We start from the raw sequence: 111,544 nt of genomic DNA, 5'->3' as shown, positions 1-111,544 counted from the left end.
CCACGGCCCGCGCAACGCGTTCGCCCTCACAGTGCCCGGCTACGGGTCGCCCACGCAGCGGTTCCGCTTCGTCGCAGGCGGAATCGGCATCACCCCGATCCTGCCGATGCTCGGTCTGGCCGCCCGGTTGGGTGTCGACTGGTCGATGGTCTATGCCGGGCGTAGTCGCGACAGCCTGCCGTTCCTGGACGAGCTCGCCCGGTTCGGTGACCGCGTCGAGATCCGCACCGACGATGTCCACGGTCTGCCCGGTGCCGGCGATCTTCTCGGCGATTGCCCCGACGGCACCACGGTGTACGCGTGCGGCCCGGCCCCGATGCTGACCGGGATCCGGGCCGCGCTCATCGGCCGCGACGATGTGGAGCTGCATTTCGAAAGGTTCGCGGCGCCACCGGTTGTCGACGGTGCCGAATTCTCGGTGACCATCGCTTCCACCGGCGCCTCGGTGACCGTCGGACCCGACGAGACCCTGCTCGCCGCGTTGGGCCGAGCCGGGGTGAACGCCCCGTACTCATGCCAGCAGGGTTTCTGCGGAACCTGCCGGATCCGGGTGACCGACGGGACTGCGCAACACCGCGATACGTTGTTGACCGACCCGGAGCGCGATGCGGGCTATCTGCTGACGTGCGTGTCGCGGGCCGAGGCCGGAGACCGGCTGACCCTCGACCTCTGAGCCGGCGCCCTGGCGGCGCTACCCGTCCTGCGACAGGCCTTCGCTGTAGCCGGCCAGTTCAGGTGCGGCCATCAACTGGTCCAACAGGGGGCGCTGCCCACTGAGCAACTTGGTGCGCGCTACCGCAACCGAAACCCAAGCGACACGGTCGATTTCGGGGAACTCGACGAACCGGCCCGACCCTTTGGGCAGCTCCACGGTGAACGTGTTGCTGACGGCTGCCGTGGCGTCGAAGTCCCCGCGCACCGCGAATGCCGTCACCACCTTGCCACCCGCCTGGCGCACCGGGACGAGATCGATGCGCGGGCCGGCCGGCGGTGGGGCACCGAGTTCCTCGGTGAACTCCCGCTGGGCCGCCGCCCACGGGTCTTCCCCATCGGCGTACTCCCCCTTGGGCACCGACCACGCCCCGGCGTCCTTGCGCGCCCAGAACGGCCCGCCCGGGTGGGCGATCAGAACCTCCACGTCCATCCCGGCGAAGCGGTACAGCAGGACACCGGCGCTCAGCTTTGCCACGGCTTGCACGCTACGCGAGGACCGGGCCCCGACAGCACCGGTGATGCGGGCCACTTTGCTGAATGTCGGTAGCTCCGGTCACTTTCAGCGCCGGCACCCGAACCCCCGCCTGCCCGGCGGCGCCGGTTCCCGAATGTGACGCAGCCCTCTCCCAAGAGTTTCGTACAGCCGGAATTTAATTTGTGAACTGCCGGTTAACTCTTGTGTAACACCTAAACGAACTAGCTACGGCGCCAACCGGCCTCCCCTGACCGGCGCGCCGCATGCGGCATAACAGAACAAGAAAGAAGGCACGAAAGATGATGAGGGCAGGATTTGCCACAGCATTGGTAGGCGCAGCAGCCGCAGCGGTGATCGGCCTGGCCGCCCCCGCCCAAGCCGCACCCACCGGACCGGGCAACGCCCAACAGACGATCAGCGAACTGCAGGCCCAGGGCTACAAGGTCGTCGTCAACCACGTCGGCTCCACCCCGCTCGACAAGGCGTCGGTGGTGGCGGTACGACCGGGGCAGACCTACACCCGGACAGATTCCGGTAACCCGGGCGACAACTTGCAGACCAACGTCGTCAACAAGACGGTTTACGTCGACGTGAAGTAAGCCCAAACTTCGTGAAACATCAACGAGGGGCGCCCTTTTCGGGCGCCCCTTGTTCGTGTCTGGGTGCGGAGACCGATCCGGTGCGCGCTAGAGTCCCCAGAGTGCGACGTTTCACCCGGTATGTCGCCCTCGGCGACAGCCAGACCGAAGGACTGTGGGATGGCGACGACTCTGTCGGCCTGATGGGCTTCGCCGATCGCCTCGCGGTGCGCCTCGACGGGCTGTACCCGGGGTTGGGCTATGCCAATCTCGCCATTCGCGGCCACCGCATCGGCGATGTGCTCCACACTCAACTGCCCACCGCGCTGTCGATGCGGCCCGACCTTGTCACCGTCTGCATCGGGATGAACGACGTGACCCGGCCCGGGCGCTCGTTCACCCGCGCGCTCGGTGAACTCGACACTGTCTACCGCACCCTTTCGGAGTCCGGTGCCACCGTCGTCACCACCACGTTCCCGGACATCACCCAAATCCTGCCGGTGGGCCGGTTGCTCGGAAAACGTGTGGTGCAGATCAACGATGCGATCAACGATGCCGCCGATCGGTACGGGTTCCACCTCGTCGATCTGTACTCGGCCCCGTCCATGCGCGAGCCGGAGACCTGGAGTCCCGATCGGGTACACGGTTCGGCGAAGGGACACTGCCTGTTCGCGGCGGCAGCCGCCGAGGCTCTCGGATTGCCTGGCAGCAACCATGATTGGGCGCTGGCCACCGGTCGCGATCAGACCCAGTCGTTCCGGTCCAGGGCGTACTCACAGGTGTTGTGGACGCAGAACATGCTCATGCCGTGGCTGTGGCGTCACCTTCGCGGTCAATCGGGCGGCACCGGCCGCTCACCGCGGCGGCCCGATCTGATGTACCTGAGCGCCTAACCGAAGCCGAGGATCGACCAGGCGAGATCGGCCGGGCCGCCGGTCAGATTGCCCTCGCCGGCCTTGGCGACCATGGCCGGACAGAATGTCGAGATCGCGATACCGGTGAACATCGTGGCCGGCCCCAGTGACATCCCACCGGTATCGGCCACCTTGGCTGCCACGTCGGCGGCATTCTGCCCCGGTTCGGCGAGCATCGGGCACACCGACTGCCCGAGTGCCACGGCCTGGGCGGGATCCGCGGCCCCTACGCCGGCCTGGCTGAGCGCATCGACGAAGGTCTGATCGACCGGCTCGGCGGATGCCGGTACGGCGACGACGACGGCAGCCGCGACGCCCGTCAGCACTGATGCCCCGACACCCGCGAGCACTCGACCGGACCGGATCACGTTGCGCTGCATGGCTCGAATGGTACGGGCTGTCGTACCGACGATCCGTACCGGTGTCAGACCCCGCCCCAGGCGGAATCGAGTTCCTTGGCGACGTCGATCACCTTGGCCTGCTCGGATTCCGGGCTGTCGATCTCGCCGGCCACGTGCGCGGCGATGAATCGTTTGATCTCCGCGTCGACCCCCGCCAGGATGCGCAACACCTCGGCGCGCAGCGACTTCGACGTGACATGGATCGAGATGTCGGACGGACGTGGCTTCTTGACGTCGAGGATCAGCAGCAGCGGCTCGGCGGCCAACGCCGAGGCGCGCAACGCGATCTCGCCGAACACCATGAATTTGGGCCGGTCGATGCGAAGGTCGATCACCATGTCGATCTCCAGCGGGATCCGGATGGAGAACGTGATGGTTTCGCCCACGATGCGGCTGACGCGGGGCTTCTGGATCTTGACCCGCGCGGTGACCTTGGCGATCTTTCCCGGCCCCTGGCCGATCGGGCCCATCTCGAACTCATCGCCGGCGATCGCCCCGATGGCGTCGCCGACCCGGTCCTCGGATACGGCCACCTCGAAGAACCGGCGACCGAATTCCTCGTAGGTGATGTAAGCGTGATCAGCCATGATCCTTCTACGGTCTCACGCCGGTGTGTGGGGATGGTGTAGCCGGGCCCGTATCCGTGTTCATGCCGCGTTCACGTCGCGTCGGCGAAGTACCGCAAACGGGCGACCGCACGTGGCCCGCTGCCCCGATCGGCGATCAGTACGGACCGGCGACCGTCGCGGTCCAGCCCGGCCACCAGACTCGACCCGGACGCGATCAGTTTGCGCCAGGTAGCGCCCGAGGTGCGTTCGACCAACCCGGACGTACTCAGCGGTGCGTGGTCACCGGAGCCGATGACGGTGTCGGGGCTCAGCCGCCGCTGTACCGCGACCGCGTCGCCGGCGCACAGGTCGTCGAGCAGGCCGGCGATCACTCGCTTGCCCGCGCGGCCGGCGCCGCCCATTCCCTTCGCGAACCCGAGCGTGCCCGAGGGCCCCTGGTTACGCAGCAACGCCGCACTCAGTCGCAGTCCGACCGGCACCGCGCCCACGCCGGCCCTGGCGAATTGCCCGATCATCGAGGGCAGCTCCCAGTACGCCTGCAGTTGCTCGATACGCGGTCCGTCCGCGGCGGGGGCGACGGCGTAGCGCAGATACGCGGGGATCCGCATGGTGACCGACGGACTCATGACGACTTCGAGCTCGAGATCACGGATCACCGTCGACCCGGCGACGATGTCGACGTCTCGGTGGAAGGTGATGTCCCGCGGGGCGATGAAGGTGTCGTAGAACCGCTCGATCTGGTCGGGTCCGCGGTGTGGCCGTGAGCCCACGGGGTCCTCGACCTGTCCGCCCGCAGCGAACAGTTCCACCCATCCCCGGCGATCGTGCGCACCCGCTGCCTGCGGTGACAATTCGACGGTGGCTAACAGATCGTCCCGTGTGAAGGCCATATGGTTCGTTTACCATCCCGCTCGCCGCCGCGTGCGCGCACACTGGTGTTTGGCACATCAGATGCCCACAACCACCGAGGAGAGCGCCATGAGTGGCAGTGGACCGTTCGGGTTCGACCCCGAGGACTTCGACCGCGTTGCCCGTGAGGCCGGAGAAGGGCTTCGCGATGCCCTCGACGGGTTGGGCAAGTTCTTCGCAAATCCCGGCCAGGCCACCGGCTTGGGCGGCCTGCTGGACGAGGTCGCGCGTTTCTCGCGTCCCAGGACCGAGCCCGAGACCACCGGCGAGAAGGGTGACGGGGTGTGGGCGATCTATACGGTCGACGACGCCGGCGGTGCCCATATCGAGCAGGTCTATCCCAATGAGCTCGAAGCCCTGCGAGCCAACTCTGGCAACACCGACCCCGTCCGCCGGGTGCGGTTCCTGCCCTACGGCATCGCGGTCAGCGTGCTCGACACCGATACCGGCGAGTAACAACGACCCCAAATGCCGACTGCCCGCCCTGGCGACCGGCTAGGCTTCTGACCCAAAGTCAACGAACTGCCCGGCGCGACTACGGCCGGCATTGCTGAGGGTGGGACATGATTCGCGAACTCTTCGCCACGACGGCTGTCGCTGCGGCGGCACTCGCAACTGCGATCTCAATGGCGCCGAGCGCTCTCGCCGACGACAACAGCAATATGTACCCGGACAATCCGGGCCGCTACCCCACCGATGTCCCCGGGATGAGCTACGAGGCGTCCAACGGTGCACCGTGCTTCAGCTGGGAACGCAACGTCTTCGGCCGCGGCCCGGGCGGCACCGCGATGCAGTGCAAGTGGATTCCCAACCAGTGGCCGCCGGTGTACACGGGCTTCTGGACCTACGCCTATCCCTTGAACGGCGTGCAGGAGATCGGCTCGCCATGTCCTGGGCCGCAGGAGGCCGCCCAGTCGCCTGACGGTCGGCCCATGCTGTGCCTCGGCCCGCAAGGGTGGCAGCCGGGCATATTGACCGGAGACGGTTTCTTCCCGGTCTGATCCGGTTCTGAGGCGCGGGTCACATCCCCTCGGCCATACAGTGAAGTGATCCATGTATGGTCGTGAGGCCCGAATCCGCGCACACCAGGAGTGCCATGAGCGCTGACGTGAAGTTCGACCTGTCCACAGTGTTCTCGACGGTGGCCAAAGCCGTACCCGATCAGACCTTCCTGGTGTGGCGGGATCGCCGATTCAGCTACGCAGAGTTCGACGCGCGGGTCGACGGCTTCGCCCACTACCTGGTGTCGGCCGGTCTCGGAACGCACACCGAGCGTGATGGGCTGGCCGGGCATGAATCCGGTCAGGACCACCTCGGCATCTATCTGCGCAACGGCAACCAGTACCTCGAGTCGATGATCGGCAGCTACCGCGCCAGGGTGGCACCCTTCAATGTCAGCTACCGCTACGTCGAGGAGGAACTCCTCTACCTGCTGAAGGATTCGAACGCCCGGGCGGTGATCTACAACGCCGAATTCGCGCCCCGGGTGGCCGCCATCCGCGACCAGCTGCCCAATCTGCAGGTGCTCGTCCAGGTCGCCGACGAATCGGGCAACGAACTGCTGCCGGGAGCCGTCGATTACGAGACGATCCTGAAAACCCCTGCGCCGCAAGCGGGGATGCCGACCCCGTCGGGCGATGACCTGTACGTCCTCTACACCGGCGGCACCACCGGGATGCCCAAGGGTGTGCTGTGGCGCCAGCACGACATCTTCCTGTCCTCGATGGGTGGCCGGCCGTTCGGCAGCGACACCTTCATCGGGTCGTACGAGGAACTCGCCGAGCGGGCCGCCACCGCGGGCGGCGGACTGTCGCTGCTGATGATCCCTCCGTTCATGCACGGGGCCGCGCAGTGGGCCGCCTACAACGCCATCACCATGGGCGGCAAGCTCGTCATCCCCGACGATGTGGTGAAGATGCGTCCGGACAACGTGTTACAGCTGGCCGCCCGCGAACGCGTGCTGAGCATCCCGGTGGTCGGCGATGCGATCGCCCGGCCGCTGATCGACGAGATCGAGAAGGGCGACTACGACCTGTCCGGCCTGTTCACGATCACCAACGGAGGCGCGCCGCTGTCCCCGACCGTGCGTGAGCGCATCCTGGCCGCGCTGCCCCACCTGATGTTGCTCGATGCCGTGGGTTCATCGGAGTCGGGCACCCAGATGAGCACCGCATCCACCGCAGGCACCGATTCCGAGGCCGCCACCTTCAACGCCCAGTCCGACACCGCTGTGGTGGCCGAGGACATGTCCCGGGTGCTCGGTCCCGGCGAGAGCGGCGGCTGGCTGGCGCGGCGCGACCTGATCCCGCTGGGCTACCTGGGCGACGAGGCCAAGACCGCGCGGACTTTCCCCACCATCGGCGGCGTCCGCTGGGCGGTTCCGGGCGACCGGGCAAACGTCTTGGAAGACGGGCGCATTCAGCTGCTCGGCCGGGACTCGGTCACCATCAACTCCGGCGGCGAGAAGATCTTCGTCGAGGAGGTCGAGCGCGCCGTCGCCGCGCACCCTGCCGTCTACGACGTGGTCGTGGTCGGCCGCCCGTCGGAGCGTTGGGGTAACGAGGTCGTCGCGGTCGTGCAGTTCGCCGAGGGCACCTCGGCCACCGACGAGGAACTCGCGACGGTGTGTGAGCGGGCGATCGCGCGCTACAAGATTCCGAAGGCGTTCGTCCGCTCCCCGCAGATCGTGCGCTCCCCCGCGGGCAAGGCCGATTACCGCTGGGCGAAGTCGGTGGCCACCGAGCACGCCGAGGCGGTCAGCGCTTCCTAGCCCGAAAGCTCAGGCCCCGAACAGTTTTCCGATCGCGGCGAGCATCGTGGTGTGTGCGGCGACCGCCTGCCCCACGGTGATCGCCAGCAACGGCCGCGGCGCCGAGATGGTCAGGTCCTCGGTGATCCGGGTTCCGGCGTCGGTGGCCGCGAAGTCCACCCGGCTGTCCAGACTCACCTGCGGGAACTGCCGGGCCTGCGCGGTCACCGTGCCCACAGTGGGAACGACGAGCCGGGCGCGATAGGTGATCGGAAGTGCGAACGGCCCCATCGGGATTCGATCGCGCACCTGATAGTCCTGCCGGTATCCGTCGGCCAACTCCACCCGGGACGTGCTGCGGACCCACTGCACGAGCGGGTGCACCTGCGAGATGTTGTCCAGGTCGACGTAGAACGCCCGCACCCGCTCGGGCGGCGCGGGCACCTCGCCGCTTACGCTGCGCCGGGCCTGTCCGATCCAGATGCTCACGGTGCTCAGTTCACCACAGTCAGTTCACCACGATGCGCAATTGCTCCCAACCGCGAACCGTCGAAGTGGGCGCGAGTTTCGCACTGTCGTAGTCGATCTCCCATTCCGGGAACCGGTTGAGCAGTTCATCGAGTGCGACGCGGCCCTCCAGCCGGGCCAGGTTGGCGCCCAGGCAGTAGTGCAGGCCCTTGCCGAAGGTCAGGTGACTGATGTTGTCGCGACGGATGTCGAAGGTGTCGGGGTCGCGGTAGCGACGTGGGTCGCGATTGGCCGCCCCGAACAGCAGCAGCATGGCACTACCGGCCGGCACCGTGGTGCCGTCGTACTCGAAATCTCTTGCCACCCAACGTGCCACGTGCGGGCCGGTGGGTTCGAAGCGCAGTGTCTCGTCAACCGCCCGGGTCAGCAGCGACCGATCCTGCTCCACTTCACGACGCTGGTCGGGATGTTCGGCAAGAACCTTCGCCAGCCAGCCGATGAGCCGTCCGGTGGTCTCGTTGCCCGCGCCGGCCACCACCTGGGTGTAGTGGAGCACCTCTTTGCGCTCAAGTTTGCGGGTCACCCCGAACTCGTCGGTGAACTCGACGTTGAGCAGCGCCGTCATCAGGTCGTCGGACGGATTGTGTGATCGCCACTCGACGTAGTCGGCATAGATCCGGCCGTCGGCGATGCGGTCGGCCTGTACGACCTTCATCGGCGCACCGGGTTTGGTCCGCAGGTTGGCGTCGTTGGCGTCCCGTACCCCGATCTGCTCGGATTCCGGTATGCCGAGCAGCATCCCGATCACCCGCATCGGCATCATCGACGCCAGTTCGGCGATGATGTCGAATCCGCCGGAGCCGACCAGGGGGTCCAGGCAGCGCACACAGAACTGCCGGATCTGATCCTCGATCTCGGCCATCCGGCGGGGGGTGAACACCCGCGACATCAGTCCGCGCAGCAGGGTGTGCATGGGCGGGTCTTCGAACATCATCACGCCCGGCGGCATGTCGAAGTCGGACTTGACCAGTTCGAGGATGTCACTTCGGCTGTTGGAGAAGGTTTCCCAGTCCGACAGCGCCTTCTCGACATCGGCGTGCCGGGACAGCGCCCAGAAGTCGTAGCGCTCGTTGTGGTAGATCGGCGCTTCGTCGCGTAGGCGGGCGTACACCGGATAGGGGTCGGCGACGATGCCGGTGTCGTACGGGTCGTAGTAGACGGTCATTTCAGGCAACTACCGGCGTCGACGGGCAGGGTGACCCCGGTGATGTACCGGGCCTCGTCCGACGCCAGGAACAAGACGGCATTGCTGATGTCCTCGGGCGTGACCCACGGGATCGGCAGCATGTGGAACGTCTGGCAGATCGGCGCCAGGTCGTCCGGTCCGGGGTTCTCCAGGTCGGGACGGAACATGCGGTAGGTCGTCTCGTTCATCAGCATCGGGCTGTTGACGTGGGTCGGGTGCACGGAATTCACCCGGATCGAATGCTGGCCCAGCTCGACCGCGAAGCTGCGCATCAGTCCGACCACGCCGTGCTTGGCCGCCACATAGTGCCCCGTGAACGGGTAGGCCTTGGACCCGGCCACCGAACTGGTCAGGATGATCGAACCGCCGCGCCCGCCCGCGAGCATGTGGGGCACACCGGCTTTCACCGTTTTCCAGACGCCACTGAGGTTGACGTCGATCATCTCCTGCCAGAGGTCTTCGTCCATCCGGTCCAGCTTCACCCCGGTGGTGCCGATGCCCGCGTTGGCCGCGATGATGTCGAGTGCGCCCAGCTGTTCGACTCCGCTGTCGACCGCCGTCTTGAGTGCGCCGAAATCGCGGACGTCGACCTCGGCGGTGACGATGCGCCGCCCGAGGTTCTTGACCAGATCGGCGGTCTCGGCGAGGTCTTCAACCGTCGCCCCCGTTGCCGGCGACCGGTCGAAGGTCGCGCAGATGTCCACCGCGATGATGTCGGCACCCTCAGCCGCCAGCCGCACGGCATGGCTGCGGCCCTGCCCCCGCGCCGCCCCGGTGATCAGCGCGACCTTGCCGTCGACCCGTCCTGTCATTGCCCACCTTCGTTGCCAGGGCAGGTGCCGCCACACTGCCGACATTGGGCGATCGCCCAATAACTACAATCAGGCCATGTCTAGCAGCCGCTGCCGCGCGTGGTCAAGGGTGCGATGAGCCCGCCGAGAACTGCCGGGCAGGCCGCCTCCGGACGCGAATCGAGCACCCGCCGGGCGCTGATCCGGGCCACCGCCCAGGTCATGCTCGACGAGGGGTACGCCGCGGCGACGTCACGGCGGGTGGCCGCGCAGGCCGGCGTCAAACCCGCACTCGTGCACTATTACTTCCCCAGCATGGACGACCTGTTCGTGGCGGTGCTGCAGGCCGGTGCCGAAACGAACCTGAGCACCCAGCAGGAGGCCTTCGCCGAGGACTCCCCGCTGCACGCACTGTGGGAACTCAACAGCGCGCAAGGCGCGGCGCTGTGGATGGAGTTCATGGCGCTGGCCAACCACCGCAAGGCCATCCGCAGCGAGATCGCCGGCTACGCCGACCGGTTCCGTGACCTCGAGGAGTCCGCGATGGCCTCGGCACTGCGGGCCCACGGCGTCGACACCGAGGAGTTCCCACCCGTCGTGATGTCGATGATCGTGGCGAGCCTGGCCCGCATCCTGGTGCTCGAGCAGGGCCTGGGAATCAGCCGCGGCCACACGCAGGCGCAGGAATTCGTGCGGCGGTACCTGGACCGGTTCGAACTTCCGCCGGGCGGCCCGGCATGACCCTTCTGCACGAGTTGATCTCGGTGGCCGCCGCCGGTGCGCCCCGGCGCCGGGCCGTGGTGACCGACGACGGCACCGTCACGACCTTCGCCGAGTTCGACCACCAGATCCGTGGAGTCGCGGGTTGGGTGGCCGCCCGCACCGATCCGGGTGATCGGGTGGCCGTGGTCGCCGACAACAGCGCCGCCTACGCCAAGCTGTACTACGCCGTGCCGCGCAGCGGACGCGTGCTGACGCTGATCAACCAGCGCCTCGGCCCGGCCGAGCAGGCAGCGCAGCTGGCCACCGCCGCACCCTCCCTGCTGCTCGGCGACGAGCGCTATCTGTCGGCCCTGGCCGGCGCCGGAACGCCCACCGAGCAGGTGATCGCGTTCGAAGACGAGCAGTGGCGGACCGCGTCGGCGGCCGATCTCCCGTGCCCCGATGTCACGGACCCCGACGATCCGGCGTGGCTGCTGTTCACCAGCGGGTCCACGGGCGTCCCGAAAGCTGTTGTGCACAGTCACCGTTCGATCCTCACGGCGGTCCGGGGCTCGGTCGAGGGCCGCTCCGTGAAGCCCGGCGGCGTGTACCTGCTGCCGTTCCCGATGTGTCACATCGCCGGATACAACATGCTGGTCCAGCATGCGGTCGCCGCCACGGTCGTCCTGTGCGCACAGTTCCGCCCGGAGGGTTTCGCACAGCTCGTCCGGGCTCACGGGGTGACCTCGTGCTCACTGGCGCCGACGATGCTGCACGCGCTGCTCGGTCATCTGAACCACACCGGCACCGAGCTGCCCAGTCTCGGGGCGATCGCCTACGGATCGGCCGCGATGCCGCTGGATCTGCTGCGCCGCGCGATCGAGGTGCTCGGGGTGGATTTCCACCAGGGTTACGGCATGACCGAAACCGGCGGGAACATCACGTTTCTCGGCCCCGACGACCACCGGGCCGGCGCGGCGGGCCGGCCCGAGTTGCTCACCAGTGCCGGCTATCCGCACCGGGACGTCGAGATCGGAATCGCCGCGCCGTCCGGGGATCTGCTGCCATCCGGTCAGGTGGGTGAGATCGTGGTGCGTGGCGCGCAGGTGACGCCCGGCTACTGGCCCGACGGTGTCAGCACCGAGGACGGTTGGCTCCGCACCGGCGACATGGGCCGCACCGACCCCGACGGCCGGCTGTTCGTGGTCGACCGGCTCAAGGACATCATCGTCACCGGCGGCGAGAACGTCCTCCCGGGAAGTGGAGGACGTGTTGTCCGGCCACCCCGCGGTGGACCAGGTGGCCGTGGTGGCGGTGCCCGACGAGTACTGGGGCGAGGCGGTATGCGCGGTGGTGGTACCGGTGCCGGGTCACCGGCCGACCGCCGAGGAACTCGTCGACCACGTCCGGACCGAGATCGCGGGTTTCAAGCGACCTCGGGTGGTGCTGTTCACCGAGGCGCTACCGCTGACCGGCAACGGGAAGGTCGCCAAGGACCGGGTTCGCGCTTTCGCTCGCGCTGCCGTCGACCGGGACGGTGCCCAGGACGCGTAGCAGGTCGGGCTTCATCCGGCGCAGTTCCTCACCCCAGTAGCCCCAGCTGTGGATGCCGTCCGGAAAGTTGAACACCGCATTGGTGCCACCGGCCGCGCGGTAGGCGTCGGCGAAGGCCCGGTTGGAGTCGATCGCGAACCCCTCCAAGAAGCCCAGGCCCCCGATCGGCGCATCCGGGCTCGCCAACGACGGGTCCCGCGCCGTGCCGTTGCCGCAGTAGATCCAGACCCGGGTGCCGTTGGCGACCAGCCGCCCCACGTTGACCGTCGGGTCATTGCGGGCCCAGGCCGGATCTGAAGGCGGGCCCCACATCGCGTCCGGATTGAATCCGCCGTTCCAGTTCATGGCGATCCGGACCAGACCCGGCCACTGGGCGGCCGACAAGTTGAGGAAACCCGACAGCGCTCCGGCGTAGACGAAACGCTGCGGGTGGTAGGCGGCCAGCACCAGGGACGACGATCCGCCCATCGACAGGCCCACCACGGCATTGCCGGTCTGGGCGACGTGCCGATTGGTGGCCAGCCAGGCCGGCAACTCGCTCGTCAGGAAGGTCTCCCAGTTGTATGTCCAGGTGCCGCCGTTGCCGACCGCGGGCGCGTACCAGTCGCTGTAGAAACTCGACTTGCCACCGACCGGCATGACTACCGAGAGTCCGCTTCCGGCATACCAATCGAAGGCTGCGGTGTTGATGTCCCAGCCGTTGCGATCGTCGCCGGCCTCCATGCTGTCGAGCAGGTAGAGCGCATGCGAACCTGGCCCACCAGCAAGAAACTCGACGCGGACATCACGCGCCATCGCGGCTGACGGCACGGTGAGCATCTCGATCGGCGTATCGGAGTAGGCGTGCGCCACCGGCACAACTCCGCCGACGAAGATCGGCGCCAACGCAGCGGCCACCACGGCGAGAAGCCGGCTCGTGCCCGCCACCATCGTCATCACTGCCCCATCTCTGGCGCACTGTCACTCGGGACGGCCGTGGCCTACCCCTCGAACGGCCCCGACACAGCGGACAATACGCCCGGTACGCGCGTTTTCCAGGTTTTCGGAGAAATGCCCCGGCAAATTTGATGACTCGTCAATATAATTGTCGCTGGACAGCCCTCGGCAGTGCTAGCGTTCCGCGGTACCTGAGAGTACATAGGGGGTCCCAAATTGACTGGCACCGAACCTGTCTGGAGCAAGCCGGCCGCGATGGCCATCCCGCCGGAAGGCTATTTCGAACTCGAGCAGGGCCGATATGGGCCCACCTACCCGAGAACCCCTGCCTGCCACGGGTTCTCCATCATCGCGAAGGTGAAAGAAGGCCGTGAGGAAGCGGTTCGCGCGTACGGCAAGCAGATCGAGGAAGCGATCGCCGCCAGCCCGGACGTATTGGCGCCGCTGCGGCTGCACTATTTGCGTTGGGTACTTTTCGATGTCGGATCGGGCCTGCATTTCCAGTACCAGGGAATCTTCGACACCGACTTCGACAAATACACCGAGGACGCGGTGCAATTGTTCAGCAGCACCGGTATCACCACCGTCTTCACCAATCTGGAGGGGTTCCCCGAGGATTGGAAGGAGAACCCCCAGGCCTTCATCCAGTTCGTCCGGGCCCACCAGGTGCCGAGCTTCCTGGAATACGGCGAATACCCGTATGTGACCGCCGACGAGATCAAGAAAGCACTACGACTCAAAGCCGCCTTCTCCACCATGCTCGATCAGATGCAGTAGCCGGCCGTGCTCGAGTTCGACGAGATCCAGCACATCCTGCTGACCCGCACCCCCGCCATCACCGGGCGCTACGAGTTCCTGACCTTCGACACCCCGGAAGGCGGCCGCGCCTGGCTCACCGAACTGCTCGACAAGGTGTCCTCGGCCGCCGACGCGGTGGCCACCATGGACGAGTCCGACCGGTGGGTCACGTTGGCGTTCACCTGGACCGGACTGCGGGCACTCGGCGTCGACGAGGAGTCGCTGGCCAGCTTTCCGGATGCCTTCCGGCAGGGCATGGCCGGGCGCGCGTCGATCCTGGGTGACACCGGCGCGGCCGCCCCCGAGCATTGGCTGGGCGGCCTTGCCGGTGAGGATCTGCATGCGATCGCGATCCTGTTCTCCCGCACCGACGAGCAGTGCCGTCGCTCCATCGAAGAGCACGACAAGCTGCTGGCCCGCACCCCCGGGGTGCGCAGCCTGTCCTATCTGGACCTGAACGCGACACCGCCGTTCAATTACGCGCACGACCACTTCGGATTCCGCGACCGGTTGTCCCAGCCGGTGATGAAGGGCTCCGGGGAGGAGCCGACACCGGGGTCGGGCGACCCGCTGGAGCCTGGTGAATTCATCCTCGGCTATCCCGATGAGGACGGAACCGTCCCCAATCTGCCCCAACCGGACGTGCTTTCACGCAACGGCAGCTACATGGCCTACCGACGGCTCGAGGAGCACGTCGTATTGTTCCGGGACTACCTTCGCGAGCGCTCGGATTCCGCGGAGGCCGAGGAACTGCTGGCCGCGAAGTTCATGGGCCGGTGGCGCAGCGGCGCTCCCCTGGTGTTGGCACCCGAGCACGACGATCCCGAGCTGGGTGCAGATCCCATGCGCAACAACGATTTCAACTACAAGGAGATGGATCCCTTCGGCTACGCGTGTCCGCTGGGGTCGCATGCGCGCCGGCTCAACCCACGCGATACCGCGCATTACATGAACCGTCGCCGGATGATCCGGCGCGGCGCCACCTACGGCCCGGCACTGCCCGACGGTGCACCCGACGACGGCGTGGATCGCGGTATCGCGGCGTTCATCATCTGTGCCGACCTGGTGCGCCAATTCGAGTTCGCGCAGAACGTCTGGATCAACGACAAGACGTTCCACGAGCTGGGCAACGAGCACGACCCCATTTGCGGCACACAGGACGGAACCCTGGACTTCACCGTGCCCAAGCGACCGATCCGTAAGGTGCACAAGGGAATTCCGGCGTTTACCACACTTCGGGGTGGCGCCTATTTCTTCCTGCCTGGCATGTCGGGACTGCGTTATCTGGCCGCGGGAGGCTGAGGAGCTGCCCCATTGCCGGCTACGGCATCGCGCCGAGGAACCACAGGCCCGCCGGCGCGGGTTCAGGTGCAGGCGCAGGCACAGCGGGCACCGGTGCCGATGCGGACGGTGGCACCGACGCGGGGCCCGGCGCCGGATCTGCCGCAAGGTGCGGTTCGACCGCCGGCGGCCCGACGATCGGGCCGGTGACCGGCGCCGGGATGTGCTGCACCGGTGCGCCACCGGCCGGGATGGCGACTGCGGTCGGCACCGTCGCGCGCACAACCGGGACTGCTTGGGGTGCCGCAGTTTCCACCGCGGCGACGGACTGGACGGTCACCGCGGGCTGAACCGTCTCCACCGACTCCGCTGGTTGTTCGGCCGGTTCGGCGAGCGGAGCCCGGGCGGCCCGCTCGGCCACGAGCTCTTCCTCGGGTCGGGCCACCGATCGGGTTGCCTCGCGCGGCGCGGCGACGGTGACAAGCTGGGGCTCTGCGGCCGCGGTGATGTCCCCGTCGTCGGCGACCGGGACCTGCACCGGTTCGACGTACTGCGAGCCCACGGTCAGCAGGCCCGCGGCGATCGCCGCGGCGGCGGCTGCCGCTGCCCGGGCCGCTGTGTACCGGCGGGGAGCCGGAGCCCGAACCGCGACCGGTCGGGGCGCCCGGGCCACCGCGTTGGTCGCGACGGCGAGCGCGGCGGACCGGGCAGCATGCAGCCACTCCTCCGCGCCGAGGTCGTCGGGGCCGGTCGTGCCGGATGGTTCGGGAACGACGCGCACATCGTCGAACCCGTCGGCGGCAAGCCGGTCGAGCAGTCGGGTCAGGCAGTCGTCGCCGGCATCGTCGGCGACGGGGCCGACCGCGCATACTCCGATCGCGGCCACGTCCTGACCGCTGGAGGCGGCGATGGCCCGGGCGCTGCGTGCTGCGGCGGCAGCCCGAGCGGTCAGCTGGTCGGCGATCTCGACGTCGAAAGCGTCGTCATCGAGCGGCGTGGCGTCTGTGGTGCCGCCTTCGACGAGGGCCCAGGCGATGCCGTGTGGAGTCACCGACAGCCCCAGCACTGTCCTCACCCTGTGACCTCGATTCCCCGCGTGCGGCTGACGCCCGACCGCGACGAGCGTAAAGCGCCCCGCCCGCATCGGCATCTCGTGGGAGAGATCGGTAACCGCATGGGCACCGAGAATTCATCTGGGTCAGGGCGCGGGCTCTCCGGCCACACCGGCGATCATCAGGCGGTGCGCTGCCGGGTCGCCGTTGAGCAGCCGGCTGGACCGCCGGGTGATCTGCCAGTGCCCTTCTGCACGGGTCAGCTCGAAATGGTTGGCCGTTGCCCGCCACACGACGTACTCGTCGGCCCCGTCGGGGGTCTCGCGGCGGAGGAGCACCAGCGACTCGCACACGGCCACCGCGGTGTCGCCGTCGACGGTGACCACGGCGGGTCCGAGAAAGTGGCTGCAGCCCGTGGCGACCAGTGCGCGGTGGGATGTCGAGCTGACCATCGCGTGGACGTCGGCCCGGCTGGCCATCGCCCAGCCCTCGACCTCATAGCGACCATCTGTCGCCCACAGCGCAGCGGTCCCGTCGGCGTCTGCGGCATCCACGTGGGGTCCATAGGACGCGATCAGCCGGGCGATGTCGCGTTCGTCCTCGAGCAGGCGCAGCCGCGCCTCCAGCGCAGCCAGCTCGGATGTCATTGCGGCGTCCGCTGATTGATCAGGTTGCGGATCGCGGCGTCGGACTTGAGCACCACCTGTGCCCGGTCCGGTGCGCTGTTCATCTCGGCGCGTTTCGCGTTGCCGCCCGCCACGTGAACCGGTCCTGCGCCGAGGTGGTCCAGACCTTCGGCGGCGACCTCGCCCGGATCGTTGATCCGCATTCCCGGTGCCTCGAAGTTCAGGCCGGCGCGCTCCATTGCCGGGGTCCGGGTCACCCCGAGTACCAGCTCCAGCACGTCGACGTTGTATTCGCGCAACTCCAGCCACAGGCTCTCGGCGAACAGCCGCCCGTACGCCTTCACCCCGCCGTAGACCGTGTGCCGCATCGACCCGGCGTACCCGGCCAGTGAACCCACCAGCAGGATGCCGCCCCGTCCACGCTCGGCCATCGGCCTGCCGAAGTGCTGGACCAGCTCCATCATCCTGGTGACGTTGAGGTCGACGACCTTCTGGAAATCGGCCAGCGGGGCGTCCAGGAAGCGCTCGCTACAGGTGTTGGCGCCGGCGTTGTAGATCAGCAGCCCGACCTCCAGGCCGGCGGTCGCATCGGCGATCTGCCCGGTCGAGGCACTGTCCACCAGGTCCACCGCCACCGTGCGCACCTGCACGCCCAGATCCCGGCAGCGCTGCGCGGTGGCTTCCAGCGGACCGGCCTTGCGCGCCATGAGGACCAGGTTGAACCCGTCCTCGGCGAGCATCCGGGCGAACTCCGCACCGACTCCTTCCGAGCCTCCGGCGATCACTGCCCACGGGCCGTATTTTGCAAGGTCGGTCATGCCCCGGATGCTATCTTTGGCCGCCGGACCGGCCCACGATCGGGCCGCAAGGAGGCGATCATCGGCACATATGCGGTTACCGGTTCCGCATCCGGTATGGGGTTGCAAGCCGCCGAACGGCTGCGGGATCTCGGGCACACCGTCATCGGCGTTGACCTCAAGTCCGGTGAGGTGGTGGCCGATCTGTCCACCCCGCAGGGGCGCCGCGCAGCGGCCGATGGGGTGCTGGCCGCCTGCGGCGGGGTGCTCGACGGAGCCGTGCTGGCCGCCGGGCTGGGTCCCGGGGCCGGCGCCGACCGCAACCGGTTGATCGCCGAGGTCAACTTCCTCGGCGTGGTGGACCTCCTGGACGCCCTGCGCCCGGCACTCGCCGCCACCGAGCGCGCCAAAGTGGTTGTTATTTCTAGTAATTCGACGACGACGGTCCCGATCGTCCCGCGCCGGACAATTCGGGCGCTGTTGGCCCGTGACACTGGCAAGGCGGTGCGCTCGCTGCGGCTGCTGGGCCGCAACGGGTCGGCCATCATGTACGCCGCTTCCAAGATCGCAGTGAGCCGCTGGCTGCGGATCAATGCGGTCACCGCCGCGTGGGCCGGTGCCGGGATCCGGCTGAACGCCCTGGCCCCGGGGGCGATCCTGACCCCGCTACTTGAGGCCCAGCTCGCCGACCCGCGCGAGGGCCGCGCCGTACGGTCCTTCCCGGTCCCGATCGGCGGCTACGGCGACGCCGGCCATCTGGCCGACTGGATCTGCTTCATGTTGTCGGACTCGGCTGATTTCCTCTGCGGCAGTGTGGTGTTCGTCGACGGGGGCTCCGACGCCTTCTTCCGCCCCCAGGATTGGCCGCGAGCCGTGCCGGTACGGCGGCTGCCGCAGTACCTGTGGCGGTTCATCCGCGGCGTACGACATGGGTGAGACCGGCCGGACACCACTGACCACCGTTGCGCCCACATCTGCCGGTGCGCACGGCCCCCGGCGGGCGTGGGCAGCGGTCGCGCTGCTGACCCTGGTCGGCACCCTCAACTACGTCGACCGATTCCTGCCGTCCGTGCTGGCCGAGCCCATCAAGCACGATCTCGCTCTGTCGGACACCGCGATCGGGGTGATCAACGGATTCGGCTTCCTCATCGTGTACGCGGTGCTCGGGATCGCGGTGGCGCGAATCGCGGACCGCGGAACGTACGGCGCCGTTGTCGCCGCCTGCCTGACGTTGTGGGGCACCATGACCATGCTCGGCGGCGCCGTGCAGTCCGGATTTCAGCTCGCCCTCACCAGGGTGGGTGTTGCAGTGGGCGAGGCCGGAAGCACGCCGGCCGCCCACGCGTACGTAGCCCGCAACTTCGCCCCGCAACGCCGCGCGGCACCGCTGGCGGTACTCACTTTCGCCATCCCGCTGGCCAGTGGCGCCAGCCTGATCGGCGGCGGGCTGTTGGCCGACAACCTCGGCTGGCGAACGGCTTTCGTGGTGATGGGCGCGATCAGCGTGGTGTTCGCCCCGCTGGTACTGCTGCTGGTCGGGGTACGCCAGTCACTGCCCGTGACGACGCCCGAGGCGCCGGGCGCGCAGGTCAAGTGGTGGTACCTGCTGCGCAAACGCAGTTTCCTGTCCCTCGTCGGCGGGACCGCCTTCATCGCGGCCGCGGGTTACTCCCTGACCACGTTCACCCCGGCCTTTCTGATGCGGACCCGGTCGATGACGCTCAGTGAGGTCGGTTGGGAGTACGGTCTGGCCACCGGAATCGCCGGCGTCTTGGGACTGCTGATCGTGGGCCGGCTGGCGGATCGGCTGGCCACGCGCGATCCACGCTGGCTGCTGTGGATCGTGGTGGTGACCACGGCCCTGCTTCTGCCGTCCTCGGTGCTGGCTTTCACCGTCGAGAGCCGGGTGGCTTGTGTGTGGTTCCTGGCGCTGAGCTACATCATCGGCACGTCGTACATGGCCCCCTCGATCGCGGCCATTCAACGACTGGTTCTGCCCGAGCAGCGGGCGACCGCATCGGCGATCTTCCTGTTCTTCAATGCCACCCTGGGTGCGGTCGGCCCGTTCGTCACCGGCCTGATCAGCGACACGCTGACCCCGGATCTGGGCGCTCACGCCCTGGGCCGCGCCTTGTTGATCCTGGTGCCGACGCTGCAGCTGATTGCCATGGGCTGTTACCTGATTGGCACGAGGTGGTACCGCGGCGACATCGTCGAGGCGGATTCGTAGTCGGCCTAACCGGCAGCCGCATCCGCGGCGCGCGGCCTGCGGCGGGCGGCGCCCCACAGTCCCACCGCGATGCCGACCACGGCTCCCCCGAGCCCGATGACCTGCTGCGACCGCGGCAGCTGATCGTGTACTGCCATCCCGCCGAGCAGGTCGGCGGCGTCGGCCCCGCCCGAGGCCAGGAACCAGCCTCGGGTGTCCTTGCCCCGCAGTCCCGCCGCCAGCAGCAGGCCGCCGATCAGCGCATCGCGATAGCCCATCGACCGCCACATCAGCTGAGCGGTTGCGTCGGGTATCTCCCGTCCGCCCCACAACCGGTCGGCCCGCTTCGGGTCGACAAGAAACGAGACGCCCGACGCGAATCGGATTGCACCGGCGGCCAGCGCGGCCCGGTCGATCGACATGGCGTGCAGCCTAGGGGTCGAGATGAAGAGAAAGACCCGTTATCTGCGAATCCGGCCCGTTGTCAGGCGTTCTTGTTCTTCTTGGGGTCGATGACGGTCGGCGGCCCGTCGGGATGGAGCGCGCCACCCTCGTTGAGCCAGTCGGCAATCTCCGCGGCATCTTCGCGCGTGACGGGCCGACGCCTACTGAACAGCGATTTCACCTTCTTGGTCAGCTTCGGCATACCCCGATGGTAGGTGGGAATCGAAGCGACGGCCGCGGCTTGGCGAAGCTTGGGATACCGCTTGTCAAACTGGCTGGAATACAGAGCTTTTCGGTATTGCCCCCGGATCCGGCGGCCACCGAGCCGGCGGTCGCGGCGACGATTTTTCCGCAACCGGTCCCTCGAATCGTCTCCGCCGCGATAATCGAGGAAGCCGAGCTCGAAGAGGAGCAAACCCATGGCCACCATCGAAGCCAACGCAGAGACATCACCGTTCCGGGAGGATGTCGAGGCCACCCAGGCCTACATCGACAGTCCCCGGTTCGCGGGCATCACCCGGCTGTACTCGGCGCGTCAGGTCGCCGAGCAGCGTGGCACGATCCCGTCGGACTATCCGGTGGCCCGCGAGGCCGCCACGGAGTTCTATCTCTACCTTCGCGATCTGTTCGCCCAGAAGCTGAGCATCACCACGTTCGGGCCGTACTCGCCGGGTCAGGCGGTGGTGATGAAACGGATGGGGATCAGAGGGATCTATCTCGGCGGATGGGCCACTTCGGCCAAGGGCTCCATCAGTGAGGATCCCGGACCCGATCTGGCCAGCTACCCGCTGAGTCAGGTGCCCGACGAGGCGGCCGGGCTGGTGCGGGCGCTGCTGACCGCCGACCGCAACCAGCAGTATCTGCGGCTGCGGATGACCGCCGAACAGCGCGCGGCCACCCCGGCGGTCGACTACCGGCCGTTCATCATCGCCGACGCCGACACCGGTCACGGTGGTGACCCGCATGTGCGCAACCTGATCCGCCGCTTCGTCGAGTCGGGCGTGCCGGGTTATCACATCGAGGATCAGCGCCCCGGCACCAAGAAGTGCGGACACCAGGGCGGCAAGGTGCTGGTGCCGTCGGATGAGCAGATAAAACGGCTCAACACCGCGCGGTTCCAGCTGGACATCATGCGGGTGCCCGGCATCATCGTCGCGCGCACCGACGCCGAGGCCGCGAACCTCATCGACAGCCGCGCCGACGAGCGCGACCAGCCGTTCCTGCTGGGGGCGACGAACCTTTCGGTGCCCACCTACAAGTCCTGCTTCCTGGCAATGGTGCGCCGGTTCTACGACCTCGGTGTCACCGAACTCAACGGCCATCTGCTCTATGCGCTGCCCGCCGGCGAGTACGCGACCGCCGAGTCCTGGCTGGAACGCCAGGGCCTCACGAACAACATCGCCGAGGCCGTCAAGGCTCATACCGCCGGCGCTTCGGTGGACACGATGTTCGACAAGGTGGAGTCGGCATTCGTCGAGGCGTGGCAGGCCGACGCCGGCCTGAACACCTACGGCGAGGCTGTCGCCGAACTGCTGGAGTTCCGGGAACGCGACGGCGAGCCCGCTGCGATGAGTGCCGCCGACTGGCGCGCCTTCGCGGCCCGGGCATCGCTGTACACCGCACAGGAGAAGGCCCACGAGCTGGGCGCCGACGTGGCGTGGGACTGCGAGCGGGTCAAGACCCCCGAGGGCTACTACCAGGTGCGCGGCGGTATCCCGTATGCGATCGCGAAGTCACTGGCGGCCGCACCGTTCGCCGACATCCTGTGGATGGAGACCAAGACCGCCGACCTGGCCGACGCCAAGCAGTTCGCCGACGCGATCCACGCCGAGTTCCCGGACCAGATGCTGGCCTACAACCTGTCGCCGTCGTTCAACTGGGACACCACCGGCATGACCGATGACGAGATGCGGGCCTTCCCCGCGGAACTCGGCAAGATGGGGTTCGTCTTCAACTTCATCACCTACGGCGGCCATCAGGTCGACGGCGTGGCGTGCGAGGAGTTCGCGACGTCCCTGCAGCAGGAGGGGATGCTGGCGCTGGCCCGGCTGCAACGCAAGATGCGGCTGGTCGAATCTCCTTACCGCACACCGCAAACCCTGGTGGGCGGGCCGCGTAGCGATGCCGCCCTGGCGGCATCCTCAGGCCGGACCGCAACCACCAAGGCGATGGGCGCCGGGTCCACGCAGCACCAGCATCTGGTGCAGACCGAGGTGCCCAAGAAGCTGCTCGAGGAATGGCTGGCGATGTGGGGCGACCACTACAAGATCGGCGAGAATCTGCGGGTTCAGCTCCGCCCGCGCCGCGCCGGTTCGGACGTGCTCGACCTCGGCATCTACGGCGACGGTGACGAGCCGCTGGCCAACGTGGTCGTCGATCCCATCAAGGACCGGCATGGCCGCAACATCCTCACGGTGCGCGACCAGAACACCTTTGCCGAGAAGCTGCGCAAGAAGCGCCTGATGGATTTGATCCACGTGTGGCTGATCCACCGGTTCAAGCCGGAGATCGTGTACTACGTGACGCCGACGGAGGACAACGTCTATCAGACCGAGAAGATGAAGGCGCACGGCATCTTCAGCGATGTGTACCAGGAAGTCGGTGAGATCATCGTCGCCGACGTGAACCAGGCCCGCATCGACGAGCTGCTGGCGCCTGATCGTGAGGCGCTCGGGCGGTTGATCCGCAAGGAGGACTGAGGTTTTCGCAGCCGATCCCGGGCCGCTTCACTGGCGCATGTGCGATGCGCCGCCGATGTACCAGGTCTGACCGTTGATCCATTCGGCGTCGTCGGACAGCAGGAACGCGGTGACTGCGGCCAGGTCTGCGGGCTTGCCGAGACGCGTGACCTTGGCTGCCATCAGGAACATCTGCTGGATCTGTTGATCGTTCTGACGTTCCTGGGTCTCCCCCATCACCAGGCCCGGCATCACTGCATTGCTGCGAATCCCCTTGGCGCCGTAGTTGTTCGCCACGTGGCGGGTGAGCTGGTTGACCGCTGCCTTGGAGGCGTTGTAGGCGACGTGCATCGGGTCGGTTCCGAGAGAGCCACCCGACGAGGTGTTGACGATGCTGCCGCCGCCGTTGTCGAGCAGATGCGGCAGCACGGCGCGGATGGTTCTCACGAACCCGAGCAGGTTGACGTCGAGGGTGCGGTGCCACACCTCGAACGGGGTGTCGAGGATCGTGGTGTCACGTCCGAGGTTGTTCGCCGACAGGTCGGCACCGACGTTGTCCAGACCGTGGACCGCGCCGAACTCCGAGATCGTGGCGTCGACGAGGTGACGAACGGATTCGTCGTCGGCCAGGTCGAATTCGACGGCGATCGCGGCACCACCGGAGGCCGTGATGGTCTCGACGGTGGCTTTGGCACCCTGCATGTTGACGTCACCCACGACCACCGACGCTCCCTCGGCGGCCAACCGCGCGGCGGTGCCTGCACCGATGCCGGTGGCTCCCCCGGCGACGATGAACGTCTTGCCCTCAAGCCCGAGCATCGAATTCGATCTTCTCGATCGGGTTGGAGCGTTCGAGCATGCCGTAAGTCTCCTCACCGTCCCACCGGTAGCGCACGCCGGCCTGTTGAAGGGCCGGGAAGTTGGGGTTCTCCTTTTTCATCTCGCGCACCGAGAACGTGTTGTCGTTGTGGTGGATGTCGTGGGTCGAGAAGACAGTCTCCCCCTCGATGTGCACTCGGCCGTCAGCGGTTTCCAGCACCACCGATACGTCCTCCCCCAGTGCCTGCAGCTTCGTCAGCCACGGTGCCTGCACTGCCCGGGCCGGGATCAGGCCGCCGTCGCCGGTGAAGATGTAGCCCTCGTTGAAGGTGGGCTGCCCGTCGTCGCGCGGCGGGTAGGCGATGTAGCCGAATGCCTTGCCGCTGGGGAAGACCGCCGATTGCCAGGCGTGGCCCCAGAAGCTGCCCAGCTTGCGCACTCCCTGCCTGCGGATCCGCAGTCCACTGCCGGTGAAGTCCTGGCTCTCGCCGTTGATCGTCACCGAACCGACGGCCCGGAACAGCTGCTCGTAGCGCGGCCCGCCCATGAGGTCGCCCTCCACGGAGTTCTTGATCCGGTCGGCGGCATCCTGCTGCAACGCACCCTGGATCCACGGCGGGACAGCCATTTTCGCCTCGACATGGAACGTCACGTCGACCAGCGGGCCGTCCGACTTGCCTGCCACCAGATCGGCCGCCGATGTCGCGACGGCCTTGCCCGCGTACGTCATCGTCCAGGTGTCGAACGGCTGGATGCAGCGGAAGGCCAGACCGCCGGCTCCCAGAACGGTGGGCTTGCCGTCAGGCCCGTCGGGCGGCAGTGACGGCCCACCGTCGCGCAGGCGGTACACCCGGCCGTCGGGGAACGCGAGATTGATCTGGATCTCGTGGTTGTCCCAGTTCGCCGCGACCGCTTCGATCCCGATGCGGGGCAACCCGATCTGTCCGCGGTCGTCGACGGTCCAGAAACTCACCGAGTCCCGCATTTCGGGGTTGTCGGGCCTCTGGGCGAACACGTATTCGCGGGACGGATCGATACCGCCGGTGAGGTCGATCGCCATGTGGGGCTCCTGTTCTAGCCGGCGCGGGTGGTCCAGCGGTTGGCATGGTCGGTGTAACGGGCGAAGCGGGGACGAACGTCATCCAGGTCGATGTCGAACATTGCCGGGTCGGCGTGCGAACTGGCTTCGCGTTCAGCGGCGGCCTGAGCCCACCAACTGCCCATCCGCGCCGCGAACTCATCGCTGACCGGTTGACCGAGCCAGGCGTACAGACCGGTGACCTCACCGATCGGATCGGCCTGCATGGCCCGGAAGTCGATGTCGTAGAAGCGGTCCTGTGCCCCGCCCGCACGGAACCGCAAGGCCCGGTCCATGCCCAACGACCAGTGTTCGACGTTGAGCCTGCCGATATAGGGCCGGTCGATCGCATCGGTGAACGTACCGATGATGTCGGCGTACAGGTCCGCCACCGACAGGATGACGTCGGTGGGATCCCGGTGCGTCATCACGAATCTGGCGTCGGGGAACACCTGACCCACCGCATCCAGCCACAGCACGTGTGATGGGCACTTGAGCCGCCAGGGCCGGGTGGACTCACCCCATTGCAGCAGCTTCATCACCCGCCGCTGATACGCCAGAGTCGTTGTCAGGTCGGCCTTTTCCACGAGCCAGGTGGAGTATGTGGGCACCTGGGCGAAGGATTGGAACAGATGCGACTTGAAGTCCAGGGCCATCAGCTCGTGGCATTCCATCGGGCCGTGGGTGTCCGCGGGCACGTGGTACCGCGTGCCGACCATCTCCCCCTTGTCGGGAGGGACGCGCGGATCCACCCCCTGGACCGTGGACGGCGGTGGGCACGGCTGCGAGGATTCCCATCGCCGCAGATACCGGACGTTCGGGTCCTGGGCGAGCAGCATCGACAACGCCGTGGAGCCCGTGCGCGGCAGGCCGAGGCCGATGACGGGCGCGACGATCGGGACGTCGTCGATCTCCGGGTGGCGCCGATACCACTCTTCGACCTGCAGGCGCTGGGCCAGATATCCGGTGACGCGGGGGTAGAGGAACGCCTGCCCACGCTCGTTGAGCCGGGCCTCGGTGTCCAACGAGGACAACAGGATTCCCAGGCCCTCCTCGAACGAGTCGTCGCCGAAGCCCGTCAGGCCGGTCTGCTCGACGGCCTTCGCCTTGATGTCTGCGACGGTCGGCATCTCAGTTCATCCACTGCCCGCCGGCGACATCGATCGTCTGCCCGCACAGGTAATCGGCGGCCTCAGACGCCAGGAACGCCACCATGTTGGCCGCTTCCTCTGGAAGCGACGCACGGCCGAGTTGTACCTGCGTGGTGATGGCCTCCAGGATGGCGCCCCTGCCCGCGAAATGGGCCGGCGTCTTCGGGTCGAGCAGGTACTCGATCATCTCCGGTTTGATCATGATCCCCGGTGCCACGCCGAGCACGTTCACCCCGCGCGGGGCCACCTCGTGGGCGAGATTCCGGGTGAAGCCGACGACGCCCGACTTGCACGCGTTGTACACCACCAGTCCGCGCTGCTGGATGCGGCCGCCGACGGATCCGATGTTGATGATCTTTCCCGACCCCTGCGGAAGCAGGAATTCCAGCGCGGCATGGGCGCCGTACATCATCATGGTCAGGCTGCCCAGCACCGTGTGGTCGATGTCGGCCTTGGTGTGGTTCTCGAACGGACCGCCCACCACCATGACGGGGTTGTTGACCATGATGTCCAGACCGCCCAACTGGTCGTGTGCCATCTCTACCGCATCATGCACCTGATCCCAGTCGGACATGTCGGCCTTCACCGGGTGGGCCCGGACTCCCCACCGCTCGGCTATCTCGTCGGCGCGGCGCTGGACTTTCTCGAAAGTGCGCCCGATCAACGCGACGTCGGCCCCGAGCCCGGCGAGGCGGTTGGCGATGGCCTGGCCGAGACCGTCCCCGCCGGCGCCGGTCACAAACGCTTTCTTGCCCGACAGGTCCATCAACTCGGTGACCCGTTTGTCGATGATGTGGCGGGGCAGGCTGTCCAGATTCAGGGCCGCGATGGCCTCGGCATCGTTGTGGACCGTCATCGGATGTCTCCTCTTCACCTGGCTTCGATGGGAAACGCTAGGGCCGGGGATCGGTGGGCGGGTAATACCGATTTCGGGTTCCAGTCATGCCGATATTCGATGGCTGGTATATCTCGATGCGATGGACACCCACCGGCTCAAGTACTTCCTGCGCATCGCCGAGGAGCGCTCCATCACCCGCGCGGCCGGCGTGCTGGGCATCGCCCAACCGGCGTTGAGTCGTCAGCTGCAACTGCTCGAAGAGGACCTCGGGGTCGCGTTGTTCACCCGCACCCGACGCGGTGTCGAGCTCACCGAAGCCGGCGAGCGGCTGCGGGCGTCGACTGCCGGTCCGCTGCGACAGTTGGAACTGGCCGTCCAGTACGCCGGCACACCGTTGGCCCGGCTCGACCGCACCCTGCGCCTCGGGTTGCCCGAGACCGCCGTCGACCTGTTGACCTCACCGCTGCTCGCCAGCCTGACCACCGCCTTCCCAGAGGCGACGTTCTCGGTGACCGTCGGAAGTACCGACCAGCTCGTCGACGCGATGCTCAAAGGCGCGGTCGACGTCGCGCTGATCAACCCGGTACCCGATGAACGGGTCTTCTATCGAGAACTGTTGGCCGAAGAGCTGTTCGTGATCGGCGGACCGGACTCAGACCTCGATGCCTCCCGTGCCCTCGGCTTCAGCGACGTTGTCGGATTGCCCCTCGTGGTGCCGCGGTCGTCGTCGGGGATCGGTATGTCACTGCAGAATGCCGCGCTGCGCACCAAGGTCAATTTCAGCCACCGGACGACGACGGACTCCGTCGCGGTGATGAAGACCATGATCGAGGCGGGCATCGCCTACGGAGTCCTGCCCCTCTCGGCCTGCCGTCACGAAATCGACGACGGGCGTTTACGATTCGCGGCAATCGCAGACTCCGCGCTCAGTCAGCGTCTGGGGGTTGCCGCAACCGAGCAACTCGACCTGCCGCGCGAACTCAGCGTGAAGATCGGCGACATCATCCGGGAGGAAGTCACCGCCCTGGTCAGGTCCGGCTCGTGGACCGCAGAACTTATCGCGACCAGGCCGTGGAATCCGATGCGTGGGTGATCTGTGCCCTGCCCGCATCCACCTCTAAGGATCATCACCCTCGTCCTCTTCCGGCGGATGGAAAAGGTCTTCGGGGTGCCAGTAGTGGTTGATGCGGTCCTGGCCGGTGTCCAGCAGTGGTGGCGGGATCCATTCGACCCGGCCGTCGTCGCGCACGCGGGTACGCCAGCCCTTCCCGTGGACCAGGCGGTTGCTCTTCGGGCAGGCCAAAGTCAGGTCGGTGATGTCGGTCAGGCCGCCTTGGCTGAAATCGGCCTTGGCATGGTGGGTTTGGCAGCGGTCGGTAGGGCAGGTGCACCCTGGCCGGGTGCAGCCCCGGTCGCGGTTGTGCAGCACGAGGCGTTGGGCGGGCGTGGCGATGCGCTTGCTGCGGCCCAGATACAGCGGGACCTGACGATGATCCTCGTAGACCACGAGGTAGTGGTGGGCGTGAGCGGCCATCCGGATGACATCGGCGATCGGCAACTGGGCGCCCGAGGCGGTGCGCCCGGTACCGGTCCTGGTCTCGAGTTCACGCAGGGTGGTGGATACCACGATCGTGACCGGTAATCCGTTGTGCCGGCCCAGTTCCCCCGACGACAGTGCGCTTCGGCCGATGGCAACCAGGGCATCGTGGTTGCGCTGGACGGCGGTGCGGGTATCCGACGCGATCGCGTCAGCGGTGGGAGTGCCGGTGGTGCAGGGATATTCATCGGCGGGGTTGCACATGCCGGGAGCACCGTAGCGAGTGAGGATCGGGTCGAGGGTGGCACGGGCTTCGGGGCTGAGTCGGCCGCGGATTTCACTCGTGCCGTCGGCGTTTTGGGGCCCGATGATGATTTCCCCGTGGCGTTCGGGTTGTTCGTCACTGGGTGCGTCGCCATCTTGATCGAGCAGGAAGGCGATCCGGTCGGCGCACTGCTTCAGGGTTTCGGGACCGTTGCCTGCGGCGATACGAGCCAGGTCGGCGTCGATCTGGGCGTGGGTGGCGGCATCCAGCGGAACAGGTGGCTTGGCGAAGAACTTCCGGATGATCGCGACGTGGTCGGCATTGATGTCACCGGCAGCCTGGGCGGCGGCAGTGGCGGGCAACACCGGCGCCATGGACTGCCCGGTGACGGTGGTGCGTGGGCCCAGGTTGGCGGCTTCGGCGATGCGGCGTTTGGCTTCTTTCGTGCTGATGCGTAGCCGGATGGCCAGGACGTCGGTCCAGCTTTTCGCACCGATCTCGCCAGGGGTGGTCCGGGTCTGGATCTCGGCCAACAGGCGGTGGTCTACCGCAGGCGCGCACCGGACTTGATGTTCACGCCGCGACTGCAGCTCGAGAAGTTCAGGCAGGCTCAACGTCTGATAATTGAGGGCGGCCACTTTCGCGCAGACGGCGTCGTATTCGTCGTAGGCAGCCAGCACCGTCTCCCGATCAGAGACAGTGTTCGAATGCATGTTCGAATTCTACTGCCGATCACCGACTCCCCCAGCAGTTATCCACAGCACGCGATCCATCCACAGATCCTGCCGCACAGGACAATTAGGGCTTGACAGCCCTGCCCGCACTGGCCCGTGCGGCAATGACCGAGAGGACGAAGCCACCGAGCGCCGACCAGCCCAGCACCCCGTCGAGGCCGTTCTTGGCCATCAGGGTCAACGCGGCGCCTGCGACGCACAGCAGCACGCCGGTGAACACGGACCGGGCACCGCCGGGCTGGACCCGATCGTCCCACCACGGCAACGGCCAGTGCTCCAACGGTGACAACAGCTGGAAGGCCACTGCCATGAGAACCGCGAAAACCACTGCGCGCAAGGCCAGATGGGCCCAGAAGCCCGGGGCGTGCGGATCGAATGCATCCAGGCCGATCGCGTGCAGACCGAACGCGGCGATCGCGATCACCGGGATGTGCCACAGGTACAGCGTCATGGCTCCCCCGTTGCCCGTCGCCACTACGTACCAGACCCGCGGACGTGCCGCCCAGCGCCGGATCGGGTTTGCCGCGGCGATGAACAGGCACGGCATCCACGTGCAGTGCAGTGCCAGTAGCAGCGTGGGAGGCGACACATTGGAGACGTGCTCGGCTCCGGTGACGATGAGGGATACGTCGTAAATACCGGTGAGCGCGAGTCCCACCTGCGCGGTGAAGGCGAGGACGGCGATCGCTACCGCCCGCTTCGCGCAGATCAGGTGACGCGCATAGGCCACGCCGATCACCACGGGAATCAGCCAGACGATGATCAGGTTGGCGGTGCCCGCCTCGGGTGTGCCGACCGCGAAACGGATGGCATCCATGACCCCGGCCGCGACGATCAGGCCGGCGACCACCACCGCCAGTGCCCGACCGGTGCGTAGGCGCATCAGCGCCGGGACGAAGGCCAGCACCATCAGGTAGACACCCAGGAACCACAGCAGAGCGACGCATTCGCGCCCGAGCGCAGCGGCCGACTCGGCGCCCATCGTCGCGTGCACCACGACCAGGAGCACCGCCCACACCGCCAGGTACCAGAACACCGGGCGGCACAGTCGCTGGGCCCGGGCCAGCAGCCAGGCCCCCCACGGCCGTCCGGGATGCCAGCTGTAGGCCCCCGCCGCCCCACCGGCCATGAAGAACAGCGGCATCACCTGCAATACCCAGGTGATCGGAGCCAGTGCCGGAAGTGCGCCGAGGATGTTGCCGACCCGTACGCCCCCGGAATCGATGGTGGCCAACAGCAGGGCGCAGTGACCGAAGATCACCACCAGCAGGGCACCCAGGCGCGCGACATCGACCGCACGGTCGCGCTCCGGCTTGGTGTCGTGGGCGATGGTGTCCTGGGAGGGCACAGCCTCGTCGATTGGCATGGCTTCAGTCTGCCGGTCCGGGCGGCGGGTCGGGATGGGTATTACTACGTGTCCGCCGGCCGGCCGAGCACGGCCACAACAACCGATCGGTCGAAACTATTGGCCGACCACACACCGATGGCGGTGTTGGCGCAGTCGGACAGGATCGCGAAATCGACCGGGTCGTAGTACCACTGGTTGAGGATCTCGATGCCGTTGATCGCCAACGCCGGGTTGATGGCGACCGTTTCGGCGACCCGGCCGCGGAATCCGGCAGCCTCGGCCCGCGACTGAGGCGTCGATCCGTCAGAGCCGGCATGGTCGTCCAGGCTGCGGTCGGCGAGCAGATCGTTGGTGTGCCATTCGGCTGCCAACCGCAGCTTCGGGTCTGCCTTCACATTGGTGGTGCAGCCCGCTTGGCGCTGAATCGTGAACACGTTGGCGATCACACCGCTGTTTAGCCGCTGGTTGTCGGCATGCGCGGGCGCCGGACCCCATGCGCCGGAAAGCGCCAACGGGGCCACGACGGCGGCGATCAGACCGGTTCGAATTGCGAAATGAGCCATCGGTTTTCGACCTTGTCGAGGGTGACCCGCACACTGGAGGTGGATTTGGTCGGCGGACCGGTGCCGATCGTGGTGGTCTGGTCGACGAGCACCAGGACCACCGCATGCCGGGGCGACGCCGATACCGGCGCGGCAGCCGGCACCGTCGCCGCCGCCGAGATCACCTGCTGTTTGGCCCCGGGGATGACGACGTCGTCGATCAGTTGCGTGTACTGGTCGCGAAACTCACCGGTGAGCCGGTCCGCGGCCGCGGGCAGCTCGGTGTCCACGGTGTCGGGTCGATAGGACAGGATCGCCACGGTGCTTTCGCTCGCGGCGCGCGCGGACTCCGCGCCTGCCGCCTGTGCCGATCGCGCGGACCCGTCCTGCCATTTCAGGAAACCCGCCGCCAACGCCAGGATCAGCGCCACAGCGGGCAGCACACCGAACACCAGCACCCGCGTCCACGAGATGGACCGGGAACCAGGCTGGTCCTGCTCCGCGGGTTCAGCATCGTCCTCAATCAGTTCTTCGACGACCATGTCGTCGGTCTCCAGCTCATCGGCCCTCGGATCGGAGAGCTCCGCTGCGGTATCTGTGGTCATGGCACGAACTCCACATTCGACACTTTGACGTCGTCGCCAACCTGCTCGACGCTGATGCGCATCCGCCAGCGACGCGGATCTTGTTCGGGTGCAGCGCCGGTCGAGGTCTTCACCGAGACGGCGACCAATACGCGCGCCTCGTCACCGGTCTCGGACTCCAGGCCGGCCTCGGCGACGGTCCCACGGGATGTCGACTGGGTCCGCTTGACGATCTCGACGAACGGGCCCGACCGCTTCTCGAAGTCATCGCGGAAGGTACCGGTCGCCGAATCCAGGATCCGCTGGATGTCGGCGTCGGCTTCGGAGTGGCTGATCGAGGTGAGGTTCACCGCCGCCTGGCGCGCCACCTGCACGAACAGGGTGCGCTGCTCCTCGGCGGCGTGGGATCGCTGATCGCGGTAGCCCAGCCAGCCGGTGAGGGCGGCCAGCGCTGCCACGACGACGAGCACCAGCGCGATCGGAATACGGTTGCTGCCGCCGGTGTCCGGCTGGTCTAGCCGCTCGGCGGCGTCAGCATGCTCTGCCATGTCTTGCCTTTCGTGCTGTCGGCGAGGTCGGAGTCGGTGTAGGAGCGGCCGTCCGGCGCCAGGTAGGTTCCGGTGGCCGGGTCATAGGGGACGAAGGCCACGGGCGGCGGTGCGGTACCGGTGCCCGGTGCGTATTGCGGCACTCCCTGGCCTGACAGCGTCGCGTTGGGATCGCCCTTCCAGTTCAGGCCGTCGTTCAGCGGGACGTATTCTTCGTCGCTTTCGCACAGTTCCACGGTCGGCGCACGCTTCCACGGCTTGGTCTCGCACGGGATGTTGCGCACGCCACGGACATTGAGGGCCGAGTCCTGCGGAACCCGGCAATAGAGCTCACCGGCGGGGCGTTCCGGGTAGTCCTGGTCGGACGGTGACCGCTGTTGGCGCACCGGGAGGAATCCCGTGTTGCATGGTGGCGGCAGGTTGAGGTTCAGATTGAAGTCGAGGTAGATGCCCCGGTAGGCCTGTTTGGTGTCGGCGTTGGCGAGGGTGATCGCCGACATCACGGCGGTCCCCTGCGGGTAGAGAACCAGCAACTGTTCCAGGTCGTTGCGGTAGGTGACGGCGATGTCACCGAGGCTCACCATGTTGGCCAACAGGACCGGCAGGGTGGGCGCCACCCGGTCGAACAGCGCCTTGCCCTCCCCCAGTGCCGGCGCTCCTGTCGTCAGCAGATCCGCGAACGCGGCGTCCTGGGTTTTGAGTTGGCCGGTGATCGCGGCCATCCGCTGCGCCCATGTCGCAATCGAATCGGCGGTCTGTACTTGGGAATTGAGCACCGGTGGGGACTGGTCGATCAGCTGCGTGAGCGGATCGACAGTCTTGCCGCCTTCGATGGCCAGGGCGGTCGAACCGTCGACGATGCGGGACAGCTCGGGTCCCAGTCCTCCGACGGCCTTGGCCGACTCGTCCACCACCGTGCGCAGATTGTCCGGCGGAATGGCCTGCAGGGCTTTGTTGGTCGCATCGAGCAGGCTCCCGATATCGGCCGGGATGCGCACCTTGTCGACGCCGATGACATCGCCGTCGCGCAACGTACCGGTCGCGCCGCGGTCGGGAGTCAGTTCGAGGAACTGTTCCCCGACCGCGGACCGGCTGTGCACGGCGGCCGAAACCGGGGACGGTACTGCGATGTCCGAGTCCAGGGTCAGCACCGCATCGACTCCGGCACGGGTGACGCCGACCGATTTCACCCTGCCGACCTCGGTACCGCGGTAGGTGACCACCGAGGTCGGGTACAGCCCACCCGCGGCAGGCAGTTCGACCGTGACCGTGTACCGGCCGAATCCGAGCAGTGCCGGGACCTTGACGAAGCCGAATGCCATGATGCCCACGGCGACGACGGTGATCGTGGACAGGATCGCCAGCTGGATCCATACCGATCGGGACAGCCGGATCATGTCAGTACGCCCCCCATCGATATGGAGCGATCAGCGGGTTGCCTGCCGTGTACGGGCTGGGCATCTGGCCGATGGTGCGACCCCATTGCATTTCGAGTTCGGTGAGATTGCCTTCCCACCGGGTCCCGGTGAACAGGCTGCTGTCGATCCGGCTCAAAGTCAGGTCGACCACCAGCGTGATGTTGGCGAAGTCGCCGCGGAACCAGTTGGCCAGCGTGCTCTTCACCCACGGGTAGGTCGACAGGAAGTCAAGACCCCGGGTGAGCGCAGGCCCCGCGTTGGCCAGTTCCCGCAACACCGGTGCGATGTTGCGCAGGTTGTTGACGAGCGACTCCTTGGTCTGGGTGACCGTCGAGGTGGCGATGGCGCTGAACTTTCCGAGTGCGTCGACGGCATCGGCGATCTTGGTGCGCTGCTCGGACAACACGGCGAGCGCCTTCGGGATCGTGGTGAGCGCGGTGTCGACGGTTTCGTCCCGGGCCGCCACCTGACCGGCCAGCGAGTTGAGTCGCTCGGTGGCGGTGATGATGTCCTCGGTCTGAGCGTTGAGCCCGGCGATGAAGGTGTCCAATTGGCCCAGGAGGCTGCGCATGTCGTTCTCCCGGCCTGACAGCGCCTTGGCGAAGGTCTGATTGATCTCCTGCAGCTGGGCCAGCCCGCCGCCGTTGAGCAGCACCGACACGGAAGCCAGCGTCTGCTCGGTGCTCGGATAGGTGGCGGCGGCCGACAGTGGGATCACCGATCCGTCGGTGAGTTCGCCGCGCGGCGCCTCGCCCACCGGCGGCGCGAGTTCGATGTGCATGGAGCCCAGCAGGCTGGTCTGCCCGAGTTTGGCGGTGCTGTTGGCCGGCAGGTGGACGGCGCCGTCGATGCGCATGGTCACCAGGGCATGCCAGTCCTGGACTTCGATCTTGGTGACATTGCCGACGTTGACGTCTCCGACGCGCACCCGGGTGTTCTGCTGGATCACCACCACATCGGGCAACTGCGCCTGGATGGTGTACGAGCCGTCATCGTTGCCTGCGGTTCCCGGCAGACTCAGTGAGTTCAGCCCGCGCCATTCACATCCCGGGATCGCCGACAGGCACACGATGACGAGTGCCGCGACCACAATCCGCCTCATGGCGTGCCTCCCGGCAGCATCAGGCCGGGCAGCCCCAGTGCGGGATCGGTCTGGATCGGCGCAGGCTGGGATTCCGTCGGTGGCGGTGCCGCCGGCGGCGGCAGGTGCGGATTGAGCCGGTCCTCGCTGTAGGTGATCTCATTGGGCCGAGCCGACGCCCCGACGAACGGATTGATCCCGAGCGGCGGGAAGTTGTACTGGCGGTTCTTGATGATCGGCGCGAGGTACTGCACGCACAACTTCGCCGATTGCTCGAAGTCCTTCCGGGATGCGGCTTGTATTGCGCTGCAGATGAACTGAACGGTGTTGGCGAAATTGACCGGTGCCAGGATCCCGGTCACCGCGCTCTGCGCCGGCTGGTAGATGTTCATGAAGTTCTGGAACACCGTCGGCGCGATGTGCAGGACCTGCTTGACGTCGGCGCGGCTGTCGTTGAGTGCGGTGGTGATCGCGTTGAGGCGGTCGAACGTGACGCCGAGGCCCTCACGGTTCTCGGCGACGAACCCGCGCAGGTCGTTGACCGCTACGTCGAGGGCCTGGGTGGCGTTGGCCACCTCGTCGGGGCTGTTGCTCAACACGGTGCTGACGTCGGCCAGGTTGGTGTTGAACGACGCCAGCAGATCGCTGCTCGAGGTCAGCGCGGACACCAGCAGTTGCAGATTGCGGACGGTGCTGAAGATGTCGGTGCTGTGATCGCCCAGCGCCGAAACCGCTTGCGACAGTTTGATCACCGTGTCCCGTGCGGTATCGCCCTGGCCGCGCAGATTGTCTGCCGCGCTGTTGACGAACTCGCCGACCGCGCTGGGCCCGCCGCGGGTGGTGGGCTGCAGGGAGTCGGTAAGCTTCTCCAACTGCTGGCGCAGATCGTCCCATTCGACGGGAACCGCGGTGCGTTCCCGTGGAATCGCCGAGCCGTCGGCCAGTTTCGGGCCGCTCTCGTAGGCCGGAACGAGTTGAAGTGCGCGGGCGCTGACCAGCGACGGCGACAGTATCGCCGCCTGGACATCGGCAGGCACCGGGTATTGCCTGTCGACCGTGAAGGTGACCTTGGCAGCGTCGGGTTGGGGTTCGATGTTCTCGACGGTTCCCACCGCCACGCCGAGGATGCGCACCTCGTCCCCGGTGTAGAGCCCGTTGGTGTTGTCGAAGTAGGCGGTGAAGGTGTTGTCCCTGACCCGATCCCACCAAGGGGTGGCCACCACGGTGATCGCGACGACCAGGATGACGTTCAGCGCCGAGGCGATTGCGGTCCGCAGTACGCGTGTCGACATGGTCACCGCCCGCCTTCGGCCGGTACCGGCGGCCCGAAACTGGGCGGCGGGAGTTCCCCTGGTGCGGGGGCCGATGCGGGTGGTCCGGGCGGCGGCCCACCCGGCGGCGGAGCGGGCAGTGGTTCCCGGTACGGATAACGCGGATCTCCCGGCTTGCCGGTGATCGCGTCTGGCAGGTACAGGTTCGGTTCCCCACCCTGCCCGGTGCGCGGGTACGGCATCGGCAGCGGCGGGGTACCCGGCTGGCCGGTACCCGGGTCGACCAGTTGCGACGGCAGCAGCACATTGGGATCCAGGCCCAGATCGGAGAACGCGGCATCGACGAAGGGCTGGGCGATCTGCCCGGGCAGCAGGTTGACCAGCGACGCCTTGAAGAACGGTCCGGCCCCGAGCACTTCGCCGAACGACATCGCATAGCGGCGCAGCAGATACAGCGTGCGCTGCAGTTCGCCCTTGCGGTTGTCCAGGATCTCCAGCACCCCGTTGAGCTTGTCGACGGCGGGTTTGAGTTGCGTGCGGTTGTCGGCGACCAGACCCGAGATCTGGTGTGACACCGCGGTGAGGTTGTTCATCAGCGCGTCGACCGAGTCACGTTGGGACAGCAGTTCGGCCAGGAGTGCGTTGGTGGTCACCACCAGGTTGGCGATCTGGTCGCTGCGTTTGGCGAGCACACCGGTGACCTTGTTGGCGTTGGCCAACAGCTTGCGCAGCTGGGCGTCACGGACGTTGAGCGTGTCCGAGAACCGGGCCACGCCTTGAAGCGCGAGTTTCAGATCCGGTGGGGTGTCGCGGAACGTGTCCGCCAATGTGGTGAGCGCCGAGGACAATTGCGTGGTGTCCAGTCCGCTGATCGTGGTGGTCAGATCCCCCAGCGCGGAGGGCAGGTCGTAGGGCGAGGTGGTCCGTTCGATCGGGATGGGTCCGGTCAGGGTGCCGTCGCCTCGGGAGGTCAGCTCCAGCACCTTGGTTCCGAGCACGGTCTCGGTCTTGATCGCCGCCTCGGTGCGCTCGCCCAGTTCGACGCCGTCACGGACGGTGAAGTCCACCAGCACCCGGGCGCCCTGGAGCCGGACCTGCGCGACCCGACCCACGCTCAGCCCCGAAACCCGTACGTCGCTACCGGATTTGATGCCGCCGGCCTCTGAGAAGTACGCAGAGTGATCGGAGGTGCCCTTGATGAACGGAATCTTGTCGTAGGAGAAGGCCGCCACCACCGCGGCAGCCAGCAGCAGGATGGCCACCGCACCGACGGCCGGCCGGCTGCGCTCTGCCAGCGCCTTGATCGTGGGCCGTTTGATGGTGAACCGCGTGAGTGTCAGTCGCGTCATTTTGGCGTGCACCGTCCCGAATCCTGGCCGGCGAGTTTGACATACACCGGCTGGCCGCCTTTTCCGTTGAGCTTGAGAATCGCGTCGCACAGGTAGAAGCCGAAATAGTCGCCATACAGCCCGTTCCGGGCGAGCACCTGGTACGCGTCGGGCAGGGTCTTGACCAGGTCGTCCACGTAGTCCCGGTCGGCCATGATCTGCCCGGAGAACCGATCCGTCTGGGTCACCGCCTCTTTGATCGGTTCGCGAGCGGTGGTCAGCAGGTCGGCCACCGAGCCGGCCGCCGCGTTGATGTAGGCCGTCCCGGTGGCGATGTCGGATTTGCGTTCGGCCAGCCCGGCCACCAGCTCCGACAGCTTGTCGAGACCTTCGGCGAACTGTTCGTCGCGTTCGGCGAACGTGCCGAGCACGGTGTTGAGGTTGGTGATCACCTGACCGATCAGCTGGTCGCGCCCGGCCAGCGTGGTGGTCAGCGCCGAGGTCTGGGCCAGTACCGACGAGATGGTGCCGCCCTGCCCCTGGAACACCTTCAGCAGTTCGCCGGACAGCGCGTTGACCTGATCCGGGTCCAGCGCGCGGAACAGCGGCCGGAATCCGCCGATCAGGGCATCCACATCCAGGGCGGGCGAGGTGCGTTGCAACGGAATCGACTGTCCTGGTTGAAGTTTGCGAACAGATCCGGGTCCCTCGTCCAGGGACAGGTAGCGGTCGCCGATCAGGTTCTCGTAACGCACCGCTGCGCGGGTCCCCTCGGTCAGCGTCAGGCCCTTGTCGATGGCGAAGTCGACGGTGACCGTCCCGTCCTTGTGCAGGGTGAGATCCTTGACCTTGCCGACCTCGACGCCGGCGATGCGCACGAAATTGCCGCCCTTGAGCCCGGACACGTTGGTGAACACCGCGCTGTAGGACGCCCGTGAGTCGAATCGGAACTGTCCGAACACGGTCACCAGGATGAAGGTGAAGACCAGGCTCAATGCGGTGAACAGCACCACCCGCGTCGCGACGCGGAACGTCGCGCGTCTCATGGCTGTCCCTCCTGTGGCGCCGGCGGCGGGCCTGGCGGAGTCCCCGGTGGCGGTGGGAACAGCGGCGCTCCGTCAGGTCCGTATTCGGTTGCGCCGTAAGCGGGTGCGCCCGGGTAGGGCGGCAACGGACCCGGCGCCGGCGCGCCCGGATAGCGGATGCTCGGTGGTTCCGGCACCGCCCGGGTGACCGGGAAATAGTTGGCCCAGCCGGGAAATCCGATACCCGGATTGGGCCGGACGTCCAGTCCTGTGCCGAAACCTGTGTCGGTCACCAGGTACTTCACCGGGAAGTTCTTGCTGACGTCCGGCAGCGAGCCGCAACTCGGCCTGCCACCGGGTCCGCCGGTGGCGTTGACCACGGGGAGATTGTCCGGATACCGGTAGGGATCGTCGCCGGCCAGCAGGGCCGCATCCATGATCACGGATTTTCCGTTGCCGCCCAGCGCATCCCGGCCGCCGTGTTCGAGGAACCAGACCGCCCCCTGGAACAGGCAGGTGTAGGTCGGCGAGTACTTCATGAACAGTGCGGTGGTGGGATCGATCAGGTTCAGCGCACGCACGAGGTTGGGTTGGTTGGCGCCGAGGGTGTCTACGCCCGAGCGCGAGAAGCCGACCGCGGACAGCAGGAGTTCGTCGAGTGCCCCGCCGTGGCTGCTGATGGTGTTCGCAGTCGTCGAGAAGGAGTCCAGGATCGACAGGATGTCTTGCGCGGCGTCGGAGTATGCCTGGGTCGTCCCTCCGAACAACTGCCAGTCCTGACGGATGGTGTCCATCCGGGGGTTCACCGCGAGCAGCACCTTGTCGGCGTCGGTGATGGCCTGGCCGATGACTTCCCCTTTGCCGCGCAGGGATTCGCTGACGGCGGCGAGGACCGCGTTGAGTTTCGCCGGGTCGATCGCGGTGACGACAGACTGCAGGTTTTCGAACACGGTGTTGACCTCGACGGTGACGTTGCGCGAGTGCAGCACCGCGCCCGGTCGCAGCCGCTCGGGACTCGCACGGCCTTCCGGGACGATGAGGTCGACATATTTGGCGCCGAAGGCGGTGCTGGATTTGATCTCCGCCTCGACGTTGCCGGGGAGGTACGCGAAATCGTCGGGATCGATCTTGAGTCTGAGCCTCGCGCCGGCCTCCCCCGCCGCGGCATCGGCGGTGATGGAAGAGACTTCGCCGATCTGGACGCCGCGCAGCTTGACCTTGGCGCCGTCCTCCATCACCAGGCCGGCCCGATCGGAGACCAGGGTGAGCGGGACGGTACGGCGCAGCGTGCCGGTGAACAGCAGTGCGGTCAGGGCGGTCACGGCCACGATCACGATGAGCAGGACCGGAGCCCACCAGATCGGGTCGATCTTTTCTCGTCGGGGTGAATTGGTCATCGCGGCTACCCCGACAGGTGGAAGTTTCCGGACTGCCCGTACACGGACAGCGTGATGGTCAACAGGATGAATACTCCGGCCGTGATCGACGTGCGGACCGCGCGGCCGACCGCTTCACCCACCCCGGCGGGTCCACCGGTGGCGGTGTAGCCGTAGTAGGTGTGGATGGCCATCACGGCGGCTGCCATCGCGAGCGCCTCGGTGAACGACCACACCAGGTCGGCTGGATGCAGGAACGTGGTGAAGTAATGGTCGTACACACCGCGCGACTGGCCGTAGATGATCGTGGTGCCGAATCTGGTGGCCAGAAAAGACATCAGTACCGCGACCGTGTAGATCGGCACCACCGCCATCACTCCCGCGACGATGCGGGTGGATGCGAGGTAGGTGATCGCCCGGATACCCATCACTTCCAGCGCGTCGATCTCCTCGTTGATCCGCATGGCGCCCAGTTGCGCGGTGGCACCGGCGCCGATGGTGGCGGCCAATGCCACACCTGCGGTTGCCGGAGCGATGAACCGGACGTTGAGAAAGGCGCCCAGAAAACCCGTGAGCGCTTCGATTCCGACGTTGGACAGCGTGTTGTAGCCCTGGACGGCGATCAATGCCCCGGTGGTCAGGGTCAGGAACCCGACGATCACGACGGTGCCGCCGATCACCGCTAGCGCCCCGGTGCCCATGCCCATCGTGGCGATCAGCCGAAGCACCTCGCCCGGGTAGCGCCGCAACGCGTCCCCGGTGGACAGCAAAGCTTGGCCGTAGAAGGCGGTCTGCTCCCCCACGCGGCGGGTTCCGTCCACCGCCCGGTTCAGGATCGCGGGTCCACGGTCCTCGGAAGTCGTTGTCATGGCGCCACCTTCACGCCGAAGGCAGTGGCCAGGATGTTGATGAAGAACAGCGCCATGAAGGCGAACACCACGGTTTCGTTGACCGCGTTGCCGACGGCGGTCGGGCCGCCGCCCACCGACAACCCCTTGTAGCAGGCGATCAGGCCGGCCGACAGCCCGAACAGCAGTGCCTTGACCAGAGACACCACGACCTGCGGCAGCCCGGTCAGCAGCGTCAGCCCGGCGACGAAGGCTCCTGGCGTGACGTGCTGGACGTACACCACGAACACGTAGCTGCCGGTGAGCCCGACCACCGCGACCACCGAATACAGCATCAGTGCAACGAAAGTCGCCGCGATCACGCGCGGCACCACCAGCGCCTGGACCGGGTTTACCCCGATCACCTTCATCGCGTCGATCTCCTCGCGGATGGTCCGCGCGCCCAGGTCCGCGCACATCGCGGTGGCGGCTGCGCCGGACACGACGATCGCGGTCACCACCGGGCCGACCTGGGTCACCGACGCCAGGGCCGCGCCGGCACCGGAGAGGTCGCCGGCGCCGACCTCGAGGAGAACGATGTTGAGGGTGAACACGATCAACACCGTGTAGGGGATGGACAGCACGACGGTGGGCACGATCGACACCCGCGCCACGAACCAGATCTGGTCGAGCAACTCGCGCCAGGCGAACGGCGGGCGCACCATCGCGGCGAAGGTCTCGCCCGCCAAAACGACGAAATCGCCGACCGCGAAAGCGGGTTTGGCCCAGGCGATCCCCATCAGGACCGACTGCCGAGGAAGACGGGCACGGCGTCAGCCCGATCGCCGCGGGACATCGACGCATGACGGCGGCAGCGGCGTCGTTGCCGCGTTGTCCGAGCACTCCCGTGCGGATCCCACATCTATTCCCATCGTCGCCGAGTCTGGGCGGGACGTTAGGAGTGGCCGGATTAGCTGTCAACGCACGTTAACGGGAAACATCGCCGTCAATTACCGATACCCGCTGGCTGCAACCTTTGCGTGGGTTCGGCTCAGGGCGATCAAATCAGGACGATCCGAACCGTTACGAGCGGACGCCGTCGCGCGGAAGATTCCAGCCGCTCGCGCGGGTGCGTGCGTCGTTGTCTACGCCAGGGCTGGACTGCTCGATGGTTCAGCGGCCCTCACGTCGGAAACGTCGTCGCCCAACCATCAGACTCCGACGATCGGCCTGGAAAGCTCCGCTCGCGCGCGACGCTCCACGAGCAGCGGCACGAACTCGCGGATAGGGCTGGAATGGAAGTGCTCCTGGGCGCGGCGGACAGATCCCGTGATGTCCTCATCGGTCGTGTCCGGATAGGCCGCCCCGAGGCGGATCAGCAGTTCGGCGATCATGATTTCTTCGCTGATCCCGACCATGGGTTCAGAATCCGCTGCATCCGGCCCATAGTCAATGTTCTCCCGAGTGAGCGGATCCAACACACAAATGGCACGATCCGTAACGTGGCTCACTTCGCGGACTCCGCCGACGTCGCTCAGGCTCAGCACCTTCTGGGTGAGTTGTGGCGCCACGTGGAGGACGTGTCGACACTGCTGGAGAAAGCGGAGCAGCGCAAGCGCCGATCCTCGGCATGCGATCGCCGCGAGATCAGCAAGTTGCGTGCCGATCTGTACCAGACGCACCACCTGATCGACGCCATCCATCGCAGGTTTCCCGAAACCCGCCCACCTCATCTGCAGGCCGGTACCGCGTCGGGCACGCCCTGACGGCCGGAATTCGGCCAACTCGGGGTGCCAGCAAGAAAAACACGAGGTTGCCACGCGCGGTTCCGGTCCCGCCGGACCGGCCAGCGCAGTAAATTGCTGCCGTGGGGAAACGACGGTTGTCCGGCAGCAGGGGTCGGTTGCTGGCGCTCGCGGTCTCGGTCGCCGTTGCCGCGGGCATGGTCTACGTCCAGAACACCGAGTCGACGTGTTGCCCGGAGCTCCTCGCCGCGACACCGCCGGCAGCGCAGCAACAGCCCACGCCCGCGTCGGCGGCTCCTCAAGCCGCGTTGGTGGCAGCCAGTGCGCCCGTGGTCGCCCGCGACTTCCAGTTCTCCCTCCCTAAGGGCCCGGCATCCGAGGGCGGCCTCCAGGTCAAGACCATCTGGGTGGCGCGCGCCATCGCGGTGATGTTCCCCGAGATCACCACCATCGGCGGATATCGGCAGGATGCGCTGAAGTGGCATCCCAACGGGCTGGCTATCGACGTGATGATCCCGAACTACCACTCCAAGCAAGGCATCGAGCTCGGTAACCAGATCGCCGGTTTCGCCCTGGCCAACGCCAAGCGGTGGGGTGTGCTCCACGTGATCTGGCGGCAGGGCCTCTACCCGGGGATCGGGGCGCCGCATTGGACCGCTGATTACGGGAACGAGACCCTCAACCACTTCGACCACGTCCACATCGCCACCGACGGCGGCGGCTACCCCACGGGCCACGAAACCTATTTCATCGGCTCGATGGACCGCTAGACGTATCCGGCAGTCAGGCTGCGCTGCTCACGTGGGACGCGGACTCGCCGATGTTCGCCGCAGTGTCACCGATGATGGTGTGCAGCAAGGCTTGTTGCTCGCGCCGGCCTCGCTCGGCCGCGCGATCCATACCGCCGGGCAGTGCCAGCGCCACCCCGCTGCGGATCAGATTGACCGGCATCTTCACCAGCGGGTACCACGGCGGCATGTAGGCCGGGAGGCCCAGGACCCGCATCGCACTGGGCCCGAGGAACGCGCTGGTGATCGAAAGGTGCTGCGCCCACGCCAGGCGCCGACGCAGGCCCCGGATACCGCGGTAGTGCCATGAGAGCGGATCCGCTCCCATCGGGACCGACAACTGCTTCGTCGTCTCATCGGGAACTGCCAGCGCGGTGGACGTGTGGTAGAGCACGCGGATGCTGTCGCGGAACGTCTTGGGCAGCCATTCGTCCTCCACGCCGATCAGCCATCCGACGTAGCGGGTCAGGTGCGCGACGGCGTCGAGTTCGCCTGGTGCAGGCACGATTCCCATCGCCAGCGAGGCCACCGGCGGCGCGATCAGGGCACCGACCAGCGTCGCGGCCATATCGGTCTGGTTGACGGGTAGACCCCACTCGTCGGCGCGCCAGTCCGGCATCGCGGCCACGTGCCTGCGCACGAATGCGTGGATCAACCGCACGTGCAGTGTCGACCGGTATCCGACCCCCAGGGGGGCGAGGCCGCCGTCGGAGATGACGTCCATCGCCCATTGCATCGTCTCGGCGAAGCGCTTGTTCGACCCCTTCTCCAGGGCGCCCGTGCGCAGCAGGGTCTTGTTGAACCCGGAGAACTGGTAGCCGCCGAGCAGAGACACATCGCGTGCGATCGACATGCCGTCAGAACCGCCTCGACGCAGCGCGCGCTGCCCTTTTCGGAGCTTGTCCCGGTCCAGCCACGCCGGGGCCGTCTCGACGCCGACGAAGAACTCGCGCAACGGTTCCGGGGCGTCGGGCACGTTGTCGATACCCTCGGCGAGCGCCCTCTCGAACAGTGGACGCATCTGCGCCATCCCCGCCGACGACATCCAGTCGACCAGGCGGTCCATCGGATCGTCCCCGGCCGTCAATCGCTCGCCGAGCCGGCGCCATTGCCGCGCGTCGGGATTGCGAACGCCGAGCATCATCGCGAACGTCCGAATGGCGCCGGGGACGGCAAGCGGCCGTTCGGGATGGCGGGCCGGGATGTCCAACGTGACCTCCTGGACAGAGCCGACCGAAGCCGACTGACTACGTATGTAGTCAGAATCTAGGCTGCAGGTAGGGTGCTGTCAATGAAGCGCGTACAGGTGATGCGCGGCTACGGCGGCGTCAGTGCGGCCGACCGCCGCACGGAACGACGGGTCAAGCTGCTCGCCGCCGGACGCCAGATCTGGGGCGAATCCGGGATCACCGAGGTGACGGTGCGCGCCGTCTGCACCGCCGCGGGGCTGACGTCGCGCTATTTCTACGAACAGTTCGAGAGCCGAGACGCGTTGCTGTTCGCCATTTCCGACGACGTGCGGGACCAGTTGCTCACCGCGCTGGTGAACGCGGGCGTCGGCGACCCGGGCACGCTGACCGACAAGTTGCGGTCAGCGCTCACCGCGTTCCTCGACATCATTGCCGCCGACCCCCACATCCACCGCATCGCCACCGGCGACGTGAGCAGCGTTGCCGGTCTGGCACAGCACCGCACGCACATCCTGGAGATGATCACCGCCCTGATCGTCCAACTCGCACCCGATGTCCTGCACTCCGCGACACCGAGCGCGGCCGAGCTACGCCGCGGCGCTCAGTTCATGGTCGGTGGGGTGAACCAGATCATCGAAGCCTGGCTTGCCGATCCCGCCGAAACCACCGAGGATCTCGCGGCCGAATGCGCCGACCTCTGCGTCGCGGTGGTGCGAGGCGTCACCCGGTCGGGCGAGTAGCTCACATCCAGGTGGGCGGCCTGATCGAATTCGCCACGTCGACAAGCCGGTAGCGATGGCGCCGCCGTGGCGAGTGCCGCGCCAGTTCCCGCAACACCTCCTCGATGCCGACGCGCAAACCTCGTTGGTCGAAGGCGTGGCCGAGAATCTGCTCGCCGGTGGGGCTCGCCGCGCCGGACCGGAGCCAGTCGAGCGCGACGCCGAGAACGAATGCGCGGATCTGCAGAACGCGCGGCTCGGTCTCGGGCAGGCCGCCCACACGCCGTGCGGCATCCCCTAAGTCCGCCTCGGTGATCTCCGAGCTGGTGCGCCCGTCGAGCAGCATCACCGCCGACGTCAGTCGGGCCTCCCCGTAATGGCGCGAGGTCAGCGGAACGTGATCGAGCACATCGATCGCGGCGGGCCGGTCGCCCTGGCCGGCAAGAAGCCGGGCCAAGCCGAACGCTGCGCTGACCATCGCATGATCGGTGCGCCACAACGTCCGGTAGTACCGTTCTGCCAACTGCCGCAACCGTTGGGCATCCGGCGCGTCATCAGTGGCGAGCAGCAGTTCAGCTGTCGCGGCTGCCGCCAGCTTGGGCGCGGCCTCACCCGGAAGCAGTGCCACGACCCGCTCGAAGCATGCCAGCGCCGCCCCGAGATCGCCGGTCGCCAGGCCGGCGATCCCGTCGTCCCAGTCCTCCCGCCATTCGTCGTCGGCTTCCTCCACCGGGACCGGCTCCGGCAGGGCGGCCGCGACGTCGCGGGCCTCCAGCGCAACGGTGCGTCGACGGCCGTCGACGAACACATCGGTACCTTGCAACGCCAGATCGACGCCGAAGCTCGAGCGTGGCGGGTTGAACAGCGTGGACACCCGGGGGGTCGGCGAGCCGGTCTGTTCGGCGATGATCTCGTGCAGGACACCCCGGCACTGGTCGGCCATCTCCTCGACCGATGAGAACCGTTGCGCCGGACGGGGGTTGGTCGCACGGGCCAGCAGCCGATAGAAGGATTCGTAGCGCGCGAACAAGGGCACCTCGTCGCGGGCCGGCAATGTCTCGGCATGGCGATCGTTGGGCAGGTCGACGGTCAGCTTGGCCAGCGTACGGCCCACCGTGTAGACGTCGGTGGCGATCGATGGGCCGGTGCGGACGATCTCGGGCGCCTGAAAGCCCTTGGTGCCGTAGATATACCCGAAATCCCCGACGCCCGACACCGCACCCATGTCGATCAACTCGATGTTGTCCTCGGTCAGCATGATGTTGTCGGGCTTGAGATCGTTGTAGACCAGGCCGAGCGAGTGCAGATAGGACAGCGACGGCATGACGTCGAGCAGATAGCCGAGCGCCTGCTCCACCGGCATCATCGGTTTGTCTGCTCCGCCCGACGCCGCCTGCTGCTTGTCCAGGATGGCCTCCAGCGTGGTCCCGCCGATGTACTCCATCACGATGTAGCCGACCGGGCGGCCGTCGAACCCCGGGTGTTCGACGAAGTTGTAGATCTTGACGATTCCGGGGTGGTTCACCATCGCGAGGAACTGGCGTTCGGCGACGACGATCGCCTGCGCCTGTTGCGCTTCGGGTTGGAGCAGGCCTTTGAGCACCACCCACCGATCGCTGACATTGCGGTCGATCGCCAAATAGATCCAGCCGACACCGCCGTGGGCGATACAGCCCTGAACCTCGTACTGGCCCGCAACCAGCTCGCCGGTCTCGAGTTGCGGCGAGAACGAGAACAGCGCGCCGCAATGCGGGCACACCCCTTCGCTCGGACCTGGCCCCCGGGCGCTCCCCCGGCCCACCGGTCGACCACACCCGCCGCACTCCCGTTTGGACTCGGCGACAACAGGATTGGTGAGTATCGCCCCGGCAGGTTCGATGTCCTCCCGGATCGGGATCTCGACCAGGCCATCCCCGATCCGACGACGCCCGGTACGCAGCCGCGGACGGGTGCCCTCGACCTTGACCGGTGCCGATTCGGTCACCAGGACGGCTCGCGTTCCTTCCTGCCCCGCCATGTCAGTCCCGGTAACTCGGGGCCGGTGGACTCGGCGGCGGGCCCAACACGGCGAGCCATTTGCGGTACAGCGACAGCCAGGTCCCGTCTCGGCGGATCCGCTCCAGACTCGCGTTGACAGCCCGCACCAGATCCTCGCGGGACTTGTTCATACCGATGCCGTAGGGCTCCCCCTCCAGACTGGGACCGACCAGGTGCAGGTACGGATCCTGCACGGCCATGCCGGCCAGGATCGTGTCGTCGGTGCTGGCGGCATCGGCCTGCCCCTGCTGCAGCGCCACCAGGCAGTCGTCCCAATTCTGAACGGCCAACAGGATCGCCGCCGGCGCCACCCGGGCGACCGTGGCCAGCGATGTCGTATCCACCTGCGAGCACACCCGCTTCCCCGCCAGGTCGGCCGGCCCCCGGATCGGCGAGTCCGTGGGAACGAGCAGCCGTTGGTGCGCGTCGAAATACTCCGTGGAGAAGGCGATCTGCTCCGCGCGGGCGCAGGTGATGGTCATCGCCTTCACCACGATGTCGACGGTGCCATCCTGCAGGGCAGTGATGCGCTCGGGCGAAGTCAGCAGGCGGAACTCCACCTTGCCGGGGTCGCCGAGCACGTCGCGGGCCACCTCACGCGCGATGTCGACGTCGAAGCCGGTCAATTCGCCGGACACCGGATCGCGGAAACTCATCAGATTGGTGTTCTGGTCGATACCGACCACCAGCCGGCCCCGCTGCCGGATCGCCTGCACTGCCGGTCCGGACACCTCCGAAGGGCGCAAACTCGCGGTGGCATCACAACTCTCGACCGGCACACCGTGAACTCCGGAGGCCACGGCGGCGCCGCTGGGCGTCGGCATCGTGGTGAGCGACGCCGGTATCTGGACCAGCGGTTGCGTCGTGGAGCATCCCGCCACCACAGCCGCGGCGAGAACGAGAAGTCCGACCGGGGCCCGCATCAGTGGTACTCGCTCAGTCTCGGCGCGATACCGGCGGCAACAGCGAGCGCGGCCAGCACACTGACGGCCGCGGCGCCGGCGGGTAACGCACTCAGCGCCGCATACGCACGGGCGATCCCGTCGCGCTGCCGATCCCGCAATCGCGCGATGTCCTCCCCCAGCGCCTGATCCAGCCGGGTGAACTGCGCAGTCGCCCCCTGCACCTCGTCGTCCCGGGCGATCGCCACGGCACCGGGATAGTCACCGCTGCCCAGCTTTCCGCGAATCTCGAGATGCGCGGTTCTCCAGCCGTGCAGCGCGTCCTGCGCCCCGCCGACCGGATGCGTGTCGAGGATCCGCCCGACCTGCGTGGTCCGCTCTTCGAATCGAATATCGGAGCGCGTGTCGGAACCACGTTTGAGCAACCCGAGGATTTCGTCCGCACGGGCCTGCTGCACCAGGATGCGGGCGGTCACCGCCGATTCCAGCGGTTCACCTCCAGCCGTGCGGGCACCGTTGACGGCATGCGTCACAACGAGTCCGGCGACCGTGAGCCACACGGCGAGCACCACCATCAACACCGATGCCAGGGCCAGTCCGGGATTGAGACGCCGATGGCTGCGCCTTGCGAGAAATACCTGCGCAAAGATCAGCACGGCCACCGCCAGCGCGGCTGCCACGATCAACGCGGGCGGCACGGCGGCCGACCGTCCCGAGGCGGTGACGGCCTCGGCCTGCGTCCGGTACAACCGCTCAGCGTCCGGAAGGACGGATTCCTGCAGCAGGGTGGACGATTCGCTGAGGTACGCGACGCCGATCGGGCGGCCGTCACGGTTGGCCGCACGAGCGGTCCCCATCATGCCGGTGTAGACCGCCAGCTGGTTGGACAGGTCGGTGAGCAATCTCAGCGACTGGATGTCGTTGGGCGACACCCCGTTCGACGCGGTGACCAGGCCGGCTGAGGCCTCTCCGACGGCGGCGTCGTAGCGGTCGCGGACATCGCGGGGCTCGACGCCGCCTGCCAGAAAAGCGGTGGCCGCGGTCGTGTTGGCGGACGAGAGGGCGCTGTAGATCCGTTGCGCGGCATCGGCCAGCGGTTCGGTGTGCAACCGCAGGGTCTGGAGTTCGCGTTGCCGATCGGCGGCCGTCACCGATGCCGCCACGCCCACGGTGAGCACCGCCGCGATCACGACGACGGCAAGCAGCGCGATCCGGCCGGGTGTGGCCCGCAGGAAGTCGACAACCGGGCGTTCCGGCTCATCGACGTCGGCCAGCACGGACTCGTCGAGGGTGAGCGCCTGCCGACTCTCCTCACCGCTGTGCACTCGACATCACCTCGCCGCGGGCTCGTCCGGAACAGCGATACCGGACTCGATCGAACGCCGACGAATGCACGGTAGCCCCCGCAAACGCGCTGCGTGGGCGTTATTACGCGGCCGCCACGCTCTCGGCGGCCAGCACCTCAGCAGCAGCACGCTCACCCGACCGGACAGCGCCGTCGATCCAGCCGCACATGATGGCCGAACTCTCGGTGCCGGCCCAGTGGATCCGCCCGCACGGCACCCGCAGCGCGGGTCCGAACTCAGTGAGCACGCCGGGCGGGGCGTGGCTGATCATCCCGCCACCCGAATACCTTTCGACCGTCCAGTTCTGCTCGTGATAGCTCACCGGTGATGCGGCCTTCGGGCCGAACCGGTCGATGAGCTCACCGATCACGACGGCTTTGCGTTCGGCGGCGTCGAGCCGTCCGAGGCGACGGGCCGCGGGCCCCTCGGTGATGACGCACATGATTCCGGGAGTTCCGGTGTCGGTACAGGCGTCGATGGTCAGCGTCGCGGGACTGCCGGGAGCGGCGGACTGCCCGCACAGCCCGTCGGCCCGCCAGAATGCCGTGTCGTAGACGACCGAGATCTTGAAGACGGCACCGCTGGGCATCCGCTGATGCAGCAACATGCGATCCACGGGAAGCATCGGCTCATAGTGGATCTGGCTCGCCACAGCCAACGGGACGGCGACGATCGCCTGCCGCGCCCGCACCGTCATGCTCTCAGCGTGGACCGTCACGCCGTCGTCATCGTGGGCGATGAGGCGCACCGGCTGCGAAAGATGCAGCGCACCACCCAGTTCGGCAGCCATCGGTCCGTAGATCGCGCCCATGCCACCGCGCACCCGCGCATCCTGCGCGCCGCCCTTGTTGGAGATGACGAAGACCGGCCCGCCACCGGACCCCATCTGGTGAAGTGCCCACAACAACGACACCTCGGATCCCGCCGAGGTATAGATACCTGCGAGCGCCATGTCCAGCATCTCGCGCGCCTGTTTGGAGCGCATGTGGCGATTGATCCACTCCCCCAAGCTGATCCGGTCCCACTCGACCGCCCGCTTCGCCTCCCACGGAGCGTCGAACGGAATCGTCTTGCACATCAACTCCACCTCGAGCAGTCCTGCCCCGAGGTTCGCGATCGCCCACGGACTCATCGCCCACGGAATCGTGCCGGAATAGCGGTGCTGCTTGCCGTCGAGGACCATCATGGCGTCGCCGTCGACGTACTCCTTGTACTCGTCAACGCCGAACTCGGCCATCAGGGCTTTGATGCGGTCCTGACCCGGCCCGATCCAGGCCCCGCCGCGGTCGATCCACGTTCCGTCGTCGAGCACCTCGGTGAAGGTCCGGCCCCCGACCCGGTCGCGCGCCTCGAGCAGGGCCACGGAGCGGCCTGCCTGCTTGAGCCGCAAGGCAGCGGCCAAGCCGGCGAAGCCCGCGCCCACCACGCAACAGTCGACATCTGCCATGCTCGACCTCCCGTTTGACGGGCCAGATTCGCTCAAATTACGCCGTCGTCAACCCCTCTGTAGGCACAGTTCACCGACTGGTGTGGTAAATGCCATAAATTTTGCCCACTTGGGCACAGGTCACTGCGATCGAGGCGCATTCGAGTGGCGCCGCGCAGCGTCCGCACCCCCTGAAACGTGGACCGTCTGCCGCGGGTGTGAGGATTGCTGACCTGGCGATTTTCCTGGGTTTGCCCATTGTTCACCGTGCGTTACCAATCGACGTGAGCGCGTCAAGCCACGGTTGACGATTGATCGCCAAAATGGTTGCCATCGACAGCACCAGAAAACTTTGCGATTCCGGGGATTATCCGCACCGCCGGTAGGGTCCGGTCCTCGTGGGTAGACACCATCTGAAAAAGGATCGGCGCCGCCGATCTGCAGCCATGGCTGCGGTCGTCGTGCCCGCGGCCGCACTCCTGGTCGTCGGCGCAGACACCGGGCCGGCAGCCAAGGGCGGCGCCGAGGTTGTCGCACCCCCTGCCGTCCAGCCGGCCGCCGCGCCCGCAGCACCGGCGGTACCCGCCGAGCGGGCCGTGCGCCGGAACATGAGGTTCCCGCTGCCCGCGGGCCGGGCCTCGGAGAAGGGCCTACAGGTCGAGACCATCCTGGCCGCTCGCGCGGTCAGCGCGCGGTTCCCCCAGATTCTGGACATCGGCGGGGTCCGGGCCGATTCCATGAAATGGCACCCGAACGGTTTGGCGATCGACGTGATGATCCCGAACTACACCACGCCGGAAGGCAAAGCCCTCGGAGACCGGATCGTCGCGTACGTCCTCGACAACGCGGATCGGTTCGGCGTGAACCACGTGATCTTCCGGCAGCAGATCTACTCCCGCGGCAGAGCTCCCCGAATGATGTCGGACCGCGGCGGGGCCACGGCCAACCACTACGACCACGTGCACATCGCCACCAACGGCGGCGGATTCCCCACCGGGCACGAAACGTACCTGACGTAATTCCGGCCGTAGCCGCCCGCGCCGTCGCGCACCGCTACGGTTTTCTCTCCGTCGGTAGACAACCGACACTCGAATCACCTGCCGTCGACCGATTCCCAGGTGATGCACAGGAACATTCCGCAGCTTCGAGGTTGTGATGCCCGGCCCGGTGCCATACGGTGTCAACCTAGTTGATTAGTCGTCCTAGAGGAATGTTCCTACGCTCCGCGCCTGTCACCGCGCATTGAAAGGGTCACGGATGCAGCGGTTTTCGATCGGACGCCGGCTGATCCAACGCTGGATGTACCTGGTCGCGGTGGTGGTGATCGCACTGGCTGGATTCGTGGTGTTCCGCCTGCACGGCGTATTCGCATCCCAGGACGTCACGTCGACACCGAGCGGATCCGGCAACGACATCGTCCCGTTCAACCCCAAGCACGTGGTCCTGGAAGTTTTCGGACCGCCCGGCACGGTCGCGACCATCACCTACCTGGACGTCGACGCCCAACCGCAGCGTGCCGACGCCGTCACGCTGCCCTGGACCTACGACACGACCACCACACAGCCCGCCGTCGCGGTCAACGTTTCCGCGCAGGGCGACAGCGAGTCGATCGGTTGCCGGATCAAGATCGACGACGTGGTCAAGGACGAGAGAACAGTGAACACCTTGAACGCCTTCACCTACTGCCTGGACAAATCCGGATGAGCGCGCAGCGGGTTCCGGATCTGATCCGGCGGTTCTCGGTGCTCATCGCCTTGTTCTGGCTGGGCCTGGCGGTGGTGACGAACGTCTTCGTGCCGCAGCTGGAAACCGTCGCGGAGTCGCACAACGTGTCACTGAGTCCCCAGGACGCACCCTCACTGCAGGCCGCGAAGCGGATCGGCAAGGTGTTCGACGAGTTCGACTCCGACAGTTCGGCGATGATCGTCCTGGAGGGCGATCAGCCGCTCGGCGCCGACGCGCACCACTATTACGACGGCTTGATCCAAAAGCTGCGCCAGGACACCGAACACGTCCAGCACATCCAAGATTTCTGGGGCGATCCGCTCACGGCGGCCGGCTCGCAGAGCGCCGACGGCAAAGCGGCACTGGTGCAGGTGTACCTCGCCGGCAATCAGGGCGAGTCGTTGGCCAACGAATCCGTCGATTCGGTGCGTCGCATCGTCGACGAAACACCTCCGCCACCGGGTGTCAGGGCCTACGTCACCGGCGCCGCTCCCCTGGTCACCGATCAGTTCGAGGTCGGCCGCCACGGCACCCTGAAGACCACGCTGATCACCCTCGGGGTGATCTTGGTGATGCTGCTGTCCCTCTACCGTCGCGTCACCACGGCAATCCTGGTGATCTTCACCGTGATGATCGAGCTGACCGCCTCACGCGGCGTCGTCGCGGTGCTCGCGAACGCCGGCATCATCGAGCTGTCGACCTACTCGACCAATCTGCTGACGCTCTTGGTCATCGCCGCCGGAACCGACTATGCGATCTTCATTCTCGGCCGCTTCCATGAAGCGCGTTACGCCGGACAGGACCGCATATCGGCGTTTAACACGATGTATCACGGCACCGCGCACATCATCCTGGGTTCGGGTCTGACGATCGCCGGCGCGGTGCTGTGCCTGACCTTCACCCGCCTCCCCTACTTCAACAGCCTCGGCGTGCCTGCCGGAATCGGTGTCCTCGTCGCCGTGCTGGCAGCGCTGACCCTGGCACCGGCGCTGCTGGTCATCGGCCGCCACTTCGGCCTGTTCGAGCCGTCCCGTCCCATGCGCACCCGGGGCTGGCGACGGATCGGTACCGCCATCGTCCGCTGGCCCGGGCCCATCCTGGTGGTGACGATCGCCGTCGCCCTGATCGGCCTGCTCGCACTGCCGAGGTACTCCACGAGCTACGACGCCCGGCCCTACATGCCTGCCGGCGCCCCCGCCAATGTGGGTTACGCGGCCGCGGAACGCCATTTCTCGGAAGCCCGGCTCAATCCCGAACTTCTGATGGTCGAAGCCGATCATGACCTACGCAATCCCACCGACATGATCCTGCTGGAGCGCGTCGCCAAGGCGGTCTTCCACACCGACGGCATCGCCCAGGTGCAATCGATCACCCGCCCACTGGGCACGCCGCTGGACCACACGTCGATCCCGTTCCAGATCAGCGCCAGCAGCGCGGCGCAGATCAACAATCTGCCCTTTCAGCAGGCCCGAACCGGCGACCTGCTCAAGCAGGTGGACGTGATCAACAACTCGATCGACATTCTGCGGCAGCAATATTCGCTGCAGCAGCAGTCGAGCGCGATCACCGACGAGCAGAGCAAGGCGTTCCAGGAGACCGTCGCCACGGCGCAGAACCTGCGCGACAAGATCGCCGACTTCGACGACCAGTTCCGTCCGCTGCGCAATTACTTCTATTGGGAGCCACACTGTTTCGACATCCCGATGTGCGCGGCGCTCCGGTCGGTGTTCGACGCCCTCGACGGCATCGACGCGTTGACCGACCAACTGGGCAACGTCTCGGGGAGTATCGCCAAGCTGGATGCGCTGCAGCCGAAGCTGTTGGCACTCATACCCCCTCAGATCGCCAGCCAGCAGACGAACCGCGACCTGACGATGACGAACTACTCCACCAATTCGGGTCTCAACGACCAGAGCGCGGCGGCGCTGCAGAACGCCACGGCATTGGGCAAGGCCTACGACGCGTCGAAGACCGATGACTCGTTCTATCTGCCCCCGGAGGCGTTCACCAACCCCGAATTCCAGCGTGGGCTCAAGCTGTTCCTGTCACCGGACGGCAAGGCCGCCCGCATGATCATCACGCACGACGGTGATCCCGCTACGCCCGAAGGCATTTCGCACATCGCCGCCATCAGGCACGCAGCGCAGGATGCCGTCAAGGGCACTCCCCTGGCGGGGTCCAAGATCTACCTGGCCGGTACTGCGGCCACGTACAAGGACATTCAGGACGGCGCCAAGTACGACCTCATGATCGCGGCGATCGCGGCACTCACCCTGATTCTGCTGGTGATGATGTTCATCACCCGAAGCATCGTCGCCGCGATCGTCATCGTGGGCACCGTGGCACTGTCGCTGGGCGCCTCGTTCGGGCTTTCCGTGCTGATCTGGCAGGACATTCTCGGGATCGACCTGTACTGGATCGTGCTGGCGCTGGCCGTGATCCTGCTGCTGGCGGTGGGGTCGGACTACAACCTGCTGTTGGTCTCCCGGTTCAAGGAGGAGATCCACGCCGGCCTCAACACCGGCATCATCCGGGCGATGGCGGGATCCGGCGCGGTGGTGACGTCCGCCGGTCTGGTGTTCGCGGCCACCATGGCTTCGTTCGTGTTCGCCGACCTGCGGATCCTCGGCCAGATCGGCACCACGATCGCCCTCGGCCTGCTGTTCGACACGCTGATCGTGCGCTCGTTCATGACGCCGGCCATCGCAACCCTGCTCGGGCGATGGTTCTGGTGGCCGCTGCGGGTGCGGCCGCGCCCGGCGAGCCAGATGCTGCAGCCCTACGGATCGCGCGCATCGGTGCGGCAACTGCTCCTGTGGGAAGACGGAGACCCGGTCGCCGGGTCGTCACGCCCGAACAAGTAGCGAAATTCAGTCCTTACCAACAGCACTGAGCTCATCGGCCGGTTCGGGTGCCGTCACCGAAACCTGCCCCAGCTTTCCCTTCAGTCCCGCGACCCGGCGCAACTGTGCCGCGATGTTCATCGACGTCAGCATCGGGATTCCGCCGATGAATGTCCGGAACGAGGGGTTGCCACCGTGGACGTGCAGTTCGTAGAGGCAGCCGACCACATAGAAGAACCCCATGCTGAACAGAACGGCGGGGATGGCGTAGGCGAGCGGTGACCGGGCGTCGGTCACGAGTTCGGTCGCGTAGTCGAACTCTTCCCGCGACATCGGCTCGCGCTTGCGCAGTTTGGCCAGAACGGCCTTGTGCGCGCCCACTTGTTCACCGAGCGCAGCAGGAGTTCGCCGCTCCAGCCGGCCGATGTAGACGAAGACGCACGCGGCGAACGTCGCTGCCATCACGGCGGCGAGAACCGTGAGATCACCCCAGACACCGAGATCCACCGTGGCCGCTCCTCTGCTTGCCGTTGAAGTCCACCATCTGACGACACCGTCAGCCCTGACGGTTACCTAGACCTGCTAGAAAACGCTACTCCAGTTTACGAAAACCGGAACCGCGGCACATCAGTCGGGGCGCAGCCACTGAAATTTCCGGCATAGCGGCCAATGACGACAGCCGGCGCGCATACGATTGCCTGACCGGAGAACTTCGACGCGAAGGGTCCGTGACTCAATGCCAGAACCCATCCACGGCTGGCTGACCACCGAGACGCTGTCCACCAGCTATGGCGATTTCAGGTTCGAGGGTGGCTACCCAGCCGGGGACACGGGGACGCGACTGCTGCGCCAACTCAAGCTCAACCGGGCCATCGAGGTCTACCTCACTCAGATGATGCCGGTCAGCCAGATCGCGGTGCGAGAGGGATTGCGGGCCTTCGGTGCCACGTCACCTCAGCAGATCGTGATCTGGGAGCAGTTGATGGACTCCCGTACGGTGCTGCTGACCGCCAACGCCGAGACCGTTTATGCGATAGCCCTGCTAGACCTGAAAGCGGACGGTCCGACCGTGATCGAAGCACCGCCGCACATGCTCGGCTTCATCCAGGACGGCATCCAACGCTATGTCATGGACGTCGGGATGCTCGGTCCCGACAAGGGAGCAGGCGGCAAGTTCCTGGTGCTTCCACCCGGCTATGACGGCGAGGTCCCCGATGGCTACTTCGCCGCCCGGTCACCCACGTATTCCGCGATGTTCGCCATTCGGGGATTTCAGTCCGACGGCAGCACCGAGCGGGCGATCGCGCTGATGGAACAGGCCAAGGTCTACCCACTGGCGCGGGCCGACTCCCAGCCGAAAACAGTGTTCATCAACGGATCCCGCAGGCACATCGACACTTTGTTTCCGGACACCGCACGTTTCTTCGACTTGCTGGCGATGCTGGTGGAAGAAGAGCCGGCCGAGATCTTCGGCCCGCTGGAGCGCTTCCAGATGCAAGCCATCGGCATCATCAAGGGCACCCGGTTCGCCCCCGACGACGACACCCGGGAACTGCTGAACGAGGCAGCCCGGATCGGCGGAGCGATGGCGCGCGCGAACACATACGGATCATTGGATGTCTACTTCTACCCCGACAAACAGTGGCAAGGCATCACCTCCGTCCCATACACGTTCAACTTCGACGGGGTGCCACAGATCGACATCCGCAACAACGTCTACTACATGGCTGCGGGCAATTCACCGGCCATGATGGACAAGAACGTGGGCCAAGGCTCGCAGTACCTGTGGACCTACCGTGATGCCGACGGCGACTACCTGCAGGGTGACAACGACTACCGGCTGCACATCGAACCGGGTATACCGGCGATGAACTTCTGGTCCGTCGTCGTCTATGACGCCCTGAGCAGGTCCCAACTGCAGACCAGCCAACCGCTCCCGTCGGTCAGCACCTACACCGAGCCAGAGGTCAACGCCGACGGATCGATCGACATCATGTTCGCATCCAAACCGCCTGCTGGACAATTTAACTGGATTCAGACCGTTCCCGGCCGCGGCTTCTTCGCCATGTTCCGGTTCTACAGCCCGACCGAGGCGTTCTTCGACAAGACCTGGCAACTCGACGACATCCGGCGGTGTTCGTCGTGACCGCAGTGCGCATTTGACGCTCCAGCGAAGGGAAGTTTCCGATGACCGCGAGCCGCTCTCGGCCGATGACCGCACTGGCGGTGGGAACCACGATCGTAACGGTGCTGGCCGTGGGGGGCTGCGCCAACCAGAGCGGCGAACCCACATCGACGACTACCACCGCTGCGTCTGGCTCGCCCCAGGCCACCGCACCCACGACGCAGGTTCCGGACAACCCCTTCCTGGCCGCCCCTGTCTACGGCATCACTCACGTCGACAACGCCCAGTCGGACACTTTCCCGTATCCCGCTTCCAGAGGAACGTTCCACATCGACCCCCGAAAGATGCCGCGGGTCCCGGGCGGTCCGGTGAACATCATGACGATGGCGTCGACGTCCCCGGACTACATGTGGGCCAGCTCGTCCGGCGGGGTGCGCTACGTCGACGTCCGAGACGGCGGGTTCAAGCAGGTCGCCAGTGCCGACACCCCGGGCATCCCACCGATCAGCACCGAAACCCTCGACAAGGCACTGGGTCAGACGTTCACCGATCCCGCACAGGTCGAGTCCGTGGTGCGCAATGACCTGAAGACCGACTGGACGCGCATCTCCAACGGCGTCTACGGCTTGGTCGACAAGGACAACCACATCTACTACGTCACGCAGAATTCCGAGATCGTCATCTTCGGGTTGAAGGATCCCAACAACCCCGCCGCCGGAATTGAGATCGTCAAGCGTCTGGACTTCAAGCCCCGTCTGACAGAGCGGGCGAGCATCGGCGGGCTCCCCGAGATCATCGTCGGGGTGAACATGACCTACGACGGCAAGATCATCGTCTTGTCCACCAATGCGGTGTTCGCGCTTGATCGCAATCTCGAAGGCGAGCCGCAGGAAATCCGTTTCGGGCCCGACGAAGTGGTGTCGAACTCGTTCTCCATCGACGACAAGGGCGGCATGTATATCGCCTCCGACAAGGTCATGCACAAGGTGGTCTGGACCGGGACCAAACTGTCCGACGAACCGGCCGACGGCGCCTGGAGCGCATTTTACGACTTCGGTCAGGAGCCGCCGTCGGTGAAGTTCGGCATCGGAACCGGATCCACCCCGACGCTGATGGGCTTCGGTGATGACGCCGATAAGCTTGTGGTGATCACCGACGGCGCCGATCGGATGAAACTGGTCGCATTCTGGCGCGACGCCATTCCGGAGGGATTCCAACAGAAGCCGGGAACCGGATCGAACCGCATCGCCGACCAGATCCCGGTGACAGCGGGCCTGGATCCTGCACCGCAGTTCATCCAGAGCGAACAGTCGGTGGTGGTCAACGGGTACGGCGCTTTCGTGGTCAACAACATCCGTCCGCAGGGCAGTAAGGACCGCATGGTCGACGTGCTCTCCGGCGGCCCGGTCTTCGACCCCCCGCACGGCATGCAGCGCTTCGAATGGGACACGACGTCGCACAACTGGCGCTCGGCGTGGGAACGCGGCGACGTGGTGTCCACCTCGATGGTGCCGTCCGCCAGCAGCGCCTCGAAAATGGTGTTCGTCAACGGCTACACCAAGGCCGACGGCTGGGAGGTCACCGGGCTGGACTGGAACACCGGAGAAACCGTGCAGCGCACCATCTTCGGCCAGGACAACCTCGGCAACGGCGCATACGCGCTCATCCAGTTCACACCGAACGGCGACCTGTTGTTCAACAGCGTCGGTGGACCGTTCAGGGCAAAGCTGGCGAACTGATGACCCCGACACCTCCCCCACGTAATCCATTCCTCGCGGAATCCAACTACTGCGTGGTACATGCCAATTCGGCGCAGACGGACTCGACCACCGATGCCGGCCCAAAAGGGCCGACGCGTGAGCTCGCACCCGGGGAGATGCGCTACCACGACCTGGGTCTGTGGAATCTCCTCTACCTGGTGTCAGGCCCGTACGCCGACGGCGGTCGCACGGTCTGGACCAACGGCTCGCAGTACCTGACCAAGTTCGACTACGACACGTTCGACATCATCGCGTCGCTACGGGTCCCGGGCGACGACCACGCCGACGGCCTGACTCACGAGAACTTCATCGACGTATTCGATTCCGACGCGTCGTTCGACCAGAAGTGGTCGGTGGCACAGCAATCCGGCCTGCCGCCGGTGGACGGGGTCTACACGTTGCTCGATGTCGACAACCAGTACGTGGTGGCCGGCAAGGGATTCGTCCGGATCTATGGCGATGAAACCCCGGGAGATCGACTCTCCGGAATTGCCATCCGCTCGCACTGGGACCAGCCGGCCGCGATCACCGGCGCGTTCATGGGGATGAACATGACCTACGACGGGCGCATCGTGCTGGCCACCACCGACGGATACGTCCTGGCGCTGTCCCGCGACTTCACCGATGTGCAATCCGTACGACTTCCGTTCGCCCAATCCGAGATTCCAGACCTGCCTGAGGGAGTGTCGTGGATACGCAACGGGTTCTGCATCGACGAGCACGGCGGCATCTACGTCGCCTCGCTGAACCACCTGCACAAGGTGATCTGGACCGGCAGCACGTTGTCCATCGACCAGGCGGCCGGCGCGTGGCACGAACCGTACAGCAACTCGCTGGGCCGGGGCACCGGCGCGACCCCGTCCCTGGTCGGCTTCGGTGACGAACCTGACAAGCTCGTGGTCCTCACCGACGGGGACGTGTTGATGAACGTCACCGCCTACTGGCGCGACGAGATCCCCTCCGACTGGACGCAACTCGACCATGCACCGTCGCGGCGCATTGCCGGGATGGTGCCGGCCGACTTTGGCGACCTCGAACTGACAGCGGCACAGTCCGAGCAGTCCGTCGTCTGCTCCGGGTACGGCATGTTCGTCGTCAACAACGAACCGCGCAACGTTCCCCGAGAGATCCTCGACGACCCCCAATCCAAGCTGATCTTCATCGGGTACCTGAGCTACCAGACAGAGTTCGCACCCAGGGGCGGCCAGAAGTTCGAATGGGATCCGCAATCGAAGTCGCTGCGGGCCGCGTGGACCAACACCGAGGTCACCTCCCCCAACTGTGTGCCCTTCGTCTCCACGGCCTCGAACCTGGTGTATCTGTCGGGTGCCCGCGACAACCAGTGGACCTTGGAGGGCATCGACTGGGCCACAGGGGAAAGCGCTTTCCACTACATACTCGGTGGTGCGCGGTTCAACAGCTTCTACTCACAACCCGCGGTCGATGCGCTGGGGCGTGTGACGGTCAGCGCCCTGTACGGGTCGCTGCGGATCCAGCCGGCGTAGGCGATATCGCAATTGGAGATGTTGTTCAAGGAGTTGGCGGAGCCGCCGGCCGGTCAACGCGGTCGCCGGGCGCTACTCCGTGCCGTCGAATGCTTCGAGGCGCCGGCCCACCCGGGCCAGCGCCTCATCGAAGACATCCACCTTTTCGCCACGCTTCTCGTTCGCCGGCTGCGCGGCGCCACGGGCGCCTTCGGACTCCACCCGCGCCGCACCCTGGCGGCGCAACAAGCTGAAGTTCTTCTCACGTGCTTGTCTGAGCCGACTCTGCAAGTCCTTCAGCGACTTCTCGTCCATGCGCGCCAGAGCCTCGGGATGACTCTCAGCGATCAACGAGCTTTCCTGCGCGGTCAGGTTCACGTGGTTGCTCACCATTGATTCATAGCGCGGGCCGGCCATCCCGGGGAAGGGATTCGCTATGTGAGGCAAACATCAGGCGGTGGAATTGCGGATCTTCGGCGTGCCGGGACCGGTATCGGAGGCAACCGGCGCGATGATGCAGATGTGGTTGTTGATGCGAATGTGACAAACGTCGTGCCGGTGCCCGAAACGTCCGAGCCGAAGGCAGGCGAGGTGCAGGGTGAACCACAGACTGGCGCCGAGGCGCCCTCGGATCAGCAGCGGGTGTGGTCGATGCCCAAGCCCACGGTGACGCGCGAGCAGGCCGACAAAGTCGCACAAGTCGCGCGCACTGCCGCTACGGCCGTTATCGGGTTCGTCGCCGGCATTGCTCGATCTGGCAGGAACGCCTTACGGCATTTGTCCCAAGCGATCGCGGCAGTGCCGCCGGCCGTGCGCCTGGTGACCGCGGTGGGCGTGACCATGCTCCTGGGCATCGTCGGGGCAATCGCACTTCAGAACTCACTCGGACTGGCCTGCATCGTCGTGGTGGTCCCGGTGTGCTCGTTCGCCCTCGGCGCGCTCGGACACCGTTGGTACAGCGGACTCGGCGTTGAACCCGCACCGCGCGTGGAAAGCCACGGACCCTCGGCACCGGAGCTGCAGCGTTCGGTCGAGTACGTCGACAAGAAGCTCGCGACCGCTCTCAATGCATTCGGCGCCGAACGTCAGCAACACGCGATGATCGCGCTGTTCCAGGCCAAGACCGCCGTCGAACTCACCCTCGGGACGGAACAGGACGAGGCGAGCCACATCGATGTGCTGTTGTCCATGGAAGGCCACGACGCACGGCCGCGCATCAGGGCAGGCTCCGCGCCCAAGTCCTTGCGAGAAAGCAATTCCCTGGCGGCGTCATGAGCAACCGCCTCACCGGCCAGGTCGCGCTCATCGAGGACGACTACACCTTGGTCATCAACCGCGGTGCCGAGGCAGGCGTCGTGCCCGGCATGGTCTTCGCCGTGCACTCCGAGTCGGATCAGGTGATCACCGATCCCGAATCCGGCCGGGAATTGGGCAGACTCACGCGCGAGAAGCTTCGGGTGCGGGTGTTCGATGTGCAGCCGCTGTTCTCCCGCGCACACACCTTCGCCAGGACCGACGACTTCTACGGCCTGTTCCAGGCGACGGCCGTGGTGACGATAGACGTCGGTGACAGCCTCGAATTGGTGCCCGCGGAATCCGGGGTTCGTCGGGCCGTATCCGGGTAGTTCGGTGGCGTGCCTGCAACCGTCGCTGCGGGCAGAGGCGGTGTATCAGCTTCTCGGCCTTATGATCCCGGCGGAAAGCAGCAACTTCAGGAGCTCGTCGCCCCTGTTGGTGGTGCCCTGAGCTCCTCGGGAGAGTGTCTCACGAACGTGGGCCGGGTCCCGCGAACCGGCATAGATGAAGTACGGCAACTGAATACCCCGCCGTCGTACCGCCTCCAACAACGTGTAGCCGGCCCGAGGATCCGGAGGCCGGCCCATATCGCTGATGACGGCAGCGAAGTTGTGGCGGCCCAATTCCTGTAGCGCGGCGTCGGTCGACTCGGCGAGAACGAAGTCGATGCCGTAGGCCGCCATGGCTTGGCGCTCCATGATGTTGTTGTCGGGCCGGTCATCAACCCACAGCACCATGGTGCGGTCCGCGACCAGCGCGGGTCCGCGTGCCTCGTCGATGTCCTCGACGAGCTGCCGAACCTCCGGGTCCACGGAGACCGCCTGCGCCGCCCTGACTCCCGGCCTCGGTTCCGTGCCGGCGCGCGCCATCGCTTCGGCGATCTGCCCCGCCAACTGCAGCAGGACGCCACGATTCTCGGGATCGGTAGGTATTCCGTTGGCCTGGCCCCGGTAATCGAATCGCTGCCGACCGGCGATGAGGGTGGCCAGGGGATCGGTTTCCAACAACTCCGGGCGCTCCAGCACTGGAGCCGTCACGAAGTAGATCGGCAGTATCAGATCCTTGCGGCCCAGCGACGCCTCGTGCCGTTGAAAGCGGTCCAGCTCATCCCGACATGCGGGGCTGGTGAAGTACAGCGCTGTGATCACCGGGATGAAGAACACCGATCCGGCGATCGCGCCTGCCAGTTTGTCTCGCCAATCCTCGCCCAGCCCGATGCCGTCCACGTCCTGAAAGATCGTGAAGTCCCGATTGCCCGTCACCACTTGCACGCCGAGTTCGAGTACTTGGCGCATGGCGGTGATGTTGCCGCCGAAGAATCTGTCGTCGGGGTGCGTATAACTCAGAAATGCCTCGAACCGAGTGGTCACCGGTGCCATCCCCCCTGAAGCTGCGCAGTAACAGTTCCAGCTGCTCGGAGCATATACGCGGTTTGGCTGCCGGGCCGTAGGTCTCTGGGTACACGTCATGGACGTTGATCGACGAGAGACAGACAGCGCTCGCCCCACTTCGACGGACCCCAGTGTGCTCGACCAAAAATAGCGGTGAACCAGGAGTCAGAAGTCGATCGGAACATGAAAAAAACCGCCTGCGAACAGGCGGTTCTCTTGTCGGGCTGACAGGATTTGAACCTGCGACCACTTGACCCCCAGGAGTGTAGACCACTGTTTTCCCTGATTCAGGCCGCTGCCCATGCGTCTTTGACCTGCATAAACATAGCAGAGTGGATAGGCGGGATTAGCCGTTGAGTGGGAACTATGTGTGAAGTCGGGCCGGGAGTTCGGGTGGCTCGGCCTGCGCAGACCGCACGGACTCGGTTCAGAATGTCACGTCCGCACGGTCGACACCACGCTGTTCGACGGGCTTAGTGCGAGTCGGTGTTCGCGCCGCGCAGAGCCCGGTCACCAGGGTGCGGTGACACTGACGCCGTGTCGATGAACCTGACTGTTTCCGCATCCACCGATGGCCCCGACGACGCCGAGACCCTGGCGCTGATCCTTGAATCCGTCGCCTCCCAGATCCGCGCGGCAGGCGGTGACCCGGTGCACGCTGACGGAGAATTCGACGTGACCGCCGGCGGGCAGAAGCAGCAGGTGTTCCTGTCGTTCGTCGCGAGATAGTCCGAAGTGGGGCTGGCGACGGCGTCGACCAGCAATCAGCGCCTCCCCGCCGCGGTGGGTCGAAGATGACAAGGGCACGGTGCTGGTGCGGCTGAGCGGGACCAGCTCCGCGGTGCGCAGCCCGGCCCTGGCATCTCTCATCGCTGATCACGGTTTCCCGCCCGGAAGTTGGGTCGCAGACGGTGACGGGTTCCTGTTCGCTGCGGCTTGAGCCGGGCCGGCGCCAATCTGGTTCCAGTTTCGTTTCAGCGCAACCGTTCCGGGATCTGGTGGTCGTATCCGGGCAGCAATTTTCGTTCCCCGAAGCGCGTGGTGTTCTCCGGATCCTCACGCACGAAGTGCGCGACGGTGGACGCCTGGCCTACCAGCTCGCCATCGATGTAGACCTCGGCGGTGCGGTTGTCTCGGGCACCGGCCGGCAGGTAGGTGGCCCGGCCTTCGCGTGCAGCGTTGAGCACGTTGATGCGTAGCTGCTCGAAGTTCGTGCTGCCCATGGATGATTCCTCTCGTCGGCGGATGGCAGCGCGACTCTGCCCGCGCCGTTCTCCGACCGGCGAACGCGGCGCGTCGCGGTCCTCCCGCCGGATCACTCTCAGGACGTGACATCGCGGCGGGGGTGGCGAGATGCGCCTGCCCACTGGTGCTGGTCGCGCCGTGCACACCGGTGATGTGCGGGCCCTGCCACGATGCCGACATGACCTACAACGGACGCGCGGTGCTCGAACAGGTCGCCGCACAACACAGATGGGCCACCGTCTCGGTGACCCCGTGCTTCGAAGACCAGGAGCAGGTCGTCTACGGCCGTGACGGTATCGAGATTCTGATCGTGTGGACGCCACTGAACACCGCGACGGCCGTGGTGAAGAACTACGGAAAGCCCGATGAGTCTGTGGCGAACGGTCCACTGGGCCTGGTCACCGCTCGCGGCTGGATGGAGGAGAACCGCTGATGTCGATCATCGATGGCGGCGTTGAGAAGACCCTGACCTACGACGAGGCCGCGGCGATCCTGGCCGAGCCCGGCTACGACGCCTACGGCCGCCTACGGCTCTACGGGGTCATCGCAGACGGTGAATCCGCCGGCCAGCTCACCGCCATCAAGTCGCAGCAGAATCTCGACCGGTTCAGCTACACCCACATCTGCTCCGTCGAAAGGTAAGGCGCCGTGGTCGAACTCGGCAATGTTGTCAAGACCGCTAATGGCGCGATCGGCGCCGTCGTCGACTGGCTCGACCACGGGATGCGTCCAGGCATCTTCACCATTGAGTGGGACGAGACCACGTTCACCGGTGACGCACCCCCACGCCACTGGACGCGCGCGCAAAGCGAAGCCTTGACAATCCTGAGCTGATCTCCTCCAAAAGCACTCGCGCCGAGCATCGTGCTCCCGTGCGATGGCTGCCACTATGCGCGCATGCCAACACACGGTGGACTCGACGACGCCCAACGCCAACAACTCTGCGAATCGAAAGTGACGCTCGACGGGGAGCCAGCACGCATCATCGGCTGGGCCCACCCATTCGCCACGGTGTCGCGTAGCGATGGGCGAGGCGGCCGCGTCGAATTCGCATGGGCGACAGCAGCCCGCATCGTGGATGCCGGCGGGGCATTCCAGTCGTGAGCACCGCGACTGTCTTCGTGCACCTGGACTACGACGTGTGGGACCACCGCGAGACCGAAGCGATCCGGGTGTCGCGCCACGGCCGCGCTGACGTGTACCTCCCCCAAGGCCAGCGAGCCACCGGGCAGTGGGACGACGCCAACACCGCCGCCGTCACCGGCGCGATCGCACACCGCTTCGGACTCGATGACGAGGAACGCAGCCGCGGCGTGTTCGTGGAAGCAGCCGCGGCGATCGAGCAGAACGACCCGCGCTGGATCGTCACCTTCGCGCTCTGAGAACAGCAGCGTGACCCTCCGCTGCTCTGTCGTGCGCGCCGCGATGTCGTCGACGTTGAGGAGACCTGGACCGGATCGGAGCGATTGCTCGGATCTGTGACGGGAAATGCCGCACCGGCGCCACTACGACAGCGATTGATCGGCCGCGGCTGTCGAGTCAGTCAGCCGCGGCCAGGAGATATCGACCAACTCACCATTGATCTCGGTGGCGTAGCGCTCTGCTTCGCCATACTCCGCCTCGGTGAAGCACCGCACGGCGAATGGATTTCCGTCAGCGCGCACGAGGATGGTGAGATCCTTCAGCTCGACATCCCGGCGAGCTGGTTTGACGCGCTGCACCATCTCCTCAGCCATGCACAGCATCTTCGCACCGAGGCTCGACAGCTTCGGACATCGGGGGACGTGATGTGCGTCAGTGTCGCGGCCCGCCGTGTCCCGCCCTCCGAGCCCGCAGCTGCGCCTGGAGCTGTTGGTGGTGACAGGCGCTGGCACCGCAGCGGACCGGAGCACCGCTCGCTCCCGAGCTGCAGTGTTCGTCGCCCGCGGCGGCTGCTGTCAGACGGTCAGGTCCAGGATCATGGCGCTCTTCACGAAGTTGCCGCCGTCGTCGGCTAGGCCGATGATCCGGGTCGGTCCGCGCTGCGCGGTGTAGCGGATGTGGTAGTGGCCGTGGTACAGCACCGTTGGCGTGGTGGCGTCTACAACCTCGCCGACAAGCTGCCGATGCAGGTCGGCCTGGTACAGCTCGGCTGGCGGGAAACCGCCGGGCAGACCCGGGATCTCGTAGCCGTCCGGTGCATCGTGCGCGACGATCACGTCGACCGGGCCGCCGCTGATCGCGTGGGAGACATCAGCTGCGGTGAGACGTTCCTCGGGCCACCAACTCACGCCGGGCTTGCGCATGGGGCGGTCCACCGAGTGCGCGCCACCCAAGGCCATCCACGTCTTGCCGTGCCAGCGCCAGCGCAGGCCGCGGGGCAGGTGGAAGATGTGCGACCGGATCTGGCGCAGTCCCGTGTCGGGGTCAGCCGGCAGGTCGTACAACGCATCAAAGCATTCATGGTTGCCGTCGACCCACAGCACTGTGACGCCGTGACGTGCACAGGCCATGTCGATCTCGTCGAGATAGTCGTCGGTACGACGCCCCGGAACCCAGAATCCAAAATCTCCAAGCTGCAGCAGCACCGGGATGCCGCGGACACCTGCGGACCGGATCAGCGACGTCGCCCAGCCAGTGTTGCCGTGCCAGTCGCCGGCCAGCATCACCGTGCTGGGCCCCGGCTCGTGCAGAACGGTCGTCATCGAATCATGGTCCGTGACAGAAGTGATGTGGAGCAATTGGTTTTCGGGTCAGAGCCTGTGGCGGATCTAATGGCGGGCCAAATGAATTCGGGGGCGGCGGATCGCCTCGCGACAGGCCCCGGCAGGCAGGTAACTGGCCAGATCCTGGTGCGTGGCGATGAGCGCATCTCTGCGCAGCTCAGCTCAGTAGTCGCGGGACTGTTGACAGAGAAAATATGCGAGGCCCCGACTGGAGCCGGGGCCTCGCATCCCACGTGTGTTCCACCACCAAGGAGAACGCCTCCAATATATATCGCAGAACCAGCCACCACCAGGGTCGACACCTGCACTCGACCTCACTCTCCCTGCCATTTGAGGAAGTCGAGCACGATCCAGCAAATAGCACCGATGATTGTGGCGTACACCAACATGCCGAGGTCCGCCAGGTAGAGGCAGCCCAGTACCGAACCGACCGAGCCAGCGGTGATGAGAACCATGACGCGTCGGGTCATCGCACAACCAGATCGGCGATCAGGCCTGCTAGACAAGGGTTCTCACCGATGGCAGTTCCGGCCAGCACCGCGGCACACAACAGTGTGGTTGCGAGGACGAGCCGGTGTGCGGTGCGTTCGTGCATGGTGCGATTCCATGGCAGTTGCCGCCGCGGGGAGCTGATTCCGCCTCGCATCCCAACCTCCTTCTATCTCTATTTTGGAGATTACAGTGCTGAGGTGGCGACAGCGCGGATTCAGCACACCCGTGTGTCGTGCACTCTCCACGGAGTCTTGAGACACCGGATCAGCTGCGGCGCACTCTCGCAACGGTCACCTGCATCCGTGGAATGCGGGTACAGCCTGATTCCGGAAGCGGAACCGGCTTCGCGACAGGCACTGTCACGTGCCCTCTACTTGCACATAGTCCGACCGTTTCAGCCGACCAGCTGTGTCGGCGTGCCGTGCATGCCGACTCGTCGGAGTAGTCGACGTGCGCGAGCATCGCGGCGTGAACGAAGCAAAGTGCCGGCAAAACGCCCGGCCAACGGAGGACCTGAGATGACGTGCATGGATGCCTGTGGAGGCGACTCACGAGCCTCGCGATTCTCGTTGATGATTGCCCATTCCAGTCTCTATGTCCTGCCCTGCTGGCTGGCTGTGTGTATCGCGTCGTGGTTTGGCCTTCTGGGACCCACCAGCCGCTTCACGGCCGGCACGGTGATGGCCGTGTGTGCACTGGCGGCGCTAGCGCATCGGCTCAGGGGGCAGTTGTGTGTTCGTTGCATTGAGGAAGTGCCTACCGACGCCCCACTCCGCGCCCAGCGGAAGAAGCGCTGGCTCTGGTTGGCCCATTTTGTTACCCGGCCATCGGGGATAGCGGTGACGATCACTGTCTTGGTCGGCCCGCAGCTATTGTCGCTCGTACTTCCGGGCGCTCTATCAACCGGAATCTGGTCCACTCGCCTTCGAATTCCGATGGACCTCTGGCTGTTCGCCATTCTGCACTCGGAGACGACCCACTACCGGCTTCTGCTGTGGTGCCCCTACTGCCGGGGCTGGGATGACGGTGAGCCCGAACCGTCGCCAGACCCCGCTGTGTCTGGCACCAAGACCGCGCGCTGAAGGCAGCCGAACCGTGTCGCGTTCGTCGGCAGCCTCAGACATCGCCTAGCTTTCGCCGCAATCGCCTTCGTCGTGGGGCGGGAGCCGTCTTCGAGCCGGGCCGCGACCCCGGCCGATTTCGGCGGTCAGCCCCCTTAGGGGCACACGGCTCGTCCTTCCTGTTTCAGCGGGACGTGGCAGGTGGTCGCGGAACCGTTCAGACCACATCCCGCACGACACAGGAGGTTTAGTCCACAATGGTTGAATCCGCACGTCTCAAGAACCGGGCCCGCCGCTACATGGCCGCCCACCCCGGCACCAAGTACCAACAGGCACTCGACGCGGTCACCGCCACCGAAACTGACAGCGCGCCAGACACCTCTACCGCGTCCATCAACGACATCCCGGACTTCTTCGAAGCCCTCGGGATTACCGACATCTCCACCCACGACTTCCAGTCGACATGGGCGGACAATGAACACACTGATGAGATCAAAATCCCGGTTGCCCTCCTGCGTGAAGGTGACCAACTCCTACCAGAAGTGAGCTATCTGAACTTCTACGAGGAGAATCGCGGCGGCAACGGCCCGCACGGGGTGATCGCTGGACGAACGGGTAGCGGGAAGAGCCGTTTCCTGCGAGCGATCGTCCTTGCACTGATGTCCAAATACAGCCCCGAAAGGATCGGATTCCTCCTCGCGGACTACAAGGGAGGAGCGACATTCCGGGACATGGACCCCGGCCGGTGCCCGCATGTGCTGGCCAACATTTGCAACCTAGCTGACGACCCCGAGATGGTGGATCGTCTCGGCTTGGTGATCGAGGGCGAAATTGTCCACCGCACGGAGTTCATCACCGGCGAAAAGGGATGCAAGGACATTTTCGAATACCGCGAGCAGCAACGACAGCACCCCGGTGAGCTTGACTGGCCTGCCCTGCCGAGTTTGTTCGTGGTCGTCGAGGAGTTCAATCGCCCCCGTCCGGGACAACGAGGGATTAGCGAACTTCTAACTCGCGTCGGCCGCGTTGGCCGTTCACTTGGCATGCATCTGGTCATCTGCAGCCAGAACACCGATCGGTCCACATTTGGCGAGCTGTTGGAGCAGATTACATTCTGCTACTGCCTGGCGGTGAGTTCACCGCATCAATCGATCACCATGATCGGCACTGATGCCGCTGCAAAGTCGTCGGGCGGCACGCTCACAGGGAAGATCTGGCGCAGGTTCAGCTGCGACAAAGCACCCGTAGAGATCAGAGCCTTGGACCACAGCGCTCCAGTTTCTGGACGCAATGCCACGATGGTTGACGCGCTGCTTGATCGGCTGTCGCGTGAACCAGCTCCGGATGTGCGCCGGTTGTGGACAAAACCACTGCGGGAGCCAGTAACACTGCCAGAACTTGGATTACAACGTCGAACGGATGGACTCGGGATTCAGATCGGCCGCCTCGACGACCCGCTACATCACCGAACCCTCCCCTGGACAATTGATCTCGGCTCAACCACCCCGCACTGGCTCATCTCGGGGGACGCCGGATCCGGGTGCACCACCACGCTGCAGACCCTTGTGCTGGGGGCCTGCACGCAGCACACGCCCCAGCATGTCTCTTTCGTTCTCCTCGACAGCCGCTCGGGTGAGTTGCACGCGGTCGCCGAGTCGGCGAACGTGATCGCCTATGCCCACAGTGGGGATGGTGAAAGCGTGAAAGCAGCTCTGGACGAGATCGATCGGTTGATGAAGCTGCGTCACGACGCTGTCACCCGACCTCACAGCGCAGGGATAGACGCCTATCTGGCGGGAAAGAACACCGACACGGTTCCCGGCGATCCCTACGGCCACGTGATCGTCGCCGTAGATGGGCTTGCAGGTTTCGCCGGATTCGGGGCCGGTGGAGGTTCGGTAATACACCGAATCGCCGCTCTCGGCCGCGAACTGGGTGTACATCTTGTGGCAACAGACCAGACCCGCGCACAGGAGATCTCCCCCGGGCTCGAGGCGAACTTCTCCAGACATATCCAGCTTCCATGCGAGCACTACCACCGAGCTCACGCCCCGAACATTCTCCGAGCGCGTTTCGACGCTGAGATCCCCCGGGACCAGCCCGGCCGCTCGATCGACCCTGTTACCGGGCTACAGGCGCGCGTTGCCCTCCCTGTCGCCGGCAGCATCGAACCGGACGGACTGAACGTTGACCGAACCTCGGCTGTTCAGGAACTGAGCAGAGCGCTGTCTTCAGGCATCGACCCGGTCGAGAAGCCGACACCTGAACGTCTCGCGGAGCTCGCTGACGCTGTTCGCCGGTCCGAGTTGCAGGTGATTCACGGTGAGATCGACAACCTAATTGGACGCGACGCTGTTAAAGACCAGTTGCGCCGAATCCTCGCGTCGGCGCACGTATCTGCAGAACGAAAGCGGCGCGGACTGGGGAACATCGGTGCCGCAGAGCGCACGTTCGTCATCACCGGCCATCCTGGAACCGGAAAGTCGCATACCGCCGACCTACTCGCTCGCGCGTTGTACACGTGCGGACTCACTCGCAGTTCAAAAGTCGTTGTGGCCGGCTGGACGCAGCTCGCGGGCACGAACCCGGGCGATACAGTGGATAAGGTTCAGGCCGTACTTGAGGAAGCCAGCGGCGCAACCCTCATCATTCACGATGTCCAGCCGTGGCATGCGGCGGAGATTTCGGACATGCTCGTGGACAAGCTGGATGACGGTGGTAGTGGCGGCGACATCGCGCTGATCCTCACCGGCTATCCATCAGACGTGGCGCATCTCTTCGTAACGAATCGCAGGCTGGACTCTCTGCTTGGCGCGCGAATCGACCTCGCACGCCCCACGGCGGCCGAACTCTGGCAACACCTGCAACGGTTCGCCCACAAAGCTGGCCGCATGCCAGCGGCCGGCTCGGAAGAGACGTTCTACACAGAGGTCGAGCACCTGTTCGAGCACACCGACGAAGACCACTCACCGCTCGATGTGCTTTCCAACATTCGGTTCGCGAGCTACATCGTCGAGCACGCAGCGCGTGCGTCCATTGCGCGCTTGACGGACACCGACCTTTCGACGTTGACAGATGCGCAGCTGACAGAGCTGACCGCCGAAGACATCGTCATCGCGGTGCGAGGGATCGACGCACGCACCCGATCAGTCCCGAAGGGATACAGGGGGTACTGAACAAGCCCCACGACCCCGGCGGCTCTTGGCTGGCCGGGGTCGTGGGCTCCCCATATCAGTGAGGGGCGGTCCAGACGACTTCGTGTGAGTCGTCTGTCACCTGTGTCGGCTCCCAATCGTCTCCGACCTCAACGGAATCTGAACATTGGTGGCACAGTGAGACATAGGCTTCATTGCACGCCCGCTCCCGGGCTTCCTCTGGCGTATCTGCCTCCACGTCGATCACTGTTGTTGAGCTGGAGGCCAAGACGACGGTGTACTTCATATCGTCGATCCTTCTGCTGCATTGGCTTTGTTGTAGGTCTCGGCGACGTGCTGTGCCCATAGGTCATAGGGATCGGGATCGGTGCGTTTCGGCCTCCCCGTCAATCGACCAAAGTTCTGCCCGCAGCACCGGAGAATTTCGTTGTCGTTCGAAAACGAGCGCCACCGGGTCGGCCGATGCTTGGCAAGGTGCGCTTCTAGCGTCAAAGTTCCACTGTCCATGTCAGCACTTCCGTCAGTCTTCGATTTCGCTCGACGCGCGGTCAAAACACCGCTGATACAAGTTTTGTCAGCGCAATACCCGGGTCTGCCGACGGCCCCGGCATGTCGTGTCAGCGGTTCACCCGGAGCAGAATTCGCCAGCTCAGCTGTCGATCATGTCGATGTCGCGCATCAGGTCGCTGTACACCTGGGCAAGCGCCGCATTCTTGTCGGCCGGCGCGCCGTCATGCGCCCCACCGAGAGCAACGATCTCAGCTTGAGCTGCAGCTGCCCGCGTGGCGATCTTGTCGATGTTCTGGCGAAAAGTGCTCGCCTCGCTGTCTGTGTAGACCAGGTGGTCACAGGTGGTGGCGGTCATCTGGGCCCTCTCGGTGGTGGCATCGCTGCTGAACAGATGCCCAGACACTAGGAACCAGCGCGGCCCTTCGCCCAATCTGCAGGCACGACACGCCGACACAGCACGGTCACGTCGCTGTGTTCATCCCGCAGCGCGCGGCGACTACCCGCTGTGCTCTCTCACATCTACCGGGATTCGATCGCGTCCCTTACCCAGTCGAGTTCGTGCGAGATCTTGTGCAACGCATCGATCTTCGCTTGCTCTTGATATGCCGACAATAGCGCGATCTGCATCGGATCTGGCTGGGTGGACGCTTTCTGAAGCGCCTCCAACGTCTCGGCCGCCTTCTTGCGAGAAGCGTCGGCCTGGTCGGCCACCGCGCGATATTCCTTGTCTCTCACTGATTCCACACGGCGATCTTCACACGCGGCGGCCCACCCGCCACGAACTGAGCTTCGTGTCTCGCGCCTATTCGGCCCCCGCCCGGCCCAGTATCGCCGTGAATCGCGCGGTGCGTCAGGAGGCCCGCCTGTCCCAGTACCGCGGTGGCAACATGCGGGCACCGCGCAGTGCGCGCAGAAGAGCGGCCCCGTGGCGTTCGGGGATGAAGTCTGCATCGGCGATCACGACGTCGTTGGGGCTCAGCGGTTGCGTGCCGGCGATGCGAACCCGCACGACTCTCAGTCCGCGAGACGCGTAGAACCGGTTGCGCATGAGGTCCTCGGCCACACGCTCTGGGGTCCCGTGCCAGCGCTCAGGGTCGACTTCCACCACCGAGAACGGTTTTCGCACAAGGATATCGGGCGTGAAAAATCGGTTCTTCCCTGCGCTGTCACGCCCCATGCACATCAGCGTGCCTTGCGGGTAGGTCCGGTAGCCGGCGTTCTCGATGACCTGGCGCACGCGCTGTTCGGTCTTGCTGGTCGCCGTCGAGCCGTCGGCGGCCAGATCTCCGGGCCGGGCCCGTTGGCGATCCATCCGAGGCAGCACGGGCGGAGTATTGCGCTGGGCCCACCAGACCGCGCCCCACAACACCAGCAGTGCTAGCGGGACCGCTGGGTGCAAGAGAAACTCGATCACAGACGGTGACTGTAGGAACCCGTCGCAGTTTGGGTGCCTACGGCGCGAGACCGTCACTCGGATCACCGCAATGAGCACTCACCGCGCACCCATCCATGCCTTCCGAAACGCCTACTCGGTGTTCGTCTTCTCTGCGGTTCGCCGCTCGCTAGACCTCCCCGAGTTTCGCGGTAGATTACCCGTTTGACCTGCGGTAACTGTCAGCAAATCGGTGACTTTGCGGTTCACCTGCAGCAATGCGTAGCTGTCGTGGCAATGGGGGGTGCCTCCGACAGCTCGGCGTGACAGAAGGCAACAGGGTCTATAGGTGAAAGCTCATTAGTTAGTTGTTCTAGATACATATCTTTACCTGCATTCTCTCTGAAACAGAGAATATCCGCTGTCGGAGGCACCCCCCATTCCCACGACAGATGCGTGTTTACCCAGCTGAACAGTGAATTGACCGGATCGGTGACAGTTACCGCAGGTCAAACGGGAAATTTACATCGAAATACGGGGAGGTTCAGCGCGGCCGGGACAATTTTCACCCGACAAATCCAGACGAAACAGGAACCGGACAGCAGAACCGGCATGTCGAAAGTTTGTTCGAACAGATGGGCGCGGCATTCGTGAGACGTCTGTCCTCGAATAGGGCGGCCGGAACCCCGCCATTTAGCATCCGGAGGCGTCGCAGTGGCGCTACAGATCCCGCTCCAGCGGTGCCGGTCGGGAGTTCAGCGGCAAGCCGCGATGATCAGGTGGTGCAAGGAGATGTGAACGCCCCGAGAAGGTGACGCCAGTCGTCCGCACCGGTAGTGCGGATCCGGCGGTGCAGCGCATCGCGGGACACCCCGAGCTGTCGGGCCACCCACACCCGCGGAATCAGCTGAGCGCACCCCGCGGCGATGAGTGAGCAGGACGCATCCGAGGCGTCGCGCAGACCGTTGAGGGCTACTTCGGCCATCGCGACATCGATCCCGGCCCCACACAACCATGCCAGCTCTTTCTCTTTCGGCGAGGTTTCGAGTGAGCCGGCCGCGACGACGAGCGCGGCGCCGGTGTCCGTCGACGGATGCATGAGCCACTGTTCGCAGGCCAGCGCAAGGTCTGTGCACCGCTGGTCGGAGTCGATCAGTGCCTGCATCAGTGTTGAGAGTGGACTTGCCTTGCGGCGGGCCGTGACACCGTCCCCGGAAGAGGACTCGGCGATCAGCGGGTACAGGGCCCGGGCCGACTGCGCCCGCACCGGTTCGACTCGGATCAGCGCCGCTGAGAGTGCAGCCGCCGCTGCATGTTTCGGGGTTGCGGGCTGCCGCCACCACGTGGGGTCGCTCATCGGTCAGTTCCTTTTGCGTCATTGTCGACGACCAGGCGCAGCCCCATTCGCTTGAGCACGGGAGCCAGGTAGGTGACGTAGTTGTCGGTGTCGGTCGGGCCGTAGGCGAGCATCCCCACGGCCATCGCCTCTCCCCTCTCGTCGACGACGAACACAGGGGCACCGGAGTCGCCGTGGACCGCCGAGCCACCCCAGCGCACCTGTACAGACGTGGCTCTCACCAAGGGACCGCAGGTGAGACCGGAACGGGCGCCATTCATGCACATCGGAGTTCCTGCCGGTAGTGACCGCACCGCGTCCACGCCGAGGACCCCGCGCAGTCTGACTCCGGGGGCGATTTCGACACCGTAGGGCCCCTGCTGCTGGCTGGCCGACAAGAAGAACACCGCGGCGTCGTGATAGACCCCGTCCCGGTCGTATCCGCGATCGTAGCTCTGCAACGGTGGAAGTTGTTCTCGCGCTGACTTGTTCATGGCGGTATACATCCACAGCGGGGCAGATTTAGCGGCCATACAGTGGCCCGCTGTCAGATAGCCCGGATCGTCGGTGGTCGCCACGATCGGCCATGACATGGTGCAGTTCTGCGCCTCGGTCTCATCCACCTGGGAGGCGATGGTAATTCCCGGCTGCGGATAGTCAGCCGCAGTTACTTCGACGGGCTGCGATGCGCCGTGCACCCCGGCGATCGCCACCCAAGGCCCACCGGGCAAAGGGTCAGCTCCGGCGGGCGCGACGGTCGCCATGGAGGCCACTGCACCAAAAACAACAACAGAAGCAACTTTGGCGATCCAGGGTTTGCTTGGGTGTGCGGTCGACATGGCCGCAGGCTAACGCGACGCATACGAAAACTTCCGCTGCACCACCACCGGCATCATGCTCCTGGCTTCGCAGCATCTACCTGCTCGCGCCGCGGGCAGTTCCTGAGATGCCGACGACCTATGTTTCCCGGCATCGGCGCACACGCGCCCCGAAAACACAGGAGCTCTGCTGACGATGCCCCCGCTGTCCACCGGTACGCGGATCCTTCTTCCCGCTGCCGCCGCCATGGCACTCGGCGCGATCAGCGCCAGTATCGCCAGCGCCGACGACACCGTTGCCGCTCCCAATCCGTCTACGTTCGACGTCCCGGGCCCGGAGGCCGTTGATCAGCTGTGGGCGTTGCCGGCGCCCGTACCCGACGGTCCCCCGGCGCCGGAGGCTCGCGCATTCACCGAACCTTTCACTTTCGAGGCCCCGGGCGCTGAACCGCCCGTGCTGGCACACGGAGCAGCGAACGGCACGGCCCCCGGTCCCGCCGAAGTGGACATGGCTCCGATCGACGCCCAGACGCGTCCCGTCGTGCTTATCCCGGCCGAGGTCGGCTCTACACCGATCCCGGCGGTGCCTGAGCCAGGAAAGTCGCTGCTCTCTGGCGCCATCCCAGTTCAGGCTGTCTCAGTCACCGACCCGATTGGGGGAACGACACCGTCGCGGACGCTGGTGCTCGTCTCTGAGGAACCGAGCCAGCACCCGGCTGTGCCCGCCACCGCGATCGACAAGGCCGCTGTCGACTACAGCGCCCATCCGGTTGCCGCCGTCGGCGACGCCGACATTGTCGCGGGCCTCAACGCAGCTGGGGTGGCGCCGGAGTTGACGCCACGGTTCACCGCGGCCACCCGCACCATCATCGGAGGTGAGTCCGGTGGATCGACCAACGCAGTGAACCGTTGGGATTCCAATGCCTGGGGTGCCGCCCAGCCCGACGGCGCACCACACAACAGCAGCCGCGGCCCCATGCAGACCATCCCCGGCACGTTCGCGGCATATCACGCCCCCGGAACCTCGACCGCGATCTACGACCCGGTTGCCAACATCGCCGCGGCCTGGCGCTACATCCGCGTCCAGTACGGCGTGAACCTGGCCACGGGTTCCGGGCTGGACGCGTTCATGGCCCGGGGCACGGGCCGAGGCGTCGGGTACTGATAGCGATGGCACCTCTAACCGACGCGCAGTCTCGCACCGACGCCACCCTCACCCAGCTGATCGCCAAGTGGAACGGCATCGACAGTGTGGCGATGCGGAGTGGGGCGACCGGCCAGTCCCTGCTCGATCAGATTGAAGCGATCATTCGTCGCCGCAACGGTATCGACGCTGCGATCGATTTCCGCGCGACGGCCAACAATCAATTGAATGACGGTCCCTACAGCTCCCGTTCCAAGACGCTCAATGCCCAGGACGTCCTGAGGAATGCCGACGCCAAACAGCCCAGGATCGATGGGAGCACCGATGCCACGACCCAGATCCCTGACAGCGACGCGTACGGCGCGAAAGGATCGGTGCTCAAAGCCAGCGATTCGGCGGCGGACACCGCGTTCAACGCCGCGCCGGCATTCGCCGGCAGTCGCTGGTGGCTGCCGTCTAACGAGTACCTCCCCGGATTTACTGACGAGGGCGGCCTGACCTACGGCGACGAGGCGGCGCTCAACGCACGAGACGACGCGCTGCAGAAGGTCAACCTGGAACACTTCCACGTCGATATGGAGAAGTCACAGGCGTGGAACCCATCCGGTGCTGCCATCCCGACCGAGAGCGGAACCGGCAGCCACATTTCCACGCTCGGGTCGGCGTTCACCGCCGCGGACAAGAAAGTAACCGCGGCGTTGGGGGTTCTAGACGCATTACGCCGGGCGTTCGAGAAGAGCGGTGAGCAGCAGATCACCAAGCAGCTGGAACGCATCGCTCCGGTGTTCGACCAGCTTGCCGCCGGCCTGCACACGTCCGCTGATGTTCCGCAGCAGATCTGGCGTGCAGGAACTGGCGCCAATAACGCTTTCCAGGAGCTTCGCAACAGCAACCACACCATCCGGCGGGCCATCGGTGACATCGTGTCCAACCTGCAGCGGGACTACGGCAGCACCACTGGTCTCAACATCAAGAAACGGCTCACGTTGCATGGGGAATTCACCAAGCTGCCGGATGTGACCGTACCCGCCGGCCTGGGAGCTCCGACCGAAGCCGCGCAGAAGATCCAGGAGTACGCAGGGTCAATCGCAAAGCCTGACACAGTGCCGGTGGAGAACGCATCGGCCGCGGTCGCGAACACTGCCGCTACTCCCACAGCGGCGGCCGACAAGGCGAGGGTGACCGGGAGCACCGGCGGCACCGGAGCTTCGACCCCCAAGCTGGGGGCGACACCATCGGGCTCGGAAGGTTCGGGGGCCAAGGCCAAAGGCAACAACGACCTCGGAGCGTTACTTTCGGCACTGGGACAACCGGCCTCCACCGCCGCGCAGCAGGCGTCCGCGGTTCCGCAGCAAGCCGCCAACGCCGCACAGCAGACCGCGGCTCCGCTCACCGAGGCCGCCCAGAAAGCCGCCGCACTCCCCGACGACGTCCTCAAAGCGTTGCGTGGCGATACCGCGAATAGCAACGCCAAAGCCGATCCGGCGGCGGTTGCCGCAGCCGAAACTGACCGGGCCGCTGCCACGTCGGCGACCCCCACACCAGCGGGCCCCGCAGCTCCGACACATCTCGGTGCACCCGGTACCGATGCCCGCCCGCACCAGCTGGATGCCAACGGCAAGCCGGCCGACAAGGACGGAAACGGCAAAGTCGACAAGGATGCAGTCCCGCTGTCGAAGAGGACCGTCAAACCGTTCGCTTTGGAAGTCTCTGCCGACGGGCGCAACGTACAGGTCAAGGATGTTCCTGACCCGCGGATTGGCGAGATGATGTTGAACATGGCCGAGGCCAGCGGAGGGTCGCCGATGTCGGTTGTCGACGCCGCGAAAGCTTCCGGAATGGACATCGCCTCCCTGGGCGATGCGCTCGATCCATCGGATGTCCAGGTCGGTGACGCGGTCATCGGTGCTGTTTCCTCAGGCATCTATCTCGGCAACGATCTGGTGCTCACCGCGACGGGTCTCGTGGAGGACCTGGCCGATGTGTTGGGGGACGACGGGTTTATCTCGGCGATCCCGCTGCCGGAACTGCCAGAAGAACCGGTCGGTCCGGACGGGCAGCTGTTGCCGGACAACCCGGCTCCCGTGGTGCCCGAACGCAATGGGGTAGACGGGGATTCCATGCCCGCCATCACCGTGAACACATCAAGTGCAGAAGCCCCCCAGGATCCCCCGAACGCGCCGGCCCCGAAGTCAGATCAGCCCGCTTCGACAGCTCCGCTGCCCCCGACAGACATGTCACCTGCTGCGGCTACCGCGATGCCACCGGCACCAGCTCGAGTGAGCGATCCTGCGCCGCCGGCTCCTGCAGCCGCGCCCCTATCGGCGATCTCGTCAAATGATCAGACGACGCTGCCGCGGCAGGTTCCCTATGAGGGACACGCGCTCGGGTAGGGCGCGCCGCGTGCCGGTCGACTGAGTCCGGGCCGTCACGATCAGCGATGTGATTGACCCACGCCTGCAAGCGCTCCTCGAGGATCGCCCTGACCCCGATCTTGAGGCCGAAGCGGCGACCGACGAAGCCGAACCGGACATCGTCGGCCCCGTCGAAACGGACTCCGGTTCAGTGCCCGACACGCAAGCCGAAGACACCGGCGCTCACGCCAAGCCGGCAGACACCGCCGACCCCGAAGAAGTGCGCCGGGAGTTGATCTCGCAGGCCGTCGAGGCTAATCCGGCACTGGCGCCGATCGCCCACGCCGCACGTGAAGGCGTGAGCATGGGTGGAGGCGGGAACGTCCGCGTCTCCTCGACACTGCGTGACGCGATGGACACCCTTGTTCCGGGACCTGACACGGCGCCTGATGGAGGGTTTCGGACGGTCGGAGGCTGGCTGAGCGCTGACAACTCTTTGTCGTCGCCGGTCACCAAGGTTTCGCCGTGGTTCACTGTTTCGCACTGGCAGTGGCTGGCGGCCAAGAACATGGTGCGGCGCATGCCCGTCGAATTGGGGCTCGTCCTGCCGCATCTGTTCATCTCTGAAGCACAGGTGATCTTCGACCTCAAAGCGTGGGGGGCCCTCAGCGGCGATGGCCAAATCACCGCCGAGGCGGCCGACATGTTCGGTGCGGTGACAGGTTTCTCCGAGCTCACCGTGTACGGGACAGTGCTGCTCTACGCCCAGCGGCGCGCACCCAAAAAGCTGCCCGCGGTACTGGAGAAGTTCGGGCTGTCCGCCGCGGTGCGCGATGTTCCTCGGGTGTCGTTCGCGGTAGGTATCAGCGACCGCGAGGTGGTGACGACTCTGGTCAATAACAACACCGTTGTCTTCGCACGCCGACTGCGGCGTATCCATGACACTGCTGATGCTGCCGAAGCGGTACTGGGTCTGCTCGATCCGCAGGGGATCTGGCCTGAGTATCCGCTGCGCACCAGCGTGGTGCTGCCGGGGGCTGTCGCCGATGAGCTTGCCACGTCGGCGGCCACGGCCAAGCTCATTGACGCAGAGCCTGACGAAGACGCCACAGATGATGAGCGCGCAGCCGACGCAGAGCTTCGCGCCGGAGTCCGCAAAGGTGCCCGCAAAGTACTCGCCGCCGCACGCACCCCTGCTGCGGCCACCGACGCGATCGCCGAGATCGCCACCTCTACCGTTCACGCGTTGGCCCAGATCACTGTTCGCACCAACGACGTGGACACCCAGCGGGGGGCTCCATCCGCGCTAGCGCTGGCATTTCTGCGGGGCAAAGGGATAGTTGCCTCGTACCCCTCAGGCACTGGACCGTTGCGGCGCATCACCTATGCCAGGGGAAACGCAGCTGGCATTGAGGAAGGCATCAAGGCTCTACGACACGCATACCGAGGCGGGTGATCGGCAAATCTGCGCTAGCATCGGCCGTAATCGCCCATTAGCGACGACACACGGAGGTTAGCCATGACCAACCCGAAGGTTGGACTCACGCAGGATGAAATTGCGGCCATCAGCGACGCGATGTTGAGCGAACTCGTCAACCTGCGACAGGCCACGGACAACAAGCACAAGGTGATCACCGAGATCGCGCATGTGCATTTCCAGTCCGAAGGCGCGACAGCAGTCCTCAACCGCTTCGAGACCGAGACCATGCCCAAGATGACCGATCTCATCAACACGGGCAACCAGGCTCTCGAAGGGCTGGGCAAGTACACCCAGCAGCAGATCGCGCAGGCCGAAGCGGCCAAGCAGGCCGTATACCGGCCCGTCTGATCCACCCGCCCACCGACCACGCCTCAACGACAAGGAGATTCTTATGAGTGGTGGAATGATCGATCTCAATATCGCCGGGACAACTGACGCCATCGCGCAGATGAAGAACCTGTCAAAGGCGATCGCCGGCTCCGCGACGACGCTGCTCGACAAGTACACGCAGATGACCGGCGGCGCCCTGCAAGGCACCACCTCGGATGCGGTCAAGGAGTTCTCGGACAAGCAGAACGCCGCAATCACTTCCAACGAGGAAGTGGACGCCCAGATGGTGACCGTGCTCAACACCTCGATGGATGACATCCATTCCTTCGACATGAACCAGGGCCCCGGCATGGCGACTGCCGGCTGAGGCTTCACACATCGACCAAAGCCCCGCGACTGTATAGGTCGCGGGGCTTTGTCGTGCAGCTGTTTACGCGGCAGCCGACTGCGGCGGAACGCCGTAGCCCAACAGCGATTCACGCAGCCACCCAGGCAGCATGCGGCACGGCCCCAGCCGCGTCACCGGTGCGCCGTTCTGGCACGTCGGCGGGACAGGAACCAGCATGTCGCCAGATGTCACCGTGATCGAGCAGTCCTCCCAGCCGGTGACTGCCATGGTCAATGGATCGATACGGTCACCCTCCGAGGTGCGGAACAGATACATCCCGCCGCCACGCAACTGCGGCACCAACAGTGTTGGTGCACTGTGGCGTTCGTAGCCATCGCCACTAGCCTGCATGGACCATTGTCGCCACACCCGCAACGACGCAGCATCACCGATCATCACCGCCACCATGTTCGACGCGCCGGCATGGATCGCCGCCGAGGTGGTGATCGCTCCTCGGCGCCACAGACCCGCTGCCACATCTTTACCCACGGTGCGATTGATTCGCCGGTAGTAGGCACCGACACGGACGTTGACTCGCTCCGCGGCAGCGTCGATGAGTCCGGCCCCCGCCAACTTCCCGGTTGTTTCCATAGGCATCTGCGTTCCGGTGGGATAGGTGCTCACCAGCGTTGCCAGTCCTGCCCGCTCAGCGTCGGTGGCGTCGTCGGGAACCACCACGTCCGGTCCGAGCATCGTCACTGCGGCACCCGCATTCACCAGCCGCCGCAGATAGCCTTTCCACAGCACCTCCGGCAGGCGCGGATCCATGCCTGCACCCAGCAGCGCAGCGATCGGGTCAGATCCGAGCATTGTTGTCTCCCTTGCCAAGTGACTCGCCGCTGCACAAGTAGGGGAAGGTCAGCGGATGCACCTGCCACAGTGACCGCCGTGCGTTCAAATGTGCCCACTGCACGGCCTCGTCCTGACTCGTGAAAGGTCCAACCATCCGGGGAAGATTGGGTATATTGCCGCTGCGCCAGTGAATGTCGAGAATGACAGCGTCGTCCATCAGACGTACTCCCACCGCTTCCCCATCTCGTTAACGTCGACGGCCAGAAACGCCTCGATCCCTCGCTGCGCAGCCGCGCGCTGCAGGAACGGCGGCGGGGTGGCCATCACGTGGGTCAGAGCATCGGCAATCTCTTTATCTGCGACGATCTCGTCATGCATCCACAGGTGCACATGGTCGGACAAGCCCATCCGATCCAGTTCCAGGATCGAATAGTGCATCACATCAAGCGCAGACCCTTGGCAGAAATGGTTCGGCGCGATCCTCGACGCCACCTCGTTCATTCGAATTCCGTTGTCATAGAACGAGAATTCCTGATTGACAACACGCCCCATCAGTGTGACCACCCTGCCGACGTTCTTCGACTCGTGCTTCAGAGCGTCGATGAGCCGATAAAGAATGGGAAGACTGTCCCGGATCGCCCACGCGACTTCTTTGGCCCGATCCAGAGTCCAGCCGTACTGCAGCGCGGCTGCCTTGTGGCCCTGGCTGTACATGTCGGCAAGCATCTTGCGTTTCGCCAGTTTGCGATCGATACCGGCCATTTGGCCGACCGGCTCGTAGGGATCTTTCCCAGCTCGCATGTCGGCGAGGAACTGACCATCACCTGATGCCGTCGCTAGGATCACCGGCTCAATCGACTTCCAGTCCGCGCTGACCCAGTCACTGGCGTCGGACACGACGATCCCGCGTGCCTCCTTCGGAAACTGCTGGATCTCCGGCTTGGACGCCGAGTTGCCGGTCAAGTACGGTCCCCGAGATCCCCACGCCGTGAAGGTGCCGGCATCAGTGGTAACGCACCAGACGTCGGCACGTCCACTGCCAGGTAGCGGCATCGGTTCCTCTGCAACCTGTACATCGGTGAAGTTCCATACCTCGACCAGCCCACCACTCACGCGAGACAACACTCCAAGGCGGTACATCGCCACCGCAGCCGCGGCCCCCCACTGTTCGTCGAAAGAGTGCGGCGGGGCACCCTTTTCGTGACAGAAGCCCGCACCATTCACCCAGCCCGCCAGATCGGCGGTCGGCGCCTCCAACGCCCACAGGAGCGGTTGATTCGGCAGCCTGCCCTGATCCCTCAGCCGGTCGGCGAAGTCAGCGGAGCGTCGTTCCAGGAGCTGTTTTCGCACGACGGAGAGGGATGCGCCTCCCGCCATCGCGGCGCACTGTTGAAGCTCGAGTTCTTTCCTCCATGCCGCCGCAGCTGCCATCGACTGGGCACCGTTATTCCATGCCTCCGTCACCGACTTGATCGCGTCTGCGCCGAGCTGCCTGGCGATGTACGGCGGCGGGGTCAACCGAATCGTGTCAGTTTCCGTCAGAGCGTCGAGCGTTTTGAGATGTGTTTGTGCCGTTGCATCCTCAGTCACCCAACGATGCTCCGGAGTGCACGTGAAGTGCATCCCATTTGTCAGCCGATAGGTACTCACCGGCGCATCGGTGTAGCGATGCACCGCACGCACTGTGGTCCAATTCCCGTCCGCATCAAGGGTCTTGTCGCCTAGCCTTATGTCATCGACGTCGACGATGCCACGACGGGTGAGCAACCGTTGATTCTCCGGCAAGCACATGCGGCCTGTGGCGTTGGCGCCGAGGATTTTGATCTCAGGGTGCAAACGTCCTGTGGGGGCGGCGTTCTCCTTCACCTTGCAGACGTAGCCAAGGACTTTCTCGACCCCCGCGACCGTGCGGTGCGCCAGCGCCAGGTCCGATCGCAGCACCGCGTCGTCGTCGGTGAAAATCTTCAGCGCGTCTTTGTCGGCCTTGAGCTGCCCGGTGGGGGTGGTTGGCCACGGCTGGGGCAATTCGCCACGCGCATCTAGTGCGTTGACCAGATCCCGGCCATTGCCTGGGCGGATGCCCGCGTTGGCCAGCAGCTGCGCCGCTGCCCGCGCCTGCTCCACCGTCTGTTCGCGGAACCGCTCCGGAAACTCGGTGTCGACGGCATAGCCGCGGGCGGTGCGTTCCAGGACGATCCGGTTGACCTGCTGAACGTCCTCGACCACCTGCTCGGCGTCATCGGCGTTGAGCACACCGCGACCACCCATCCCCAGGTCTGGGGTGGTCAGGTACCGAGCAGCGGTGGCCATGATTCCGATTCCACTTACTCCGGGGGTGCCCCACAGCCGCAGCGTCGCCACGGTGTCCGACATCGCGCCAACGGCGTACGTGGGTGTGTCGATGTCGGTGGCCCACCAGCCTTCGTCCTTCTTCAACCCCCGTACAGCGAACACTTCCGACATTGTCGTCCGGTCGTCATTCATCAGTTGGTACGCCATCGCCAGGTCTTCCAGTGTGCGTCCGGCTTTGTCGTAGGTCTTCACCATTCGGGCGGCGACCAGGGTGTCACCCAACTTTCGGATATGTGCACGGGTCATCAGCCGGTGTGCATACAGCGGCGCGACGTCGAAGCAAGCACCGTGGAATATCAACGCCGCGGCATGGTCGAAGACCTGGGCGAGAAGTTTGCGGTGCTGGGGCCGGCGTAGCGGGTCCAAAAGCAGGGACACGGTGTCGGCGCCGAGGTGAAATGCCACCGTCACGCAGGTGATCGAGAACTTGTTGACGTCCAGTCCGCGTGTCTCGATGTCGGCAGCCACAGTCGAGGGCGCGGTGGAGCACAGGGCTTCGACCCATTGCGCCATCGCGTCATCGTCGGTGACCAGGTATGCACCCACGGTGTGGTCGTAGATCTGAAACTGAGCAGCCGCGACGCGACGCAGCTCGACTCGGGGGACGTCGGGTTCTGGGGACACGCGAGTCAGTCAAGCAGCAGTTGCCGACATGTTTGCCTGCTTTGTTTCGACACGCCGACGACGGCACCCGATGGAATCCAGTGCCGCACGAATGCCGGTCTGGATCGGCATCGTGGTGCCGAGTTTTGTCCGCCAATCCGACTACGCCAGGGACATGACAGAGCAGGAAGGTGCCACTGAGACGCGTGTGAAACACGTGAACTACACGGTTCTGTAGCCGGCCACCTCCGCACACGTAGAGATGGCTGTTCTAGGTGGACTGGAGCGGAAGAAAACACCATGCGGCCGTGACCCCACTACACCTGTAAATGCTTGTTTTACTGCAGCTTTAGCGCCGCGACCGAGGCATTCGTAGAGGATTCTGGCGCAATTCACGATCCTCCGATCGACCGACAGGGAGGCCCTCAAGGGGGGCGGTCCAAGCCTCCGCCAGAGTCGCCATCCCGCACAGCCAGGCGCCTTCGATTCGGCCACCTTGTCGGTGCCCGCAGATACAAACGACACGCGAGAACTCAACAGGGGTTGCCTGGCATCACAGTCGGCATTACAGTCGGCATCGTTGGCATCCAGTGCCGGTGACGAAAACGTGGCTGATTCGTAGTTGTGAGCAACCGCAGGTTCGTACCGGCACCCGAAGTCACCGCCCACGAACCACCCCACCACCGAAACCCGAACCACCAAGGAGGGTCCTTATGACCGCTGCACTTGCGCCCACCGCGCCCCCGAGCTACCCCATCGCCCCGACGGCCGCTGCGCCGGCCGCACCCATGACCGCCGCGGTTCTCGACCTGGCGGCGCTCTCCGATGCGGTCGCCTCCAGCGCCGACCCCGTCGCGGTCCTCACCCAGCTGGTGCTGGCCACCGCCGCACGCTCGCGCAGCGCAGCCGAGCAGGGCCGGACTCTGTCGAATGTGAACGCCGCGATTTCCAAGACCCTCGACGCAGTGCGGACCGCGTTGCTGGACTCAGTCGGAGGCAACGCGGGTGTCTACGCCGGATTCACGGTGACTGCCACCGCCGGCGGTCGGCAGATGGACTACAAGCGCCTCGAGGCGGAATACCCCGACATCTACGACGAGCTGGTGACCACCAAGTCGCCCGGCCGGACCCTCAAGTACACCGCCTGACATCGCCGCCCCACCGGCAAACACCACCAAGGAGAACACCACCATGTCCGCTTCTGTACCGCCCGCCCCCAACGCGACTCCTGTTGCCCCACAAGGTCTGCAGGACATCAGCCACGGCGCTGCTGTTGCACCAGCACCCGTATCCGTAGCTCCGGCTCCCGCATACGCGATGGCCCCGATCATCCCGTTGCATGATGTGTCACACACTGCGGTGGCCCCGGTGACTGCCTCGGAGCCATTGCCTGTGCCCGACCCTGTCGCCGTGCAGTCCACGCCGTTGACTGTGGCACCGGCGCCGGCGGCAGCCGACAACAGCGTGATTACTGGAATCGTGCCTGCCGGTCCGCCGATCGCTCCGGCTCCGGCCCCCGTTCCTCCGGCGCCCGCTGTCGCACCGCCAGCACCCGTGACCGTGCCCGTTACGGGTGTGCCTCCCGTTCAGCCATCCGCGCCGGCGCACGAAGAGGTGTTCGCACCGTCGCCGGTCGCCGGTGGCGCTCCCCTGCCGCCGGTCATCGCGCTTCCCGACACTCCAGCGCTGCAACCCACCGCCGACACCCCGGCGCCCTCGGTCTCCAAAGCGGTTCAGACGCTGGCCGACCGGCACGGGATCGACCTGCGCACCATTACCGGAACCGGAACCCGTGGGCGCATCGTGCGCGCCGACGTAGAAGCCGCGATCAGTGCAGCAGCTGTCGAGGCTGGAGAACAGAGCCTCAATCCTGCGCCGGAACCCGTAGCGACCCCGGTGCCGGCCGCCGTGGCCGAACAGCCGCTGGTTTCCACCCCGGTGAATCCGGTTCAGGCCATAGACATCGCGCAGGATTCCGTGGTCGTCGCACCCGTCGAGGTGCCTGCCACTGAGAATCCCGCCAATCCGAGCCCCCCGCCTGTTACCTCTGCCGACGCCCCGCCGGCTGCGGTGTTGAGCACCGTGCGGCTGCCGTTCGACCTCAGCGGCGGACGCACTCTGCAAATCGGCCCTGACAGCGACCTGGTGGCGATGGCTGCCCACGCGCTGCCCGGTCTGATGATCACCTCCGCGGTGCTGGAATTGTCCGCAGATGGTCCCGCGGTGCTGGCGACCTTCGCGACGGCAGCGGCGGTGTCGCTGTGACCGCCGCCGGGATGCTTCACAGTGCATTCGACACAACCGCTGCCGGTGATGAGACAGCTGTGTCGCCGGCCCCGATTCCGCTTCGTGCGATGCCTCCGGCGCCGCCGATGATCCGGGTCCGCATGGACTCTCTCACCCGCACCCACGATGACGGCGACGACGGCGGCAACAGTGAAGGACCGGAAGAAACGGTCGTCGACATGCAGCTGATCATCGACTACACCGGAGCCCTGGCACGGCGCACCGCCAGCTACATCCGCGACGGTCTGGTCGAACGGGTCAACCATCCTCACCGTCATCCAAGCAAGGTGACATGTCTACGGTGCGCGGTCCTTAGTGCAGCCGAGCACCCGACCCTGGCCGCCACTTTGCTCGAAATCCTGAATCGCAGTGCTGCCCCCGCCGACGAGGATTGGAATCTCGAGCCGGACTGCACCGACACCCGCACCATGTCGCGGCTACGGCGTTTGGCGATCAGCTCCAACACCATGCACGACCTCTACGGGGATCATTGGGGCCAGGTGATGCTGATGTGCCTGCGCGTCGAACGCGCAGATCTGGAACTGTTGTCCTTCCTGACCCGCAAGTATCAGCCGAGTCGTGTCTTGGTGCCGCACAGCCGGGCAGCGCTGGCCGCGCACCATCTGGCCGGCATCGTCTGCCCGCGGGTTGGCCGTGACGGTAACCCGGTAGCCGACACCGTTCGCAACGCCGTCGCGGTGCGCCTGGCAGTCACTGCCGGGAACGTCGCCGAAGGCGCGTGGCCGTCCTGGCTGGATCACCTGCCAGCACCGGCGATGTGACGGCCATGGCCACCGCATCACCCCTGCCGCAGCTCAACCCGACAAGCCTGACATCACCACCCCTGCCGCAGCTCAACCCGACAAGCCTGACATCACCACCCCTGCCGCAGCTCAACCCGACAAGCCTGACATCACCCCGATGGATCCGTAGAGGAATCACCTGGAGGTCGGTGGCGTGACCCTCGCCGGATCTACGCTGACAGCGACGCTTCCGTCACCCCGACCGCATGGCGTCGCGCCGCGTGCGCTGCGCGGCTACCAGATCGAAGCGGCCGATCGAGTGACCGAGGCCTTCGCTGGTGGAGTAGAAGGACCGGCGGTTGTCCTACCCACCGGATCGGGCAAGACAACGGTGATCGCCGAGCTGGTCCGTCGCGACGTGGCAATCGGCGGCCGCGTTCTGCTGCTGGCACATCGCAACGAACTCATCGAGCAGATGAGCGGCGCTGTGACCGCAGTGAACCCGGCAGGTCCTTCCCCGGCGATGATCGGTGGGCCACACCGCGGCGATCCGAATGCACAGATCGTCTCTGCCACCGTGCAATCACTGCAGCGCAGCGCAGCGCTGTTGCGTCTGGGTAAGCGCGATCTCGTCATCGTCGATGAGGCGCACCACGCGGTGGCGACCACCTACCGCAAGGTAATTGACCATTTTCACGCACTCGGTGCACGCCGCGCCGGGTTCACCGCCACGATGACTCGCCACGCCGCCGGCAAGAACGAGGTACCACTTCGGACCGTCTGGAGCGACGTTGTCTTCGAGCGGGACATCACCTGGGCTATCGAGAACGGGTTTCTACTGCCTCCCTATGGGGTGACCGTTGACCTGCCCGACCTCGACGTGGAATCGCTGCACACCGGCGCCGGCGAAATCACTGATGACGAGGCCGCCGAAGCCATGCTGCGGACGACCACGCTCAACGCCACCGTGGAGGCGGTGCTCGAACGTACCGCCAGCTTGTCGACTATCGCGTTCGGCGCCTCAATGGAGCACTGCCGCCAACTCACCGATTCACTGGTCGGCCTCGGCGCCACCGCGGAGATGGTGGTGGGGCCGACCACCGTTCGTGATCGCACCGGCATTTACCGCCGCTTCCGCAACGGGACCACACGGGTTCTGGTCACCGTCGATGTTCTCACCGAAGGTGCCGACTTCCCCCGCTGCGAGGCAGTCGTGCTGGCCCGGCCCACGCGCAGCCAGTCTCGCCTGGTGCAATGCGTGGGCCGGGCACTGCGTCCGCACACGTTCGAGGACGGACGCGTCAAAGAGCGCGCGCTGGTGGTGGATCTGGTCGGAGCGGGATCGCTGGGCCTGATCGTGCAGACCAGGCTGGAGCCCGACCGCCGAGAGCAACCCGACGGCGACGAGGAAGGGCTCGGCTGCGGCTGCGACCAGCCGTGCAACGGGGAATGCGACCTCACTTGCACCGGTGTCGGCTGTTCATGCGACTGCAGCTGTGCGGCAACCTGTTCGGGTGTCGAGACCGTCAAAGACAGCATCGAATGCACGTGCGAGTGCGCCTCGGTGTTCGGAGTGTGCCGCTGCGGCTGCCAGTGCGACCAGCACCGGGTCGATCCGCTGGTCACGTTCGACCCAGTAACCGGCGAACTCACCGCTGCCGGCCCCAAGCGTCGCACCGATTCGTCCTGGTCGGTGCGTACCTCGACGATCCGCTGGACCCAGCATCCGCGCGGACTGGTACGGCCGGTCTACCGGCAGGGCGGGTCCAAAGGCGCCATCCTGCTCGCCGACATGCGCGGAGTGCCAGGCACTGTCGCCGGAAAAGATTGGGCCTTCGGATTTTTCGACACCACGGTGCACCAGATGTTCTGGGTGGGACTCGATGGACAGTGGACCCGGCCGGGACCGGATTGTCACCTGCAGGGCATGGACCTGTCGCGCGCGGACTCACTGGCCCAACAAATCTTCTCCGGCCATATGCGCGATGTGGAACGCAGCGAGGCCAGTGGCGCACAGGTCGACCTGGCCGCCCGTCTCGGTGTCCCCGACGCACACAACCTGGACCGCCGCGACCTTTCCGACATGATCGCCCTCGCCCAAGCAGACCGCTGGCTTCCGCTGTTCGACCGCCCCACCCACACCACCGCCGCCTGACACCGAAAGGACTATCCCTGTGAATCTCACCGACACCAGCCGTACCGGAGGCGACACGATGCGCGCCCGGTTGGCTGACCCGAGCTGGATCGCTGCTGCCGGACCGGCGGAACTGCGGGCCGCGGTGCACGCATTGTGCTGGCGCACAGTGCGCTCGACGATCGACGGGTTCTGCGCGGACCTTCACGTCGCGTCCAAAGTTCTGATCACCGCGCGTGGAGTAAAAGCCGAACTTGACGCCCGCCTGGCATCGCTGGATGCACGCACCGGTACCGACCCCAATGAGCGAGCAGTCCTGCTGCGACGAAGCGCCAACGCCACCGAGATTGTCGCCGCCTGCGATGCCGCCGTGCAGTTCGCGCAGATGCGCGATGCCCGTTGGCCCGCCGCTAGCGATCTGGTTGCCGCAATCGCCGATCACCGTCGCCGTGTCAGCCCCGAAGACGCATGCGATGCCGACACCGCCCTGTGGCGTGTGCTCGATGACGCCGAACACCTCAGCCCGACCAGTAACGCCGCCTGACAGGCACTCCCCACCCCACTACCCCACCACCACCAAATCTGGAGGCACACCGTGTCGATGACCGCAGAACTGAAAGACGAGCTCCTCGGAGTGCACACCGGCACCCCTGAAGGATGCAGGCGTGCACAACTGGCCGCAGTCCTACGCCTGACCGCTACCCTGCGTGTGTCGCGTGGCCTGGTTGTCGCCGCGGAGGTCAGCAGCGCATCGCTGGCCCGGTACCTGCGCCGTGAGATCGCCGAGCTGTACGGCTACCGCGCGGTGGCGACCGTGCTGCCTCGAAATGCAGCACTGTGCGGCGGCCGCTACTTGGTCCGTGTCGCCGCCAGCGACGGCGGAGGGACGTTAGCGCGATCCATCGGAATGATCGACGATCGTGGACGCCAGGTCCAGGGTCTGCCTGCCGCCGTTGTTGGAGGCTCCCCCGGCGAGATCGAGGCGGCCTGGCGCGGCGCATTCCTGGCTTCGGGAACCCTGAGCGGCCCTGGCAGTAACACCAGTCTGGAAATCCGCTGCCCCACTACAGAAGTGGCATACGCGCTGGCCAGTTGCGCACGCCGGATCGGTGTGCTGCCGTTGGTGCGCGAATCACGAGGTATCGACCGGGTGATGATCCGTGCCGGCACTGACATCGCCGATCTCATGACGCGCATCGGAGCCCCCGAGTCACGCCTCGAGTGGGAGAGCCGTGCGACGCGACGGCGGATGTGCCGCATGGCCAGCCTCGACGCCGCCAACAGCCGACGCACTGCCGATGCTGCGGCAGAAACATCAGCCCGGGTCGAACGCGCGTTGACCATCCTCGGAACCGACGTTCCGGAGCACCTGGCTGTCACCGGAACATTGCGCCTAACCCACGGCGAGGCCTCTCTTGAGGAACTGGGCCGCCTGGCCGATCCACCGCTGACCAAAGACGCTGTCGCGGGGCGCCTGCGGCGACTGCTCGCGCTGGCCGACAAGCACGAAGCGGCCTTGCCCGCCACTGTCGCTGACCCGGAACCGCAGCTGGTGGCTGTCAGTGCTGGGCTCGACAAGCCGGAAGGAGCGTTTCCGTGGATCCAACGATGAGTCTGGTTGCAGAACTGGTAGAGACCCCTGTCGAAGGCACTGGAGAAGCCAGGTGCCGCCAAGCCGAAGCGGTCTCCGCGATGCGTGTCGGTGGTGGCCTACGCATGCAGCACGGTCGCCTGACCCTCGAATCTCGCATGTCCTCCGAAGCGGCCGCAGTGCACACCGGGCAGGCGTTGACCGACCTGTACGGGTGTACACCGCGCGTTGATGCAGGACCACGCAGAACCGCGACGCTTCGTGTGAGCGACGCCGACGCCCTTGCTCGGCGCATCGGGCTTCTCGACTCGCGCGGACGCCCCGTGGTGGGCATGCCCGCAGCCTTGGTGTCAGCGGCGTGCGCATCGGATGTGATCGCTGCTGCGGCACTTCGCGGAGCGGTGTTGTCCGCAGGTCACCTGCGGGCGACTTCGGTGAGGCCCCCAGCGCTGGAAATACGTTGTCCCGGACCGGCGTCGGCACTGGCGGTGGCCGGTTTTGCTCGGCGTCTGTCGGCGATCGCGGAAGCGCGTCAAGGCAGTGAGATCGACGGTGCCGTTGACTATGTCCGGGTCCGCTACGGGGTTGGGGCTCTCCTGGAACAGCTTGGCGCGCCAGGGGCCGCTAGGCGGTGGGTCGATGCGAAAGCTGTTGCTGCCGCTCAATCTCGGCTCGACACCAGGCCACTGTCCCAGGCCAACAGCGCACGCGCCTCGCAAGCAGGACAACACATCGCCGAGAAGGTCCGGCTCGCCCTGGAAATTCTAGGGTCCGACGTGCCGCCAGAGTGGATTTGCGCTGCGCAGCTGCGGATCGCCCACCCCGACGCCTCAAACACCGATCTTGCCGAACGCTGCATGCCGCCGATGACCAAGCACACGTTCGCAGGCCGGTTGCGGCGCCTGATATCGGCCGCCGAACAGCGAGCCCTCGACATTCCAGCGTAGGAGCGCCTGTGCCACATGGGGCAGCCATCGCGCCGGTCCGGCCCGTTACACCTTCGGGCCGTCAATGATATTCTCTATTTTAGCGACTCGACGAAAGAGGGGACATGAACAGCTACCCGGACGGGATGACGTTGCGCCCCCTGCTGGAATGGCCGGGACAGCTGCCGTCAACGCACATCGGCTCGCCGTTCACCGCGCCGCTGTCGGCCACCCTCGATGAGCTCGACCGCGAACTCCGCCACTTAGGCAAGCACTCCCGCAATGCACCGTCGGTGCTTGAGATTGCGTTACGCGACGACGACTTCCGCATGGATGGGATGCCGCGGGCGAGCGCTAGAACGATCCACCCCGGGGTAGTCCTGCATGTCGAATCGCGATTCGGACCGCTGTCCTACCCAGCCGCGAAATTCGATACCTGGCAGGACAACCTGCGGGCCATCACACTCGGGCTCAACGGGCTTCGCCGCTTGGACCGGTACGGGATCACGCCCGGACATGAGCAGTACCGAGGCTGGGTGGCGATCGAGAATCACTCTGACGTCCGTTCCCGCGCACAGGCGCTCATCGACTCCTACGGCGGCGTGCGTGCCGCGCTGCGCGCTACGCACCCGGACCACGGAGGAACACCAGAGGAGTTCCAGCTAGTTCAGGAAGCACGTCGTGTGCTCGGGGTCTGACATCCGAATCCCGTACCCCAACTGACGATAAGAGGAAAACATCCGCCATGAACTCAGTCTCACGACCACACATCCCAGCCGGGGCCGAGGTCATTGCGTACGGCACTGTGTTGGTGGTTGGAACTATCGAAGAGGGACCGCTCGACTCCCCCATCACCGGTTCGTCGGTGTATAGGATTCGGACCACGGATGGCGAGATCACCACGCGGTCAATGCAGATCGTGGTTCCGCGCATCGATTTCGAGACCAGTTGGCACGTCTGGAAAGACGGCACCGTCATAGCCGGCGGGCCTGGAATCAGCCGCGACTGGATGGACGAGTACGCCTCAGTGCACGGCGGCGACGTCGTTTGTGGGTGGCCTGCCGCATGAGCGCAATCTCGTTCACTACGCGCGACTTCGAGTCCACCCAGCGGGGAAACCAGCACGTCCATGCGCTGCTGATCGATGGGATCACCGGGCGCACCCTTGAACCCGACACTGAGCACTGGGATTGCCCCCCGGTCGGCCAGAAGGTCTCAACGTGACCGTGCGTAGCGAGGTTCACCGGCCGTACCGGGACCTGATTCGCGTATTCACCGCCGCGCTCATCGACGAAGCCGAGCATCGAGATGAGCGGGTCGAACGCCTGCCATCCGGCGAACTCGCGTGGATGGTGCACGAGCGCGAGTTCATGCACCGGCTCACCAACACCGCCCGCGCCGACCGAGGTCTCGCCCCGATCGGAATCGACTGCATCACCGCAGTGGAGAGCAGTGCCTCGGGCCACACCGACTACGCGGGCAAATTCGCAATGTATTGCGCCGATCTCGTATTCGGCGAAGGGCCCGCTTCGTGAGTACCGACACGCTGAGCGACCGGATCAAGCGGTACGAGGCCGCAAGCACCTGCACGCTGGTCCCGCGCGAGGACGCTCCAAACGCGTTCTTCTGGCGACAGCGCGACTGGGAGCGCAACAGCCTGCAGATACTGGCCCGGTCTCACTTCCCCCGATGCGAGCTTGCCGGCCGCAACCACTCAGAAATCCACGAGATGCTTCACGGAGCCGGGGTGAGCTGGGCGCGCCTGGGCCCGCAGCTCATGCACGGAACGTCCATTCTTCCGGGCGGCGAATTGCGCAGTGAGCGGGTCGACTACGAGGCCGTTAACGCGTGGATCAGTAGTGTCGGCGGCCCGGATCGCGATGAACACCGACCCAGCACCACCCGACAAGATGAGGAGCCCAGACAGTGAAATACCCCAGTGATTTCGTCAACGAGGATCACGGATGGCAACGCATCCACGCAGGGCATGATCTTGACCGCGACAAGCTACTCACCGACCTCACCGACAACGGCGGAAGCCAACGCACCGACGGCCAGGAACTTGTAGTCGAAGAGGTCTGGCTTAGCGTGGCGGCGCGGATCAAGTGGTGCGGCCGCCGTGACCGGTCGTGCGACAGTGAAGGTGAGTGGCACGCGCACTGGTTCGCCGCCCGTCCCGGTTTCGGAAAGCCCTTCACGTTGGTCTACTGGGGCTGCCCCGAACTGGTTTCGCAATGATCCGGAGACCATTGCACATAGGCCTCGATGTCGACGGTGTGCTTGCTGACTACATGGCGGCCATCGCCGAGGTCGGACGCGGGAACGGCCACGCGATGTCGGGCGAGGGACCGCTCACCTATGGACTGATCGAACCTGGCTGGTTTCCCGATGCACTCACTGCGGCGACGGCGATGGCCCAGCTGCACGAGAGCGGCCTGGGGGATCTGGCACTGTTCGACGACACGGCTCCGGCCGCGGTGCGTGAACTGCGCAACGGCGGCCACAAGGTCTCCATTGTGACTGCACGACAAGAGCACCGCGTGGGAGAATCAGGGCACCGTGCCGGACACCGCGACCTCGTAAGCTGGCTTGCTCGCCACGGCATCGAAACTGACGATCTGCTTTTCCAGCAGCGAAAGAGCCTGTCCGGCTGTGACGTCTACCTCGATGATGCTCCCCACAACATCGACGAGATCCGAAGTGCCGGAGGGATCGCCGTGGTGCGCGACACCACCTACAACCGGCAAGTTCCCGGTCCACGGGTGATCAGTATGGCCGAGTTCGCCGATCGAGTGCTCCGCGGGGATTTCAACCGGCAGGCAGCCTGACTGCCGACGCGATGCCGGTGCAGCCGCCGGCCGCACGTGGGTGTCACGTCCCGGACCTGTCGGCTTGAGTCGGCGCAATCGCCGGACGTTCTGTTCGTTGTCGGGACCCGCGCTGGATCGCCAGCCGCCTTTTCTGTGCATCGAGGTCGCACAGCCGGTCCAACAGGAAATCAACGTAGCGATGCCGCCCCGCTGAATGGGCATTGTTGATCCGGGCGTGCAGCAGTCCGCGCAACACCTCTGAGTCGGGTAGTTGATTCATGAGTCAGCGCACTGATGCGGGCCCAGCGCGCCATCGCGGGCAGTGGTGAACGCGCGGCCGCCGCAATCTGGACACCGCTTGTGTATCCCCGACTCGGGACCGTCGTTGGCGTCGTTGGTGAGCAGTGTTCGGATGTTTCGGCTCTGGCCGCATGCGTCACAGATGACGGTTTCGCGGACCCATGTCTTTGGTCCGTCGATGGTGTCGCGGTGGTCGTCAAAGTCGGAGACGGCGCGCTGCTGGTCTGCGGGATGAGTGCATTGGCTGGTCATGTTTTGGCAGTTTCCCCTACGTCAGCTTGGCGCGGGCGCCCACACAGCTATGAAGTGACTGTAGAGGTCGCCGTCTGCCGTGGCCTCGCGGTGATGCTGGATGAGTCCTCCACCGCCACTGCGCGTTGTGCCCTTGGCGATCAACGTGTCTCACCGACTATCTCAACCTTGTCGGGTCGATCGGGGAGAAGATGTACGCCGGTAGGTCGTCCTCGGCGTCGCCCGACCCTGGTATCTGCACTAGGCGAAGGCCGCGCTTACCTGCCCATTCGCTGATCGCTTCCCACATAACCTCGTGAGCGATCACGATCTGCCGAGTCTCAAACTCCATCATTCCCCATCCGATCATTGCGCCTTACGTCAGGCCGGCCACTTGCACGGCTCGTCGGGGTGCTCGTCGATGTTGGCGCTCGCCTGGTCCCAGTTCAGGTACATCGGGCCACCCATCACCTTGCGTACTGCGTCCTCGTAGGGGTGGCCGCAGCCGCACGGGCACAGGTGCTGATCTCGTTGCTTTTCACACCCGCACCTGCACGGATTGCGAAGAGTGACTTTGTAGCCACCTTCACGGAGCGCGGCGAGTGCACGGTCGGCCCAGTCTCCGGTGCCGAAACCGGCAGCCTCATCAAGAGCCTGCTTCACAAGCTCAGACGGTGTGGTCATGTCGTCTCCTGGCGTGCGTCAGTGCGGCGGCTTCCAATGCCTCGAACTCGGCATCGGACCGCCTTGGCTTGCCAACGAGATAGGTGTCGCCACAGGCACAATCGACGATGAACTTGCCCGGTTGGGGCGGATCGAAGAGGTCGCCATCTGTCGTGGTCTCGCGGTGATGTCGCATGAGTCCTCCACCGCCACCGCGCGTTGATTTTGAACTCTCGCCGTCAGCGTTCACCGGTCGATGCCGCTCTTGAATTTCACCTGCGCCATCACGCACTCCGCGGGCAGGATGTCGTCGCGCACACCGAGGTAGACGGGCTGGTACAGCGCTGGGGCGGCGTAGAGGTAGCGGACCTCGACGACGGCGCCGACCGGCGGCACGTCGTGGTTGGCGGGAATGGTGACGTTGCCGACGAAGGTCAGGCCGTCGTTGCCGTGCAGGCTCAGGCCCACGCTGCGCTGGGTGTTGACCGCGGTCACCAGGGCGCTCAGGGTCTCGACGAACTTGAACTTGAGCTGCGGGCCGCCGCTGTTGGGCCGCCCCGGCGAATACGGTGCATCCAGGCGCTTGAACACCACGCCCTCGGCCTTGGCGTCCCGCAGCTCGGCCAGCTTCCGGCGCTTGTCACTCTGGGAGGTCCAGTTGTGGGTCGGCGCGATCGCGTCATCGAGGTTCAGGGCGATCAGATCGAGCAGGATGCGGTAGCGCTCTTGGTAGGGCTTATCGCGCAGGTCATTGCCTGCGTACTCGAAGATGTCGAAGGCGTACAGCACATCGCCGACGATCTCCCCGTCGAGGATGAAGTCACCGTCGATGGACCCAGCTGCACGGGCCACCGCCGCGGACACCCCTACCGCCAGGCCCAACTTGTTGATGGCCTCGACGGTGTCGCCGGTCTTGCGAATCATCATGCGACGGCCGTCGTACTTCTCCTGCAGGCACCAGCTGTCACTGTTGATGGCTTCGTTCGCAGCGGCCTGGTCGGCGACGTTGAGCAACTGGGGCAGCAGGCCCGACGGGTGGCGGTCGCTGGCGCTGTTCTGATATGGGGTGCCGTCCTCGCCGCGGGTATAGCCCTTGGCCTCTTTGGCTTTGACCAGCTTGTCGAAGATCGCCGTGGCCTTGGCGTAGTCCACCACGGTGGTGGTCTTCGTGCCGGTGGTCAGTGCCGAACCCCGGCGTCCATAGGCGAAAGTGACGAGGAATCCGGCGTCGGTGGGTTCCAGACTCGCATGGTATTCCTTGTCGCTGTTGCCTTCCCGGTAGTAGAGGCTCGCGGTTCTGGGTTCCCCTGCGGCGGTCATCGTGGCCCTTTCAGCATCTGATTTATTCTCTAATATAGAGAATAGACCAAGGGGCCGACAACTCCCCCGGCTACTGCGGCGCCGACGCGCCCCTCACAGGCGCCCGTCGGCGAGCCTCTCGAGCTCGGCGGCGTGTACCTCGGCGTGGTCCCAGCGGTCCTCTTCGACGGGGCAGCTGCCGGAACAGTCGCAGTGCGCGTGTCAAAAGCACGACACTGATAGCGGCCGATTATGTCTGGTGCTGGGTCCACGCCGCGTCGTCGGCTACGTTTGCCGCCGAGTCCCAGTCGAGGAACACCATCTCGTTGCGACGGCGAGAGTTCCAGTAGCAGAACCAGTGCAGTGGATTCCATCGGCTGAACCGATCCCAGCAAGGCCGCATGTCAGCGGGCACGAAGGGCACCCATAGGTCTCCGTTGTCATCTTCGCCGATGATCCAACGATCTTCCTCATCCCAGTAGATCAGTTCAGCGTTCGCCATCCAGTGCTCTTTGCCGGTCATTGGTTTCTCCTCACCGATAATTTGGCCTTGCGTTGGCCTGATGCCGGTCACTCGAACCACTCGCCGGTTCCGTCGCAGTCGACGCATTCTTCGTCAGCGACATAGCCCGTTCCGGCGCATGTCTGGCATTCATGGAAGGTCGCACCTGCGGGGCGTGTTGGCTCGAATCCGGTCATCGGGCAACCACCGGAACGACGATCGACTGCGCGTAGTGCCCGAACCACTTCGCCGCTTCCTTCACGGCCAGATCCTCACGGCTGTTGAAGCTCACCAAGCCCCAGCTGGCCGGCAAGTTGTGCTCCTCGGCGTACCAGTTCCGCCCGAAGACCAGCACGGCGTGCGTGTAGGTCCGGGCAGACGTGCGGGTATGGGTGCTGCCGTCGGGAGCGGTTGCGACGTAGGTGGTCCCCTTCGCCATGGTCACGCCCGCCCATTGTTGCGGGTGCGCTTCGCGGCTCGTCGGCAAGTGCCATCGCAGTACACAGACTCGCCCATGTGCTCGCCAGCCAGGGACTCGTGGCCTTCGCATTGGTTGTCGTCTTCGGCGGCCTCGTCGGCGGCAATATCGACCGGCGTACGCAGGTGGTCTCCTGGGCGGTAGGTGGTCATGGTCGGAATCCCCTCTGCTGTAGTGGATTAGGCGCGGTACAGGCGGTTCGGATAGTCGTCGACGATGCAGGAGTGGCCGTCAGTGGCGTCGGCGATTGTTGCAACGTTCACGTCGGTGTCGAGCGCGGTGACGGTGCCTGTGCGCTGTTCGGCGCCGTCCCACGGCGCTGAGTGGCCGTAGGTCCACGTCACGACGTCCCCGACGGAGATCGGAACGGGTTCCTGCGCGATGCCCGCGGCGTCGACAACGTTTGCTCCGTCGTGCATCTGGGCGTGGAACTGTTCGCGCAGCCGGTCGGCCGTGTCTGCCAGCTCCTTCAGGAATTCGGCGTTGTCGCCGTCTTCTGCCCGCCATCGCTGGCGCGACGCGTATTCCTCAAGCGCGTCGATGATGACGAACGCCTCGTGTGTGCGGTAGTCGGTGCTGATGTCAATCTGGCAGCGGTACACGGCGCCGGGCGCGTACGGGTCGATGGCTACGAGGGAAAGTCGTTCGACGGCGACGCTAGACCGTCCGCCGCCGCCTAGATCGATCGTGGCTATGCCGCTATGTATTCCGAGGATGGTTCCGTGGAATGCGCGGGATTCCTGCCCAACGCGTTCGTGGTACTGAACACGGTCACCAACCTCGATCGGGCGAACGTCCGCGCTCTCGCCGGCAGAGTCACAGTGGACCGAATGCGGGTGGGATTCGTCGCGACGTCCGACGCATTGGCAGTTGGTGGGGTTTGTGTTCATGTCGAACTCCTTCAGATGGAGCTTCCCGGCGGCCAGTCAGGCCGCTGGGTCGGGTGGTTAGCGGGCAGTGTTCGGCCGCATGGCGTTTACGTTGCGGGCCGGGTTTACCCTGAACCCGATCAGTTCGTCGGTGGAAACCTGCCGTGTTGCACCGTCGCGGCATACCGCCAGGAACCAGCCGAGCCCATCGTCCTCAACCCACTTGACGACACTGGAGACGTTGCCATCAAAGTCAACTGCTGGCAGGGGTGAGTCGGTGGCGTTTCTGGTGGTCATGGTTGGAATCCCGTCTGTGGTGGTGGGTTAGGCGCAGTGCAGCTGGGATACGCCGACGTAGATGACTACGCCCGTCTCGGTGTCGGTCACGTATGCGCGGCTGACGGTCACGGTTGACCCCACCATGCGCAGCGCCGCCGGGTTCAGCGCTTGCTGGATGTGTTGACCTGTTGCCGCATCTACGGCAACAAGCGCGACTGTGAGCAGGACTGCAACGGCCGCAACCAGTAACACCTTGCGGATCAGCCCGCCCAGGATGGTGATGGCAGCAACGGTCACGATCACCGATGGCGCCGGCCAGTGGCTCAGTCCTGGAAGGGCCGTGGTGGTCGCCCCTCCGACGCCGGCGGTCAACGCGCCCGCCAGCGCCATGCGCTGAAGTATGGAACGTGAAATCAAAATGCAGCCATGGCCCCTACTCTCTACTTTGGAGATTACTGCCGCGCCTGGGCCGAAGCAACTTGCGGCTCCTTTTACTGTCGCGCAGCGGTTTCACGATGCTGGTCGACGACCTGTCACGTCTTTTCGGCCATCCGAACTTCCGTTGACCCCGATCAGCTTCGAAGCTCGTCGGCGCAGTTCACTCGCCTGCTCCGATTTCCCCGCTGCGTCGAGCAGCTGTGCCCTGTCCAGAAGCTGGTCGGCGGCGATGCGATCGGGTGTGCGTCCACCAAAATGCGCCACAGGATGTCGTCCTTTCATCAGGTGTAGACAGGACAAAGGCCCGAGCACGACGGCATTTCCGCGCTCGGGCCTTTGGCGAGGTTCAGTCGAACAGCTCGCTCATGTCCTGGTCGAACGGTCGAGCTTCCCGGTCCGCAGCTTCCGCACGCGCGGCATCGGCTTTGACGCGGTACTCCGCGGCACGCTCAGCGTCAGCCTTTTCCTGCTCGGCTAGCGCCGCTTCGCTGGCGGTGGTCGGAATCTCGAACTCGATGTGCGCGTCAATGCGGTGGCCGTGAAAGCTGTTCTCTAGTAGCGGGACCAGACGCGGATCATCGGGCTCGGCATCGGTCAGATACGCGACGACTGTCGAAACAACCATGGGGTCGCGGTTGACGCCGTTCTCGTCGGGCTCGATATCCTGCAGCGCGCGCAGGCGGCCGTGCCGGATGGTGGGCCGGATTGCGATGCCCAGCCTGTCCAGGTGGTCGCGAACATCGGCAGCGAGTTGGTCCGTCTTGGCGGCGACGTCGTACTCGTAGGCACGCATCAGAGGGAACAACTCGGCCGAGAAGTAGACGGCCAGCGTCGGCTCGCCGGTATCAGCGTTGGGCGGGCGGAAGTAAGTCGGCTCGCCGGTGGTGACGTCCTCGCTCATGAAGACTCTGCCTTTCCCTTGCAGGTATGTCGGCGGTGATGCTAGCTATGTTGACCACGCATCACTCCGCGCAACACGTCTACGCAAGTGCCGGTGAAACAACACACGACCCGCACCGGTTGAGGCACGGGCCGTGTGTTGATCGCGGGTCAGGCGGCGGCGGCGGTCCACCAGTTGAACTGGCTGATCGCGGCCTCGCGCAAGTACTGCGTGGCCAGTTCGGCGCCGTAGCCCGTGTTCTGGTCGTCGAACGCGCGCAGCACCTTGGCCGGTTCGTCATTCTGCGTCGGCACCTTGATGGCCACGGCGGTCACCGCGGTCATTCCGCGCTGGAAACATGCCACCAGCTCGTTCCGGATGTGCTTCTGCATCATCACCGCATTCTTGATCTCGGTGAAAGCGCCGGTGGCCGGATCGAGCACGATGTAGTCGACGGTGGGTGTCGAAACCTCGGCCTTTTCGTACTTGCTGTAGCGCGGGCTCACCGACAGCAGGCGGAACAGGATCGGCTTGTTGAAGTGCTCGTCGCTGATACCACCACCGCCGCCGGTGGGAATCGAACCGATCGCCGGGGCCGCCGTGATGCCTCCGTAGGTGGCGGCGGGAGCGGCGGCCGGAGCCGGCGCGGCAGCAACGGGAGCCTGAGCAACCGGCGCGGCGGCCACCGGTGCCTGAGCAACCGGTGCCTGAGCAACCGGCGGCTGAGCGACCGGTGCGGCGGCCACGGGCGCCTGAGCAACCGGAGCCTGAGCAACCGGCGGAGCAGCGGCCACGGGGGCCTGAGCGATAGGGACAGTCATGGCGGAACCTCTCGTTTAGTTTCTGTTGCGGTAATCCGGTGCGAGAACGTAGCTGGAGAACTTCCCCGGCACTCCGGCCTGTGGGTGTTCCCGCACCGGATTGCCTCAATCGTTGCACCGGCATCCGACAAAGCATTGTGGAACGAAATATGCATGTCCGACGGCGTGTCCCGGCATATCCGCGGCGCCGAATCAGGTTCTACCCGAGCAGCACGAGTGTGACCGCGACCGAGGAAGACTCGGCGACTTCGCGAATGATCCGTTCGGCCACTTTCGGGTCGAGACCACCAATCCCACCGCCGATGAGCGGCAGCGCCACGGACGCGATCCCGTGCGCGACTGCGAGTTCGAGCCCGACGGTCAGCGACGAGCGTAGCCATTCGGGTCGGGCGTCGGGGCCCGGCTCATACTGGCTGGCGCAGTGGATGATCGTCATATCTCCCGGCCCTTGAGGGCATATCATCGCCCCGCCAACTGGAAGGTCACCTCGGCGTGCAAGCACCTCGTATTGGTGAATCGCGTTTGGGTGGCGCTGTTTCATGATTGCTGCGACACCGGCGCCGGCGACTCCGATGCAATTGACGCCGTGCGCGAGCGCCTCAGACGGGTGCGCGAAGAGGTCGCCGGTCTCGATTGTGAAGCTCATACGGTTTCTCTTTCATTGGGTTGGTGGTTCAGGGGGACGTGACAGATCGAGATGAGTTGCGGCGCAACGTCAGCACTCTCCGCAACATCGCTGCCGTTCATCGCAGTCGACCACGTAACCGCCGATGCAATATCTGGCTTCGAGGCCGCCATGCATGGCAGACATCGTCAGCGATCCGGTCAGCCACAGTCGCTGCGCGAGTCGCGCAGTCCAGCGGAGAACTGGTCCCACGATCGCCCTGCCAACGTCAGTGGAGCCTTGTTGTCTATCGCCAGGCGGGACCCGTACTGTTCGCAATCGGTGATCTGTTCTGCAGTGGCACCGCACGCGACTGCGAATTCCCGCGCCCGGATCAAGATCGCCTCTTGCCCCTGCCGGTCCTCCCAGTGCCGCACGTGTGCCGGCAGCTGGTTGAACCAGCAAGCGACGCCGAACTGGTCCAGTGCGAATTGCAGTTCTGAAAGACTCACGGAAACTCCTCTACGCGTTTAGGATTCGGCTGTCGGGACTTGCTCCGCGGGCATCGTCACGTGCCCGTCGCTGCGCGTGCGCGACGCGCCTTTCGGCATGGCGCCGACACACGGTGACCACACCGCGGCCGTAGCCGAACATGACCTGCAGCGTCGCCTGCTCGTGGCATTCGATGCTGGGGATGCCTAGTGCGTCGAAGTCCTTGTCAGGGCATGTGGTCACGCTGCGTCAGCTTCGGCGTTGTCGTCGTCGATCAGACCTATCGCTACCGGCACTTCCGGGTCATCGACGTCCAGGTCGGGTGAATAGGCATGTGCAGCCAGTACCGCACGGAACACCCCTGCGCACGTGATAGTCACGATCGAAGCTGGGTGTTCCCGCGTGTAGAGCTCGACAGGTTCTTTGAACACTGCGGTGATCGCGCTCATCTTCTTAATGGCATCAGCGGTGAACGATTGCACGTTGCCGGCGCCCAGCGGCGCGAGTGTCTGTTCGTCACCCGTTCCTCGCGTGCCGAGAATCTCTTTGGCACCGCGAGCATTGAGTCGGCTGATCGTCGATCGGATCGGGAAGTCCTCGGCGTCCTGCAATGGGATGTAGTGGCGCGAATCGGCCTCGCCCGGGTCGCCGTCGGTAAGCGTGCGCATCAGCAGTGTTGCGCCGTTGTCGACCACCGAGAGTTCGACGGAGCAGTCGGCTTCCTTGTCGAGCTTCTTGACCGCCGCTGCCGCACCCTTGGCCGCCGACAACAGTTGTGACGCCTGGTCGACCGAAAACTTCACCAACTTCAGATCGCCGTCGCACTCGAAGATCGCCTGCCCAGGACTGACACCGTCTGAGGCGATGAAGGCGAGGCTGTTCTGAGTTCCGCTGTCACCAGCCTCCACCCGGCTCGAGCCCAGCACGACCGCGGCGTGGGTTGGGTCGTCGTTTCCCGAATAGGCCATCACTTTGGCCGCAGACAGTCCCTTGACGAACGATTCGTTGTCGATGATGACGGGCATGCGTTCCACCTTCTGATTCCTTGGCTCCCGCCGCGGTGAATCCCGCGACGGGCAGCATCGGCGGTGTGGGTGCCGGGCTGCGGGCACAACATTGGTCCCAACGCTTGCGTTCGACCGTCTACGGCGCGGTGGGGTCCACCTGACCCAGCGTCGGCGCCTGACGCCCCGCTACAGACATCTCCACACGCGCCACTACAACGATCGCCACGAGCGGGGACACGTCGGCCGATAAGCAGCCCGGTTCACCTTTCTGAGCTGCTTGTTAGCGTTGCGTTTCGACAGGACCGTACATTCCCACAGAACTACGCGCAGCGCTACAACCACCGCGCCGTAGCACTTCCAACAACCCCGTGACCGTTGACTGTGACTCCGTGCCAGTCAGCTGGCCGCAAGGCAACCACGGGACATGACACGGTATTGAATGACGCACCGCCTGCCTTCAGGACGCGCCCACCGCGGCGGCGACAGTCCCCGCAAGTCGCGCCGTAGTCGCCGCAGTCGCGCGACTACGGCGACAGTCTGCGATCGTGGTTGACAGAGACTCGAAGAAGTCCAAAAAAGGTGGCGTGCTCGGCGATTCGGGCGAACTCGCACGGACAGTGTTGGTGATCGCCGCCGTCATCGCGGTGATCGCTGTCATTGTCCGCATCGGTCCGAACGGCGTACGCGCCTATGCCGACACCGCCATCAACTGGGCAACCGAACGGATCAACCCGGCTCAATCCTCGCCGAACGGAATCGGAGGGACCGGCGCCCCGAGCGACGACCCGTCCACTCTGACGGTAGCCAAGTCGGGGCCTATGCGGGGGTACGCCCGAGACCGCTTCGGTGCGGCGTGGACCGATGACGTGGACGTCGAATACGGACATAACGGATGCAACACCCGCGACGACATCCTGGCTCGGGATATGACCGGAGCCCTGACCCGCGACGGCTGCAAAGTGCTCTCTGGCACGCTGGCAGACCCGTACACAGGCACCGTGATTACTTTCACCCGCGGCCGGGACACCTCTGCACTGGTACAGATCGATCATCTGGTCGCATTGGCTAACGCCTGGGTGTCGGGGGCGGAAGCGTGGCCGCCGGCGCGGCGTAAGCAGATCGCGAACGACCCCTTGAATCTGATGGCCTCCGACGGATCGGCCAACCAGTCCAAGGGCGCGGCTTCGGCCGATCAGTGGTTGCCGCCGAACCCGTCGTTCCAGTGCACGTACGTCAAGCGACAGGTGCAGGTGAAGAATAAGTACCGGCTCACTGTGACCGCCGCCGAGAAGTCGGTGATGATGCGGTTCCGAGGGTATTGCTGAACTCGCCGCGCCACCGGCCAGACATCGAAGCCGAGGCCTTTACCGTCCCCGGACATGCCCTCCCCCACCGTCTCTGCCATGGTCACCGCCTTGGCCGCCGTGCTATTGGCCAGTGGTTGTTCGACTACTGCGGCTCCACCACCGACAGGCTCGCCCCCGGTCGTGGAGACAGTCACCGCAGCACTGGACCTTCCCTCTGACCCGACCGCAGCGGTGGCCGATGCAGCTATAAGACTGCGTACCACAACCGCGGCAACCGTCATGGTGGCCACCACCGGCATGGAGAATCTGATTGCATCGTCCTACGCGGCGCAGGTGAGCACCGACCCGGCCGCCGCGGACGGCAACGCCAACCTCATGATCAACGGCGAACGGCAGCAAACGAACTTCCACGTCCGAGACGGCGAGCTGTTTCTCGACTCCGCGGACGGAGAACCTTTCACTGTCGGCCCAGCACGCGGAAACTTCGACCCGACACTGCTTTTGGACCCACAGCTGGGCTTGGCGTCGATGATCGAGACAATCTCACCGGTGTCGTTCGAAGGTACACAACCGGTTAACGGTGGACAGGTCGCCGGCACGGTGAAACTCCACGGTGAGCTTCCCGTCGCCGCCGCGGAGGCCGTACTCCCCCGCGACAACCTGCACAACCTGGCATCCGTGCCCGTGACACTGTGGCTAGACCCTGACGCCGGCAATGCGCTGGTACAGCTGATCATCACCGCTAGGGGCGGAGCGCTGACTCTGCAGATCCGCGACACACACTGATCCCGCATACGACAACGCCCCGGCCCAGACCACCGGAACCGGGGCGTTGTCGTATGCCCTACTTCTGTTCGAACCTCGCCGCCACCGCATTGACATCGATGTGCGCCGTCTGCACCATCTCGTACGCTTCCGCGTCGATGATGAGCCTCCCCTGGCCAGGACGCCACCGAGAAGGCTTGAGGTGGTACGCCTGCGGGATAGGCATACCCGAGGACGGTTGCCCGGCCAACTGCAGGATCGGGGCCATCATTTTCTCTCGCAGTGCCGCAAGCATCGCGGCCGACTTCACCCGGTCGTTGAACCCACCGTCGTCGGAGATGATGAAGTGCACGCCGAGATCAGTGCCCGTCGACAGCAGCTTGGAGACTGTCTGATCGCCGACTTCGACAGTGTCGAACACGGTCTTGGCCATGTAGCCCTCGGAGATTGCGTGGAAGTTGTCGATGTACACGTACACCTCCGGACCGGTGAAGTAGGTCCGGTTGATCAGGTCCTCGGCGGTTGCGTCCTCGCTGGGGCGACGTTGGCCCATCAGCCGGACCAGCATGTCGGCAACCTCTTTGAGATCGTCAACCGAGCTGACATAGCCAGGGGGACGGATCCGATTGGTTGTGCCGTCCGCGCGAGGCTCACCGAACTTCGCCGGCCGCACGTGACCACGCGCGTAGAGGCGGTCACGTTCGCCGAGTTGCTGACGCAGCAGGTCGATGACGATGATCACGGCGTCTTTTGGCGCGAACTGACGCATCACCGACTCCATGTGCATCCGCAGCATATTGGTCTTGCCGCAGCCTTTCTCGCCGTACACCAGCAGGTCCTGCGACCTGTTCGGAACGAGCGCGAGTTCCAGGGTGTCGGTCAGGGAGCCCACGGGGAAGTGTGTCTGTACCGGATGACGGTTCGGTGGGACCAGCGGCGCATATACCGACCAGATCGTCTCAAAGTCGATCACCGGGTCTGCGGGCCGGACAACAGGCACCTGCTCGGCGGCGAACACCTCGGCCAACTGGTCGCACAGGCCCCGGATCTCGGCGCCATAGTCGTTCACCTCGAACACCGGCATGCCCCTGGCGAACGAGTCGGGTTCGATTTCGCGGTTGATCGGCACCACCGTTCGCGCCTGCTTGGTGCTGTACGGATCCACCGACCGTCCCGGCTGATCTTGCGGGATCAGGGTTTTGAGATTCATCCGCAGCTCTGGAGCCATCTTGGCGCCGGCGTAATCGGTCGCAGGCAATTGCACACCGCCGGGAACGTCGATGGAGTAGTGAGCCACGTTGCCGGTGGTGCCGCCGCCGGAAGAATCAGCGGTGAACACCAGGTGCACACCAACAGCAGCGCCGAGGTCGAGGATCGGGCGCAGCAGCTTGGCCCGTTCGGAACGGTCTTCGCCGAGGAACCCTCCGATCCCGTCGATCAGCACCATCACCCGACCGTATGGGTCACCGGGAACAGGGTTGTCGACTTTTGAGTCAAGGTAGGCGTCCACCGAGGAGACTGCACGGTCCACCATCGCTTCACGGCGAAGCCCGATGACTCGCCGGGCCTCACCCAGGATCCGCGACACTCCGTCAGCGCTGCCGGGGGCCGCATACGACGCTACGTTCGGACTGTTTTTGACCTCGCCCAGCTTGCCGGTTCCGAAGTCGGCGAGCATGAACGCCAGCCGGCGCGGCCCGTACTGCAGGCAGCCACAGATGACCAACGTCTGCAACAACGTGGTGCGCCCCGACTTACCGCCACCGGCAATAACCTGGTGCGGCAGAGCGCCGCTGAAGTCCATGAACCATGGCAAGCGGGTGTGCTTCTCGGGCACATCGAGGTCGCCGATGCGGATACTCAGCCCCACAGAGGAACGGCTCAGTTTCAGTGTCGGCAGACTCAGAGGCTCACGCAGTGAGGGCTTCCACAAGTCGAGCACCTTCATGTCCGCCAGTCGAGAAACCTTCTCCAGCAGTACGTCACTCATCCTGTCGCCGGTCTCCTCTTGCTTGACGTTGACGACTTCGCCGTCGACGACCGTTGGAGTGAAGCTGCGTTCGGTGAACAGCGCGAACGGCAGGACCGCCTCTACGATCGCCTCATCCGAATCGCCGCCCGAGCGGGCGCGTTCGACCACCGTCTTGCGAATATAGGCGGCCTCGTGATGGAACGCCGCGACCTCGACCGGGCCGTGGTCAGTGGTGAACTTGCGCAGGATCTTGCCCTTGAGGTTGCCTTTGATCATCCGAGCCGCGTCGTCGGTGCCGAGCATCACGTTCGAATGCTGGGGCGAGTTCACCGCCAACGAGTATCGGAACGTCAAGTGCTGCAGAAGATCACCAAGCACGGACTGGTCAATGTACTGACTGCACATGACCAGGTGCATGCCAAGTGAACGGCCAACGCGGCCGACACGGGTCAACAGTTCCAGGTATCCCGGACGTTTCTTGAGGAATTCACCGAACTCGTCGATGACGACAATCAGGTCCGGCACCGGAGGCCACAGCGGATCGTTGGGATGCTTCTGCTGCTGCTCGCGGTATTCGAAGATGTCCTTGCATCCCTTTTCACCGGTGATGAACTCCTCGCGACGGGTAACCTCACCATCGATCACCGCGCCGAGACGATCCACCAGCTCTGCGGTGTGCTCCAGATCGGAGATGTTGGCCACCACGTGCGGAATCCGGTCGGGGTCCATCCCCAGGAATGTCGAACCGCCTTTGAAGTCAGCGAGGATAAGCGCCACCTTGTCGGGCCCGTACAAGGCGAGCAGCGCCAGCACGATTGCCCGCAGGAAGTACGACTTTCCCGATCCTGTGCGGCCGGCGATCGCCCCGTGTGGGCCGTTTCCGTCGCGGTTCTCCTCGTAGAAGTTCAGGAAGCTCAGCTCGGGTGTGAGTTCATCGCCCTTGCGCAGGTACCCGAACGGAACTTTGATCTCGTCGGTGAACGCGTTGGACTTCCACACTTTGATCAGGTCGTGCGTTTCGATGTTGCCTATCGCAATGGCTTCGAAGAAGTCCGGGATGTGTTCGGCCCGCTCATCCTGGACTCCGCCTCCGGCACCGTAGCCTTTCGGGCGGTGCTGATACATCGCACGCGCGAACGTCTCGGCCAGGGTCGCCGACGCGGAATCGGCTGCCGCGGCGTCGTAGTCTTCGAGCGTCGACACGCGGCCGTTCTTGAGCAGAATGCGCGACCGCTCCTCAGAGACCAGATCAGTGCCGTAGCGCACCACGAGCCATGTCATGCCATCCATCCCGCCGGCCATCGTCGCCGGCCATGCCACCATCTGCTCAGGGGTATCGACAATCACCAGCAAGTGCGGTGGCCGATCATCTCCGCCGGAACGGATCCGCTCGATCACAGCTGCGTGGCGCACCGCGAACTCGTCCAGGCTGCGCCACGCCAGCAGGCGAGGGCCAGTCCCCTTCTCCACCTTCGAGATGTCCTCGAGGTGCGGCAACCACTTGATCCATTCCCATGCCTTCGGATCATCGGTAATGACACCGATATTCAGATCACTGGGTCGGTGGTTGAACGCCAGACTCATCACCATTGCCCGCACCAGATCCAGGCGCGCCGCCTCGTCACCGCGCAGCGCGTAAGCAGGCCACTCGCTCAAGCGCACGTCGATCGGCAGGTTGGCCACCACCGACAATGTGTTCATTGCCCGCTGGTACCGCACCAAGGTGACCGGTTCGGTCATCTCGATCACCATCTCCTCAGCCTTGGGCAGCTTCGGGAACAGCGGAGCCACACCGATGCCCACCCGGGCCCGCAGGAACGGGTTCGCCGTCAGATGCTTGACGTCCGGATCCTGTTCGCTCTCAGGGGGAACCACCCGGCCGATGTCCGGATTCGGGTCGGCCTGCCACATTTCCTCAGTTCCCACCAGGGACAGGAGATCCGACGGGTGCGGGAAGCAGGTGGTGCGCAGATCATGCATCGCCCGGCCCTGGTCGTGGATTTCGGCACGCCGCTCCCGCAGGTCCAAGTCGTAGCGCTCGATCTCCTGCTCGATGTCGCCACCGGACGCACCCCCACGCTGGGTGCTCAGATGCATGATCAGCATCATCATCATCATTGGAACGCTGAACAGAACCGAGGTGATCGCGCGGACACCCATCAGCGCCATGCCCCCCACCATCGCGACCATGACTCCGACCATGAGTAGCGGAAGCATCCGTTGCCAGGTGGGCCGGCGGTCCGGCTCCGGCGCGGGTAGCGGAGCAGGGATCTCCACCCCGGTGGGACTGAGCTGTGTCTGCGGCCGTGGTGCTGGCCGGAACTCGTTGAACAACACGGAAGGTCCTTCCTTCGAAGCAGGTCAGGGTGTCGGATCAGCCGGCGGCGTCAGCGGTGGGCGCTGGTACAGCGGAGGCAGAATCGGTGTGCGCTTCGGTCTCCTCCGGCGCCGAATCGTCAGGCGGCGCGGCCGGCTGCGGGGTCTGGTCCCCAGTGGGACTAGGAGCTTGCGCGGGCGGGGCCTGGTTGGCGGTCCTCGCCGGACTCGGCACCTGAGAGAATGGCTTGATCGT

Annotated in this window: 121 protein-coding genes and 1 pseudogene (2 of these 122 only partly in view); 53 read left to right on the top strand and 69 right to left on the bottom strand. The window is 65.5% G+C overall.

Annotated elements, in window-relative coordinates; all coding sequences use genetic code 11:
- On the top strand, positions 1-673 hold the 3' portion of the coding sequence (locus ACNQR1_RS19505; protein ID WP_418047495.1) for a PDR/VanB family oxidoreductase. It extends 437 nt beyond the left edge of the window; 673 of the gene's 1,110 nt are visible here — the last part of the coding sequence; its start codon lies off the left edge, out of view; it ends in the stop codon at positions 671-673.
- Between the two features lie 18 nt (positions 674-691).
- Here ACNQR1_RS19505 and ACNQR1_RS19500 read toward each other — a convergent pair whose 3' ends face one another.
- Entirely contained in the window at positions 692-1,189 is a 498-nt protein-coding gene (locus ACNQR1_RS19500) for an NUDIX domain-containing protein (RefSeq protein WP_418047494.1), read from the bottom strand.
- 299 nt (positions 1,190-1,488) lie between these two features.
- Between ACNQR1_RS19500 and ACNQR1_RS19495 the strand changes: the two genes are divergently transcribed.
- Positions 1,489-1,788, top strand: coding sequence for a hypothetical protein (locus tag ACNQR1_RS19495; RefSeq protein WP_418047493.1), 300 nt, complete (start codon positions 1,489-1,491; stop codon positions 1,786-1,788).
- 101 nt (positions 1,789-1,889) lie between these two features.
- Complete coding sequence (locus ACNQR1_RS19490; RefSeq protein ID WP_418047492.1) at positions 1,890-2,660, top strand: SGNH/GDSL hydrolase family protein; 771 nt, start codon at positions 1,890-1,892, stop codon at positions 2,658-2,660.
- On the opposite strand, the gene ACNQR1_RS19485 is transcribed toward ACNQR1_RS19490, so the two are convergent.
- The 3 genes from ACNQR1_RS19485 to ACNQR1_RS19475 all read right to left on the bottom strand — a co-directional run bounded on the left by ACNQR1_RS19485 (position 2,657) and on the right by ACNQR1_RS19475 (position 4,541).
- Positions 2,657-3,061, bottom strand: a complete 405-nt coding sequence (locus ACNQR1_RS19485) for a DUF732 domain-containing protein (protein ID WP_418047491.1) — start codon at positions 3,059-3,061, stop codon at positions 2,657-2,659. The two genes, ACNQR1_RS19490 and ACNQR1_RS19485, sit on opposite strands and share 4 nt — an antisense overlap.
- Positions 3,062-3,105: 44 nt before the next feature.
- On the bottom strand, positions 3,106-3,669 hold the full coding sequence (locus ACNQR1_RS19480) for a hypothetical protein (RefSeq protein WP_418047490.1): 564 nt from the start codon (positions 3,667-3,669) through the stop codon (positions 3,106-3,108).
- Positions 3,670-3,740: 71 nt separating this feature from the next.
- On the bottom strand, positions 3,741-4,541 hold the full coding sequence (locus ACNQR1_RS19475; RefSeq protein ID WP_418047489.1) for a nuclear transport factor 2 family protein: 801 nt from the start codon (positions 4,539-4,541) through the stop codon (positions 3,741-3,743).
- Between the two features lie 88 nt (positions 4,542-4,629).
- Here ACNQR1_RS19475 and ACNQR1_RS19470 point away from each other — a divergent pair, with 88 nt between their 5' ends.
- From ACNQR1_RS19470 to ACNQR1_RS19460, 3 genes are all read left to right on the top strand, one after another.
- Positions 4,630-5,016, top strand: coding sequence for a hypothetical protein (locus ACNQR1_RS19470; RefSeq protein ID WP_418047488.1), 387 nt, complete (start codon positions 4,630-4,632; stop codon positions 5,014-5,016).
- A gap of 107 nt (positions 5,017-5,123) precedes the next feature.
- Entirely contained in the window at positions 5,124-5,561 is a 438-nt protein-coding gene (locus ACNQR1_RS19465; RefSeq protein ID WP_418047487.1) for a hypothetical protein, read from the top strand.
- A 95-nt stretch (positions 5,562-5,656) separates the two neighbouring features.
- A complete protein-coding gene (locus ACNQR1_RS19460) occupies positions 5,657-7,330 on the top strand; it encodes an acyl-CoA synthetase (RefSeq protein WP_418047486.1) in 1,674 nt (557 codons plus the stop codon).
- Positions 7,331-7,339: 9 nt separating this feature from the next.
- Here ACNQR1_RS19460 and ACNQR1_RS19455 read toward each other — a convergent pair whose 3' ends face one another.
- The 3 genes from ACNQR1_RS19455 to ACNQR1_RS19445 are packed head-to-tail and all read right to left on the bottom strand — an operon-like array spanning position 7,340 to position 9,835.
- Positions 7,340-7,798, bottom strand: coding sequence for an SRPBCC family protein (locus ACNQR1_RS19455; RefSeq protein ID WP_418047485.1), 459 nt, complete (start codon positions 7,796-7,798; stop codon positions 7,340-7,342).
- Positions 7,799-7,817: 19 nt separating this feature from the next.
- A complete protein-coding gene (locus ACNQR1_RS19450; RefSeq protein ID WP_418047484.1) occupies positions 7,818-9,002 on the bottom strand; it encodes a cytochrome P450 in 1,185 nt (394 codons plus the stop codon).
- Positions 8,999-9,835 carry a mycofactocin-coupled SDR family oxidoreductase gene (locus tag ACNQR1_RS19445; RefSeq protein WP_418047483.1) on the bottom strand — a complete coding sequence of 279 codons (837 nt, stop codon included), beginning with the start codon at positions 9,833-9,835 and terminating at the stop codon, positions 8,999-9,001. Before ACNQR1_RS19445 ends, ACNQR1_RS19450 begins: the two co-directional genes overlap by 4 nt.
- 114 nt (positions 9,836-9,949) lie before the next feature.
- On the opposite strand from ACNQR1_RS19445, the gene ACNQR1_RS19440 reads away from it, so the two are divergent.
- Together ACNQR1_RS19440 and ACNQR1_RS19435 are read left to right on the top strand one after the other, a co-directional pair.
- The gene (locus ACNQR1_RS19440; RefSeq protein WP_418047482.1) at positions 9,950-10,555 is read left to right on the top strand and encodes a TetR/AcrR family transcriptional regulator; all 606 of its coding nucleotides are present in this window, start codon (positions 9,950-9,952) and stop codon (positions 10,553-10,555) included.
- Positions 10,552-12,070: pseudogene (locus tag ACNQR1_RS19435) on the top strand (AMP-binding protein). The gene ACNQR1_RS19440 and the pseudogene ACNQR1_RS19435 overlap by 4 nt, the downstream one beginning before the upstream one ends.
- On the opposite strand, the gene ACNQR1_RS19430 reads toward ACNQR1_RS19435, so the two are convergent.
- Positions 11,978-13,006, bottom strand: a complete 1,029-nt coding sequence (locus ACNQR1_RS19430) for an esterase family protein (protein ID WP_418047481.1) — start codon at positions 13,004-13,006, stop codon at positions 11,978-11,980. The pseudogene ACNQR1_RS19435 and the gene ACNQR1_RS19430 overlap by 93 nt on opposite strands.
- A 255-nt stretch (positions 13,007-13,261) precedes the next feature.
- On the opposite strand from ACNQR1_RS19430, the gene ACNQR1_RS19425 reads away from it, so the two are divergent.
- Together ACNQR1_RS19425 and ACNQR1_RS19420 are read left to right on the top strand one after the other, a co-directional pair.
- Entirely contained in the window at positions 13,262-13,783 is a 522-nt protein-coding gene (locus tag ACNQR1_RS19425) for a hypothetical protein (protein ID WP_418050417.1), read from the top strand.
- A gap of 6 nt (positions 13,784-13,789) precedes the next feature.
- Positions 13,790-15,106 (top strand): Dyp-type peroxidase, encoded by a 1,317-nt coding sequence (locus ACNQR1_RS19420; RefSeq protein ID WP_418047480.1) that lies wholly within the window; start codon positions 13,790-13,792, stop codon positions 15,104-15,106.
- A gap of 19 nt (positions 15,107-15,125) precedes the next feature.
- Here ACNQR1_RS19420 and ACNQR1_RS19415 read toward each other — a convergent pair whose 3' ends face one another.
- From ACNQR1_RS19415 to ACNQR1_RS19405, 3 genes are all read right to left on the bottom strand, one after another.
- Entirely contained in the window at positions 15,126-16,160 is a 1,035-nt protein-coding gene (locus tag ACNQR1_RS19415; protein WP_418047479.1) for a hypothetical protein, read from the bottom strand.
- Between the two features lie 123 nt (positions 16,161-16,283).
- Positions 16,284-16,784 (bottom strand): nuclear transport factor 2 family protein, encoded by a 501-nt coding sequence (locus ACNQR1_RS19410; RefSeq protein ID WP_418047478.1) that lies wholly within the window; start codon positions 16,782-16,784, stop codon positions 16,284-16,286.
- Complete coding sequence (locus ACNQR1_RS19405; protein WP_418047477.1) at positions 16,781-17,581, bottom strand: SDR family NAD(P)-dependent oxidoreductase; 801 nt, start codon at positions 17,579-17,581, stop codon at positions 16,781-16,783. The genes ACNQR1_RS19410 and ACNQR1_RS19405 overlap by 4 nt, the downstream gene beginning before the upstream one ends.
- A gap of 60 nt (positions 17,582-17,641) precedes the next feature.
- On the opposite strand from ACNQR1_RS19405, the gene ACNQR1_RS19400 reads away from it, so the two are divergent.
- Entirely contained in the window at positions 17,642-18,496 is an 855-nt protein-coding gene (locus tag ACNQR1_RS19400; RefSeq protein WP_418050416.1) for an SDR family oxidoreductase, read from the top strand.
- Positions 18,489-19,790 (top strand): spinster family MFS transporter, encoded by a 1,302-nt coding sequence (locus ACNQR1_RS19395; RefSeq protein WP_418047476.1) that lies wholly within the window; start codon positions 18,489-18,491, stop codon positions 19,788-19,790. Before ACNQR1_RS19400 ends, ACNQR1_RS19395 begins: the two co-directional genes overlap by 8 nt.
- Positions 19,791-19,795: 5 nt before the next feature.
- Here the strand turns inward: ACNQR1_RS19395 and ACNQR1_RS19390 are convergent, their stop codons facing one another.
- Entirely contained in the window at positions 19,796-20,191 is a 396-nt protein-coding gene (locus ACNQR1_RS19390; RefSeq protein WP_418047475.1) for a DUF4267 domain-containing protein, read from the bottom strand.
- A gap of 62 nt (positions 20,192-20,253) precedes the next feature.
- Entirely contained in the window at positions 20,254-20,415 is a 162-nt protein-coding gene (locus tag ACNQR1_RS19385) for a hypothetical protein (protein WP_418047474.1), read from the bottom strand.
- A 217-nt stretch (positions 20,416-20,632) separates the two neighbouring features.
- Here ACNQR1_RS19385 and aceA point away from each other — a divergent pair, with 217 nt between their 5' ends.
- Positions 20,633-22,912 carry an isocitrate lyase ICL2 gene (gene aceA, locus ACNQR1_RS19380; protein ID WP_418047473.1) on the top strand — a complete coding sequence of 760 codons (2,280 nt, stop codon included), beginning with the start codon at positions 20,633-20,635 and terminating at the stop codon, positions 22,910-22,912.
- A 27-nt stretch (positions 22,913-22,939) separates the two neighbouring features.
- Here aceA and ACNQR1_RS19375 read toward each other — a convergent pair whose 3' ends face one another.
- Genes ACNQR1_RS19375 through ACNQR1_RS19360 form a run of 4 tightly spaced genes read right to left on the bottom strand, consistent with a single transcriptional unit; the run spans position 22,940 to position 26,795 of the window.
- Positions 22,940-23,710, bottom strand: coding sequence for an SDR family NAD(P)-dependent oxidoreductase (locus ACNQR1_RS19375; protein ID WP_418047472.1), 771 nt, complete (start codon positions 23,708-23,710; stop codon positions 22,940-22,942).
- Complete coding sequence (locus ACNQR1_RS19370; RefSeq protein WP_418047471.1) at positions 23,697-24,770, bottom strand: hypothetical protein; 1,074 nt, start codon at positions 24,768-24,770, stop codon at positions 23,697-23,699. The genes ACNQR1_RS19375 and ACNQR1_RS19370 overlap by 14 nt, the downstream gene beginning before the upstream one ends.
- A gap of 14 nt (positions 24,771-24,784) precedes the next feature.
- On the bottom strand, positions 24,785-25,918 hold the full coding sequence (locus ACNQR1_RS19365; protein ID WP_418047470.1) for a sulfotransferase family protein: 1,134 nt from the start codon (positions 25,916-25,918) through the stop codon (positions 24,785-24,787).
- Between the two features lies 1 nt (position 25,919).
- Positions 25,920-26,795 carry an SDR family NAD(P)-dependent oxidoreductase gene (locus tag ACNQR1_RS19360; protein WP_418047469.1) on the bottom strand — a complete coding sequence of 292 codons (876 nt, stop codon included), beginning with the start codon at positions 26,793-26,795 and terminating at the stop codon, positions 25,920-25,922.
- Between the two features lie 121 nt (positions 26,796-26,916).
- Between ACNQR1_RS19360 and ACNQR1_RS19355 the strand changes: the two genes are divergently transcribed.
- Positions 26,917-27,870 (top strand): LysR family transcriptional regulator, encoded by a 954-nt coding sequence (locus tag ACNQR1_RS19355; RefSeq protein ID WP_418047468.1) that lies wholly within the window; start codon positions 26,917-26,919, stop codon positions 27,868-27,870.
- A gap of 24 nt (positions 27,871-27,894) precedes the next feature.
- On the opposite strand, the gene ACNQR1_RS19350 is transcribed toward ACNQR1_RS19355, so the two are convergent.
- From ACNQR1_RS19350 to ACNQR1_RS19285, 14 genes are all read right to left on the bottom strand, one after another.
- Positions 27,895-29,292: an HNH endonuclease signature motif containing protein gene (locus ACNQR1_RS19350; RefSeq protein ID WP_418047467.1), complete on the bottom strand. Its 1,398-nt coding sequence runs from the start codon at positions 29,290-29,292 to the stop codon at positions 27,895-27,897.
- Between the two features lie 85 nt (positions 29,293-29,377).
- A complete protein-coding gene (locus tag ACNQR1_RS19345; protein WP_418047466.1) occupies positions 29,378-30,679 on the bottom strand; it encodes an acyltransferase family protein in 1,302 nt (433 codons plus the stop codon).
- A gap of 44 nt (positions 30,680-30,723) precedes the next feature.
- Positions 30,724-31,224, bottom strand: a complete 501-nt coding sequence (locus ACNQR1_RS19340) for a CAP domain-containing protein (protein WP_418047465.1) — start codon at positions 31,222-31,224, stop codon at positions 30,724-30,726.
- Positions 31,194-31,808, bottom strand: a complete 615-nt coding sequence (locus tag ACNQR1_RS19335) for a hypothetical protein (protein ID WP_418047464.1) — start codon at positions 31,806-31,808, stop codon at positions 31,194-31,196. Before ACNQR1_RS19335 ends, ACNQR1_RS19340 begins: the two co-directional genes overlap by 31 nt.
- On the bottom strand, positions 31,805-32,335 hold the full coding sequence (locus ACNQR1_RS19330) for an Mce protein (RefSeq protein ID WP_418047463.1): 531 nt from the start codon (positions 32,333-32,335) through the stop codon (positions 31,805-31,807). Before ACNQR1_RS19330 ends, ACNQR1_RS19335 begins: the two co-directional genes overlap by 4 nt.
- A complete protein-coding gene (locus ACNQR1_RS19325; protein WP_418047462.1) occupies positions 32,302-33,732 on the bottom strand; it encodes an MCE family protein in 1,431 nt (476 codons plus the stop codon). Before ACNQR1_RS19325 ends, ACNQR1_RS19330 begins: the two co-directional genes overlap by 34 nt.
- A gap of 1 nt (position 33,733) precedes the next feature.
- Positions 33,734-34,855 carry an MCE family protein gene (locus tag ACNQR1_RS19320; RefSeq protein ID WP_418047461.1) on the bottom strand — a complete coding sequence of 374 codons (1,122 nt, stop codon included), beginning with the start codon at positions 34,853-34,855 and terminating at the stop codon, positions 33,734-33,736.
- Entirely contained in the window at positions 34,852-36,132 is a 1,281-nt protein-coding gene (locus tag ACNQR1_RS19315; RefSeq protein ID WP_418047460.1) for a virulence factor Mce family protein, read from the bottom strand. The genes ACNQR1_RS19320 and ACNQR1_RS19315 overlap by 4 nt, the downstream gene beginning before the upstream one ends.
- On the bottom strand, positions 36,129-37,409 hold the full coding sequence (locus ACNQR1_RS19310; RefSeq protein ID WP_418050415.1) for an MCE family protein: 1,281 nt from the start codon (positions 37,407-37,409) through the stop codon (positions 36,129-36,131). The genes ACNQR1_RS19315 and ACNQR1_RS19310 overlap by 4 nt, the downstream gene beginning before the upstream one ends.
- A gap of 41 nt (positions 37,410-37,450) precedes the next feature.
- On the bottom strand, positions 37,451-38,479 hold the full coding sequence (locus ACNQR1_RS19305; RefSeq protein ID WP_418047459.1) for an MCE family protein: 1,029 nt from the start codon (positions 38,477-38,479) through the stop codon (positions 37,451-37,453).
- Positions 38,476-39,855: an MCE family protein gene (locus ACNQR1_RS19300; protein WP_418047458.1), complete on the bottom strand. Its 1,380-nt coding sequence runs from the start codon at positions 39,853-39,855 to the stop codon at positions 38,476-38,478. Before ACNQR1_RS19300 ends, ACNQR1_RS19305 begins: the two co-directional genes overlap by 4 nt.
- Before the next feature lie 5 nt (positions 39,856-39,860).
- Positions 39,861-40,703 carry an ABC transporter permease gene (locus ACNQR1_RS19295; protein WP_418047457.1) on the bottom strand — a complete coding sequence of 281 codons (843 nt, stop codon included), beginning with the start codon at positions 40,701-40,703 and terminating at the stop codon, positions 39,861-39,863.
- A complete protein-coding gene (locus ACNQR1_RS19290; RefSeq protein ID WP_418047456.1) occupies positions 40,700-41,461 on the bottom strand; it encodes an MlaE family ABC transporter permease in 762 nt (253 codons plus the stop codon). Before ACNQR1_RS19290 ends, ACNQR1_RS19295 begins: the two co-directional genes overlap by 4 nt.
- 411 nt (positions 41,462-41,872) lie before the next feature.
- Positions 41,873-42,079, bottom strand: a complete 207-nt coding sequence (locus ACNQR1_RS19285; protein WP_418047455.1) for a three-helix bundle dimerization domain-containing protein — start codon at positions 42,077-42,079, stop codon at positions 41,873-41,875.
- Positions 42,080-42,163: 84 nt separating this feature from the next.
- On the opposite strand from ACNQR1_RS19285, the gene ACNQR1_RS19280 reads away from it, so the two are divergent.
- Entirely contained in the window at positions 42,164-42,427 is a 264-nt protein-coding gene (locus tag ACNQR1_RS19280; RefSeq protein WP_418047454.1) for a hypothetical protein, read from the top strand.
- 92 nt (positions 42,428-42,519) lie between these two features.
- Positions 42,520-43,176, top strand: a complete 657-nt coding sequence (locus tag ACNQR1_RS19275; protein WP_418050414.1) for a glycoside hydrolase — start codon at positions 42,520-42,522, stop codon at positions 43,174-43,176.
- Between the two features lie 13 nt (positions 43,177-43,189).
- Here ACNQR1_RS19275 and ACNQR1_RS19270 read toward each other — a convergent pair whose 3' ends face one another.
- Positions 43,190-44,404 carry an oxygenase MpaB family protein gene (locus ACNQR1_RS19270; protein WP_418047453.1) on the bottom strand — a complete coding sequence of 405 codons (1,215 nt, stop codon included), beginning with the start codon at positions 44,402-44,404 and terminating at the stop codon, positions 43,190-43,192.
- A gap of 81 nt (positions 44,405-44,485) precedes the next feature.
- Between ACNQR1_RS19270 and ACNQR1_RS19265 the strand changes: the two genes are divergently transcribed.
- Positions 44,486-45,124, top strand: coding sequence for a TetR/AcrR family transcriptional regulator (locus ACNQR1_RS19265; RefSeq protein ID WP_418047452.1), 639 nt, complete (start codon positions 44,486-44,488; stop codon positions 45,122-45,124).
- A gap of 1 nt (position 45,125) precedes the next feature.
- On the opposite strand, the gene ACNQR1_RS19260 is transcribed toward ACNQR1_RS19265, so the two are convergent.
- The 4 genes from ACNQR1_RS19260 to ACNQR1_RS19245 form a co-directional block, all read right to left on the bottom strand.
- Positions 45,126-47,120, bottom strand: coding sequence for a tetratricopeptide repeat protein (locus ACNQR1_RS19260; RefSeq protein ID WP_418047451.1), 1,995 nt, complete (start codon positions 47,118-47,120; stop codon positions 45,126-45,128).
- 1 nt (position 47,121) lies between these two features.
- Positions 47,122-48,063 (bottom strand): glutamate ABC transporter substrate-binding protein, encoded by a 942-nt coding sequence (locus ACNQR1_RS19255; protein ID WP_418047450.1) that lies wholly within the window; start codon positions 48,061-48,063, stop codon positions 47,122-47,124.
- A complete protein-coding gene (locus tag ACNQR1_RS19250; protein ID WP_418047449.1) occupies positions 48,063-49,367 on the bottom strand; it encodes a hypothetical protein in 1,305 nt (434 codons plus the stop codon). The genes ACNQR1_RS19255 and ACNQR1_RS19250 overlap by 1 nt, the downstream gene beginning before the upstream one ends.
- Before the next feature lie 103 nt (positions 49,368-49,470).
- Positions 49,471-50,835, bottom strand: coding sequence for a flavin monoamine oxidase family protein (locus tag ACNQR1_RS19245; protein WP_418047448.1), 1,365 nt, complete (start codon positions 50,833-50,835; stop codon positions 49,471-49,473).
- Between the two features lie 425 nt (positions 50,836-51,260).
- Here ACNQR1_RS19245 and ACNQR1_RS19240 point away from each other — a divergent pair, with 425 nt between their 5' ends.
- The 3 genes from ACNQR1_RS19240 (at position 51,261) to ACNQR1_RS19230 (ending at position 55,403) form a co-directional block, all read left to right on the top strand.
- On the top strand, positions 51,261-51,833 hold the full coding sequence (locus ACNQR1_RS19240; RefSeq protein ID WP_418047447.1) for a hypothetical protein: 573 nt from the start codon (positions 51,261-51,263) through the stop codon (positions 51,831-51,833).
- 238 nt (positions 51,834-52,071) lie between these two features.
- A complete protein-coding gene (locus tag ACNQR1_RS19235) occupies positions 52,072-52,518 on the top strand; it encodes an MmpS family transport accessory protein (RefSeq protein WP_418047446.1) in 447 nt (148 codons plus the stop codon).
- On the top strand, positions 52,515-55,403 hold the full coding sequence (locus ACNQR1_RS19230; RefSeq protein WP_418047445.1) for an RND family transporter: 2,889 nt from the start codon (positions 52,515-52,517) through the stop codon (positions 55,401-55,403). Before ACNQR1_RS19235 ends, ACNQR1_RS19230 begins: the two co-directional genes overlap by 4 nt.
- Positions 55,404-55,409: 6 nt before the next feature.
- Here ACNQR1_RS19230 and ACNQR1_RS19225 read toward each other — a convergent pair whose 3' ends face one another.
- The gene (locus ACNQR1_RS19225; RefSeq protein ID WP_418047444.1) at positions 55,410-55,889 is read right to left on the bottom strand and encodes a hypothetical protein; all 480 of its coding nucleotides are present in this window, start codon (positions 55,887-55,889) and stop codon (positions 55,410-55,412) included.
- A 229-nt stretch (positions 55,890-56,118) separates the two neighbouring features.
- On the opposite strand from ACNQR1_RS19225, the gene ACNQR1_RS19220 reads away from it, so the two are divergent.
- Genes ACNQR1_RS19220 through ACNQR1_RS19210 form a run of 3 tightly spaced genes read left to right on the top strand, consistent with a single transcriptional unit; the run spans position 56,119 to position 60,772 of the window.
- Positions 56,119-57,528, top strand: a complete 1,410-nt coding sequence (locus tag ACNQR1_RS19220) for a DUF1254 domain-containing protein (protein WP_418047443.1) — start codon at positions 56,119-56,121, stop codon at positions 57,526-57,528.
- A 41-nt stretch (positions 57,529-57,569) separates the two neighbouring features.
- Entirely contained in the window at positions 57,570-59,246 is a 1,677-nt protein-coding gene (locus ACNQR1_RS19215; RefSeq protein ID WP_418047442.1) for a hypothetical protein, read from the top strand.
- The gene (locus tag ACNQR1_RS19210) at positions 59,246-60,772 is read left to right on the top strand and encodes a hypothetical protein (RefSeq protein ID WP_418047441.1); all 1,527 of its coding nucleotides are present in this window, start codon (positions 59,246-59,248) and stop codon (positions 60,770-60,772) included. The genes ACNQR1_RS19215 and ACNQR1_RS19210 overlap by 1 nt, the downstream gene beginning before the upstream one ends.
- 72 nt (positions 60,773-60,844) lie before the next feature.
- On the opposite strand, the gene ACNQR1_RS19205 is transcribed toward ACNQR1_RS19210, so the two are convergent.
- The gene (locus ACNQR1_RS19205; RefSeq protein ID WP_418047440.1) at positions 60,845-61,144 is read right to left on the bottom strand and encodes a hypothetical protein; all 300 of its coding nucleotides are present in this window, start codon (positions 61,142-61,144) and stop codon (positions 60,845-60,847) included.
- A 165-nt stretch (positions 61,145-61,309) separates the two neighbouring features.
- On the opposite strand from ACNQR1_RS19205, the gene ACNQR1_RS19200 reads away from it, so the two are divergent.
- The gene (locus ACNQR1_RS19200; RefSeq protein ID WP_418047439.1) at positions 61,310-62,026 is read left to right on the top strand and encodes a hypothetical protein; all 717 of its coding nucleotides are present in this window, start codon (positions 61,310-61,312) and stop codon (positions 62,024-62,026) included.
- Positions 62,023-62,376 (top strand): hypothetical protein, encoded by a 354-nt coding sequence (locus ACNQR1_RS19195; RefSeq protein ID WP_418047438.1) that lies wholly within the window; start codon positions 62,023-62,025, stop codon positions 62,374-62,376. Before ACNQR1_RS19200 ends, ACNQR1_RS19195 begins: the two co-directional genes overlap by 4 nt.
- Before the next feature lie 45 nt (positions 62,377-62,421).
- Here the strand turns inward: ACNQR1_RS19195 and ACNQR1_RS19190 are convergent, their stop codons facing one another.
- Positions 62,422-63,417 carry a TIR domain-containing protein gene (locus ACNQR1_RS19190; protein ID WP_418047437.1) on the bottom strand — a complete coding sequence of 332 codons (996 nt, stop codon included), beginning with the start codon at positions 63,415-63,417 and terminating at the stop codon, positions 62,422-62,424.
- Positions 63,418-63,975: 558 nt separating this feature from the next.
- Here ACNQR1_RS19190 and ACNQR1_RS19185 point away from each other — a divergent pair.
- Complete coding sequence (locus ACNQR1_RS19185) at positions 63,976-64,167, top strand: hypothetical protein (RefSeq protein WP_019346310.1); 192 nt, start codon at positions 63,976-63,978, stop codon at positions 64,165-64,167.
- A 245-nt stretch (positions 64,168-64,412) separates the two neighbouring features.
- Here the strand turns inward: ACNQR1_RS19185 and ACNQR1_RS19180 are convergent, their stop codons facing one another.
- Positions 64,413-64,661, bottom strand: coding sequence for a hypothetical protein (locus ACNQR1_RS19180; protein ID WP_019346312.1), 249 nt, complete (start codon positions 64,659-64,661; stop codon positions 64,413-64,415).
- A gap of 200 nt (positions 64,662-64,861) precedes the next feature.
- Between ACNQR1_RS19180 and ACNQR1_RS19175 the strand changes: the two genes are divergently transcribed.
- From ACNQR1_RS19175 to ACNQR1_RS19155, 5 genes are all read left to right on the top strand, one after another.
- Positions 64,862-65,116 carry a hypothetical protein gene (locus ACNQR1_RS19175; RefSeq protein WP_019346313.1) on the top strand — a complete coding sequence of 85 codons (255 nt, stop codon included), beginning with the start codon at positions 64,862-64,864 and terminating at the stop codon, positions 65,114-65,116.
- Entirely contained in the window at positions 65,116-65,325 is a 210-nt protein-coding gene (locus tag ACNQR1_RS19170; RefSeq protein WP_019346314.1) for a hypothetical protein, read from the top strand. The genes ACNQR1_RS19175 and ACNQR1_RS19170 overlap by 1 nt, the downstream gene beginning before the upstream one ends.
- Positions 65,326-65,331: 6 nt before the next feature.
- Positions 65,332-65,517: a hypothetical protein gene (locus ACNQR1_RS19165; RefSeq protein WP_019346315.1), complete on the top strand. Its 186-nt coding sequence runs from the start codon at positions 65,332-65,334 to the stop codon at positions 65,515-65,517.
- A 63-nt stretch (positions 65,518-65,580) separates the two neighbouring features.
- Entirely contained in the window at positions 65,581-65,787 is a 207-nt protein-coding gene (locus ACNQR1_RS19160) for a hypothetical protein (RefSeq protein ID WP_047038453.1), read from the top strand.
- Positions 65,784-66,065, top strand: coding sequence for a hypothetical protein (locus tag ACNQR1_RS19155; protein WP_019346317.1), 282 nt, complete (start codon positions 65,784-65,786; stop codon positions 66,063-66,065). Before ACNQR1_RS19160 ends, ACNQR1_RS19155 begins: the two co-directional genes overlap by 4 nt.
- Before the next feature lie 123 nt (positions 66,066-66,188).
- Here the strand turns inward: ACNQR1_RS19155 and ACNQR1_RS19150 are convergent, their stop codons facing one another.
- The 4 genes from ACNQR1_RS19150 to ACNQR1_RS19135 form a co-directional block, all read right to left on the bottom strand.
- The gene (locus ACNQR1_RS19150) at positions 66,189-66,419 is read right to left on the bottom strand and encodes a hypothetical protein (protein ID WP_047038489.1); all 231 of its coding nucleotides are present in this window, start codon (positions 66,417-66,419) and stop codon (positions 66,189-66,191) included.
- A gap of 201 nt (positions 66,420-66,620) precedes the next feature.
- Positions 66,621-67,367, bottom strand: coding sequence for a metallophosphoesterase family protein (locus ACNQR1_RS19145; RefSeq protein WP_052773231.1), 747 nt, complete (start codon positions 67,365-67,367; stop codon positions 66,621-66,623).
- A 335-nt stretch (positions 67,368-67,702) separates the two neighbouring features.
- A complete protein-coding gene (locus tag ACNQR1_RS19140) occupies positions 67,703-67,858 on the bottom strand; it encodes a hypothetical protein (protein ID WP_157680249.1) in 156 nt (51 codons plus the stop codon).
- On the bottom strand, positions 67,855-68,034 hold the full coding sequence (locus tag ACNQR1_RS19135) for a hypothetical protein (protein WP_131721883.1): 180 nt from the start codon (positions 68,032-68,034) through the stop codon (positions 67,855-67,857). Before ACNQR1_RS19135 ends, ACNQR1_RS19140 begins: the two co-directional genes overlap by 4 nt.
- 1,164 nt (positions 68,035-69,198) lie before the next feature.
- Here ACNQR1_RS19135 and ACNQR1_RS19130 point away from each other — a divergent pair.
- On the top strand, positions 69,199-72,117 hold the full coding sequence (locus ACNQR1_RS19130) for an FtsK/SpoIIIE domain-containing protein (RefSeq protein ID WP_081396687.1): 2,919 nt from the start codon (positions 69,199-69,201) through the stop codon (positions 72,115-72,117).
- A 628-nt stretch (positions 72,118-72,745) separates the two neighbouring features.
- Here ACNQR1_RS19130 and ACNQR1_RS19125 read toward each other — a convergent pair.
- The 5 genes from ACNQR1_RS19125 to ACNQR1_RS19105 all read right to left on the bottom strand — a co-directional run bounded on the left by ACNQR1_RS19125 (position 72,746) and on the right by ACNQR1_RS19105 (position 76,153).
- On the bottom strand, positions 72,746-72,961 hold the full coding sequence (locus ACNQR1_RS19125) for a hypothetical protein (RefSeq protein WP_131827744.1): 216 nt from the start codon (positions 72,959-72,961) through the stop codon (positions 72,746-72,748).
- A gap of 164 nt (positions 72,962-73,125) precedes the next feature.
- Entirely contained in the window at positions 73,126-73,350 is a 225-nt protein-coding gene (locus tag ACNQR1_RS19120; RefSeq protein WP_076111809.1) for a hypothetical protein, read from the bottom strand.
- Between the two features lie 106 nt (positions 73,351-73,456).
- The gene (locus ACNQR1_RS19115) at positions 73,457-74,020 is read right to left on the bottom strand and encodes a hypothetical protein (protein WP_076111806.1); all 564 of its coding nucleotides are present in this window, start codon (positions 74,018-74,020) and stop codon (positions 73,457-73,459) included.
- A gap of 733 nt (positions 74,021-74,753) precedes the next feature.
- Positions 74,754-75,335, bottom strand: a complete 582-nt coding sequence (locus ACNQR1_RS19110; RefSeq protein WP_076111804.1) for a hypothetical protein — start codon at positions 75,333-75,335, stop codon at positions 74,754-74,756.
- Positions 75,332-76,153, bottom strand: a complete 822-nt coding sequence (locus tag ACNQR1_RS19105) for a S1 family peptidase (RefSeq protein WP_234802118.1) — start codon at positions 76,151-76,153, stop codon at positions 75,332-75,334. The genes ACNQR1_RS19110 and ACNQR1_RS19105 overlap by 4 nt, the downstream gene beginning before the upstream one ends.
- A gap of 175 nt (positions 76,154-76,328) precedes the next feature.
- Between ACNQR1_RS19105 and ACNQR1_RS19100 the strand changes: the two genes are divergently transcribed.
- The 5 genes from ACNQR1_RS19100 to ACNQR1_RS19080 all read left to right on the top strand — a co-directional run bounded on the left by ACNQR1_RS19100 (position 76,329) and on the right by ACNQR1_RS19080 (position 81,807).
- Positions 76,329-77,297, top strand: a complete 969-nt coding sequence (locus tag ACNQR1_RS19100; RefSeq protein WP_076111802.1) for a transglycosylase SLT domain-containing protein — start codon at positions 76,329-76,331, stop codon at positions 77,295-77,297.
- Between the two features lie 5 nt (positions 77,298-77,302).
- On the top strand, positions 77,303-79,669 hold the full coding sequence (locus ACNQR1_RS19095; RefSeq protein WP_076111799.1) for a hypothetical protein: 2,367 nt from the start codon (positions 77,303-77,305) through the stop codon (positions 79,667-79,669).
- Between the two features lie 49 nt (positions 79,670-79,718).
- Positions 79,719-81,086 (top strand): hypothetical protein, encoded by a 1,368-nt coding sequence (locus ACNQR1_RS19090; RefSeq protein ID WP_076111797.1) that lies wholly within the window; start codon positions 79,719-79,721, stop codon positions 81,084-81,086.
- 63 nt (positions 81,087-81,149) lie between these two features.
- Positions 81,150-81,458 carry a hypothetical protein gene (locus ACNQR1_RS19085; RefSeq protein WP_019344664.1) on the top strand — a complete coding sequence of 103 codons (309 nt, stop codon included), beginning with the start codon at positions 81,150-81,152 and terminating at the stop codon, positions 81,456-81,458.
- A 43-nt stretch (positions 81,459-81,501) separates the two neighbouring features.
- Positions 81,502-81,807, top strand: coding sequence for a hypothetical protein (locus ACNQR1_RS19080; protein WP_070945678.1), 306 nt, complete (start codon positions 81,502-81,504; stop codon positions 81,805-81,807).
- Positions 81,808-81,870: 63 nt separating this feature from the next.
- Here the strand turns inward: ACNQR1_RS19080 and ACNQR1_RS19075 are convergent, their stop codons facing one another.
- The 3 genes from ACNQR1_RS19075 to ACNQR1_RS19065 are packed head-to-tail and all read right to left on the bottom strand — an operon-like array spanning position 81,871 to position 85,596.
- Positions 81,871-82,638: a hypothetical protein gene (locus ACNQR1_RS19075; protein ID WP_019344666.1), complete on the bottom strand. Its 768-nt coding sequence runs from the start codon at positions 82,636-82,638 to the stop codon at positions 81,871-81,873.
- Positions 82,625-82,837 (bottom strand): hypothetical protein, encoded by a 213-nt coding sequence (locus tag ACNQR1_RS19070; protein ID WP_131827743.1) that lies wholly within the window; start codon positions 82,835-82,837, stop codon positions 82,625-82,627. The genes ACNQR1_RS19075 and ACNQR1_RS19070 overlap by 14 nt, the downstream gene beginning before the upstream one ends.
- Positions 82,837-85,596 (bottom strand): DNA polymerase, encoded by a 2,760-nt coding sequence (locus ACNQR1_RS19065; RefSeq protein WP_076111796.1) that lies wholly within the window; start codon positions 85,594-85,596, stop codon positions 82,837-82,839. Before ACNQR1_RS19065 ends, ACNQR1_RS19070 begins: the two co-directional genes overlap by 1 nt.
- 692 nt (positions 85,597-86,288) lie before the next feature.
- Here ACNQR1_RS19065 and ACNQR1_RS19060 point away from each other — a divergent pair.
- The 14 genes from ACNQR1_RS19060 to ACNQR1_RS18995 all read left to right on the top strand — a co-directional run bounded on the left by ACNQR1_RS19060 (position 86,289) and on the right by ACNQR1_RS18995 (position 96,083).
- A complete protein-coding gene (locus ACNQR1_RS19060; RefSeq protein WP_052773277.1) occupies positions 86,289-86,723 on the top strand; it encodes a hypothetical protein in 435 nt (144 codons plus the stop codon).
- A 43-nt stretch (positions 86,724-86,766) separates the two neighbouring features.
- Positions 86,767-87,840 carry an E3 binding domain-containing protein gene (locus ACNQR1_RS19055; RefSeq protein ID WP_081396686.1) on the top strand — a complete coding sequence of 358 codons (1,074 nt, stop codon included), beginning with the start codon at positions 86,767-86,769 and terminating at the stop codon, positions 87,838-87,840.
- An 89-nt stretch (positions 87,841-87,929) separates the two neighbouring features.
- Positions 87,930-88,643, top strand: coding sequence for a hypothetical protein (locus ACNQR1_RS19050; RefSeq protein WP_131721830.1), 714 nt, complete (start codon positions 87,930-87,932; stop codon positions 88,641-88,643).
- Positions 88,644-88,818: 175 nt separating this feature from the next.
- Positions 88,819-90,759, top strand: a complete 1,941-nt coding sequence (locus ACNQR1_RS19045) for a DEAD/DEAH box helicase (RefSeq protein ID WP_052773170.1) — start codon at positions 88,819-88,821, stop codon at positions 90,757-90,759.
- A 19-nt stretch (positions 90,760-90,778) separates the two neighbouring features.
- A complete protein-coding gene (locus ACNQR1_RS19040; RefSeq protein ID WP_047036477.1) occupies positions 90,779-91,282 on the top strand; it encodes a hypothetical protein in 504 nt (167 codons plus the stop codon).
- A gap of 57 nt (positions 91,283-91,339) precedes the next feature.
- Complete coding sequence (gene whiA, locus ACNQR1_RS19035; RefSeq protein WP_234802116.1) at positions 91,340-92,350, top strand: DNA-binding protein WhiA; 1,011 nt, start codon at positions 91,340-91,342, stop codon at positions 92,348-92,350.
- Entirely contained in the window at positions 92,347-93,276 is a 930-nt protein-coding gene (gene whiA / locus ACNQR1_RS19030) for a DNA-binding protein WhiA (protein ID WP_418047436.1), read from the top strand. The genes whiA (ACNQR1_RS19035) and whiA (ACNQR1_RS19030) overlap by 4 nt, the downstream gene beginning before the upstream one ends.
- A 104-nt stretch (positions 93,277-93,380) precedes the next feature.
- Entirely contained in the window at positions 93,381-93,953 is a 573-nt protein-coding gene (locus ACNQR1_RS19025; protein ID WP_234802139.1) for a molecular chaperone DnaJ, read from the top strand.
- A 212-nt stretch (positions 93,954-94,165) separates the two neighbouring features.
- A complete protein-coding gene (locus ACNQR1_RS19020; protein WP_234802140.1) occupies positions 94,166-94,324 on the top strand; it encodes a hypothetical protein in 159 nt (52 codons plus the stop codon).
- Positions 94,321-94,479 (top strand): hypothetical protein, encoded by a 159-nt coding sequence (locus ACNQR1_RS19015; RefSeq protein ID WP_165692547.1) that lies wholly within the window; start codon positions 94,321-94,323, stop codon positions 94,477-94,479. The genes ACNQR1_RS19020 and ACNQR1_RS19015 overlap by 4 nt, the downstream gene beginning before the upstream one ends.
- A complete protein-coding gene (locus ACNQR1_RS19010; protein WP_076112098.1) occupies positions 94,476-94,790 on the top strand; it encodes a hypothetical protein in 315 nt (104 codons plus the stop codon). Before ACNQR1_RS19015 ends, ACNQR1_RS19010 begins: the two co-directional genes overlap by 4 nt.
- Positions 94,787-95,185, top strand: a complete 399-nt coding sequence (locus tag ACNQR1_RS19005; protein WP_076112101.1) for a hypothetical protein — start codon at positions 94,787-94,789, stop codon at positions 95,183-95,185. The genes ACNQR1_RS19010 and ACNQR1_RS19005 overlap by 4 nt, the downstream gene beginning before the upstream one ends.
- Positions 95,182-95,493 carry a hypothetical protein gene (locus ACNQR1_RS19000; RefSeq protein WP_076112103.1) on the top strand — a complete coding sequence of 104 codons (312 nt, stop codon included), beginning with the start codon at positions 95,182-95,184 and terminating at the stop codon, positions 95,491-95,493. Before ACNQR1_RS19005 ends, ACNQR1_RS19000 begins: the two co-directional genes overlap by 4 nt.
- Entirely contained in the window at positions 95,490-96,083 is a 594-nt protein-coding gene (locus ACNQR1_RS18995) for a 5' nucleotidase, NT5C type (RefSeq protein ID WP_076112106.1), read from the top strand. Before ACNQR1_RS19000 ends, ACNQR1_RS18995 begins: the two co-directional genes overlap by 4 nt.
- Before the next feature lie 894 nt (positions 96,084-96,977).
- On the opposite strand, the gene ACNQR1_RS18990 is transcribed toward ACNQR1_RS18995, so the two are convergent.
- From ACNQR1_RS18990 to ACNQR1_RS18920, 15 genes are all read right to left on the bottom strand, one after another.
- Entirely contained in the window at positions 96,978-97,280 is a 303-nt protein-coding gene (locus ACNQR1_RS18990) for a hypothetical protein (RefSeq protein ID WP_076112111.1), read from the bottom strand.
- Positions 97,264-97,509, bottom strand: coding sequence for a hypothetical protein (locus tag ACNQR1_RS18985; protein ID WP_418047435.1), 246 nt, complete (start codon positions 97,507-97,509; stop codon positions 97,264-97,266). The genes ACNQR1_RS18990 and ACNQR1_RS18985 overlap by 17 nt, the downstream gene beginning before the upstream one ends.
- Positions 97,506-98,579 (bottom strand): WGR domain-containing protein, encoded by a 1,074-nt coding sequence (locus tag ACNQR1_RS18980; RefSeq protein WP_076112115.1) that lies wholly within the window; start codon positions 98,577-98,579, stop codon positions 97,506-97,508. Before ACNQR1_RS18980 ends, ACNQR1_RS18985 begins: the two co-directional genes overlap by 4 nt.
- Before the next feature lie 229 nt (positions 98,580-98,808).
- A complete protein-coding gene (locus tag ACNQR1_RS18975) occupies positions 98,809-99,081 on the bottom strand; it encodes a hypothetical protein (protein ID WP_076112117.1) in 273 nt (90 codons plus the stop codon).
- Positions 99,082-99,253: 172 nt separating this feature from the next.
- Positions 99,254-99,505, bottom strand: coding sequence for a hypothetical protein (locus ACNQR1_RS18970; RefSeq protein ID WP_076112119.1), 252 nt, complete (start codon positions 99,503-99,505; stop codon positions 99,254-99,256).
- Positions 99,502-99,690 (bottom strand): hypothetical protein, encoded by a 189-nt coding sequence (locus tag ACNQR1_RS18965; protein WP_076112121.1) that lies wholly within the window; start codon positions 99,688-99,690, stop codon positions 99,502-99,504. The genes ACNQR1_RS18970 and ACNQR1_RS18965 overlap by 4 nt, the downstream gene beginning before the upstream one ends.
- A gap of 27 nt (positions 99,691-99,717) precedes the next feature.
- Positions 99,718-100,428, bottom strand: a complete 711-nt coding sequence (locus tag ACNQR1_RS18960; protein ID WP_131827757.1) for a hypothetical protein — start codon at positions 100,426-100,428, stop codon at positions 99,718-99,720.
- Positions 100,429-100,485: 57 nt separating this feature from the next.
- Positions 100,486-100,704, bottom strand: coding sequence for a hypothetical protein (locus ACNQR1_RS18955; protein ID WP_131827758.1), 219 nt, complete (start codon positions 100,702-100,704; stop codon positions 100,486-100,488).
- A gap of 27 nt (positions 100,705-100,731) precedes the next feature.
- The gene (locus tag ACNQR1_RS18950; RefSeq protein WP_076112127.1) at positions 100,732-101,076 is read right to left on the bottom strand and encodes a hypothetical protein; all 345 of its coding nucleotides are present in this window, start codon (positions 101,074-101,076) and stop codon (positions 100,732-100,734) included.
- Between the two features lie 394 nt (positions 101,077-101,470).
- Positions 101,471-102,025, bottom strand: a complete 555-nt coding sequence (locus ACNQR1_RS18945) for a hypothetical protein (RefSeq protein ID WP_076112129.1) — start codon at positions 102,023-102,025, stop codon at positions 101,471-101,473.
- 149 nt (positions 102,026-102,174) lie between these two features.
- Complete coding sequence (locus tag ACNQR1_RS18940) at positions 102,175-102,825, bottom strand: hypothetical protein (RefSeq protein ID WP_234802141.1); 651 nt, start codon at positions 102,823-102,825, stop codon at positions 102,175-102,177.
- 199 nt (positions 102,826-103,024) lie between these two features.
- Positions 103,025-103,471, bottom strand: coding sequence for a macro domain-containing protein (locus ACNQR1_RS18935; protein ID WP_076112131.1), 447 nt, complete (start codon positions 103,469-103,471; stop codon positions 103,025-103,027).
- A gap of 179 nt (positions 103,472-103,650) precedes the next feature.
- Complete coding sequence (locus ACNQR1_RS18930) at positions 103,651-103,941, bottom strand: hypothetical protein (RefSeq protein WP_076112133.1); 291 nt, start codon at positions 103,939-103,941, stop codon at positions 103,651-103,653.
- Positions 103,942-103,951: 10 nt separating this feature from the next.
- The gene (locus ACNQR1_RS18925) at positions 103,952-104,164 is read right to left on the bottom strand and encodes a hypothetical protein (protein ID WP_047036517.1); all 213 of its coding nucleotides are present in this window, start codon (positions 104,162-104,164) and stop codon (positions 103,952-103,954) included.
- A complete protein-coding gene (locus ACNQR1_RS18920; protein WP_047036772.1) occupies positions 104,161-104,946 on the bottom strand; it encodes a hypothetical protein in 786 nt (261 codons plus the stop codon). Before ACNQR1_RS18920 ends, ACNQR1_RS18925 begins: the two co-directional genes overlap by 4 nt.
- Before the next feature lie 527 nt (positions 104,947-105,473).
- Between ACNQR1_RS18920 and ACNQR1_RS18915 the strand changes: the two genes are divergently transcribed.
- Positions 105,474-106,253 carry an HNH endonuclease family protein gene (locus ACNQR1_RS18915; RefSeq protein WP_235624415.1) on the top strand — a complete coding sequence of 260 codons (780 nt, stop codon included), beginning with the start codon at positions 105,474-105,476 and terminating at the stop codon, positions 106,251-106,253.
- A 54-nt stretch (positions 106,254-106,307) separates the two neighbouring features.
- Positions 106,308-107,021, top strand: a complete 714-nt coding sequence (locus tag ACNQR1_RS18910; RefSeq protein ID WP_082131829.1) for an LppX_LprAFG lipoprotein — start codon at positions 106,308-106,310, stop codon at positions 107,019-107,021.
- Between the two features lie 58 nt (positions 107,022-107,079).
- On the opposite strand, the gene ACNQR1_RS18905 is transcribed toward ACNQR1_RS18910, so the two are convergent.
- Both ACNQR1_RS18905 and eccB read right to left on the bottom strand, forming a co-directional pair.
- Positions 107,080-111,309: an FtsK/SpoIIIE domain-containing protein gene (locus tag ACNQR1_RS18905; protein WP_418047434.1), complete on the bottom strand. Its 4,230-nt coding sequence runs from the start codon at positions 111,307-111,309 to the stop codon at positions 107,080-107,082.
- A gap of 37 nt (positions 111,310-111,346) precedes the next feature.
- Positions 111,347-111,544, bottom strand: the 3' portion of a protein-coding gene (eccB, locus tag ACNQR1_RS18900) for a type VII secretion protein EccB (protein ID WP_418047433.1). It continues 1,464 nt past the right edge of the window; only the last 198 of its 1,662 coding nucleotides appear in the window; its start codon lies beyond the right edge, outside the window — the gene reads right to left on this strand; the stop codon is at positions 111,347-111,349.

Origin of the sequence: Mycobacterium sp. 48b (assembly GCF_048282725.1) — a bacterium.
Taxonomy (GTDB): Bacteria; Actinomycetota; Actinomycetes; order Mycobacteriales; family Mycobacteriaceae; genus Mycobacterium.
Note: the sequence above shows the minus strand (reverse complement) of the source record. Positions and strands in the feature narration are given on the sequence as shown.

Bases quoted from the DNA above. Each gene is read 5' to 3' on its own strand.
- ACNQR1_RS19220 (WP_418047443.1), top strand. From the start codon at position 56,119: ATGCCAGAACCCATCCACGGCTGGCTGACCACCGAGACGCTGTCCACC.
- ACNQR1_RS19260 (WP_418047451.1), bottom strand. From the start codon at position 47,120: ATGGCGGGGCAGGAAGGAACGCGAGCCGTCCTGGTGACCGAATCGGCA.
- ACNQR1_RS19290 (WP_418047456.1), bottom strand. From the start codon at position 41,461: ATGGGGATCGCCTGGGCCAAACCCGCTTTCGCGGTCGGCGATTTCGTC.
- ACNQR1_RS19145 (WP_052773231.1), bottom strand. From the start codon at position 67,367: ATGACGACCGTTCTGCACGAGCCGGGGCCCAGCACGGTGATGCTGGCC.
- ACNQR1_RS19410 (WP_418047478.1), bottom strand. From the start codon at position 16,784: ATGACATCCGAGCTGGCTGCGCTGGAGGCGCGGCTGCGCCTGCTCGAG.
- ACNQR1_RS19440 (WP_418047482.1), top strand. From the start codon at position 9,950: ATGAGCCCGCCGAGAACTGCCGGGCAGGCCGCCTCCGGACGCGAATCG.
- ACNQR1_RS19105 (WP_234802118.1), bottom strand. From the start codon at position 76,153: ATGTCGACCGCACACCCAAGCAAACCCTGGATCGCCAAAGTTGCTTCT.
- ACNQR1_RS19445 (WP_418047483.1), bottom strand. From the start codon at position 9,835: ATGACAGGACGGGTCGACGGCAAGGTCGCGCTGATCACCGGGGCGGCG.
- ACNQR1_RS19300 (WP_418047458.1), bottom strand. From the start codon at position 39,855: ATGACCAATTCACCCCGACGAGAAAAGATCGACCCGATCTGGTGGGCT.
- ACNQR1_RS19170 (WP_019346314.1), top strand. From the start codon at position 65,116: ATGTCGATCATCGATGGCGGCGTTGAGAAGACCCTGACCTACGACGAG.
- ACNQR1_RS19140 (WP_157680249.1), bottom strand. From the start codon at position 67,858: ATGACCCGACGCGTCATGGTTCTCATCACCGCTGGCTCGGTCGGTTCG.
- ACNQR1_RS19460 (WP_418047486.1), top strand. From the start codon at position 5,657: ATGAGCGCTGACGTGAAGTTCGACCTGTCCACAGTGTTCTCGACGGTG.
- ACNQR1_RS19480 (WP_418047490.1), bottom strand. From the start codon at position 3,669: ATGGCTGATCACGCTTACATCACCTACGAGGAATTCGGTCGCCGGTTC.
- ACNQR1_RS18955 (WP_131827758.1), bottom strand. From the start codon at position 100,704: ATGACCACCAGAAACGCCACCGACTCACCCCTGCCAGCAGTTGACTTT.
- ACNQR1_RS19015 (WP_165692547.1), top strand. From the start codon at position 94,321: ATGAGCGCAATCTCGTTCACTACGCGCGACTTCGAGTCCACCCAGCGG.
- ACNQR1_RS19425 (WP_418050417.1), top strand. From the start codon at position 13,262: ATGGCCATCCCGCCGGAAGGCTATTTCGAACTCGAGCAGGGCCGATAT.
- ACNQR1_RS19495 (WP_418047493.1), top strand. From the start codon at position 1,489: ATGATGAGGGCAGGATTTGCCACAGCATTGGTAGGCGCAGCAGCCGCA.
- ACNQR1_RS19025 (WP_234802139.1), top strand. From the start codon at position 93,381: ATGAACAGCTACCCGGACGGGATGACGTTGCGCCCCCTGCTGGAATGG.
- ACNQR1_RS18975 (WP_076112117.1), bottom strand. From the start codon at position 99,081: ATGACCGGCAAAGAGCACTGGATGGCGAACGCTGAACTGATCTACTGG.
- ACNQR1_RS19100 (WP_076111802.1), top strand. From the start codon at position 76,329: ATGCCCCCGCTGTCCACCGGTACGCGGATCCTTCTTCCCGCTGCCGCC.
- ACNQR1_RS18980 (WP_076112115.1), bottom strand. From the start codon at position 98,579: ATGACCGCCGCAGGGGAACCCAGAACCGCGAGCCTCTACTACCGGGAA.
- ACNQR1_RS19050 (WP_131721830.1), top strand. From the start codon at position 87,930: ATGCCTCCGGCGCCGCCGATGATCCGGGTCCGCATGGACTCTCTCACC.
- ACNQR1_RS18920 (WP_047036772.1), bottom strand. From the start codon at position 104,946: ATGCCCGTCATCATCGACAACGAATCGTTCGTCAAGGGACTGTCTGCG.
- ACNQR1_RS19450 (WP_418047484.1), bottom strand. From the start codon at position 9,002: ATGACCGTCTACTACGACCCGTACGACACCGGCATCGTCGCCGACCCC.
- ACNQR1_RS19305 (WP_418047459.1), bottom strand. From the start codon at position 38,479: ATGAGACGCGCGACGTTCCGCGTCGCGACGCGGGTGGTGCTGTTCACC.
- ACNQR1_RS19195 (WP_418047438.1), top strand. From the start codon at position 62,023: ATGAGCAACCGCCTCACCGGCCAGGTCGCGCTCATCGAGGACGACTAC.
- ACNQR1_RS19245 (WP_418047448.1), bottom strand. From the start codon at position 50,835: ATGGCAGATGTCGACTGTTGCGTGGTGGGCGCGGGCTTCGCCGGCTTG.
- ACNQR1_RS19475 (WP_418047489.1), bottom strand. From the start codon at position 4,541: ATGGCCTTCACACGGGACGATCTGTTAGCCACCGTCGAATTGTCACCG.
- ACNQR1_RS19390 (WP_418047475.1), bottom strand. From the start codon at position 20,191: ATGTCGATCGACCGGGCCGCGCTGGCCGCCGGTGCAATCCGATTCGCG.
- ACNQR1_RS19430 (WP_418047481.1), bottom strand. From the start codon at position 13,006: ATGACGATGGTGGCGGGCACGAGCCGGCTTCTCGCCGTGGTGGCCGCT.
- ACNQR1_RS19485 (WP_418047491.1), bottom strand. From the start codon at position 3,061: ATGCAGCGCAACGTGATCCGGTCCGGTCGAGTGCTCGCGGGTGTCGGG.
- ACNQR1_RS19060 (WP_052773277.1), top strand. From the start codon at position 86,289: ATGACCGCTGCACTTGCGCCCACCGCGCCCCCGAGCTACCCCATCGCC.
- ACNQR1_RS19335 (WP_418047464.1), bottom strand. From the start codon at position 31,808: ATGACCACAGATACCGCAGCGGAGCTCTCCGATCCGAGGGCCGATGAG.
- whiA (WP_418047436.1), top strand. From the start codon at position 92,347: ATGAGTCTGGTTGCAGAACTGGTAGAGACCCCTGTCGAAGGCACTGGA.
- ACNQR1_RS19405 (WP_418047477.1), bottom strand. From the start codon at position 17,581: ATGACCGACCTTGCAAAATACGGCCCGTGGGCAGTGATCGCCGGAGGC.
- ACNQR1_RS19355 (WP_418047468.1), top strand. From the start codon at position 26,917: ATGGACACCCACCGGCTCAAGTACTTCCTGCGCATCGCCGAGGAGCGC.
- ACNQR1_RS19370 (WP_418047471.1), bottom strand. From the start codon at position 24,770: ATGGCGATCGACCTCACCGGCGGTATCGATCCGTCCCGCGAATACGTG.
- ACNQR1_RS19055 (WP_081396686.1), top strand. From the start codon at position 86,767: ATGTCCGCTTCTGTACCGCCCGCCCCCAACGCGACTCCTGTTGCCCCA.
- ACNQR1_RS19325 (WP_418047462.1), bottom strand. From the start codon at position 33,732: ATGATCCGGCTGTCCCGATCGGTATGGATCCAGCTGGCGATCCTGTCC.
- ACNQR1_RS19365 (WP_418047470.1), bottom strand. From the start codon at position 25,918: ATGCCGACCGTCGCAGACATCAAGGCGAAGGCCGTCGAGCAGACCGGC.
- ACNQR1_RS19085 (WP_019344664.1), top strand. From the start codon at position 81,150: ATGACCAACCCGAAGGTTGGACTCACGCAGGATGAAATTGCGGCCATC.
- whiA (WP_234802116.1), top strand. From the start codon at position 91,340: ATGACCGCAGAACTGAAAGACGAGCTCCTCGGAGTGCACACCGGCACC.
- ACNQR1_RS19375 (WP_418047472.1), bottom strand. From the start codon at position 23,710: ATGCTCGGGCTTGAGGGCAAGACGTTCATCGTCGCCGGGGGAGCCACC.
- ACNQR1_RS19285 (WP_418047455.1), bottom strand. From the start codon at position 42,079: ATGGTCGGGATCAGCGAAGAAATCATGATCGCCGAACTGCTGATCCGC.
- ACNQR1_RS18995 (WP_076112106.1), top strand. From the start codon at position 95,490: ATGATCCGGAGACCATTGCACATAGGCCTCGATGTCGACGGTGTGCTT.
- ACNQR1_RS19235 (WP_418047446.1), top strand. From the start codon at position 52,072: ATGCAGCGGTTTTCGATCGGACGCCGGCTGATCCAACGCTGGATGTAC.
- ACNQR1_RS18945 (WP_076112129.1), bottom strand. From the start codon at position 102,025: ATGAGCGAGGACGTCACCACCGGCGAGCCGACTTACTTCCGCCCGCCC.
- ACNQR1_RS19465 (WP_418047487.1), top strand. From the start codon at position 5,124: ATGATTCGCGAACTCTTCGCCACGACGGCTGTCGCTGCGGCGGCACTC.
- ACNQR1_RS19210 (WP_418047441.1), top strand. From the start codon at position 59,246: ATGACCCCGACACCTCCCCCACGTAATCCATTCCTCGCGGAATCCAAC.
- ACNQR1_RS19130 (WP_081396687.1), top strand. From the start codon at position 69,199: ATGGTTGAATCCGCACGTCTCAAGAACCGGGCCCGCCGCTACATGGCC.
- ACNQR1_RS19240 (WP_418047447.1), top strand. From the start codon at position 51,261: ATGGCTGCGGTCGTCGTGCCCGCGGCCGCACTCCTGGTCGTCGGCGCA.
- ACNQR1_RS19215 (WP_418047442.1), top strand. From the start codon at position 57,570: ATGACCGCGAGCCGCTCTCGGCCGATGACCGCACTGGCGGTGGGAACC.
- ACNQR1_RS18950 (WP_076112127.1), bottom strand. From the start codon at position 101,076: ATGGCGCTGGCGGGCGCGTTGACCGCCGGCGTCGGAGGGGCGACCACC.
- ACNQR1_RS19110 (WP_076111804.1), bottom strand. From the start codon at position 75,335: ATGAGCGACCCCACGTGGTGGCGGCAGCCCGCAACCCCGAAACATGCA.
- ACNQR1_RS19255 (WP_418047450.1), bottom strand. From the start codon at position 48,063: ATGCGGGCCCCGGTCGGACTTCTCGTTCTCGCCGCGGCTGTGGTGGCG.
- ACNQR1_RS19345 (WP_418047466.1), bottom strand. From the start codon at position 30,679: ATGCCAATCGACGAGGCTGTGCCCTCCCAGGACACCATCGCCCACGAC.
- ACNQR1_RS19020 (WP_234802140.1), top strand. From the start codon at position 94,166: ATGCAGATCGTGGTTCCGCGCATCGATTTCGAGACCAGTTGGCACGTC.
- ACNQR1_RS18935 (WP_076112131.1), bottom strand. From the start codon at position 103,471: ATGAGCTTCACAATCGAGACCGGCGACCTCTTCGCGCACCCGTCTGAG.
- ACNQR1_RS18965 (WP_076112121.1), bottom strand. From the start codon at position 99,690: ATGACCACCTACCGCCCAGGAGACCACCTGCGTACGCCGGTCGATATT.
- ACNQR1_RS19350 (WP_418047467.1), bottom strand. From the start codon at position 29,292: ATGCATTCGAACACTGTCTCTGATCGGGAGACGGTGCTGGCTGCCTAC.
- ACNQR1_RS19075 (WP_019344666.1), bottom strand. From the start codon at position 82,638: ATGCTCGGATCTGACCCGATCGCTGCGCTGCTGGGTGCAGGCATGGAT.
- ACNQR1_RS19470 (WP_418047488.1), top strand. From the start codon at position 4,630: ATGAGTGGCAGTGGACCGTTCGGGTTCGACCCCGAGGACTTCGACCGC.
- ACNQR1_RS19135 (WP_131721883.1), bottom strand. From the start codon at position 68,034: ATGCGAGGCGGAATCAGCTCCCCGCGGCGGCAACTGCCATGGAATCGC.
- ACNQR1_RS19175 (WP_019346313.1), top strand. From the start codon at position 64,862: ATGACCTACAACGGACGCGCGGTGCTCGAACAGGTCGCCGCACAACAC.
- ACNQR1_RS19095 (WP_076111799.1), top strand. From the start codon at position 77,303: ATGGCACCTCTAACCGACGCGCAGTCTCGCACCGACGCCACCCTCACC.
- ACNQR1_RS19080 (WP_070945678.1), top strand. From the start codon at position 81,502: ATGAGTGGTGGAATGATCGATCTCAATATCGCCGGGACAACTGACGCC.
- ACNQR1_RS19205 (WP_418047440.1), bottom strand. From the start codon at position 61,144: ATGGTGAGCAACCACGTGAACCTGACCGCGCAGGAAAGCTCGTTGATC.
- ACNQR1_RS19070 (WP_131827743.1), bottom strand. From the start codon at position 82,837: ATGGACGACGCTGTCATTCTCGACATTCACTGGCGCAGCGGCAATATA.
- ACNQR1_RS19295 (WP_418047457.1), bottom strand. From the start codon at position 40,703: ATGACAACGACTTCCGAGGACCGTGGACCCGCGATCCTGAACCGGGCG.
- ACNQR1_RS18910 (WP_082131829.1), top strand. From the start codon at position 106,308: ATGCCCTCCCCCACCGTCTCTGCCATGGTCACCGCCTTGGCCGCCGTG.
- ACNQR1_RS19320 (WP_418047461.1), bottom strand. From the start codon at position 34,855: ATGAGGCGGATTGTGGTCGCGGCACTCGTCATCGTGTGCCTGTCGGCG.
- ACNQR1_RS18960 (WP_131827757.1), bottom strand. From the start codon at position 100,428: ATGAACACAAACCCCACCAACTGCCAATGCGTCGGACGTCGCGACGAA.
- ACNQR1_RS19230 (WP_418047445.1), top strand. From the start codon at position 52,515: ATGAGCGCGCAGCGGGTTCCGGATCTGATCCGGCGGTTCTCGGTGCTC.
- ACNQR1_RS19330 (WP_418047463.1), bottom strand. From the start codon at position 32,335: ATGGCAGAGCATGCTGACGCCGCCGAGCGGCTAGACCAGCCGGACACC.
- ACNQR1_RS19385 (WP_418047474.1), bottom strand. From the start codon at position 20,415: ATGCCGAAGCTGACCAAGAAGGTGAAATCGCTGTTCAGTAGGCGTCGG.
- ACNQR1_RS19160 (WP_047038453.1), top strand. From the start codon at position 65,581: ATGCCAACACACGGTGGACTCGACGACGCCCAACGCCAACAACTCTGC.
- ACNQR1_RS19180 (WP_019346312.1), bottom strand. From the start codon at position 64,661: ATGGGCAGCACGAACTTCGAGCAGCTACGCATCAACGTGCTCAACGCT.
- ACNQR1_RS19150 (WP_047038489.1), bottom strand. From the start codon at position 66,419: ATGGCTGAGGAGATGGTGCAGCGCGTCAAACCAGCTCGCCGGGATGTC.
- ACNQR1_RS18940 (WP_234802141.1), bottom strand. From the start codon at position 102,825: ATGACTGTCCCTATCGCTCAGGCCCCCGTGGCCGCTGCTCCGCCGGTT.
- ACNQR1_RS19265 (WP_418047452.1), top strand. From the start codon at position 44,486: ATGAAGCGCGTACAGGTGATGCGCGGCTACGGCGGCGTCAGTGCGGCC.
- aceA (WP_418047473.1), top strand. From the start codon at position 20,633: ATGGCCACCATCGAAGCCAACGCAGAGACATCACCGTTCCGGGAGGAT.
- ACNQR1_RS19340 (WP_418047465.1), bottom strand. From the start codon at position 31,224: ATGGCTCATTTCGCAATTCGAACCGGTCTGATCGCCGCCGTCGTGGCC.
- ACNQR1_RS18990 (WP_076112111.1), bottom strand. From the start codon at position 97,280: ATGACCACACCGTCTGAGCTTGTGAAGCAGGCTCTTGATGAGGCTGCC.
- ACNQR1_RS19360 (WP_418047469.1), bottom strand. From the start codon at position 26,795: ATGACGGTCCACAACGATGCCGAGGCCATCGCGGCCCTGAATCTGGAC.
- ACNQR1_RS19395 (WP_418047476.1), top strand. From the start codon at position 18,489: ATGGGTGAGACCGGCCGGACACCACTGACCACCGTTGCGCCCACATCT.
- ACNQR1_RS19125 (WP_131827744.1), bottom strand. From the start codon at position 72,961: ATGACCGCCACCACCTGTGACCACCTGGTCTACACAGACAGCGAGGCG.